Here is a 114,029-nt window from a genome sequence, read left to right on the forward strand (position 1 = left end):
CAGCCCCGTCGCCGCCACAGCAGCGGCTCCACGATCCGCACGGTCTGCACCCGTCCCGGCGGCACCGTCTCGTGCGCCCGGTCCAGCAGCCCGTGGTCGATCCGCAGTCCGTCGGGCGACTCTCCCAGGGTCCAGTCGTACTCGGTGACGAACCGGCCGACGCTGCTCGCACCCGCCGCGCCGAACAGCGGTACGGCGGCGGCGAGGAGCGTCCACAGGTTGTGGGTGGCCATCCACAGCAGCGGCACCACGACGAGGGCGGCGATCAGCCAGACCCAGGTCCCGCCGGTCAGTACGAGGGAGAGGGCGAGGACGCCGGGCGGCACGCGCAACAGCTGCCGGGACGGCGCCTCGCCCACCTCGTGCGCCGTCTCGGGTGCGAAACCCGCTGCCCGCGCGAGCAGTTCGGCGCGCAGCGCGCGGGCGTGGTCGGCACCCAGGAAGGCCAGTTCGTCCTTTTTGTCGGTGCCGATGACGTCGAGTCTGAGTTTCGACACACCCGCGATCCGCGCGAGCAGCGGCTGGGTGACGTCGATGGCCTGGATCCGCTCCAGCCGGATGTGCGCGGTGCGGCGGAACAACAGCCCGGTGCGGATGCGCAGTTCGCTGTCGGTCACCGCGAAATGGGTGAACCACCAGGTCAGGAAGCCGTAGAGGGCGGCGGCCGGGATGAGGACGCCGAGGCCGATCAGCAGGGTCGTCGTGGTCAGCCGGGTCAGCTGACGCTGCGCCTGGTCCGGGTCGTGCAGCGCCCACCCGATGACGACCGCTATGGGCGCCCACGCCCGCCTGAGCGGCGTGACGGGGTGCAGCCGGCGCTCGATCACCGGGCGCCGCTCACGTACGTCCTCGTGGACCTCCGGGGCCGTCACAGCCCCGCCGATCGGGCCTCGCCCAGCTCCGTGAGCCGGTCGCGCAGCCGTTCGGCCTCGGCCGGGTCGAGGCCGGGGATGGTGGCGTCGGTCGCCGCGGCCGCCGTGTGCAGCTGCACGCTGGCCAGCCCGAAGTGCCGTTCGACGGGACCGGAGGTGACCTCCACCAGCTGCATCCGCCCGTACGGCACGATCGTCTCCTGGCGCCACAGGACGCCCCGGCTGATCAGCAGGTCGTCGGCGCGCTCGGCGTACCGCCAGGAGCGCCAGTTGCGCTCCAGCATCACCCAGCCCCAGGCCAGCACGGCCAGCGGCAGCACGGCGAAGCCGGCCCAGCCGGGCCCGGCCAGCAGTCCCGGGACCAGCCCGGCGGCCAGGGCGAGCAACCCCAGCCACACCACGAGCATCAGCCGGCGCAGCTTCAACAGCCCCGGTGGCAGCGCGATCCACCGCGGTCCGTCGCCGGGGCCCACCGGCTCCACCGCTGTCCCCGTGTCGTGCGGGTTCCCCGTCTCCATGGCCCCAGCGTACGGAGGCCCCGGCGTGCGCGGGCCCCTGCGTGTGTGGGGGAGACTGTGGTCATGACTCCTACGACGGAGACCACGGTCGGCATCGGCGGCGCCGCGGAGAGCACCGACATGGTGCTCAACATCGGGCCCCAGCATCCGTCCACGCACGGCGTGCTGCGGCTGAAGCTCGTCCTGGACGGCGAGCTCATCAACCACGCGGAGCCCGTGATCGGCTATATGCACCGGGGCGCGGAGAAGCTGTTCGAGGCGCGTGACTACCGCCAGATCATCATGCTGGCCAACCGTCACGACTGGCTGTCGGCGTTCTCCAACGAGCTGGGCGTGGTCCTCGGGGTGGAGCGGATGCTCGGCATGGAGGTCCCCGAGCGCGCGGTGTGGCTGCGCACGCTGCTCGCGGAGCTGAACCGGGTGCTCAACCACCTGATGTTCCTCGGTTCCTATCCGCTGGAGCTCGGCGGCATCACGCCGATCTTCTACGCCTTCCACGAGCGCGAGGAGCTCCAGCACGTCATGGAGGAGGTCTCCGGCGGCCGCATGCACTACATGTTCAACCGTGTGGGCGGCCTCAAGGAGGACCTTCCGGCGGGATGGACCACGCGCGCGCGAGCCGCGGTCGCCGACGTGCGCTCCCGCATGGACCGCTTCGACGACCTGGTGCTCGGCAACGAGATCTTCCGGGGCCGCACCCGCGGGGTGGGCGTCCTCTCCGCGGACGTCGTGCACGCGTACGGCGTGAGCGGGCCGATCGCCCGTGCCTCGGGCGTCGACTTCGACCTGCGCCGCGACGAGCCGTATCTCGCCTACGGCGAACTGGGTGACGTCCTGAAGGTCGTGACCCGCGAGGAGGGCGACTGCCTCGCCCGCTTCGAGTGCCTCCTGGAGCAGACGTACAACTCCCTCGACCTCGCCGCCGCCTGCCTCGACCGGCTCGCCGACCTGCCGCCGGGACCGGTCAACCAGCGGCTCCCGAAGGTCCTCAAGGCTCCCGAGGGGCACACCTACGCGTGGACCGAGAACCCGCTCGGCATCAACGGGTACTACCTGGTCAGCAAGGGTGAGAAGACGCCGTACCGGCTGAAGCTGCGCTCGGCGTCGTACAACAACATCCAGGCGCTCACCGAACTGCTGCCGGGGACGCTGGTCTCGGACATGGTGGCGATCCTGGGGTCGATGTTCTTCGTGGTGGGCGACATCGACAAGTAACCGGCAAGTAACCGGCAAGTAACCGGCAAGCAGCTGACACGCAGGGGTCAGTCCGCGAGGACGTCCGGGATGCCCACGGGCTGCAGCAGCCACCCGAAGTCGCCGAGCCCGCCCGTCGCGATGAGTTCGGCGGCCTGGGAGGCGCCCGCGAGGGCGCGTACGTAGCCGGCGGGGTCGGCGGACGCCAGTGTGAGCGGGGGGCGCGCGCCGGTGAGGCCCAGGGAGCGCAGGGCCGCCCGCTGAGGGAGCAGGCGGGCACCGGGGAGCGCGCAGGCCGCCGCGCAGGAGTCGAGGGCGACGTGCGCGGTGATGTCGCACGACCCGTCCGGTACGGGCGTCGTCTCCCGCCCTCCCCAAAAGCCCGTGAGGGTTCCGAACGGCGGGCGCGCGTCCGCCGAGTGCGCGTAGTCCACGGCGACGGCGAGCCCCCGCTCGAGCGTCCCGACCGCCGACGCCCACGCCACGTCCCGGGACAGCCCGATCTCCGCCCGCAGCCCCTCCCCGGCCGGCAACGGCCACCACCGGGCCAGCCACTCGGCCTCCGGGCCCGTGACCGGCGCCCCGAGCCGTTCCGTGCCGTCCTCCCGCACCAGCACCAGGCGTGGGATGCCCGCCGGGTCCACCTCGGCGACCTCCAGGGGCACGTTGTCCAGCCACTCGTTGGCGAACAGCAGTCCGGTGATCCGTTTCCGGGGGCTCGGTCCGCCACTCGATGCCGCGGTCGAGTCCGTCGGGACGGCCGGCGAGTTCGACGGCGTACGCACGCACGCGCGCCGCCACCTCGGCGGGCAGTGCGGCGAGTACGCCCGTGACCAGTTCGCCCCGGCCCGCCCCCATGTCCACGAAGTCGAGCGCCGCGGGCCGCCCCAGCGCCTCGTCGACCCGGCACAGCAGCCGGGCCACGGCCCCCGCGAACAGCGGTGAGGCGTGCACCGACGTACGGAAGTGCCCGGCGGGGCCCTCCGGCCGACGGTAGAAGCCTTCCGGCCCGTACAGGGCGGTCCGGGCCGCCGCCCCCCAACCGCGCCAACCGCCTTCCGCCCCCGCCGTCACCGGCGCCCCCCGCTCGTCGTCGCTGTCACGGAGCCAGGTTAAGCGCGCGGATATGCCGGGCCTCCACCTTGCGGAGTACGCGTGCCGATCGGGGATCGGCCCTCCGGTTGACCCCTGCACGCATTCTGCTTCCCTACGCTGGGTCACGTGCAGCGCCTCTATGATTTTCTCCGCAGACACCCGACATGGGTCGACGGCTTCTGGGCCGTGGTCCTGTTCGGGATTTCGTTGTTCAGCGGAGCGCCCGTCGAGGAGGGCCACGGGACCCCGCCGAAGGCCCTGGCCGTACCGCTCATGCTGCTGCTGTCGCTGGTCGTCGCGCTGCGCCGCCGGATGCCGGAGCGGATGCTGGTCCTGGCCGTCGTGGTGGGCCTGCTCCAGGTGGTCCTGAACGTGGCGACGGCACCCGCCGACTTCGCCCTGCTGGTGATCGTCTACACGGTCGCCGCCGTCGGCGCCCGCTGGGCCTCCCGGCTGGCGCTGGCCGCCGGCCTGTGCGCGGCTCCCGTGGCGCAGGCGCGCTGGCCGTTCGAGGACGTGAGCGTGGCGGGCAACATCGCCATGGTGATATTCCAGACCGTGCCCTTCGCCCTCGCCTGGGTGCTCGGCGACTCCATGCGCACCCGGCGTGCCTACTTCGCCCAGCTGGAGGAGCGCGCCGCCCGGCTGGAGAAGGAGCGCGAGGCGCAGGCCAAGGTCGCGGTCGCCGCCGAACGCGCCCGCATAGCGCGTGAACTGCACGACGTCGTCGCCCACAACGTGTCGGTGATGGTGGTCCAGGCCGACGGCGCCGCCTACGTCCTCGACGCCGCGCCCGACCAGGCGAAGAAGGCCCTGGAGACCATCTCCTCCACCGGCCGCCAGGCCCTCGCCGAGATGCGCCGCCTGCTCGGCGTGCTGCGCACCGGCGAGCACGAGGAGGCCGGCGAGTACGTGCCGCAGCCCGACGTGCAGCAGATCGAGGACCTCGTCGCGCAGTGCCGGGAGGCCGGACTGCCGGTGGACTTCAAGGTCGAGGGCACCCCGCGCCCGCTGCCCAGCGGCGTCGAACTCACCGCGTACCGCATCGTGCAGGAGGCGCTCACCAACACCCGCAAGCACGGCGGGCCCAACACGGGCGCCAGTGTGCGCCTGGTGTACTTCGACGACGGTCTCGGCCTGCTGGTCGAGGACGACGGCAAGGGCGCCCCGCACGAGCTGTACGAGGAGGGCGGGTTCGACGGCCAGGGCCACGGTCTGATCGGCATGCGCGAGCGGGTCGGTATGGTCGGCGGCACCCTGGACGCGGGTCCGCGGCCGGGCGGAGGATTCCGCATCAGTGTTCTGCTGCCGCTCAAACCCGGCCCCTGACACCCGGACGCTTGCGTACGCCCTTCGTTGACACCTGTAACACTGGCCTGGAACCGGACTGGAAGAGGACCCGATGGCGATCCGCGTGATGCTCGTCGACGACCAGGTGCTGCTGCGCACCGGGTTCCGGATGGTGCTCGACGCCCAGCCGGACATGGAGGTCGTGGCGGAGGCGGGCGACGGCGTGGAGGCCCTCCAGGTGCTGCGTGCCACCCCCGTCGACGTGGTGCTCATGGACGTCCGGATGCCGAAGCTGGACGGGGTGGAGACGACCCGCCGGATCTGCGCGGACACGGACCCGCCGAAGGTGCTGATCCTGACCACCTTCGACCTCGACGAGTACGCCTTCTCCGGGCTGAAAGCGGGCGCCTCCGGCTTCATGCTCAAGGACGTGCCCCCCGGCGAACTGCTCGCCGCCATCCGCGCGGTGCACAGTGGTGACGCCGTGGTCGCGCCGTCCACCACCCGCCGGCTCCTGGACCGCTTCGCCCCCATGCTGCCGACCACCGCCGAGCAGCCCCGGCACAAGGCGCTGGAGCGGCTCACCGAGCGGGAGCGGGAGGTCATGGTGCTGGTCGCGCAGGGCCTGTCCAACGGCGAGATCGCGGCCCGGCTGGTGCTGTCGGAGGCGACGGTGAAGACGCACGTGGGCCGCATCCTGACCAAGCTGGGGCTGCGGGACCGGGTGCAGGTGGTGGTCCTCGCCTACGAGACGGGACTGGTACGGGCCGGCGGACACGGCTGACCGGGGGCCCCGGCGTCGGTAGGGTCGGCGCATGCTGCTGTGGATCAACGGCCCTTTCGGGGGCGGTAAGACACAAACCGCGTACGAGATACACCGTCGTCTCCCGAGCAGCGTCATCTGCGACCCGGAGCACGCCGGATTCGGGCTGCGCCGCATGCTGCCGCCCGAACTGCGGGGAGACTTCCGGGATCTGCCCTCCTGGCGGCAGGGCGTCGTCGAGGTCCTCGACCTCGTCCTGACCCGGCACGACGGCGTCGTGATCGCGCCGATGACGGTCACGGACTCCGGCCACTTCGCCGAGACGGTCGGCCGGCTGCGCGAACTCGGCCACGACGTAAACCACTTCGCCCTCCTCGCCGAACGGGAGACGGTGCTGAGGCGGCTGCGCGAACGCGGCCTCGGACGCCTGCTGCGCTCCGCCACCGGGAAGAACGCCTTTCTGCGCCGCGAGAGTTGGGCCGTGCAGCAGCTCGACCACTGTCTGGAGCGGCTCGCCGAACCGGAGTTCGCCGAGCATCTGTGGACGGACCGCACCACCGTGCCGAAGACGGCGGACCGCATCGCCGTACTGGCGGGGCTGGAGCTGCGCCCCAACCGTGAGGGCCCGCTGCGCACCCGGCTGCGGCAGGCGCGCGTCGGACTCCGGCACATCCGCTTCGACTGAGGCTCCCGCTGACGCCACGGGCGCTACCGCCCGGCCGTCCCCGTCGTCGTCGCCGTCAGCCGGTTCACGAAGTCCGCGGCCGCCGTCCGCACGTCGTCGGGGGTCCACTCCAGGCCGGCCGCCCGCACGTACACCTCGGTGAGCGCCAGGCCGGGGCCCCGCTGCTCCCAGCCGTTGGCGAACAGCATGGTCCCCGTCTCCTCGGCCGTGCGGACCGCCGCCTGTGCGAGGGTCTCCGCGTCGTACGGCAGCCACACCTGGAAGTCGTGGGTGTGCGGCACCTCGGGATGGACGCGTGTCCACGGCACCCCTGCCGTGGCCAGGCCCTCGCGCAGCGCGGCGGCCACCACGCGCGCGTGGGTGACGTACTCCGGCAGCCGGGGCAGCTCCCGCTCCAGGCCGATCAGGGCCGACAACGCGGTCGGGAACTGCTGGAAGGCGGTGCCGCCGTACCGGTGCCGCCAGGCCTTCGCCTCCGCCACCAGCGCCCTGGGACCGGCGAGGGCCGCGCCGCCGAAGCCGTCGAGCGACTTGTAGAACGACACGTAGACGCTGTCCGCCAGGCCGGCGATCTCGTCCAGTGGCCGGCCGAAGTGGACGGCGCACTCCCACAGCCGGGCCCCGTCGAAGTGCACCACGGCCTCGCGTTCCCGCGCGGCGTCCACCACTTCGGTGAGCTCCTCCCAGGTGGGCAGCAGGAAACCGGCGTCCCGGAGGGGGAGCTCCAGCATCAGCGCGCCGAAGGGCTCCTCGAAGTCCCGCACCTCGGCTGCGGTCGGCGTCCGGGGCTCGCTCGTCACCCGCACCGGACGCAACCCGGCGACCCGGCTGAACGCGTTCCGCTCGTGGACCTCGGGGTGGCTGAGCCCGTGCAGGGCGACGACGGGGTTGCCGGTACGGCCCGCCCAGCAGCGCAGCCCCACCTGCTGGGCCATCGTGCCGGTCGGGAAGAACGCGGCGGCCTCGGTGCCGAGGAGCCCGGCGACCCGCTCCTCCAGCGCCTCGACGACACCGTCGCCGTACAGGTCGGACGCCTCGTCCAGGTCGTACCGGCCGTCCGCCTCCGCCAGCAGCGCCAGCCGTTCCCGGAGCGTGCCCAGGAACCCGGGGCGGGCGAGGACGCGCGGGGCACCGCGGTAGGCGGCGACCCGCCGTTCGCGGAGCTCGCGGTGCGGCTCCCCGCCGGGTTCGGCTCTCCGTTCCCTGCCGGTGCGCCGCTCGTCCTGTCCCGCCGTGCCGTTCCCCGCCGTGTCACCCATGCCCGGGATCATCCCCCGCGCGGGGGAGCGAGGGCAGCAGAGTTTCCGTTCCGCGTTCCGCGTTCCGCACACGACGGCGCCACGAAGCGGGCACAGAGTGCACAACGGCGACGGCGCGGCCGAACACCCGGGGAACCGATCGCGTTAGCATGACGAGAAATCGTCCGGTACCCCGAGCGGACTGGAACGGGAAGGCCGCCGTCGCGTGAACACAGCCCCACAGCCGGATCCCAGGGACCGCCCCGCGCGGCTCACCGTCGGCGTCGTCGGCGCCGGGCGGGTGGGCCCGGCCCTGGCCGCGTCCCTCCAACTCGCCGGACACCGCCCGGTGGCCGTCTCCGCCGTCTCCGCCGCGTCCAGGAGACGCGCCGAGCAACTGCTCCCCGGCGTACCGGTGGTCCCGCCCGCCGAGGTGCTGGAGCGGGCCGAGCTGGTGCTGCTGACCGTCCCGGACGACGCGCTGCCCGAACTGGTCTCCGGGCTCGCCGGGACGGGTGCGGTACGGCCGGGGCAACTCCTCGTGCACACCTCCGGGCGGTACGGCGCGAAGGTGCTGGACCCCGCCCTGCGGGCCGGGGCGCTGCCGCTGGCCCTGCACCCGGCGATGACGTTCACCGGGACCCCCGTGGACGTGCAGCGGCTCGCCGGGTGTTCCTTCGGCGTGACGGCGCCCGAGGAGCTGCGGCTGGCCGCCGAGGCGCTGGTGATCGAGATGGGCGGCGAGCCGGAGTGGATCGCCGAGGAGAACCGCCCGCTCTACCACGCGGCCCTCGCCCTGGGCGCCAACCACCTGGTCACCCTGGTCGCGCAGTCCCTGGAACTGCTGCGCACCGCCGGGGTCGGGGCACCCGACCGGATGCTCGGCCCGCTGCTCGGCGCGGCCCTGGACAACGCCCTGCGCTCCGGCGACGCGGCCCTCACCGGCCCCGTCGCGCGCGGTGACGCCGGCACCGTCTCCGCGCACGTCGCCGAGTTGCGGCGGCACGCCCCGCAGGCCGTCGCCGGCTATCTGGCGATGGCCCGCGCGACCGCGGACCGCGCCCTCGCCCACGGCCTGCTGAAGCCGGAGCTCGCCGAGGACCTGCTCGGGGTACTCGCCGGCGGGACCACGGGCGCCTCCGGCGACACGGGCGCCTCCGGTGAAGGCGAAGGCGAAGGGGAATCCCGATGACCACCACCCTGCTGCGCACCGCCGGTGAACTGCACGCCCGCGCGCGTACGGGCCGCCGCGCCGTGGTGATGACCATGGGCGCCCTGCACGAGGGCCACGCCACCCTGATCCGCGCCGCACGCGACATCGCGGGCGCCGACGGCGAGGTGGTGGTCACCGTCTTCGTCAACCCGCTGCAGTTCGGCGAGGGCGAGGACCTCGACCGGTACCCGCGCACCCTGGACGCCGATCTCGACGTCGCCGGACGGGCGGGCGCCGACGTCGTCTTCGCCCCGTCGGCCGACGAGGTCTACCCGGGCGGCGAGCCCCAGGTCCGGATCAGCGCCGGCCCCATGGGCGAACGCCTGGAAGGCGCCGCCCGCCCCGGTCACTTCGACGGCATGCTCACCGTCGTCGCCAAACTGCTGCACCTCACGCGCCCCGACGTCGCCCTGTACGGCCAGAAGGACGCCCAGCAGCTCGCCCTGATCCGCCGCATGGTGCGCGACCTGAACTTCGGCGTCGACATCGTCGGAGTCCCCACCGTCCGCGAGGACGACGGACTGGCCCTGTCCAGCCGCAACCGCTATCTCTCCGCCGCGGAGCGGCGCACCGCCCTCGCACTGTCCGGCGCGCTGTTCGCCGGCCGGGACCGGCACGCCGCGCAGGAGGCGCTGCGCGCGCGGGCCCGCGAGGTGCCCTCCACGCGCGCGCGTGCCGAGGCGCTCAGCGCGCTGGGCGAGTCCCGCGCGGCGGCCGACGCGCACGCCGTCGCCACGGCGGCCGGCCCGGCGGCCGTCCGTGCCGCCGCCCGCCAGGTCCTCGACGGGGCCGCCCGCCTCACCCCGCCGCTCACCCTGGACTACCTGGCCCTGGTCGACCCCTCGGACTTCACCGAGATCGGCGACGGCTTCGCCGGCGAAGCCGTCCTCGCCGTGGCCGCCCGGGTCGGGACGACCCGCCTGATCGACAACGTCCCCCTGACCTTCGGCACTCTCGGAGCCGCCTCGTGACCAGCACCGGCATACGACTGCACGCGCCCGCGCCCGGGTGGTCCATCGACGCGGACGTCGTGGTCGTCGGCTCCGGTGTCGCCGGACTGACCGCGGCGCTGCGCTGCGAGGCCGCCGGGCTGGCCACCGTCGTCGTCACCAAGGCCCGGCTCGACGACGGCTCCACCCGCTGGGCCCAGGGCGGCATCGCCGCGGCCCTCGGCGAGGGGGACACCCCCGAGCAGCACCGGGACGACACCCTGGTGGCCGGCGCGGGCCTGTGCGACGAGGAAGCGGTCCGCATCCTCGTCACCGAGGGCCCCGACGCCGTACGCCGGCTCATCGCCACCGGCGCCCACTTCGACGAGTCCTCCGAGGGCGGCCTGGAACTGACCCGTGAGGGCGGTCACCACCGCCGGCGCATCGCGCACGCGGGCGGGGACGCAACCGGCGCGGAGATCTCCCGCGCGCTGGTGGAGGCCGTACGTACGGTCGGGAGGGGCGAGCGCGAAGCGCTCTCGGGCAAGGGCGGTGGTGGGCGACGGGCGGGAATGCGCACCATCGAGAACGCGCTCGTCCTGGACCTGCTGACGGACGCCGAGGGCCGCACCGCGGGTGTGACCCTGCACGTCATGGGGGAGGGCCAGCACGACGGCGTGGGGGCCGTGCACGCCCCCGCGGTGGTGCTCGCGACCGGCGGCATGGGCCAGGTGTTCAGCGCGACCACGAACCCCTCCGTCTCCACCGGCGACGGTGTGGCGCTGGCCCTGCGCGCGGGCGCCGAGGTCAGCGACCTCGAGTTCGTCCAGTTCCACCCGACCGTCCTGTTCCTCGGCCCCGACGCGGAGGGCCAGCAGCCCCTGGTCTCCGAGGCGGTACGCGGCGAGGGCGCCCACCTGGTCGACGCCGACGGCGTGCGCTTCATGGTGGGGCAGCACGAGCTCGCCGAGCTCGCCCCGCGCGACATCGTCGCCAAGGGCATCATGCGCCGGATGCGGGAGCGGAACGCCGAGCACATGTACCTCGACGCCCGCCACTTCGGCGCCGAGATGTGGGAGCACCGCTTCCCGACGATCCTCGCGGCCTGCCGCGCCCACGGCATCGACCCGGTCACCGAGCCCGTCCCGGTCGCCCCGGCCGCCCACTACGCCTCCGGCGGCGTCCGCACCGACTCCCGGGGCCGCACCACCGTCCCCGGTCTGTACGCGTGCGGGGAGGTCGCCTGCACCGGCGTGCACGGCGCCAACCGGCTCGCCTCCAACTCCCTCCTGGAGGGCCTGGTCTACGCCGAGCGCATCGCCGCCGACATCGCCGCGAGCCGGACCGGGAACACCCTCCGCGCGCGCGTGCCCCAGCCCCTCCCGCAGGCCGACCGACCCGGGCACCCCCTGCTCCCCCCGGAGGCCCGCTCCACCATCCAGCGGATCATGACCCGGGGAGCCGGTGTGCTGCGCTCCGCCGACTCGCTCGCCCGGGCCGCCGACGGGCTCCAGCGGCTGCACGCCGACGCCCGCGACGCCCTCGACGAGAACGGCAAGACCGCCGAGCCCGGCGTCGACACCTGGGAGGTCACCAACCTCCTGTGCGTGGCCCGCGTCCTGGTCGCCGCCGCGCGGCAGCGCGAGGAGACCCGCGGCTGCCACTGGCGCGAGGACCGGCCCGAGCGCGACGACACCGCCTGGCGCCGGCACATCGTCGTACGGCTGAATCCGGACCGCACGCTGGCGGCGCACACCACCGACGCCACAGACTTCCCCCCGACCCTCCCCCTCCAGGCCCCCCAGGAGCAGTGACTGCCGTGACCACCCCAGATCTTCCCCTCGTCCCGTCCGGTGGCTGCGGCGACGGCTGCGCCTGCGGCGCGGACTCCGACGAAGCCCACGACGGCTACGACGGCTACGACGGCTACGACGACTACACGGAGTGCGGCCTCGACCCCGCGCTCGCCCAGCTCCTGGCCGACGCCGGTCTGGACCCGGTGGAGGTCGAGGACATCGCCCAGGTCGCCATCCAGGAGGACCTGGCGGGCGGCGTGGACGTGACGACGGTCGCGACCATCCCGGAGGACGCCGTCGCCACCGCCGACTTCACCGCGCGGGAAGCGGGCGTCGTGGCGGGCCTGAGGATCGCCGAGGCCGTCATGTCGGTGGTCTGCACGGCGGAGTTCGAGGTCGAACGGCACGTGGAGGACGGCGACCGGGTGGAGGCCGGCGACAAGCTGCTCTCCGTCACCGCCCGCACCCGGGACCTCCTCACGGCGGAGCGCAGTGCCCTGAACCTCCTGTGCCGTCTGTCGGGCGTCGCGACGGCCACGCGCGCGTGGGCGGACGTCCTGGAGGGCACCCGGGCCGAGGTCCGCGACACCCGCAAGACCACCCCGGGCCTGCGCTCCCTGGAGAAGTTCGCCGTGCGCTGCGGCGGCGGCGTCAACCACCGCATGTCGCTCTCCGACGCGGCCCTGGTCAAGGACAACCACGTCATCGCCGCGGGCGGTGTCGCCCAGGCATTCCAGGCGGTCCGGGAGCGCTTCCCCGACGTACCGATCGAGGTCGAGGTCGACACCCTGCACCAGCTCCGTGAGGTCGTGGACGCCGGCGCCGACCTGATCCTGCTGGACAACTTCACGCCCGGTGAGTGCGAGGAGGCCGTGGCCGTCGTCGCCGGCCGGGCCGCGCTGGAGGCGTCCGGCCGGCTCACCCTCGGCAACGCCAAGGCGTACGCCGACACGGGAGTCGACTACCTCGCCGTGGGAGCCCTCACCCACTCCTCGCCGATCCTGGACATCGGCCTGGACCTGCGGGAAGCGGAGTAGGGGCCGGCCATGCTGCTGACGATCGACGTGGGCAACACCCACACCGTCCTGGGGCTGTTCGACGGCGAGGACATCGTCGAACACTGGCGGATCTCCACCGACCCGCGCCGTACGGCCGACGAGTTCGCGGTCCTGCTCCAGGGCCTGATGGGCATGCACCCCCTGCTCGGCGACGAACTGGGTGACGGCATCGACGGCATCGCCATCTGCGCGACGGTCCCCTCCGTCCTGCAGGAACTCCGTGAGGTGACCCGCCGCTACTACGGAGACGTGCCCGCGGTGCTGGTCGAGCCGGGCGTGAAGACGGGCGTGCCGATCCAGTTCGACAACCCCAAGGAGGTCGGCGCCGACCGCATCATCAACGCGGTCGCGGCGAACGAGCTCTACGGCGGTCCGGCGATCGTCGTCGATTTCGGCACCGCCACCACCTTCGACGCGATCTCGGTGCGCGGGGAGTACGTCGGCGGGGTCATCGCGCCCGGCATCGAGATCTCGGTGGAGGCCCTCGGGGTAAGGGCCGCGCAGCTGCGCAAGATCGAGGTGGCGCGGCCCCGGAGCGTGATCGGCAAGAACACGGTCGAGGCGATGCAGTCCGGCATCGTCTACGGCTTCGCCGGCCAGGTGGACGGCGTGGCCCGCCGGATGGCCCGCGAGCTCTCCGACGACCCCGACCAGGTGACCGTCATCGCGACGGGCGGACTGGCGCCGATGGTCCTGGGCGAGAGCGCGGTCATCGACGAGCACGAGCCCTGGCTGACCCTCATCGGCCTGCGCCTGGTCTACGAACGGAACGTGTCGCGGATGTGAGGGAGCGGGCGGACGCCTTCCACCTGGGTGGACGCCCCACGCCACACCCATTCGCTATGCGAGGTTTGTCTGATTAGCGCGTATCGTCACGGCATGCCCACGCCCTACGGAACGCGCGGCGGCATGGTGTTCGGCGCGGAGGAGCTGCGTGTGCTCCGCCGTGCCCTCGCCCTCGCCCTGCACCCCACGTCCGCCTCGGCCGAAGACGTCCAGGACTGCCTCCGCCTCGCCGACTCCCTCGACGAGGCGATGCGGGAGTACACCAGGCTGCGCGCCTTCCTGGTGGCCGACCTCGGCCGCTACCGCGCCGCCCTCCCCGGCACCGCCGCCGGCTACCTCGCGCTCCTGGAGGAGGCGCTGGGCGCCGGATACCGCCCCGACCCCGACGACCTCGCCGCGCTCCGGGCGCTGCGCGGCAACCCCACCGCCGCCGCCCTCCTGGACCGCTGCCGGCTCCTCGCCGAGCAGGACGTACGCGCCCGCCTCGCCGGCCGTGCGGTCCCTGCCGCCGCCCCCCTGCCCGGCGTCCCGGTCTCCCGCACCCGGCTTCTCGCCCTGCCGGGCGGCCAGGCTCAGGACGCCGAGGGTGCCGAGGGCTCGGAGAAGCCGGAGAAGCCCGAGAGGGCCGAGAGGACCGAGAGGACCGAGAAGAAGCCGGAGCGCGAGCCGTCCGCCCCGCGGCCCGAGCCCGCGCCGAACCCGGCTCCCGCCCCCGGTGCGCCGAAGCCCGGCCGCCCCTTTCCCACCCCGGGCGAGGTCTTCCCCCGCCGCAAGCCGGCTCCGCCCCCGTCGGGCCGGAGGCTGGCCGCGGGCTGAAAAACCCGCCGCACCGCGCACACCCCGGCCCGGCCGTCCGTCGCGCCCTGGCTACCCTGGACCCATGGAATACGTCGCCGCGTTGCTGCCCTCGGCCGTCATGGCCGCCCTCTTCATCGCTGTGATCCGGGTGATCGTGAAAACCCAGGGCGGCGCCAACAAGGCCAAGGAGGACGCCGCCGTGGACGCGGCCCTCGCCCGCGCGGAGGGCGCCCGGCAGTCCTCCGCCGGGGCCGACGGCTGACCGGGAGCCGGTCCGGGCGTGCGGCTCGGGCGTGGTCGAGCACGGCTCGCGCGCCCTTTTTGTTCGCGTTCGCCGATGTTCGAGCACGTTCGGTGCGCAGCAGGCGGTATTTCCCACTACTGTGCAGTTGTGCCTCGCCCATTGGGAGAACTCGAAGACGCGGTCATGACGCGGGTGTGGAAGTGGAACCGCCCGGTGACCGTTCGGGAAGTCCTGGAAGATCTGCAGAAGGAACGGTCCATCGCGTACACCACGGTGATGACCGTTCTGGACAATCTCCATCAGAAGGGCTGGGTGCGCCGTGAGGCGGAAGGCCGGGCCTATCGATATGAGGCGGTCTCCACCCGCGCCGCCTATGCCGCCGCGCTGATGAACGAGGCGTGGTCGCAGAGTGACAACGCCGCCGCCGCACTCGTCGCCTTCTTCGGCATGATGAGCGAGGAACAGCGTCAGTCCCTCACGGACGCGGTACGCGTTGTCGGGCTGCCGGAAACGACGGAACAACCCCGCCCGACCGAACAACCCGGATCTGCTCGACAACCCGGCCCGGCGGAACCTCCGGGCGAGAACCCCGCCTCCGCAGAGGGCCGCGGCGGGCGATAGCGTCCGCTCATGTCAGCAGACAGCCCCGATGCCACCGCGAAAGCCATCACCGTCCGCCGGGCCCGCACCAGCGATGTCCCGGCCGTGCGCCGCCTCCTGGACGCCTACGTCCGCAAGGGCATCCTGCTCGACAAAGCAACGGTGACGCTTTACGAGGCGATCCAGGAGTTCTGGATCGCGGAACGGGACGACAACGCCGAGGTGGTCGGCTGCGGCGCGCTGCATGTGATGTGGGAAGACCTCGCGGAAGTCCGTACTCTCGCCGTGAAGCCCGGTCTGAAGGGCGCCGGTGTGGGCCACCACTTGCTGGAGAAGTTGCTGCAGACCGCCCGCTGGCTCGGTGTTCGCCGGGTTTTCTGTCTGACCTTCGAAGTCGAGTTCTTCGGCAGGCACGGCTTCGTGGAGATCGGTGAGACACCGGTCGACACCGATGTGTACGCCGAGCTGCTGCGTTCCTATGACGAGGGAGTCGCGGAGTTCCTGGGTCTCGAACGAGTGAAACCGAACACCCTGGGCAACAGCCGGATGCTTCTGCATCTGTGATCGTCGCCGTTCCGTACCCGTGTTCCGTGCCCGATGCCATGCGGCGGAGGGCCCGCGCGCAACGCCAAGACATATTCCGCATCGCGTCCTTGCCCTCGTTCCCTATGTCCGAAACGCGCACGTTTTCGGGCTGAGGGAGGGTGGCGGCCCTCTCCCCGGGGTTTGTGTTTTTTCGTCAAAAGCGGTTTGCTTTCCGAGGTACTGCAGTAGTTCATATAACAAGGGGACGGCGATACGGCGGATGCCGGTACATCCCGGTCCTCAAGTTGTCGATGAAAGGAAATCCGGTGGCACAGAAGGTTCAGGTCCTTCTTGTCGACGACCTCGACGGCGGCGAGGCGGACGAGACCGTGACGTTCGCGTTGGACGGCAAGACATACGAGATCGATCTCACCACCGCCAATGCGGACAAGCTCCGCGGCCTTCTCGAGCCTTACGTGAAGGGCGGCCGTCGTACGGGAGGCCGTGCTTCGGGTGGTCGCGGAAAGGCCCGCGCTTCTTCCGGCGGCAACCAGGACACCGCGGCGATCCGCGCCTGGGCGAAGGCGAACGGTCACGAGGTCAACGACCGCGGCCGTGTTCCCGCGGCCATTCGCGAGGCCTACGAGCGGGCGAACGGCTGAGCGTCGGTTCGACCGGCCTCGCGCATGTCGGCCGACGGCCGGTCGCCGGCGCGCAGCAGTCGAACGCGGTGGCACTGAGTGGCCACCGTGCTCACCAGTCGTACGAGATCGGGGGCGCCGTCCCGGCCCCCCGTCGCCGACAGCGTCGGCAGCGAGGCCTCGACCTCGTGCCCCGGCCCGGGGGGTCGCAGCCAGACGGCGGCCCCCTGTGAACCGGCGCGGCCCGCAGGCGGCCGGAGAGCACCGAGGCCGGCCGCAGGGGGCGGCGGAGCGTCGATGAGACCGCCCGCGCCGATCGCGGCGAGATCGAGGGCCAGCGTGCCCCACTCCAGCCAGTCGAGCAGTCCCGGCAGTTCCTCCGCGCTGCCCGCGGCCACCAGCAGCAGCATCCGGCCGCGCTGCAGGGCCACCGGAAACCCCGTGGCCGCCGGTCCTGGCCGCCGCCCCGCCCGCCCGTCACCCCGCAGGCGCTCCAGTGCCGCGTGTCCCGCCTCGGCGGGTACGTCCAGGACGTCGAAGCGCACTCCCACCGACAGACGCACCGGCTCCCCGGGCACCGTCGGCCAGCCCTGTTCGTTCTCGTACCAGTGCCGAACCGGATCGTTCGGTTCGACTGGTTCGATCGGTTCGTCTGGCTCGCTCGGGCCGACCATGCCAAGTGCAACCGCCGGAAGGCCGTTCGGGTTACGCTGGGTGTATACGCATGCGCACAGAGTGTCGAACAGGGGGCGCGAGGGGCTGCGGGGAGCTGCAAGGTTGTTCGCCCGTAGCGGAGGGAACCCGTGCACTCGGCATGGATTGTCGGTGGCAGCGGGTAAGACATCCCTAGTGGGAGGGGGCGACACGCAGGACGGGGACGTATTCCGTTCGCCATGGGCGTACTGGAGATGGGGGTAACTACCTGGCCTGCGGGAACATCGTCTCGCACCATCGGGTTGGAGCATATGTCGGCGTTCGGGGTCAGGAGGCCATCGAGGGTGTCGGCAGTTGGAATGAGCGGTCCCCGCTTGCGGGACTAAGCTGCGGAAGGACAGGGAGGGGAAGTTCCCCCCACTGCCTGACCGCTCTGAGGAGCGATTAACGATGTTCGAGAGGTTCACCGACCGCGCGCGGCGGGTTGTCGTCCTGGCTCAGGAAGAAGCCCGGATGCTCAACCACAACTACATCGGCACCGAGCACATCCTCCTGGGCCTGATCCACGAGGGTGAGGGTGTCGCCGCCAAGGCCCTTGAGAGCCTCGGGATTTCGCTCGAGGCGGTCCGCCAGCAGGTGGAGGAGATCATCGGCCAGGGGCAGCAGGCGCCGTCCGGCCACATCCCCTTCACTCCCCGTGCCAAGAAGGTGCTCGAGCTGTCGCTCCGCGAGGCGCTGCAGCTGGGTCACAACTACATCGGTACGGAGCACATCCTGCTCGGCCTGATCCGTGAGGGCGAGGGCGTCGCCGCCCAGGTCCTGGTCAAGCTGGGCGCAGATCTGAACCGGGTGCGGCAGCAGGTCATCCAGCTGCTCTCCGGTTACCAGGGCAAGGAGACCGCCACCGCCGGCGGTCCTGCCGAGGGCACCCCCTCCACGTCCCTGGTCCTCGACCAGTTCGGCCGGAACCTCACCCAGGCCGCTCGTGAGTCCAAGCTCGACCCGGTCATCGGGCGCGAGAAGGAGATCGAGCGGGTCATGCAGGTGCTGTCCCGCCGTACCAAGAACAACCCGGTGCTGATCGGTGAGCCCGGCGTCGGCAAGACCGCCGTCGTCGAGGGCCTCGCCCAGGCCATCGTCAAGGGCGAGGTGCCCGAGACCCTCAAGGACAAGCACCTCTACACCCTGGACCTCGGTGCCCTGGTCGCCGGCTCCCGCTACCGCGGTGACTTCGAGGAGCGCCTGAAGAAGGTGCTCAAGGAGATCCGCACCCGCGGTGACATCATCCTGTTCATCGACGAGCTGCACACGCTGGTCGGTGCGGGTGCCGCCGAGGGCGCCATCGACGCGGCCTCCATCCTGAAGCCGATGCTGGCCCGTGGTGAGCTGCAGACCATCGGCGCCACCACGCTGGACGAGTACCGCAAGCACCTGGAGAAGGACGCGGCCCTGGAGCGCCGCTTCCAGCCGATCCAGGTCGCCGAGCCGTCCCTGCCGCACACCATCGAGATCCTCAAGGGCCTGCGTGACCGGTACGAGGCGCACCACCGCGTCTCCATCACCGACGAGGCGCTGGTCCAGGCGGCCACGCTGGCCGACCGGTACATCTCGGACCGCTTCCTCCCGGACAAGGCGATCGACCTGATCGACGAGGCCGGTTCCCGGATGCGTATCCGTCGGATGACCGCGCCGCCGGACCTGCGCGAGTTCGACGAGAAGATCGCCGGTGTCCGCCGGGACAAGGAGTCCGCGATCGACTCGCAGGACTTCGAGAAGGCCGCCTCGCTGCGTGACAAGGAGAAGCAGCTCCTGGCCGCCAAGGCGAAGCGGGAGAAGGAGTGGAAGGCCGGCGACATGGACGTCGTCGCCGAGGTCGACGGCGATCTGATCGCCGAGGTCCTCGCCACGGCCACCGGCATCCCGGTCTTCAAGCTGACCGAGGAGGAGTCCTCGCGTCTGCTGCGCATGGAGGACGAGCTCCACAAGCGGGTCATCGGCCAGATCGACGCCGTCAAGGCGCTGTCCAAGGCGATCCGCCGTACGCGTGCCGGTCTGAAGGACCCGAAGCGTCCCGGTGGTTCGTTCATCTTCGCCGGTCCGTCCGGTGTCGGTAAGACCGAGCTGTCCAAGGCCCTCGCCGAGTTCCTGTTCGGTGACGAGGACGCGCTGATCTCCCTCGACATGTCGGAGTTCAGCGAGAAGCACACGGTCTCGCGCCTCTTCGGTTCGCCCCCCGGTTACGTGGGCTACGAGGAGGGCGGTCAGCTGACGGAGAAGGTGCGCCGCAAGCCGTTCTCGGTCGTCCTCTTCGACGAGGTCGAGAAGGCCCACCCGGACATCTTCAACTCGCTGCTGCAGATCCTGGAGGACGGTCGCCTGACCGACTCCCAGGGCCGGGTCGTGGACTTCAAGAACACGGTCATCATCATGACGACCAACCTCGGCACCCGGGACATCTCCAAGGGCTTCAACCTGGGCTTCGCCGCCGCGGGCGACAAGAAGACCAACTACGAGCGCATGAAGAACAAGGTGTCGGACGAGCTCAAGCAGCACTTCCGTCCCGAGTTCCTCAACCGTGTCGACGACGTCGTCGTCTTCCCGCAGCTCACCCCGGAGGACATCCTCGCGATCGTCGACCTGATGATCGACAAGGTGGACGAGCGCCTGAAGGACCGGGACATGGGCATCGAGCTCTCCCAGTCCGCCAAGGAGCTGCTGTCCAAGAGGGGCTACGACCCCGTGCTGGGCGCCCGGCCGCTGCGCCGGACCATCCAGCGCGAGATCGAGGACTCGCTGTCGGAGAAGATCCTCTTCGGCGAGCTGCGCCCCGGTCACATCGTGGTCGTGGACACCGAGGGCGAGGGCGAGACCGCCACCTTCACCTTCCGCGGTGAGGAGAAGTCGGCCCTGCCCGACGTCCCGCCGATCGAGCAGGCGGCCGGTGGCACCGGCCCGAACCTCAGCAAGGAAGCGTAAGCGTCACGGCAGCCGAAAGGGGCCGGTGCCCGAGCAGGGCACCGGCCCCTTCCGCATGCCCGGACGCCCCGTGCCTACGACAGCTGACCGTCGTAGTCCGGCAGCTTGTAGGTCCTCTCGGCATGGCCGCCCGACAGGTCGGTGGCGCTGTTGCCGATGTTGGCGATGATCGTGTAGCCCTTCGACTCGATGTCGACGCGCTGTGCCGTCTTGTACTCGGCCACGTTCCGGAACAGGTCGAAGAAGCCGCGGACGTAGAGCCCGGCGGACTCGTATCCGGCGTGGTCGAGGTTGAAGGCGGTGGGGGCGTGGATGATGCCCGGCCGTGCGGTCACGAAGAACACCGCGACACCGCGCTCCTGGGCGTACTCGGCGACCTCCAGGACCGGCTCGTTGGCCGGCTGCGGGAAGCTGAACCCGAAGTCGGTCTCCAGCGCGGTGTTGTCGATGTCGAGGACGACCGCCTGCTTCTCGCCCGGCCTCGGTGCCGCGATGCGCTGCTTCAGCTGGGGCAGGGCCTGGTCCATGACTGCCCGGCAGTCCCGCTGCCAGGTCTCGTAGTCGACGGCTGCGGCTGCTGTCGCGGCTGTCGCGGTGGCGGTCGCCGAGGCGGCAGCCGTCGTGGTGGTGGTCGCGGGAGTGCCGGAGGTGCTCGAGGCCTGGGCGGGGACGGCCAGGGCCATCAGGGCCGCGGCGGACACGGCGGTCACCGATGCGCGGCGCAGCCAGGGGCGTCGGCTTCTCATGTGGTGGGGGGTCCTCTCACGCTCATAACGCTGTCGACATGTCGTGTGCATGCTCGTCTGTGAGGGTGGCGCGAGGGGAACCGTAGGGTTACCGGACGGTAGGTGGCTAGAGGCGCACGCCACATTTATGGAATGTCCGATCCGGACTTCCGGTGACATGCTGCACAGGCGTTTTGTCCGGTACTAGCCGAAATAGTGGCAAAGAGCCGTGAGGTAAAGCGGACATTTGGATTGAAGCTCTGATCGATCAGCCTTAAATGGGGCTTTCGTGCCGTGTGCCGACTGTGTCAAGAGACGTGCATCTCATGGCGGAAGTACGAACTTCCGTCGTAGATGACCCCCTTTGTGGCTTTGTGGGTGGACGGGTTACCAAGGGATGGCCACTGCAGCGCGGACCTGTTCGCCGGGTGGTTTTCCCTTGCCCCCTCCCCCATGAGGTTTCGATGTTCCAGCGCGTCACGTCCCGTTCCTTCCTCGCGTCCCACCTCCGCACCCGTGCTGCCGTTCTGGCCGCCGGTGTCGGGGTCTCGGCCGTCGCGGGAGTCGGGATCGCGGCCGCCGCCAACAACACGGCCGCCACCGCCACCACCGCCACCACCAGCGCCAGCGCCACCGCCGTGCAGGCCCAGGCGGCCGCCCAGGCCAAGGCCGCGCAGACCAAGGCCGTCGAGGCGAAGAAGGCGGCCGAGACGAAGAAGGCGGCCGAGGTGAAGAAGGCCGCTCAGCCCGCCAAGAAGGCCGCCTCCTGGGTCAGCCCGGTGAAGAACTACACGATCTCCGCGAGCTACGCCCAGGCCGGCGGCATGTGGCAGTCCGCCCACAGCGGTCAGGACTACGCCGTGCCGAACGGCACCGAGGTCGTGGCCACGCACGGCGGCACGGTCGTGAAGGCGGGCGGCAACGGCGCCGGCGACGGTCCGGCGTACGGCAACGCCGTCGTCATCAACCACGGCAACGGCGCGTACTCCCAGTACGCCCACCTCTCCCAGGTGCACGTGCAGCCCGGCCAGGTCGTCAAGACCGGCCAGAAGATCGCCCTGTCCGGCAACACGGGCAACTCCAGCGGTCCCCACCTGCACTTCGAGGTCCGGACCAGCCCGAACTACGGCTCCGCCATCGACCCGGTGAAGTTCCTGAGCGGCAAGGGCGTCCAGCTCTGAGATCCCGCCCCGAGAGCCGGCCCTGTGTACCCAGCGTCGTGTACCCAGTGCTGCGAACTCTCCGGATGGCCGACCCGGCACCCCGGGTCTCCGGGCCCTCCGGTGCCCCGATGGGCCCGAGTGACCGGATCGAAGGACGTCGATCCGGCCCGGCACCGCGATGAGCGAACCGGCCTGACCTTCCGCGCATGTCCTCCAAGCCCTCCGTCGGGTTCTCCCGGCCGGAGGGCTTTCGGCGTCCGCGTGCCCGCCGTGGCGGTTCCTCACGGGGACAGCATCGGGTAGCTCCCCGTGTCCGTCGGCGCGTGTTCCGGCAGCCACAGTACGGCGAGCGCGCCCTCGGCCGGCGCGTCCTTCGGAGCGCCGGCCGGTCGTACGTTGCGGAAGGTGAGCCGTGCTCCCAGCACCCGGGCCTGCCCGGCCGCGATGGTCAGGCCCAGGCCGTGACCGCGGCCGGCCCGGTCCGCGCTGCCGGTGCGGAACCGGCTCGGCCCCTCGGCGAGCAGGTCCGCGGGAAAACCGGGCCCGTGGTCGCGGACCCGGACGACCCGCCCCTCGACGGAGACCTCGATGGGCGGCCTGCCGTGCCGGGCGGCGTTGGCGAGGAGGTTGAAGAGCACCCGCTCCAGCCGCCGCGGGTCGGTGGTGACCTCCGACTCGTGCACCACGCGCACCGTGACGTCCGGGTCCTTCGCCGCGATCCGCCGGGTGACGAACTGGGCCAGCAGTATGTCCTGCAGTTCGGCCCGCTCGGAGGCGCCGTCCAGCCGGGCCACCTCCAGGACGTCCTCGACCAGGGTGCGCATGGCCTTCGCCCGGTCCAGCACCAGTTCGGTCGGCCGGCCCGGCGGCAGCAGTTCGGCGGCGGTCAGCAGGCCGGTCACCGGGGTGCGCAGCTCGTGCGCGATGTCGGCGGTGACCCGGCGCTCGGCCTCCAGCCGCTGCCGCAGCGCGTCCGCCATGGCGTCCACCGCGCTGGCCAGGTCGTCGGTCTCGTCCAGGACGACCCCGCCGATGGCCTCGCGCACCCGGACGTCCGTCTCGCCCTTGGCGACCCGGTGGGCGGCGCTCGCCGCTTTGCGCAGCCGACGGGACAGATGGCCGCCGATCAGCACCCCGAGCGCGCTGCCGCCCAGGACGACCGCGATGGAGCCGATCACCAGGGCCCGGTCGAGGTCCTTGAGGATGTTCGAGCTGCGGTCGGTGAAGCCCGAGTGCAGGGACATGACATGCCCGTCCTGCAGCGGTACGGCCGCCCAGATGTCCGGCGTCCCGCCCGGCCGGTCGGCCACGTACGTCGCGCGCCGGCCCGCCTCGACCTTGGCCCGCAGCTCGGCCGGCAGCTCGGGGTCGTCGATCCTGGTGTTGGGGAAGTTCAGCCGCCCGGACAGCTCGTAGTTGCGCTGGGCGATCATGATGCGTTCGTCGGCGAGGTCGCGCGCGTTGTCCAGCATCGACACCCGGGCCGCGTTGTGCACGACCAGACTCAGCGCGATCGCCACCAGCGCGCCGACCAGGGCGATGGCGGCACTGAGCTTCCATCTCAGACCGGTCCGGATGCCCGCCCGGTCGAGAACCGCTCGCACCGGGCGCCGGAAGTACCCCCGCATGTCCGTACTCAGGCCTTCAGTTTGTAGCCGAAGCCGCGGACCGTCTCGAGACGGTCCTGGCCGATCTTCCCGCGCAGCCGTTGCACATGGACGTCGACGACCCGGGTGTCGCCGCCCCACCCGTACTCCCACACGCGTTCGAGCAGTCGGTCGCGGGAGAGCACGGTGCCCGGCGCCGACGAGAACTCCAGCAGCAGCCGCATCTCGGTCGGTGTCAGTGACACGGGCTCCCCGGCCCGCCGCACCTCCATGCCCACGGTGTCGATCTCCAGCTCGCCGAAGGCCAGTACGCCCCCGTCGTCCGCGGCCGCCGGATCCCGCCGGCCGCCGTTCGCCCGGTCGAAGCGGCGCAGCACCGCACGGATGCGGGCGACCAGGACGGCACCGTCGAACGGCTTGGTCACGTAGTCGTCGGCGCCCGCCTCCAGCCCCAGGACGACGTCGATGGAGTCCGCGCGCGCCGACAGCATGATCACCGGAACCATCGACTCGTCGCGGATGCTCCGGCACAGGCTGACGCCGTCGAGGCCGGGGACCATGACGTCCAGCAGCGCGATGTCGGGCCGGTCCGCCCGGAACGCCTCCAGGCCGGACAGCCCGTCGGGCATCGCGGTGACTGCGAAGCCGTCCCGCTCCAGGGCGAGTTGGGTGGCCTCGCGGATGACGTCGTCGTCCTCGACGAACAGCACGTGGGTCTGGTCTGCCATGCCGGTGCTCCTCAGCTGTCGGGCGCCGGCGTCGGCTCCGTGCCCGCCACCTTGCCGTAGTCGTTGTGGGTGCGGAACTTCTCGGCGAACCGGCCCGAGGTCCAGCGGTAGGTGATGACGTTCTCGCCGGAGGGACTCGACACCGGGTCGCCCCGCTCGTACACCTGCTTGGTCACCACCAGGTCCCCGCGGTCGATCTCCGCGTACACGGGCGGCTCCTCGGTCCTGAACACGTTCAGGTACGCGCCGCCTCGGTCGCGGTACACGTACGAGCCGACGCCCACCGCGTCGCCGCAGGTCAGCACGTTGACGACGACATCGTCCGCAGTCCCTCCGGTGAGGTTCCCGTAGCTCACGTCGACGGGGTACTCGTCGGCCACGCACGGCTTCAGCTCCCGCTTGACCGCCGCCGAGACCGTCGGGTCGCCCTTGACCAGCCGCACCGCGTCCACGCGGGCACCGGCCGTGACCGGCATGCGCGAGGCCGCGTAGGACGGAGCGGAGGACCCGGCGTCGGCCGCCGACTCCGCGTGCGCGGGCCCCTCGTCCCGTGTGCCGGTGCCGCCCGTACCGCAGGCGGTGGCGACAAGGCCGAGGGCGGCGAGCACGGACGTCACCGTGGTCGCCGCCCGGGCGGTTCTCCGGGCCCGGTCGGGCCCCGCGCCGGTCAGGCCGCGCAACGCTCCCGCTCCTCATGCTCCAGCGCGCGTGCGTTCAGTTCGCGGGTCTCCAGCTCCTCGCGGAGCCGGGCGAGCGCCCGGTGCAGCGTGCTCTTGACCGTTCCCGTCGACATGCCGAGGGCGGCGGCCGTCTCCTCCGTGGACATCTGCTCCCAGTGTCGCAGCACCACCACACTGCGCTGCTTCGGGGCGAGCACCTTCAGCACGTCCATCAGGAGTGCGCGGTCGGCGTGCTGCTCGGTGGCGTCGTCCACGCGGGCGTCCGGGAGCTGCTCGGTCGGCACCTCCTCCAGCTTGCGGGCGCGCCACCACTCGGTCCGCGTGTTGATCATGACGCGGCGCAGGTAGGCGTCGGCCAGCCGCTTGTCGGCGATGCCGTCCCAGCGGCCGTAGGTCCGGGCCAGCGCGGTCTGCAGCAGGTCCTGCGCCTCGACGGGGTCCGGCACCAGACGGCGGGCGCTGCGCAGCAGCGCGTCCTGCCGGGTGCGGACGTACTCCTCGAACCCGAGCACCTCGCCCTGCGCCATGCTGATCCGCCCTTCCGCTCCCCGCGCCGGCCCGCCCGTGCGTTCCGGTCCCCACCACTGTGGTCCGTGGTCGTCGTGCCCCTGACTGGAGGGCACGGGAACGAAGCTACGGAGGTGTTGTCACGGCACTGTGCGGGGCAGCCTGCGGCTGTCCGTCGGCTGTCCGTCGGTTGTGTAACGGAAGTAGGAACGAGGTAAAGCGGTGGAACGGTTGGGGGGGTGTGGGGCGATATGGCCACACCGGGGGTGCCGGCGGACACCCGTGCGCGGGGGAGCGGGCGGCCCGCCGGTGCGTCAGGTCAGCGGCAGCCGGTACAGCCCGCCGGGCAGGGGCTCGACCAGGCCGTCGGCGACGAGGCTGTCCAGCGCACGCGCGCGCTGCACCGGCTCATGCCACACCCGGTCCAGGACCCCCTGCGGGACAGGGCCGTGCGCCTCCCGCAGCACGGCCAGCAGCCGCCCGCGGACCTGCCGGTCCGTGCCCGCGTACGTCTGGCCCCGGCGTGGCGGTCCCTGGTGCACCGGCTTGTCCGCGAGCCGCCAGGCGCACTGCGCGGCGATCGGGCAGCGGTGGCACGCCTCGTTCTTCGCCGTGCACACCAGCGCCCCCAGCTCCATGGAGGCGGCGGCCCACCGCGCGGCGGTCGACTCGTCCTCGGGCAGCAGCGCGCGGGCGAGCCGGCGCTCGGCGGCGGTGGTGGCGTTCGGCGGGTACTGCACACCGGTGACCGCGCGGGCGAACACCCGGCGCACATTGGTGTCCAGCACCGCGTGCCGCTGCCCGTACGCGAACGACGCCACGGCGGCCGCCGTGTACTCGCCGATGCCGGGCAGCGCCAGGAGCTGCGCGTGGTCGGCGGGTACGTCGCCACCGTGCCGTTCCGTTATGGCGGCGGCGGCGCCGTGCAGCCGCAGTGCGCGGCGCGGGTAACCGAGCCGGCCCCAGGCGCGGACGGCCTCACCGGGTGCCTCGGCGGCGAGGTCGGCGGGGCGCGGCCAGCGGGCCAGCCACTGTTCGTAGACGGGCAGGACCCGGTTCACCGGGGTCTGCTGGAGCATGAACTCGCTGACCATCACCCCCCACGCGCCGGCCTCCGGGCGCCGCCACGGCAGATCCCGGGCGTGCTCGTCGAACCAGTCGATGACGGGGGAGTGCAGCGGCTCTCCGGGAGCACGCTGGGGCGCTGTGTCGTCGGCGGAGGTGTCGGCGGTCTCGGCGGTGCCGCTGTGCGGGGGCTTGGTGGGAGCAGTCATGGCACCTCGATCCTGCCACGACCACCCACGGGAACGGGCACTCCGCCACCCCGTCAAGCGGGCGACAGGGCTCTGGCCAGAGGTGCAAGGGCCGCAATCGCGAACGCGTGGGCGTCGGAGTGCCGCGTCGGCGGTGCCGCTCGCCGCCCGCGAAGCCCACGGTCACGGATCGTGCACAGGATGCCGAAACGATCACAGTGTGCGATCATCGCGCGCCGCGCCCGGCGAGAGGCGGGGGCAGCGGACGGTTTCCGGGATGATGATCCGGAAAAGTTGTGGCTCTCAGCGGCGGGTGGGGCCGGTGACGGCCCGGATCTCTCGTACAGTTTGCGCCGTGGGATCTCTGCGCAATCCGGTCGGGCCGCTTCCCTCCTCCATCTATTGGCGTAGGAGGGCAGTACTGCTGTCCCTGCTGGGGGTGTTGGCGTTGCTCGTCACCTGGATCGTCGTCTCCGGTGACGGGGGCGACGGCGGACACGACAACGGGGCCAACGGCAAGAATCCCGCGCCGTCCACCATCGCTCCGGGGCCGTCGAGTTCGGGACCGGCGATCAGTCAGGCGCCGGGCGGACGTAACGAGTCGGGCGGTGAGGACTCGGGCGGCTCCTCGTCCGGGACCGGTGCGGAGGACGACGGGGCGAACGGCGACCCCGGTGACTCCGGCGGCGGCTCGGACGGCGGTGCCGGTGGCGGCGACGACGGCGACGGTGCCGGTGGTGACGCCGGCGGCAGCGATGCCGACGGTTCCGACGGCGGTACCTCGGCGGGGGTCGGCGCGGGTGACGCGCTGCCGGCCGGGTCCGGACTGCCCAACTGCACCCCGAGCGCGGTGAAGTTCAGTCTGCGCAGCGTCCGCAACGCCTACGAGCCCGACGCGACGCCCACCTTCCGGCTGACCGCGCGGAACATCTCCGGTAGCGACTGCAAGGTCGATCTCGGACCGAGGAGTGCGGTGTTGACGATCACTCAGGCGGACGGCGACGAGGCGTACTGGGCGTCGGACGACTGCCCCAAGGACCCGGGGAGCCTTGTCTTCAGGGTGCCCGCCGGCGACAGCATCACGTACGGCGTGAAGTGGGACCGCAAGCCGAGCGCCGCGCAGTGCGCGACGCCGCCGGCGGGATCGGCGAAGGCCGGTACGTATCTGGTGGAGGCGAAGGCGCCCGGGTTCGCGAAGGTGCAGACGTCCTTCGTGCTGGAGAGCGCCTGAGGGTCATCCGGGCCGGGCCGGACCGGACGGGGCCGGGCCGGACGTACCGCTAGACGTACCGCTCCAGGATCGAGCTCTCCGCCAGCCTCGACAGGCCCTCCCGGACGCTGCGGGCACGGGCCTCGCCGACGCCGTCCACCGTCTGGAGGTCGTCCACGCTGGCGGCGAGCAGTTTCTGCAGGCCGCCGAAGTGCTCCACCAGGCGGTCGATGATCGCGCCGGGCAGCCTCGGCACCTTGGCCAGCAGCCGGAAACCGCGCGGGGAGACCGCCGAGTCCAGGGTCTCGGGGGAGCCGGTGTACCCCAGGGCGCGGGCCACCGTCGACAGTTCCAGGAGCTCGGCCTGGGGGAGCGCGTTCAGCTCGTGCAGGGCCTGGTCGACGGTGCGGGAGCGCTTGGCGGTGGGCTCGGGGACGTAGTCCCGCACGACCAGCTCGCGCTCCGGTTCCACTCCCGCGATCAACTCGTCGAGCTGGAGGGCGAGGAGGCGGCCGTCGGTGCCCAGTTCGACCACGTACTCGGTGATCTCGGTGGCGATGCGGCGCACCATCTCCAGCCGCTGCGCGACCGCCGACACGTCCCGTACGGTCACCAGGTCCTCGATCTCCAGCGCCGACAGGGTGCCGGCGACCTCGTCGAGGCGGAGCTTGTAGCGCTCCAGCGTCGCGAGCGCCTGGTTGGCGCGGGACAGGATCGCCGCCGAGTCCTCCAGGACGCGGCGGTGGCCGTCGACGTACAGCGCGATCAGGCGCATCGACTGGGAGACCGAGACGACCGGGAAGCCGACCTGCTTGGAGACGCGGTCGGCGGTGCGGTGCCTGGTGCCGGTCTCCTCGGTCGGGATCGTCGGATCCGGCACCAGCTGGACGCCGGCCCGAAGGATCTTCGACAGGTCGGACGACAGGACGATGCCGCCGTCCAGTTTGCACAGCTCGCGCAGCCGGGTCGCGGTGAACTCGACGTCCAGGACGAAGCCGCCACTGCACAGCGTCTCGACGGTCTTGTCGGAACCGAGCACGATGAGACCACCGGTGTTGCCCCGCAGGACGCGCTCCAGGCCGTCACGGAGGGCGGTGCCGGGTGCCACGGCACTCAGCGAGGCGCGCATCTGGCGATCGGAGCCGGCGCTCCCGCCGGACTTTCCGGGAGCTGCTGCCCGGTCGTTGGCTGCCACTGCACTCCTCCGGTCGCGATGTCTGGGGCGCCCCCGTTCAGGGTCTCCCGTTCGGGCCGTGCCGGGCTCGCGGGGTCGGGTGCGCGCAGCTGCGGCGTTGGCGTCGGTCGCCATGGCTCCGCCATGACTTCCTCCTCCGCCTCGCAGCTGCGCGCACCCGACCCCGCTCCCTGTCCGGCCTGATCCAAACGGGAGACCCCACGCACTCGGTTCGTACGGACGGGCGAGACCAGGGCAAAGTCTACCGGCGGTCCTCCTCGTCCCGTGGGGCCTCTCGGCGACGGGAGCGCGGAAGGACGCGCAGGGCATCCCCTATGTCCGCGACTTCCAGAACCTTCATCCCTGACGGGATTTTGCCCGGATCGCCCGGCACGAGCGCGTGCGTGAAGCCCAGGCGGTGCGCCTCGGCGAGTCTGCGCTGAACGCCCGTGACCCGCCTCACCTCGCCCGCGAGGCCGACCTCGCCGATCGCGACCAGGTTCTTGGGCAACGGGGTGTCGCTCGCCGCCGACGCCAGGGCGAGCGCGACGGCCAGATCCGCCGCCGGCTCGGAGAGTTTCACCCCGCCGACCGTCGCGGAGTAGATGTCGCGCTTGCCCAAGGCACTGATCCGGCCGCGCTGTTCGAGGACCGCGAGCATCATCGAGACGCGCGAGGTCTCCAGTCCGGACGTGGTGCGGCGGGGGGAGGGGATCTGCGAGTCGACCGTGAGCGCCTGCACCTCGGCGACCAGGGGGCGGCGGCCCTCCAGCGTCACCGTCAGACAGGTGCCCGGGACCGGCTCCGCACGGCGGGTGAGGAACAGCCCACTGGGGTCGGCCAGGCCCGTGATGCCCTCGTCGTGCAGTTCGAAGCAGCCGACCTCGTCGGTCGTGCCGTAGCGGTTCTTCACCCCGCGGACCAGGCGCAGGCGCGCGTGCCGGTCGCCCTCGAAGTGCAGGACCACGTCCACCAGGTGCTCCAGCAGCCGCGGGCCCGCGATCGCGCCGTCCTTGGTGACGTGGCCCACCAGAAGGGTGGACATCCCGCGCTGCTTGGAGGCCCGGATCAGCGCGCCGGCCACCTCACGGACCTGGGCCATGCCGCCCGGCGCCCCGTCGATCTCCGGGGAGGCGACCGTCTGCACCGAGTCGAGGATCAGCAGGGACGGCTTCACCGCGTCCAGATGGCCGAGCACGGCGGACAGGTCCGTCTCGGCGGCGAGGTACAGGTGGTCGTCGATGGCGTGGATGCGGTCGGCCCGCAGCCGGACCTGGCTCGCCGACTCCTCGCCCGTCACGTAGAGCGTGCGGTGCTCGTCGCTCGCCGACTTGGCCGCGACGTCCAGCAGGAGCGTGGACTTGCCGACGCCCGGCTCGCCCGCGACGAGGACGACGGCGCCCGGGACCAGTCCGCCGCCGAGCACCCGGTCCAGTTCGGGGACACCGGTGGAGCGGGCCGTGGCCTGGCGGCCGTCGACCTGGCCGATGGGCAGGGCGGAGGTGGTGACCCGCCCCGGGGCCGTCGTACGGACCGCGGGCACGCCGTACTCCTCGACCGTCCCCCATGCCTGGCACTCGGGGCAGCGGCCGAGCCACTTGGCCGTCTGCCAGCCGCACTCGGTGCAGCGGTAGGACGGTCGGTCCTTGGTGGTCTTGGTACGGGCAGCCATGGTCGAAACGGTAGCCCGCGCCACTGACAACGGGGACCGGAGCCCGCCGCGCGGGACCCACGCCGGCCGTGAGGCGAAAGGTTCCTGTCCCCGATTGAGGGATCGTTTCACCCGTACGGATTAAAACTACGCAGGGCTCCAGAAGGGGCCACCCCCGGCCGCCTACGGTCGCCGAATGATGAGCAGTGGCCCGGAGATCCCGACCCGCATGACCGGCGTACACCGGGCGCACCGGGAGGTGCGTGACCGGGGGGCCGCCCGCACGCTGGCGCACCGGCCGCCGGTATGCCGCGAACCGTACCTGGACGGCCTGTTCACCTACTGCCTGTCCGTGCTGTGCGACCACGACGCGGCGACCGCCGCCCTGGCCGAGGTCCTCACGCTCGCGGAGCGCCGCGGCCGGCAGGTGCCGGACGCGGCCGGGGACCGCAGGGCCTGGCTGTACGCGCTGGCTCGCTGGGCGTGTCTGCGCAAGCTGACCGAGGCCCGGCAGAAACGGCAGGTCACCCATGCGGCGGGCCGTGACGGCCGGAGAGGGCCGGACCGGACCGCCACCGCCCCGGCCGTCCCCGAGGAGGTCCAGGAGCAGCGGCGCGGTGAATTGGCGCTGCTGGCCTGGCCGGAGGCCGCGGGCACCACACCGGAGCAGCGCGAGGCGCTCGAACTCGCCGTCCGCCACCACCTCGGTGCCCACGAGGTGGCCGCCGTGCTCGGCATGGAACCCGTCGCCGCCCGCGACCTGCTCGCCTCCGCCGCCTGCGAGGTCGAGCGCACCCGCGCGGCGCTCGCCGTCGTCGAGGCCGGTGCCTGCCGGGGCGTGGCGCGCCTCACCGGCGACAACCGGCTCGTGCTCAGCAGTACGCTGCGCCGCGAACTCGTCCGGCACGTCGACGACTGCCCGCGCTGCCGCCGCACCGCAGAGCACGCCGTCCCCGGCGGCTGGCCCGGCACCGGCGTCACCCCCGACGAACTGCCCGTCCTGGCGGCTCCCGACGCCGCCCTGCGCGCGGCGATGGCGCGGCATCGCCGCGCGCGTGGTGCCGCGCCCCGCTTCGACCGGCGCGGCTTCCCGATGGATCCCAAGGACCGGATGGCGCGAAGAGAGCGGCTGCGCGCGCGTGCCGTCGCGACGACCGTCGTCGCCACCGTCGTCGCGGCCCCCGTGCTCGCGCTGTGGGCCGCCTACCGGGGCACCCCCGTCGGCGAGGCCGGGGACGGCCGCTCCGCCTCCGCGCGGGAGGCCGACACGCCCGTCGACCTCGATGGCGAGGGAGCGGGCGGCTACGAGAACGCCGGCAACGCCGGCACCCGGCCGGGCGGCCCTTTCGGCAAGGCCGGCGAGAACGGCGAGAACGGCGAGAACGGCAAGGACAGCGCGGCCGACGTGTCCGTGGAGGTCGTCGGCGTCACCGGGGCCGGCCGTACGGGCGCCGCCGCGCTGGGCGTCACGGCCGGTCACAGCGGTGACACCACGCTGATCACGCTGACCGCCAGGGGCTCGGTCCCGGTCCGCTGGTCCGCGTCGACGGGTGTGTCCTGGCTGTACCTGAGCCAGTCGTCGGGGACGCTCCGACCGGGCCGGTCATTGACGATCAAGGTGTACGTCGACCAGTTGCGCGAGCCGTCCGGCCGCTGGAGCGCGCGGGTCGCGGTCTCACCCGCCGGCGCCGCGGTGACCATCGAGGGCCACGGCCCGGCCCCCGGCCCCTCCGCCCCCGGCGGCTCGCACTCCGGTCATCCCGGAAGCCCGGGGACCGCGCACCCCGGCTCCCCGAGCGCCCCTCCCCCGAGCTCCGGCGAGCCGGGGGGACCGCCGCCGTCGTCCCAGGCCCCGGATCCGACGCCCACGTCATCGGCTCCCTCGGAGCCCGACCCGAGCGGGTCTCCCCCGTCCCCCGAGCCGGAGCCCACCGAGCCGGAGCCCACCGACCCGACACCGAGCGACTCGGCCCCCACCGCCCCCGCGGACTCGACGTCACCGTCCGCCGACGGCGGCGACGCGAGCCCGTCCGCGTCCTGACGCGTGCACCGTGCCGTGTGCCGTGTGTTCTGCGGGCTCCGTGCCACATGCCCGGAGCCCGGCGCCCCGGGAGACGTGGCGAGGATCAGGCGGGATCCGCCGGATGCGGTGCCACCAGCGGCAACTGCGAGGCCAGCCGTTCCTCGCACAGCTCGACCAGCCGGTCGTAGCCGGCCTTGCCCATCAGCTCGGTCAGCTCCGCCCGGTAGGAGACGTACACCGGATCGCCCGCGCCGTGCGCCGAGGTCGCCGATGTGCACCACCAGTGCAGGTCGTGGCCGCCCGGGCCCCAGCCGCGGCGGTCGTACTCGCCGATCGAAACCTGCAGCACGCGCGTGTCGTCGGGCCGGTCGATCCAGTCGTAGGTCCGCCGGATCGGAAGCTGCCAGCACACGTCCGGCTTGGTCTCCAGCGGCTCGCGGCCCTCCTTCAGGGCGAGGATGTGCAGCGAGCAGCCCATGCCGCCGGCGAAGCCCGGCCGGTTCTGGAAGATGCACGAGCCCTGGAACGGCCGGGTCTGACGGTCGCCGTCCTCGTCCTCGGAGACCCAGCCGTTGCGGGTGCCCTCGTCATGGTGCTGCCAGATGTCCGGAGTGAGCCTTGCCACATGCCCGGCGACCCGCTTCTCGTCGTCCTTGTCCGAGAAATGCGCACCCAGGGTGCAGCATCCGTCGTCCGCGCGGCCCGCCTGGATGCCCTGACAGCCGCTGCCGAAAACGCAGTTCCAGCGAGAGGTCAGCCATGTCAGATCACAGCGGAACACCTGCTCGTCGTCCGCCGGATCGGGGAACTCCACCCATGCCCGCGCGAAGTCGAGGCCCTTCTCGTCGTTCGGCGGAACATCCGACGGCACCCGGGAAGGACCGGCGACCTTTTTGGCCTTCTTGGCCTTCATGTCCGTCTTCTCATTCTTCGCCTTTTTCGTCTTTGGCACCCGTCCAGGGTAAGTCGCCCATCTCACTGTCCGGCACCGGCTCGAGTTCCGGTGGAGCGGGGTTCACGCCGCCCGGCGGGCAGTAGCGTGCCGTACATGAGACTCGGTGTCCTCGACGTGGGTTCGAACACGGTGCATCTGCTGGTGGTGGACGCGCACCCCGGGGCGTGCCCGCTGCCCGCCCACTCGCACAAGGCGGACCTGCGCCTCGCCCAGCTGCTGGACGCCGACGGAGCGATCGGTTCCGACGGGACGGACCTGCTGATCTCGGTCGTCCGGGAAGCGCTTCAGGCCGCCGAGGACAAAGGCGTCGAGGAACTGCTGCCGTTCGCGACGTCGGCGGTGCGTGACGCCCGCAACGCCGACGACGTCCTCGCGCGCGTGCGTGAGGAGACCGGCGTCAAGCTCCAGGTCCTCACCGGCGCGGAGGAGGCCCGGCTCACCTTCCTCGCCGCCCGTCGCTGGTTCGGCTGGTCGGCGGGAAAGCTGCTGGTCATCGACATCGGCGGCGGCTCCCTGGAGATCGCCTTCGGTATCGACGAGGAGCCCGACGCCGCGGCGTCGCTGCCGCTGGGCGCCGGCCGTCTCACCACCGCCCGGCTGCCCGGCGACCCTCCGGCACCGGACGACGTCCGCGCGCTGCGCCGGCACGTCCGCGCGGAGATCGCCCGTACGGTCGGCGAGTTCAGCCGCCTCGGCCCGCCCGACCGCGTGGTGGCCACCTCCAAGACCTTCAAGCAGCTCGCCCGCATCGCGGGCGCCGCCCGCTCCGTCGAGGGCCCGTACGTCCCGCGTGAGCTCAAGCGCCAGTCCCTGGAGGGCTGGGTGTCGCGGTTGTCCGGCATGACCACCGCCGAGCGCGCCGGGCTTCCGGGCGTCTCCGAGGGCCGCGCGGGCCAGCTGGTGGCCGGGGCCCTGGTGGCGGAGGCCGCGATGGACCTGTTCGACGTGGAGTGCCTGGAGATCTGTCCCTGGGCCCTGCGCGAGGGCGTCATACTGCGCCGCCTGGACCACATGGGCCCGGCGTAGCGACGTCCGCGCGGCGGGTGGGTGCGGGGCGGCCCGTGTTCGGTCAGGTCGATCACACGGCGGGTGCCCGGACCGGCGGCCGAGGGCGCCGGACAAGCGCCCCGTGCCCTGCGGACATGCCGTTCCGGCGGGGGCGAACGGCTCCGGCCGAAGCGCATCACTCGCGTCCCGCCCGTCGAACACACCCCGTACGCTGTCCCTCGTGGCAGAACCAGCGGTGCGCGTCCCGGATGCGAAGGTCGCTCTGTCGACGGCCTCCGTCTATCCGGAGTCGACGGCGACGGCCTTCGAGATCGCCGCACGCCTCGGGTACGACGGTGTCGAGGTCATGGTGTGGACCGACCCGGTCAGCCAGGACATCGAGGCGCTGCGCAGACTCAGCGACTACCACCACATCCCCGTCCTCGCCGTGCACGCCCCCTGCCTGCTCATCACGCAGCGCGTGTGGTCCACCGACCCCTGGACCAAGCTCCAGCGGGCCCGTTCCGCCGCCGAGCGGCTCGGGGCCACCACGGTCGTCGTCCATCCGCCCTTCCGCTGGCAGCGCCACTACGCCCGCGACTTCGTCGACGGGGTCTGGCGGATGGCGGACGAGACGGATGTGCGGTTCGCTGTGGAGAACATGTACCCCTGGCGCTACCGCGACCGCGAGATGCTCGCCTACGCCCCCGACTGGGACGTCACCAAGGACGACTACCGCCACTTCACGATCGATCTCAGCCATGCCTCGACCGCCCGCACCGACGCCCTGGGGATGCTCGACCGCATGGGCGACCGTCTCGGTCACGTCCACCTCGCCGACGGCCGGGGCTCGGCCAAGGACGAGCACCTCGTGCCCGGCCGCGGCGACCAGCCGTGCGCCGAGGTGCTGGAGCGCCTCGCGGCCGACGGCTTCGACGGCCATGTCGTCATCGAGGTCAACACCCGCCGCGCCATGTCCAGCGCGGAGCGCGAGGCCGACCTGGCGGAGGCGCTCGCGTTCACCCGCCTGCACCTGGCGTCCGGGTCCACAGGATCCATGGGGCCCGCAGGGGCCACGGGGTCCTCGGTGATCCGGACGCCGCGGCGATGACCGACGTCAGCGCGTCCGGCGGCCCGGACGCGTCCCCCGGCGGCAGCGGCACCGCCCGGCGCCGCGGCCGTCCCCCGCGTACGGAGTCGGCCGGCACCCGCGACCGCATCCTGGACGCCGCCCGCGAGGAGTTCTCCGAACGCGGGTACGAGAAGACCTCCGTACGGGGGATCGCCAAGTCGGCCGGCGTCGACTCCGCGCTGGTCCACCACTACTTCGGCACCAAGGAACAGGTCTTCGAGGCGGCCGTCGAGGTCGCCTTCGCCCCCGCGCTCAAGGGCCGGGACGCCGTCCTCGACGCTCCCCTCGGGGAGGTCGGCGAGCGGATGACCCGGATGATCATCGGTCTGTGGGAGAACCCGGTGACCCGGACCCCGCTGCTGGCGATCGTCCGGTCCGCCGTCAACAACGAGACCGCGGCCGGCGTCTTCCGCCGGCTGGTCGCCAGCCAGCTGCTGCGCCGGATCGCGGGGCAGCTCGACCTGCCGGACGCGGAGCTGCGCGCCGAGCTCGCCGCCGCCCAGCTGGTCGGGATCGCGATGATCCGGTACGTGATCAAGGTGGAGCCGCTGGCCTCGGCGGACCCCGAGCAGATCATCAGGCGGGTGGCACCGGTGGTGCAGGGGCATCTGACCGGCCCCTGACGCACCCGCGGCCCACCGCTCCCGCGCCGAGACACGTATCTCGCAATCCGGACACCCTGTCCCGATCCCTGGATGACCGGCGTACGCTCGACCGGAGTCAGAACTCTCTGACCCCGGCACCCTGAGAAGGTCTGAAGGAGCGAGCGACGATGCCCGAGCTGAGGTCCCGCACAGTCACCCACGGCCGCAACATGGCGGGCGCACGCGCCCTGATGCGAGCCTCCGGTGTACCGGGCGCGGACATCGGCCGCAAGCCGATCATCGCCGTCGCCAACAGCTTCACGGAGTTCGTCCCCGGCCACACCCACCTCGCACCGGTGGGCAGGATCGTCAGCGAGGCGGTCGTCGCGGCCGGCGGCATCCCGCGCGAGTTCAACACGATCGCCGTCGACGACGGCATCGCGATGGGCCACGGCGGCATGCTGTACTCGCTGCCCTCCCGCGACCTGATCGCGGACAGCGTGGAGTACATGGTCGAGGCGCACCGCGCGGACGCCCTGATCTGCATCTCCAACTGCGACAAGATCACCCCGGGCATGCTCAACGCCGCCCTGCGGCTGAACATCCCGACGGTCTTCGTCTCCGGCGGCCCGATGGAGGCCGGCCGGGCCACCCTGGTCGACGGCACGGTCCGCACCCTGGACCTGATCGACGCGATGGTGGACGCCGCCGACGACAAGATCTCCGACGCCGACGTCCTGCGCATCGAGGAGAACGCCTGCCCGACCTGCGGCAGCTGTTCCGGCATGTTCACCGCCAACTCGATGAACTGCCTCACCGAGGCCATCGGCCTGTCCCTCCCCGGCAACGGCTCGGTCCTCGCCACCCACACGGCCCGCAAGGCGCTCTACGAGAACGCCGCCCGCACGGTCATGGACATCACCCGCCGCTACTACGAGCAGGACGACGAGACGGTCCTGCCGCGCGGCATCGCCACCGTCGCGGCCTTCGAGAACGCGATGGCGCTGGACATCGCCATGGGCGGCTCGACCAACACGATCCTGCACCTGCTGGCCGCCGCCCAGGAGGCGGAGGTCCCGTTCGGCCTGACCGAGATCGACGCCCTCTCGCGCCGCGTGCCCTGCCTGGCGAAGGTGGCGCCCAACGTCGCCAAGGACCGCACGTACTACATGGAGGACGTGCACCGCGCGGGCGGCATCCCCGCCCTGCTCGGCGAACTGCACCGCGCGGGCATGCTGAACGAGGACGTGCACTCGGTCCACAGCCCGTCCCTGTCGGACTGGCTGAAGACCTGGGACATCCGCGGCGGCTCCCCGTCCCCGGAGGCGGTGGAGCTGTGGCACGCGGCCCCCGGCTGCGTCCGTTCCGCCGAGGCGTTCTCCCAGTCCGAGCGCTGGGACGACCTCGACGAGGACGCCGAGGGCGGCTGCATCCGCTCCGCCGAGCACGCCTACTCCAAGGACGGCGGCCTGGCCGTGCTGCGGGGCAACCTCGCCGTGGACGGCTGCGTGGTCAAGACGGCCGGCGTCGACGAGTCCATCTGGACCTTCGAGGGCCCGGCGGTCGTCTGCGAGTCGCAGGACGAGGCCGTCGAGAAGATCCTCACCAAGCAGGTGAAGGAGGGCGACGTCGTCGTCATCCGCTACGAGGGTCCCAAGGGCGGCCCCGGCATGCAGGAGATGCTCTACCCGACGTCGTACCTGAAGAGCCGCGGTCTCGGAAAGGCCTGCGCCCTGATCACCGACGGCCGGTTCTCCGGCGGCACCTCCGGCCTCTCCATCGGCCACGCCTCCCCGGAGGCGGCGTCGGGCGGCACCATCGCCCTGGTCGAGGAGGGCGACCGCATCCGCATCGACATCCCGAACCGCTCGATCGAGCTCCTGGTGGACGACGCCGAGCTGGCCCGCCGCGAGCGGGAACTGAACGGCACGTACGCGCCGAAGAACCGCGACCGCAAGGTCTCGGCGGCCCTGAAGGCGTACGCCGCCATGGCCACGAGCGCCGACAAGGGCGCGGTGCGGGACATCTCGAAGCTCGCCTGACACCGGCCCGACAACAGCACCACGCGCGCGCGGCCCCTCATCCGTGGGGCACGCGCGCGTGGTGCTCTCTACCAGTCCGCCGGGTCCCGGCCGTCCACTGCGTAGACCGTGCCGTCGGGGGCGGCGGCGTAGACGTGGCCGTCGGCGAGCACCGGCTCGGGCAACGCGGCGACGACCCGGTCGGAGGCATCCGCCATTCGGGGCCCCGTCTGCCCCACGAGGCGCCCCACCCGCGCATCCACGGCGAGCAGCCGCCCGTCGGGCGCCGTGAGGAAGACATGCCGCGCGTCGGCCACCGGCGCGGAAGTGCGGGCCACACCGGTTTCCAGGCTCCACCGCTGCCGCAGCGCGCCCATGTCGACGGCCACGAGCCTGCCGCCGGCCCCCGTCAGGTGGGCGACGCCCTCGTGCACGGTGCCCTGCACCTGCGCCAGCGGAACGGACAGTGCCACCCGCCGTACCTCCCGGCTGTCCGGCGTGTAGCGGACCAGAGCCTCGGTCTCGCCGTAGACCGGGTCCGCGGAGGTGAGGACGACCGACCCGCCCGTGGTGCCGACCGGCTTCAGCATCCCCGTCAACCGCGCGTCCCACCGCACTTCACCCGTCCGGGGATCGACGGCCGTGACCCGGGTGTGCAAGCCGTCGTCGGACGTGCTCGTGGCGTACGCCAGCGGATCTCCCGCGAACGAGTCGAAGAGCGGGACGCCGTGTCCCGGTATCCGCCCGGTCCACCCCGTGTCGCCCGAGGCGCTGTCCACGCCGGTGACCGTGCCGTCGGCGCCGGTGAGCAGAAGCGTGTCGCCGGCGACGGCCAGGCCGCCGGACTCGGCGGTGTCCTGCCGCCACACCGGCTTCCCCGAGACCGGGTCGAGCGCCGCCGGCCCGTCGCCCTGGCCCGGCGCGGACTGCACGAGACCGCCCGACACGACCGGCGGGCCGCCCGGCGCCGACCGCGCGACGGTGTGCCGCCACAGAGTGCCGCCGTCGTCGGGGTCGAGGGCGAACACCTGCCCCGGCAGGGCGCAGAACAGCCGGCCGGCTCCGTACGAGCACTGCGGGGTGCCCGGCTTCCCCGACGGCGCCACCTCCCACGCCTGGAACGCGGCCGCCGTGGTGCGCACTCCGGTGGTCCGTCTCACCGAAGGTTCGTCGCCGAGCAGTTGGACGGAGAACAGCGTGCCGAAGACGGCGAGGGCGAGCGCCCCGCCCCCGAGCAGCGCCCGCCTGCTCAGCGGAGGCCGCGCGGAGCGCCGGGCCGCCACCTGCCCGGCGGGGGGTTCCTCGGCGTCCGTCCCGGGTCCGGTGTCGGGCCCGGAGCCGGGCTCTGCTGTTTCGGGCTCTTCGGGTTCCGGTTCCGCCTGGTGGCCGGTTACGGCGCCCGTCGAGGCCGTCGGTTCCGTCCGCTGTGCCGGTATGAAGGCCTCGGCCAGGAACGCCCGGGTGTCGTACGAGGCCGCGACGGACCGCAGCTCCCGCATCAGCTCGTCCGGGGAGGGCCGGTCCTCGGGTTCCTTGGCCAGGCAGCGCAGCACCAGCGGGGCGAGTCCGTCCGGCACGCCGGTCAGATCGGGCTCGTCGTGCACGACCTGGTAGGCGACGACGTACGGGCTGTCGGAGTCGAACGGCCCGCGCCCGGTGGCCGCGTGCACCAGGAGCGAACCGAGCGCGAAGATGTCGGCGGAGGGCCCCACTTCACGAGGACGCCGGAACTGCTCGGGCGCCATGAAGGGCGGGGTGCCGATCAACTTCCCCGTCTCGGTCCGCAGTTCGCTGTCCTTTGGCCGAGAGATGCCGAAATCGATGACCTTCGGCCCGTCCTCGGCGAGCAGTACGTTGCTGGGCTTCAGATCGCGGTGCACCACTCCGACGCGGTGGATGTCCCGAAGTCCCTCCGCGAGTCCGGCCATCAGCCTGCGCAACTGGGGCGAGGGCATCGGGCCGTTCCGCTTCACATGCTGGGCGAGGGTCGGTCCGGGGATGAACAGCGTTGCCATCCAGGGCCGTTCGGCCTTCGGGTCGGCGTCGACGACCGGTGCGGTGAAGGCACCGCTCACCCGTCGGGCCGCCGCCACCTCCTGCCGGAAACGCCCTCTGAACTCGCGGTCCCGCGCCAACTCGGCGTGCACGACCTTCACCGCGAGCTTCAGCCCGGACGTACTCCGGGCCAGATGCACCACGCCCATTCCGCCGGAGCCGAGACGCGACTCGAGACGGTAGTGACCGGCGTACTCGGGAAGTTCCGCTTCCGCGCCCGCTTCGACGTTCCGCTGTGGCGCCATGGAACCACCCCCGTGCTGTTCGTCCGCGCGCGCGACGCACGGAGCCTAGTCGATGACACGTACGAGACCGAGGCGGCGTGCCCGCGTCCATGTTCAAACAACGCACAGGTGTGCATGGCGTGATTTCGGGGAATGAACGGGACCCCATGACAGGCATGGGGTGCACAACGGGGGAGGATTTTCATGACGGTTGACCACGTCGGAGAAACAGAGGGTGCCGGCGGGACGAAGTCGGCCGCGGCGGCGGCCGTGCGCTACTACCCGGTCGCGCCGGGCCACCGGCTCAACGTCCGCAGCGGTCCGGGCACGAGCTACGCCATCGTCCGCACGCTGCCGCTGGGCGCGCAGGTGCCGATCTCCTGCCAGCGTCCGGGCACGACCGTCACCGGCCCTTACGGCACGTCGAACATCTGGGACAACATCGGCAACGGTGAGTACGTCTCGGACGCCTACGTGCTGACCGGCAGCGACGGCTACGTGGCCCCGCGCTGCGGCTGACCCCGCCGGGGCCCCTTCGCAGCCCGCCGGGGCCCACCCGGAGCTCGTTCGGGCCCCGCCCGTAGCCCGCCCGGGGCCCGCGGTGCCGCCGGAGCCATAATCTGATGCGTGAGCGCAGAGAACGGCACCCCGGACAGCACCGCGGGCTCCCCGGGAGCCCCGGCGGGCCCCCGCCCCGAGCCCATCCGCTTCTTCGGCACGACCTGGGTCGACCACGACAACGGCTACGCGGCCCGCAGGGTCGGCGTCGCCGTCGGCTCCCTCGCCGCCGCGGCCGTCTCCTGCCTCGCCCTGCGCCTCGCCTACCAGGGCCTTCGGATCGCCGAGGTCGGCGGCTTCGTCGGGATCCTCGCGGTCGGGATGTTCGCGATCTGCAGCGCCCTCGCGTTCGGGCACACCTGGGAGGCGTTCAAGCGCCGCCCCGATCCCGACCGGCAGCGGTCCCTCCGCGGTCTGCTCAGCATCGGCTTCGTCGGCTCCCTCCTCGCCTACTTCTTCCGCTCCCTCACCGAGGCCCCCGGCGAGAAGCTCCACCGCGAGGAGTACCGGACGGCCCGCGAGCAGTACGAGAAGCGGATCTCCCGCCGCTCCGGCAACCCCAGGAAGCGCCGCCGCCCGTAGGGCCCCGACCCGCGGTACGGGACCCGCCCCACCCCCTTCCGGCAACCCCTTCAGACGCGTTCGACGACCTCGACATGCCAGATGTCAGGCGCCGGCGTGTCCCTTCGGCATGCCCGAACCCGCCGAGCCCGCGCCGCCCTCGCCTTCCGCCCGCCGCCGCTTGACGCGTCCCGCTCCCGAGAGGATTATTCATCACATGATGAATTACTCCTCCGGCCCCCCGCGCCCGGACGGCGACACCCCTGCCGTCCGCGCCCAGGACCTCACCGTCGTCCGAGGCCCCCGCACCGTCCTGCACGGCCTCGACTTCACCGTCCCGCGCGGCCAGGTCACCGGCCTCCTCGGCCCCTCCGGCTGCGGCAAGTCGACCCTGATGCGGGCCATCGTCGGCACCCAGGCCAAGGTCACCGGCACCCTGGACGTCCTCGGCCTCCCCGCGGGCCACTCCGCCCTGCGCACCCGCATCGGCTACGTCACCCAGGCGCCCTCGGTCTACGACGACCTGTCGGTCCGGCAGAACCTCGACTACTTCGCCGCGATCCTCGACCCGGGCCGAGCAGCCGCCGACCGCCGCCACGAGAACGTCACCCGGGCCATCGCAGACGTCGACCTCACCGGTCACGCCGACGCCCTCGCCGGAAACCTCTCCGGCGGTCAGCGCAGCCGCGTCTCCCTGGCCGTCGCCCTCCTCGGCACCCCCGAACTGCTGGTCCTCGACGAACCCACGGTCGGCCTCGACCCCGTCCTGCGCCGCGACCTCTGGCAGCTCTTCCACGCCATCGCCGCCGAACGGGGCGCGAGCCTGCTGATCTCCTCCCACGTCATGGACGAGGCCGAGCGCTGCCACCGCCTCCTGCTCATGCGCGCGGGCGAGATCCTCGCCGACGACACCCCCGACGCCCTGCGCACCCGCACCGGCTCCGAAACCGTCGAGGGCGCCTTCCTGCACCTGGTGGACGCGGCGGTCGCGGCAAGCCGCACGAAGGAGACCTCACGATGAGCACCCCCCGTACGACCGCACGCCCCTCCGCCCCGACGAGCGCCCTGAACGCCTCCCGCACCCTCGCCACCGCGGCCCGGGTCCTGCGCCAACTCCGCCACGACCCGCGCACGATCGCACTGATGCTGCTCGTCCCCTGCCTGATGCTGCTCCTGCTCCGCTACGTGTTCGACGGCAGCCCGCGCGTCTTCGACAACATCGGCGCCTCGCTCCTCGGGATCTTCCCGCTGATCACGATGTTCCTGGTCACCTCCATCGCCACCCTGCGCGAACGCACCTCCGGCACCCTCGAACGCCTCCTCGCCATGCCCCTCGGCAAGGGCGACCTGATCGCCGGCTACGCCCTCGCCTTCGGCGCGATCGCGATCGTCCAGTCGGCCCTGGCCACCGGACTGGCGGTCTGGTTCCTGGGGCTCGACGTCGTCGGCAGCCCGTGGCTGCTCCTCCTGGTGGCCCTGCTCGACGCCCTCCTCGGCACGGCCCTCGGTCTCTTCGTCTCGGCCTTCGCGGCCTCGGAATTCCAGGCGGTCCAGTTCATGCCGGCAGTGATCTTCCCCCAGCTCCTCCTCTGCGGACTCTTCACCGCACGCGACGACATGCACCCCGTCCTCGAGGGCATCTCCGACGTCCTCCCCATGTCCTACGCCGTGGACGGCATGAACGAGGTCCTCATGCACACCGACATGACCACCGCCTTCGTACGCGACGTCCTGATCGTCACCGGCTGCGCCCTGTTCGTACTCGCCCTGGGCGCGGCGACCCTGCGACGCAGGACGGCCTGACACCACGGGCCGCCCACCCGGGCGGCCCCCTGAACCGGTCGTCCGGCCGTCCGCCCACCGGACACCACCCCGCCCCCGGGCCACCCGAGTGCGAGGATGAACCAGGACGACGCGCACACCCCGGAAGGCACCCCCAGCCATGGCTCAGAAAGTCGCAGTCCTCGGCACCGGCAAGATCGGTGAGGCCCTGCTCAGCGGAATGATCCGCGGCGGCTGGCCCCCCGCCGACCTCCTGGTCACCGCCCGCCGCCAGGAACGGGCCGACGAGCTCCGAGCCCGCCACGGAGTCACCCCGGTCTCCAACCTCGAAGCCGCCAAGACCGCCGACACCCTGATCCTCACGGTCAAACCGCAGGACATGGCAGCCCTCCTCGTCGAACTCGCCCCGCACGTCCCCGCCGACCGTCTCGTCATCAGCGGCGCCGCCGGTATCCCCACCTCCTTCTACGAGGAACGCCTCGCCGCCGGTACCCCGGTGGTGCGCGTCATGACCAACACCCCCGCTCTGGTCGACGAGGCCATGTCGGTCATCTCCGCCGGCAGCCACGCCACCCCCGAACACGTCGCCCACGCCGAGGAGATCTTCGGTTCCGTCGGCAAGACCCTCCGCGTCCCGGAATCCCAGCAGGACGCCTGCACCGCCCTCTCCGGCTCCGGCCCGGCGTACTTCTTCTACCTGGTCGAAGCCATGACCGACGCCGGCATCCTGCTCGGCTTGCCCCGCGACAAGGCCCACGACCTGATCGTCCAGTCCGCGATCGGCGCCGCGACCATGCTCCGCGACAGCGGCGAACACCCCGTGAGGCTCCGCGAGAACGTCACCTCCCCGGCCGGCACCACCATCAACGCCATCCGCGAGCTCGAGAACCACGGCGTACGGGCCGCCCTCATCGCCGCCCTCGAAGCAGCCCGCGACCGCAGCCGCGAACTGGCCTCCGGCACCAAGGACTGAGGCCCCGGGGCCCTGGTGGTCACCCCACTGCGGCCAGTACATCCTTCGACGCCACCACGCGTGCGAAACCGCCCCCGTGCAGAGTGACCGCCGACGCCTGCGCCACCTCGTCGGCGGTGCGGCGCCAGCCGAACGGACCCGTCACGTCGAAGGTGTACGTAGCGTCGAACACGACCACCACGTCGTAGCCGAGGTTCCCGCCCATCCTGGCCGTCGTCTCCACGCACATGTTGGTCTGGATCCCGACCAGTACCACCTGCGAGATGCCTTCAGCCCTCAGCCAGGCGCCGAGATCCGGGGTGCCGTAGAACGCCGAGTTCACGCTCTTGGTCACCAGCAGCTCAGCGCCCTCACCTCCCTTCCCGCGCCGCGCCGCAGTTCCACGTACTCCTTGAACCCGTTTCCCGGCTGCCCCGGACGCAGGGGTGATCCCGGCTCACCCGAGTCGTGCCGCACGAACACCACCGGCCGCCCCGACGCCTGCCACACGTCGATGAGCGCGGCGATGTTCTCGTCGGCCCCGGGGTTGTTCCGCGGCCCCCAGAAGCCCAGCTCCTCGAAGCCCTTCTGCACGTCCACGACCACCAGCGCCGCGTTCTCCGCAATATTCATGGCCCCGATCGTGCCGCCTTCCGTACCCCCCTCCCAGAGGTGCGGAAGCCATTGATCGACGACATACCGCCAGACCTGCCGGCCGCCCCTGCCCCCGGGAGCAGGCCGATCGCCCGATGGGCGGCGTCCACGGCCGGCCGAGCCATGCCCCTCCACACAGCCGGGGCCCGCGCACAACTCCCTGTACTTCTCCCGCAGCGGCCGCGAGGGGCGGATCGGGGCGCGAGTTGACATGCTCCGGCGTGATCCGTACTGTTCTCCGAGTTGTCCGACGTGAGCACCGACTCCGGTCGGTCCCCGGGCAGCCATTCCGCAAGCACCACCACTGCTCGACGACAGGCTTCTGTCTGCCGTCATGTCATTGGTGTGCGTATTCGCGGAATGAGGAATCCGCGTTCGAAAGGGCGCAGGCCCCCGATTAGCTCGGGAGTCAGGAATCCGCTAGAGTCTCACTCGTCGGAACGGCCCAACGGCCGGAAAGACAAACCCCGCTGACTGGGGGTCAGGTCGAAGAGAAGGATCTGATAGAGTCGGACCCGCCGGAAAGGGAAGCGCGAAAAGCGTACACCTGGAAAGCGAAACCCCGAGGAAACCGGATCGGAAAGATCTGATAGAGTCGGAAACGCAGGACCGAAGGGAAGCGCCCGGAGGAAAACCCGCGAGGGTGAGTACAAAGGAAGCGACCGTTCCTTGAGAACTCAACAGCGTGCCAAAAATCAACGCCAGATATGTTGATACCCCGTCTCCGGCCCCCAGGGCCGGGACGAGGTTCCTTTGAAAAAACACAGCGAGGACGCTGTGAACCGCCGGATCATTCCTCCGGCGGTTCCGCTCCCGTGTGTGTCACCGGGACACCCCGGAAGCATTCACGGAGAGTTTGATCCTGGCTCAGGACGAACGCTGGCGGCGTGCTTAACACATGCAAGTCGAACGATGAACCACCTCGGTGGGGATTAGTGGCGAACGGGTGAGTAACACGTGGGCAATCTGCCCCTCACTTCGGGACAAGCCCTGGAAACGGGGTCTAATACCGGATGACACCCCCGCCCGCATGGGCGGGGGTTGAAAGCTCCGGCGGTGAGGGATGAGCCCGCGGCCTATCAGCTGGTTGGTGAGGTAACGGCTCACCAAGGCGACGACGGGTAGCCGGCCTGAGAGGGCGACCGGCCACACTGGGACTGAGACACGGCCCAGACTCCTACGGGAGGCAGCAGTGGGGAATATTGCACAATGGGCGCAAGCCTGATGCAGCGACGCCGCGTGAGGGACGACGGCCTTCGGGTTGTAAACCTCTTTCAGCAGGGAAGAAGCGCAAGTGACGGTACCTGCAGAAGAAGCGCCGGCTAACTACGTGCCAGCAGCCGCGGTAATACGTAGGGCGCGAGCGTTGTCCGGAATTATTGGGCGTAAAGAGCTCGTAGGCGGCCTGTCGCGTCAATTGTGAAAGCCCGGGGCTCAACCCCGGGTCTGCAGTCGATACGGGCAGGCTAGAGTTCGGTAGGGGAGATCGGAATTCCTGGTGTAGCGGTGAAATGCGCAGATATCAGGAGGAACACCGGTGGCGAAGGCGGATCTCTGGGCCGACACTGACGCTGAGGAGCGAAAGCGTGGGGAGCGAACAGGATTAGATACCCTGGTAGTCCACGCCGTAAACGGTGGGAACTAGGTGTTGGCGACATTCCACGTCGTCGGTGCCGCAGCTAACGCATTAAGTTCCCCGCCTGGGGAGTACGGCCGCAAGGCTAAAACTCAAAGGAATTGACGGGGGCCCGCACAAGCGGCGGAGCATGTGGCTTAATTCGACGCAACGCGAAGAACCTTACCAAGGCTTGACATACACCGGAAACGCCCGGAGACGGGCGCCCCCTTGTGGTCGGTGTACAGGTGGTGCATGGCTGTCGTCAGCTCGTGTCGTGAGATGTTGGGTTAAGTCCCGCAACGAGCGCAACCCTTGTCCTGTGTTGCCAGCAGGCCCCTCGGGGTGCTGGGGACTCACGGGAGACCGCCGGGGTCAACTCGGAGGAAGGTGGGGACGACGTCAAGTCATCATGCCCCTTATGTCTTGGGCTGCACACGTGCTACAATGGCCGGTACAATGAGCTGCGATACCGCAAGGTGGAGCGAATCTCAAAAAGCCGGTCTCAGTTCGGATTGGGGTCTGCAACTCGACCCCATGAAGTCGGAGTCGCTAGTAATCGCAGATCAGCATCGCTGCGGTGAATACGTTCCCGGGCCTTGTACACACCGCCCGTCACGTCACGAAAGTCGGTAACACCCGAAGCCGGTGGCCCAACCCCTCGTGGGAGGGAGCCGTCGAAGGTGGGACTGGCGATTGGGACGAAGTCGTAACAAGGTAGCCGTACCGGAAGGTGCGGCTGGATCACCTCCTTTCTAAGGAGCACTTCTCACCCGGACCTGTCCGGGTCAGGGGCCAGAACACCGGCGCACGTCCGGTGCTGGTTGCTCATGGGTGGAACGTTGATTATTCGGCCGGTTGTTCCGGGCCGGAGGCCTGCGAGTACTGCCCCTTCCGGGGGCGTGGAAAGCATGATCTTCGGACGGGAACCGGCCGGGCACGCTGTTGGGTGTCTGAGGGCACGGCCGCACGGCCTGTCTCTCGGTGCCGGCCCCGGTACAGCACCGCGCACGCGGTGCGTGACGGGTGGTCGGTCGTTGTTTGAGAACTGCACAGTGGACGCGAGCATCTGTGGCCAAGTTTTTAAGGGCGCACGGTGGATGCCTTGGCACCAGGAACCGATGAAGGACGTGGGAGGCCACGATAGGCCCCGGGGAGCCGTCAACCAGGCTGTGATCCGGGGGTGTCCGAATGGGGAAACCCGGCAGTCGTCATGGGCTGTCACCCACTGCTGAACACATAGGCAGTGCGGAGGGAACGCGGGGAAGTGAAACATCTCAGTACCCGCAGGAAGAGAAAACAACCGTGATTCCGGGAGTAGTGGCGAGCGAAACCGGATGAGGCCAAACCGCATGCGTGCAAGACCCGGCAGGGGTTGCGCATGCGGGGTTGTGGGATCTCTCGGTCATGGTCTGCCGGCCATGAGACGAGTCAGAAACCGCTGGCGTAGACGAAGGACATGCGAAAGGTCCGGCGCAGAGGGTAAGACCCCCGTAGTCGAAACGTCAGCGGCTCGTTGGAGAGACACCCAAGTAGCACGGGGCCCGAGAAATCCCGTGTGAATCCGGCGGGACCACCCGCCAAGCCTAAATATTCCCTGGTGACCGATAGCGGACAGTACCGTGAGGGAATGGTGAAAAGTACCGCGGGAGCGGAGTGAAATAGTACCTGAAACCGTGTGCCTACAAGCCGTGGGAGCGTCGCGCGGGGATTCGTCCCCGCGTCGTGACTGCGTGCCTTTTGAAGAATGAGCCTGCGAGTTTGCGGTGTGTTGCGAGGTTAACCCGGGTGGGGAAGCCGTAGCGAAAGCGAGTCCGAACAGGGCGCCCCAGTAGCACGCTCAAGACCCGAAGCGGAGTGATCTAGCCATGGGCAGGTTGAAGCGGAGGTAAGACTTCGTGGAGGACCGAACCCACCAGGGTTGAAAACCTGGGGGATGACCTGTGGTTAGGGGTGAAAGGCCAATCAAACTCCGTGATAGCTGGTTCTCCCCGAAATGCATTTAGGTGCAGCGTCGCGTGTTTCTTGCCGGAGGTAGAGCACTGGATAGGCGATGGGCCCTACCGGGTTACTGACCTTAGCCAAACTCCGAATGCCGGTAAGTGAGAGCGCGGCAGTGAGACCGTGGGGGATAAGCTCCATGGTCGAGAGGGAAACAGCCCAGAGCATCGACTAAGGCCCCCAAGCGTACGCTAAGTGGGAAAGGATGTGGAGTCGCACAGACAACCAGGAGGTTGGCTTAGAAGCAGCCATCCTTGAAAGAGTGCGTAATAGCTCACTGGTCTAGTGATTCCGCGCCGACAATGTAGCGGGGCTCAAGCGTACCGCCGAAGTCGTGTCATTGCGATATGTGCCCCCAACGGGGATCGTGATGGGTAGGGGAGCGTCGTGTGCCGGGTGAAGCAGCCGCGGAAGCGAGTTGTGGACGGTTCACGAGTGAGAATGCAGGCATGAGTAGCGATACACACGTGAGAAACGTGTGCGCCGATTGACCAAGGGTTCCTGGGTCAAGCTGATCTGCCCAGGGTAAGTCGGGACCTAAGGCGAGGCCGACAGGCGTAGTCGATGGACAACCGGTTGATATTCCGGTACCCGCTGTGAAGCGACAGACATCGAACCAGGCGATGCTAAGTCCGTGAAGCCGCCCCGGATCCTTCGGGTGAAGGGGAGTGGTGGAGCCGACGGACCAGACCTGCAGTAGGTGAGTGATGGGGTGACGCAGGAAGGCAGTCCAGCCCGGGCGGTGGTTGTCCCGGGGTAAGGGTGTAGGACGTCAGGCAGGCAAATCCGCCTGACACGTAGTCTGAGACCCGATGCCGAGCCGATTGTGGTGAAGTGGACGATCCTATGCTGTCGAGAAAAGCCTCTAGCGAGTTTCATGGCGGCCCGTACCCCAAACCGACTCAGGTGGTCAGGTAGAGAATACCGAGGCGTTCGGGTGAACTATGGTTAAGGAACTCGGCAAAATGCCCCCGTAACTTCGGGAGAAGGGGGGCCATCACCGGTGATCCGATTTACTCGGTGAGCTGGGGGTGGCCGCAGAGACCAGCGAGAAGCGACTGTTTACTAAAAACACAGGTCCGTGCGAAGCCGTAAGGCGAGGTATACGGACTGACGCCTGCCCGGTGCTGGAACGTTAAGGGGACCGGTCAGTCACTCTTCGGGGTGGCGAAGCTGAGAACTTAAGCGCCAGTAAACGGCGGTGGTAACTATAACCATCCTAAGGTAGCGAAATTCCTTGTCGGGTAAGTTCCGACCTGCACGAATGGCGTAACGACTTCTCGACTGTCTCAACCATAGGCCCGGTGAAATTGCACTACGAGTAAAGATGCTCGTTTCGCGCAGCAGGACGGAAAGACCCCGGGACCTTTACTACAGTTTGATATTGGTGTTCGGTTCGGCTTGTGTAGGATAGCTGGGAGACCGTGAAGCCGCCACGCCAGTGGTGGTGGAGTCGTCGTTGAAATACCAGTCTGGTCGTGCTGGATGTCTAACCTGGGTCCGTGATCCGGATCAGGGACAGTGTCTGATGGGTAGTTTAACTGGGGCGGTTGCCTCCTAAAGGGTAACGGAGGCGCCCAAAGGTTCCCTCAGCCTGGTTGGCAATCAGGTGGTGAGTGTAAGTGCACAAGGGAGCTTGACTGTGAGACCGACGGGTCGAGCAGGGACGAAAGTCGGGACTAGTGATCCGGCGGTGGCTTGTGGAAGCGCCGTCGCTCAACGGATAAAAGGTACCCCGGGGATAACAGGCTGATCTTCCCCAAGAGTCCATATCGACGGGATGGTTTGGCACCTCGATGTCGGCTCGTCGCATCCTGGGGCTGGAGTCGGTCCCAAGGGTTGGGCTGTTCGCCCATTAAAGCGGTACGCGAGCTGGGTTTAGAACGTCGTGAGACAGTTCGGTCCCTATCCGCTGCGCGCGCAGGAGTCTTGAGAAGGGCTGTCCCTAGTACGAGAGGACCGGGACGGACGAACCTCTGGTGTGCCAGTTGTTCTGCCAAGGGCATGGCTGGTTGGCTACGTTCGGGAGGGATAACCGCTGAAAGCATCTAAGCGGGAAGCCTGCTTCGAGATGAGGGCTCCCACCCACTTGATGGGGTAAGGCTCCCAGTAGACGACTGGGTTGATAGGCCGGATATGGAAGCGCCGTAAGGTGTGGAGTTGACCGGTACTAATAGGCCGAGGGCTTGTCCTCAGTTGCTCGCGTCCACTGTGTTGGTTCTGAAACCACGAACGACCCCACGCCCGTGCCTGTGGTGTGGTGCGGTTGAGTGTTTCATAGTGTTTCGGTGGTCATAGCGTGGGGGAAACGCCCGGTCACATTCCGAACCCGGAAGCTAAGCCCCAGAGCGCCGATGGTACTGCAGGGGGGACCCTGTGGGAGAGTAGGACGCCGCCGAACAAATTGTGGGAGAGCCCCGCACCGATATGGTGCGGGGCTTTCTGCATTTAAGGTCGAGGTTATGCACTATGACCTGGTCATTTTTGACAACGACGGTGTCCTCGTCGACAGCGAGCCCATTTCCAACCGGCTGCTGGCCGGCTATCTCACCGAGCTCGGGCATCCGACGTCGTACGAGGACTCCATCCACGACTACATGGGATCCGCCATGCATCGGGTGCACGACCTGGTGGAGCAGAGGACCGGGCAGCGGTTGCCGGCCGACTTCGACGACGTGTTCCACGCCCGTGTCTTCGCCGCGTTCGAGCGGGAGTTGAAGCCGATCACCGGTGCCGTGGACGTACTGGAGCGGCTGGCCGCCGACGGTGTGCCGTACTGTGTCGCCTCGTCCGGGAGCCATGAGCGGATCCGGGTGGGGCACCGCACGACCGGGCTGGACCGGTGGTTCGACGACGAGCGGATCTTCAGCTCGCAGGATGTGGGACGGGGCAAGCCGGAACCGGACCTCTTCCTGCACACGGCCGAGCGGATGGGTGTCGCACCGGAGCGGTGTGTCGTGGTCGAGGACAGCCCTCTCGGCGTCCAGGCCGCGGTCGCGGCCGGGATGGACGTGTACGGGTTCGCCTCGATGACGCCGGCCGAGAAGCTCGCCGGGGCCACTCGACTCTTCGCCGACATGCGGGAGTTGACGGAACTGCTCCGCTGAAACCGAGCGGAATTCATCTTTGGCCGGACCTACCCACCAGTACACCGGGGCCCTACGCTCGCCGCCATGACTGATGTGCTGCGGCGCGGCAGGGCCTCGTTGGCGTTCGGCTTCCTCGTGCAGGGCGTCGCCTTCGCTCTGCTCGTGACGCGGATTCCGGCCATCCAGAACCGGTACGGGGTCTCCGACGCGTTGCTGCCGGTTTTTCTCGCCGCGGTGCCCGTCCTGGCCGGTATCGGGAGTGTGACGACGGAACGGCTGGTGCGGCGGGTGCCGGCGAGCCGGGTGCTGCGGTGGTCGCAGCCGGTCGTGCTGCTGGCGCTGCTCGGGGTCGGGGCCGGGGAGCAACTGGCCGGGCTGGCTGTGTCGCTGGCCGCGTTCGGGCTGGCGGTGGGGGCGCTGGACGCCTCGATGAACATGTTGGGGGTGAGTCTGCAGCGGGCGTACGGGCGCAGCATCATGCTGAGTTTCCACGCCGCCTACAGCCTGGGCGGGATCGCCGGGGCGTCGCTCGCATGGGTGGGGGCGCACTGGCAGTTGGCGCTGTGGGTGTCGTATCTGCCGGTCGTGCTGGTGCTGATGCCGGCGGTGCTGGTCGGGAGCCGGTGGTACGTCGACGGTGAGGGCAGCGGGCACGACGGGGACGGCGTGCCCGTGACGGAGGCGGCGGTGAGAGCCGGGGGCGCGGGTGGGGCCGTCACCTTCAAGCTGCTGTTGCCGCTGTGTGTGGTGATGACGGTGGCGTACATCGGGGACTCGACGGTCTCGAACTGGAGCGCGAAGTACCTCCAGGACGTGCTGGGGAGTTCGGAGCAGTCGGCGACCGTTCCGTACAACGTCTACATGGTCACCACGCTGCTGGGGCGGACACTCGGCGACTTCGGGGTGCGGCGGTTCGGGGCCGTGGGGGTGGTGCGGGCCGGGGCGCTGTCGGCGGCGGCGGGGTTCGCCGTGGTGGCCGGGGCGCCCGGGGCGTGGGTGGGGATGCTGGGGTTCACACTGCTGGGGCTGGGGCTCTGTGTGCTGGTGCCGCAGACCTTCGCGGCGGCGGGCCGGCGCGCTTTCGCGCAGGGCGGCCCGGGGGCCTCGGACGCGGCCGTGGCACGCCTCAACGTCTTCAACTATGTGGGGTTCCTGATCGGTTCCCCGTTGGTCGGGGTGCTCGGGGACGCCTGGAGTTATCGCGGGGCGATGCTCGTGCCGATGGTTTTGGTGCTGGTGACATTGGTGTACGCCAGGTCGTTCGCGCCCGAACCGGACCGGTACGGTGGCGGGCATGAGCGGCCGCACACAGCTGATGTGGGACGAGGCAGTAACGGGTTATGACTTCGGCCGGGACCATCCGATGGACCCGGTGCGGCTCGCGCTGACCCGGAGCCTGGTGGGCGCGTTCGGGCTGGACCGCGAGGTGGCGGTGGTCGCCGCGAAGACGGCCGGGGACTCGACGCTGCGGCTGGTGCACCGCGAGGACTACATCCGTGCGGTGCGGGTGGCCTCGGCGGACCCGGCGGCGGCGGACCCGTCGTACGGACTGGGGACGATGGACGATCCCGCCTTCACCGGGATGCACGAGGTGTCGGCGCTGATCGCGGGGCAGTCGGTGGGCGCGGCGGAGGCGGTGTGGCGCGGGGACGCGCTGCACGCGGTGAACTTCGCCGGCGGACTGCACCACGCGATGCCGGGGGCGGCCTCGGGTTTCTGCGTGTACAACGACGCCGCGCTGGCCATCGCCCGGCTCCTGGAACTGGGGGCCGAGCGCGTCGCGTACGTGGACGTCGACGTGCATCACGGGGACGGCGTGCAGGCGGCGTTCTGGGAGGACCCGCGGGTGCTGACGGTGTCGTTGCACGAGCACCCCCGGACGCTGTTCCCGCAGACCGGATGGCCGGAGGAGACGGGGGCGGACAGCGCGGAGGGCAGCGCGGTCAATGTGGCCCTGCCGGCCGGGACCGGGGACGCGGGATGGCTGCGGGCGTTCCACGCAGTGGTGCCGGAGCTGCTCGAGGACTTCCGGCCGCAGGTGCTGGTGACCCAGCACGGCGCCGACACGCACTTCGAGGATCCGCTGGCGCATCTGGCGGTGTCGCTGGACGCGCAGCGCGCGGTGCAGGTGGCGTGCCACGAGCTGGCACACGAGCACGCCGAAGGGCGCTGGGTGGCCCTGGGCGGTGGCGGGTACGCGGTGGTGGAGGTCGTGCCGCGGTCCTGGACCCATCTGGTGGCGATCGCGGCCGAGCGACCGGTGGATCCGGCGACGGTGATCCCCGAGAGCTGGCGGCAGGAGGTGTACGCCCGGACCCGGCAACTGGGTCCGGCGCGGATGACCGACGGCCGGTGGCCCGTGTCCTGGGCGCCCTGGGAGGCCGGCTACGACCCGGCGGACCGGCTGGACCAGGCGGTCCTGGCGACTCGCCGAGCGGCGTTCCCGCTGCGGGGGCTGCTGGCGTGAACGGGCCGGAGCCGGGCTCCGCGGCCCGGCTCTGAAGCGGGTTCCGCTCGGGGCTCTTACGCCAACCGTGCGGTGTTTCCCGTTTCCCGGGGCGCCCGGGCTCCGGGTCGCGCACCATCGCTCCCGTGCCGACCACCACTGGCCCCACTGACTTCGCCGATCGCGCCGATCGCGTCGGCCTTCGCAGGCATCTGCTGGCCGCCCGGCTGGCCGGGGTCGTGGCCACCACGCGGGAGGAGAGCCTGCGGAGTTACCGGCTCTTCGCCGCCCGGGATCCACGCCTGCTGATCGGCCTGGACCCGGAACGGGTGTGGAGCCAGCGGGAATTGATCGAGTTGATGGCGGACAGGTGTGGTGTTTCGGCCGATCCTCGCCACGTTTCCGGGCATGATGTGATCGACCCGGAGCGGACCCTGGCGGCCCTGGACGCCTGTGCGGAGCGTCTCGTGGTCGCCGCCCGAAGCGGTGTGCCCGTGCTGCTCGGCACCGGCCACCCGCACCGGCTGCTCGGTTTCTACGCCGCTCTGGCAGACGCCCTGTCGGCGGCGGGATGTGACGTCCTCACCCCGGCGCGGGGTCGCTCTGTCGACATAACGACCCGGTTCGGTCTACGCACGTACCGCCTCGACTACGTCCGGGGAGTCGCGCTCGTCCGGGGCGCGGACCCCGAACGCCCCGGTGGTGAACCCGGCGCACACACGCACTCGCCGCTCCCGGTTCGGACCGCGCTCGCCGGGGCCGCCGAGGCCGGCGGGCCGCTTCCCGGGCTGGTGATCGGAGACCACGGCTGGGCCTGCGGGGCAGGTCAGCTGGGGTTCGAGGCCATCGCGCTGGCCGATGTGAACGACCCCGCCCCGTTCGTGGGGGAGGCCGAGGGGTGTGTGTCGGTGGTGGTTCCGCTTGATGACGGAGCGCGGTCCGATCACTATGTGCCGCTGACCCGCTACGTACTCAATCGAGCCTGTCTGTCACAGTAGGCCGCCGATGGGTACACCTCTTCCCCACTCGCATCACCCGCCCCTACATTGGGGAGTGAGCACGCAACGACGAAGAGTCACCGGAAGGGGAAGCCGGTGGCCGTCGAGTGCGGAAGGTTCAGGTGTGTCATGGCTGCAGCTGGCGAAAGGCCTCTGAACGAGGTTCAGTTCCTTACCGTGGCGGAGGTCGCCGCGGTGATGCGAGTGTCGAAGATGACCGTGTACCGGCTGGTGCACAGCGGTCATCTGCCCGCGATCCGGGTGGGGCGGTCCTTCCGCGTCCCGGAGCAAGCGGTTCACGAGTACCTCCGCGAGAGCTATGTGGGGGTGGACACCGCCTGACGGCGAACCGGGGAGGACCCGTACAGGACACTCGCGGGCCTCCCTGATCTCCTCGATTACGACCTCAGCGCTCGGGCGGGTAGGCTTGCCCCTCGTAGGTCGTGTGGGCCCATGGCGCCCAAACACCGAGTGATGAGAAGTGAGCGAGGGTAGTCGTGGGCTCTGTTATCAAGAAGCGGCGCAAGCGGATGGCCAAGAAGAAGCACCGCAAGCTGCTCAAGCGCACGCGCGTTCAGCGTCGCAACAAGAAGTAAGCGACGTCGCGGAAGCGTGTCCAGTGGCCCCCCACCGACGAGGTGGGGGGCCACTGTCTTTACGTTTGGCCGGGTCCGTTCGCCTCTCCCCGGTTGTCGTCACTTCAGGTATCGAGTGGGCACCACAGAGCGACCGTGACCCGTTAGGTTGGCGGGCAGGACGTAGGCAAGAGGGAGGCACCGGTCTTGGGAAAGGTCGTGCTCGTGACGGGAGTGGCCCGCCCTTTGGGGGGCCGTTTCGTCCGACGGATCCAGCGTGACCCGGATGTGGAACGGGTCGTCGCCGTGGACGCGGTCCGGCCCGCGCACCATCTGGGCGATGCCGACTTCGTCCAGACCGACATCCGGCAGCCCACCGTCGCGCGCGTGCTCGCGGAGGCCGGTGCCGACACCGTCGTGCACCTGGACGTGACGGGCACACCGCTCGCCGGCGGCAGCAGCCGGACGGCGCTCAAGGAGACCAACGTCATCGGCACCATGCAGCTGCTCGGTGCCTGTCAGAAGTCCCCGCGCGTCGAACGCCTGGTGGTGAAGTCCAGTACGAACGTCTACGGCTCCGCGTCCCGCGACCCGGCGGTCTTCACCGAGACGACTCCGCCCAAGTCCCTGCCCAGCGGCGGGTTCGCGAAGGACGCGGTCGAGGTCGAGGGCTATGTGCGTGGCTTCGCGCGCCGCCGCCCGGACGTCGCCGTGTGCGTGCTCAGGTTCGCCAACATCCTGGGCCCCGCCGCGGACAGCCCGCTCGCCTCGTACTTCTCGCTGCCGGTCCTGCCGACCGTGTTCGGCTACGACCCGCGGCTGCAGTTCGTACACGAGGACGATGTGCTCGAGGTGCTGCGCCTGGCCGCGCACGAACCCCGGCGCTCCACGCTCAACAGCGGCACCTTCAACATCGCCGGCGACGGTGTCCTGCTGCTGTCCCAGTGCGCGCGGCGGCTCGGCCGGCCCATCGTGCCGCTGCTGCTCCCGGCGGTCACCTGGGCGGGCTCGTTGGTGCGTACGCTGGGGATGTCGGACTTCTCACCGGAGCAGATCCGGCTGCTCACACACGGCCGGGTGGTGGCGACGGACCAGATGCGCGAGACACTGGGCTTCACACCGAAGCACACGACTGCAGAAACGTTCACGGACTTCGTGCGCAGTCGTGGCCCCGGACTGCTTCCGCCGGAGGTCCTCGCGAGGACCGTCGACCGGATCGCCGCACTGCCCCTGCCGGGCAGCGGTCACCCCCCGAAGCAGAGCGCCAACTGAGGAGCGCAGCAAGATGGCGGACGCCAAGGTCATTCCGTTCGACGACGACCGTTCCCGCGGGGGTGCGGGGGGCACAGGCGGTGCCGGGGGCTCGGCGCAGCGCCCGTCGCGACGCCGTGGCGCGGGCAGCCGGCGCAAGGGCGCCGGGGCCGCCTCGATGGGCGAGGTCCAGCCCCTGCCGGGCAGGGCGCCCGCGAAGGACGACGCCCCGGCGCCCGGCGAACACCGTGACCCCCGCGAACCCCGGCCCCGGGAGCCGGTCGCAGGCGACGGCGCACGCCCGGACGAAGGCGGCCTGGACCGGCGTGTCGCCAGTGGTCTGGCCTTCCTGCGCCGTCGGCTCACGGGGGACTACGCGGTCGACGACTTCGGCTACGACGAGGAGCTCACCGACCAGGTCCTGATGTCGCTGCTGCGCCCGGTGTACGAGAAGTACTTCCGGGTCGAGGTGAAGGGCATCGAGAACATCCCCGCGGAGGGCGGCGCCCTGATCGTCGCCAACCACTCCGGGACGTTGCCGATGGACGGTCTGATGATGCAGGTCGCCGTCCACGACAACCATCCGGCCGACCGGCATCTGCGGCTGCTCGCGGCGGACCTGGTGTTCATGCTGCCGGTGGTCAACGAACTCGCCCGCAAGCTCGGCCACACCCTGGCCTGTGCCGAGGACGCGGCACGGCTGCTGGAGCAGGGGGAGCTGGTCGGGGTGATGCCGGAGGGCTTCAAGGGCCTCGGCAAGCCCTTCGCCGACCGCTACAAGCTCCAGCGCTTCGGGCGCGGCGGTTTCGTGTCCACGGCGCTGCGCGCGCGGACGCCGATCATCCCGTGCTCGATCGTCGGGGCGGAGGAGATCTACCCGATGATCGGCAACGGCCGGACCGTCGCCCGGCTGCTCGGCCTTCCGTACTTCCCGCTGACGCCGACCTTCCCGTGGCTCGGTCCGCTCGGCGCGATCCCGCTGCCGACGAAGTGGACGATCCAGTTCGGTGAGCCGATCCACACGGAGAACTATCCGCCGGAGGCGGCCGAGGACCCGATGCTGATGTTCAACCTGACCGACCAGGTCCGGGAGCAGATCCAGCACACCCTCTACAAGCTGCTGGTCCAGCGGAGGTCGGTGTTCTTCTAGAGAGCGGACGGACGTGCGTACGTGGTCGGGGTGCCCCTTGTCGCAAAGGGGCACCCCGACCACGTACGGCCTGCCGCTCAGTCCGCTCCAGCTCGCTCCAGTCCGCTCTAGTCGGCGGTCTCGCTGTCGATGCCCAACCCCGGGAGCAGGCCGGGCAGGAGGGGCGGGAGGGTGACGTCGGGCTGGGCGGGCGGGGTGGTGCCGCCGGTGGACGGCGGTGTGGTGCTGACGCCGGTCTCCTCCGGCGGGTCGAGCAGCCCGCCGCTGTTGCCGCCGAGCAGGCTGTCGCTCTCGTCCTCGGAGTCGGCGGACCGGCTGGGGTCGCTGTTGCCGGTGCTGTCCTGGTCGGGGCCGTCGGTGCCGGTACCGGGCGCCTGGGAACGGTCGGCACCGGACGGGGCGCCGGGTGTGGCCCCGGGGCCGCCCCGCCGCTCGCCGCTGTCGCCGTCGCCCCGGGCCGGTGGGTCGGGGAGCAGGGACTGCAGCGGCGCGACATCCTCGTCTATGGCGTCGAACACCGACGACACCTGCTCGCTGACGTCCCCGAGCTGCGCGGGCAGTCTGTCTCGCAGGGAACCCCAGGCCTGCCGGTGCGAGTGGGAGAAGGAGGAGAGGGCCTGCATGGGACCCAGGGAGTCCGGGTCGAGACGGTACGCCTCGCGCAGCAGCCGATGGCCTTCGGACGCGTCGTGCCGCATGCCGGACAGGGCGCGGCGGATCTCGCCGACCGATTCGTGGTCGAGGGAACCGCTGCGTTCGCGCTCCATCAGCCGGCGGGCCTCGCTGAGCCGGGTGGAGGCGTGGTCGAGGAGGACGCGGCCACGCTCGTCGTTGCCATCGGCCAGGCCGAGCTTGACGTCCTCTATGCCGCGCTTGAGGCCGTAGAGCGAGTCACCGGGCAGGGCGTCGGAGCTGGCGGCGGAGACTCCGCCGAGGGCGCCGGCGGCCACGGTGATGCCGAGCCCGCCCGCGGTGAGCCCCTTGGCCAGCCGTGAGCGCGGTCTCAGCTTCCCCAGGGGGGTCGCCCGGTGAGCGCCCCGGGCGCGGCGTGAACGCTGTTCGGGCACGGACGCATCCGCTGCCTCGCCCACCGCGGTGCCTTCCTGGAGCATGGCCTCGAAGGCAGCCACCAGTCGGGCCCGCTGGACGACCTTGACCTCGGGATCCAGCTCCGGCTTGGGCAGCGCGCCGAGACCGGCGGCGAGCGTGAGCAGCCGCTCCTGTTCCGTCTTCGCGGCGGCCGGTCCCGGTGCCGATCCTTCGGGCTGCTCGGCCGCTGTGACCCGGTCGGACTGCTCCTCCAGGGCCTGGGCGAAGGCGTTCGCCCGCCGGTGCGCCGATACCTTCGCGATCACTGGCGGCACCTCCTCTCGTCATGACGATCGACTCCCCAGGGGGTCCTGAGGGTTCCGCTCCCCGACCATGTCCACACGATCGGGTGATCGGAGGCGGTGGGGAGTGACCACAGGGAGCCTGCATCCCGCACAACGAGCGGCGCGGTACTTGGGTTACGCGTGCCGGAGGATCGGTTGGGGGAGTCAACGGGGCATCACTGACGGTGAGTTGGTCGTCACGAAGGGTGCGTCGTCGATGCGGGTGCGTTCCGCTCAGCGCGTGTCCTCCGGGAGGAGCCGGGCGAGGGTGCGGACGGCCCGGTACTGGAGGGTCTTGATCGCCCCCTCGTTCTTGCCCATCGCGCGGGCGGTCTCCGCGACGGAGAGGCCCTGGAGGAATCGGAGCGTGACGCATTCGCGCTGTTGGGGGTTGAGCCGTCGTACGGCATCGAGGAGGGCGGCGTTGGAGAGGTGTTCGAGGACGGAGTCCTCCGGGGACCGCTCGACCTCGTTGGCGTCGAGCATCTCCCCGGTGGTGATTTCGAGGCGGAAGCGGCTGGACTTGAAGTGGTCGGCGACCAGGTTGCGGGCGATGGTGACGAGCCAGGCGCCGAAGTCGCGCCCCTGCCAGGTGAAGGTGCCGATGCGGCGGAGTGCCCGCAGGAAGGTCTCGCTGGTGAGGTCCTCGGCGGTCGACTTGTTGCCCACCCGGTAGTAGATGTAGCGGTACACGGTGTCGCTGTACTGGTCGTAGAGCCGTCCGAAGGCGTCGGCCTCGCCGGCCTGGGCGCGCTCCACGAGGTCCATCATCCGGGCGCTGTCGCTGTCCGCGGCGGGACGGCGCGCGGTGGCCGGGCCGGACGAGCGTCCGCGCCTGGCCGCCGCGGCGCTGTCGTCGGTGAGGGCGTAGCTGGGGCCGACGGGCGGGTCGGCGAGGGCGTAGCAGGGGCCGACGGTGGCGGTGGCGAAAGCGGGGACGGCGTACGCGGTGGGGACGAAGCCGCGCAGCAACTCCCGGGCCGTGACGACTGCGGTGCGCAGTGCGGTCAGGCCCGAGTCGTCAACCCCGACGTGTGGGTACACGGGACTCCCAGAGGCAGAGCTTCCATCACGTGCAGTACGGGCCGTTCACCCGTCGTAGCGACGGAGGGGTACCCGAATGCGTCTGAGGAGAATAACGCTTCGTGCAGGCGCTGCTACACCGAGTTGCTCAAATCATCGATTACGTCGCTTCCGTGGCCTGTTGACACACATTCAAGTAACCGATGTTGATCGAACGTTGACTGAAAAGCTTCGCTTCCCGGTTCGGTACGGGGCATGTTGTGGCCGTGTGCAGCCAAGAGGACTGGACAGGGGGGTTGCGGGGTACGGCAGTTGGATTGGCCGGGTTGCGGGCGGGGCGCCACTTTTGTTCCCCGCTGATCAGGCCTGCGGCCGTACGGGTGTCCGTCGCCGCCGAGTTGACTGGTCACCCGGCGTGCGCGGGAGCGCCGCCGGGCTCAGGGCCGTCAGGCTCAGCGCCGCCGGGCTCAGCGCCGGCGGCGGTGCATCGCGATGGCCGCCGCCGTGCCGCCGGCCACCGCGCCCACACCCGCGGCCGCCGGGATGCCGACCTTCGCCGCCTTGCGGCCCGTCCGGTAGTCGCGCAGGCGCCAGTCCATCGCGCGGGCGTGCTTGCGCAGCTTGGAGTCCGGGTTGATCGCGTACGGGTGCCCGACCAGCGAGAGCATCGGGATGTCGTTGTGCGAGTCGCTGTACGCGGCGCAGTGGTCCAGGTCCAGGTTCTCCGCCGCCGCCAGCGCGCGTACGGCCTCCGCCTTCGCCGGGCCGTGCAGCGGCTCGCCCACGAGTTTGCCGGTGTACACGCCTCCGATGGACTCGGCCACCGTCCCCAGCGCCCCGGTCAGGCCCAGGCGCCGCGCGATCACCTGGGCGATCTCCACCGGCGCCGCCGTGACCAGCCACACCCGCTGTCCGGCGTCCAGGTGGGCCTGCGCCAGTGCCCGCGTACCCGGCCAGATCCGCCCGGCCATGTACTCGTCGTAGATCTCCTCGCCGATGGACTTCAGCTCGGAGACCCGGTGGCCCTTGACGATGGAGAGCGCCGAGTCGCGCGCGTCCTGCATGTGCTCGGGGTCCTCGACGCCGGCCAGCCGGAACCACGTCTGCTGCCACGCGAACCGCGCGAGGTCGCGCGTCTCGAAGAACTTCCGCTTGTACAGGCCCCGCCCGAAGTGGAACAGGGCCGCGCCCTGCATCACCGTGTTGTCCAGGTCGAAGAACGCGGCGGCCCGGTCGTCGCCGTGAACCGGGAACTCCGGTTCACGGGCGGAAACTTCCTGAGTGGATTTGCGGGCAGCCTCCGCCGAGGCCTCGCCTGCCAACACGCTCCGCGCCGTGGCGGAGCGCCTACGGGGGGTGAGCCATCCGAGAGCGGCCATGGCGTTGAGCATAACCAGTCCGGTCGGCGGTTCCGGACCTGAGAGGTTTGGACACCGTGAACTCTGCGCGTCCGTGTCGTTAAAGTGCCCCTCCCGGCGGACGGGGCCGGCTCGGGGCGGTCCGGGACGCGGGCCCCGTACGGCACTCAGCGTCACAGTGGCCGCAGAGGGGTTCCCCTGCACCGCCGCAGGGTGAGAATGGCTGGCATGAGTCCGCTCTTTCGCCGCGAAGCCCCGCAGGATCGTCTCGTCACCCTCATCCGTAAGCCCGGCTGTCACCTGTGTGACGACGCACAGGTCGTGGTGGAGAAGGTGTGCGGTGAGCTCGGGGTCGCGTGGGAGGGCAAGGACATCACCGAGGACCCGGAACTGCATGAGCGGTACTGGGAGCAGATCCCGGTTGTTCTCGTCGACGGCCGCCAGCACACGTTCTGGCGCGTCGACGAGGGCCGCCTTCGTAAAGCCCTGACCGGCTGACCGGCCGACCGGCCGACCGGGGGTCTGACCGGCCGACCGGGGGTGGTCAGGACCACTGATCCATAACTGACCAACCAGTCCAAAGTGGCGGAAAAGTCGCTTAGAATCGATGGCGGCTTGGTCTCGGGGGCGGGATACACAGAGGAGGGTGTGCTGTTTTGCCCCCAGAACAAAGGGAGCGATGGTGCTCGTGCGTCGGTTCCACACGGCTGCGCCGGGGACGCGTGACCCCGGTCACGTTGGGTGGGCAAATCGGACACCATCTTTGTGCACGCGTTCACAAAGACATAGCCTGCATCCGACGGGGCGGTCCGGGGACGTATGACCGCCTGAAGCCCCGCTCTACCCGCAGGAGCACCGTGGCAACTGGCCGATCTCACCGACCGGCGACCCGTAGCCGAGGGATTCCCGAGGCCACCGTCGCCAGGCTTCCGCTGTACCTCCGCGCCCTCACCGCGCTCTCCGAGCGCTCGGTGCCCACAGTCTCCTCGGAGGAGCTGGCGGCGGCCGCGGGCGTCAACTCCGCGAAGCTTCGTAAGGACTTCTCCTACCTGGGTTCCTACGGGACCCGGGGCGTGGGCTACGACGTCGAGTATCTCGTGTACCAGATCTCGCGTGAACTCGGCCTCACCCAGGACTGGCCGGTTGTGATCGTCGGCATCGGTAACCTCGGTGCCGCGCTCGCCAACTACGGCGGGTTCGCCTCCCGTGGATTCCGGGTCGCCGCGCTCATAGACGCCGACCCCGCGATGGCCGGAAAGCCCGTCGCCGGCATCCCGGTGCAGCACACCGACGAACTCGAGAAGATCATCCAGGACGACGGTGTCTCGATCGGCGTGATCGCGACCCCCGCCGGTGCCGCGCAGCAGGTCTGCGACCGGCTGGTGGCCGCCGGTGTCACCTCCATCCTGAACTTCGCGCCGACCGTGCTGTCCGTCCCGGACGGTGTCGACGTGCGCAAGGTGGACCTCTCCATCGAGCTGCAGATCCTCGCCTTCCACGAGCAGCGCAAGGCCGGCGAGGTGGCCGCCGCCGGGACCGTCGTCCCGTCTGTCGGCTCCCGCCCGGAGCCCGTCGCCGCGCGCCAGGCATCCGCCGGCGGACAGGGGTCCGCCGCAGACCAGGGGCCCGACGGGGACGTACCCGCGGTGATGCCGACATGAGCCTTCTCGTCGTCGGACTGAGCCACCGCAGCGCGCCGGTCAGCGTGCTGGACCGGGCCTCGCTGAGCGTGGACGCACAGGTCAAGCTGCTGCAGGACACGGTCGCCGCCGAACCGGCCAGCGAGGCCGCGGTGCTCGCCACCTGCAACCGCATCGAGCTGTACGCCGACGTGGACAAGTTCCACGCCGGTGTCGCCGAGCTGTCCACGCTGCTGGCCCAGCACAGCGGGGTCGGCCTGGAGGAGCTCACGCCCTATCTCTATGTGCACTACGAGGACCGCGCCGTCCACCACGTGTTCTCGGTGGCCTGCGGACTGGACTCGATGGTGGTGGGCGAGGGGCAGGTCCTCGGCCAGATCAAGGACGCCCTGGCGCGTGCGCAGGAACTGCACACCGCCGGGCGGCTGATGAACGACGTGTTCCAGCAGTCGCTCCGGGTCGGCAAGCGCGCCCACACGGAGACCGGCATCGACCGCGCCGGGCAGTCCCTGGTCACCTTCGGCCTGGAGCAGTTGGCCGCCGGCTCGCCCGTCGACAGCTGGGCGCGGGGCAAGAAGGCACTGGTCATCGGTGCCGGATCGATGTCCTCGCTGGCCGCGGCCACGCTCGCGCGGGCCGGTGTGGCCGAGATCGTGATCGCCAACCGCACCGCCGACCGCGCCGAGCGCCTCGTGCAGATCCTCACCGAGACCGAGAACGCCGAGAACGCCGAGAACACGAACGTGCCGGCCCGCGCGATACCGATGGGATCGGTGGCGGACGAGCTGACACGTGCAGACGTCGTCGTCTCCTGCACCGGCGCGACCGGCCTCGTCCTCACGGCCGACGCGATCGCCGCCGGTGTCGAGGGCCGCGTCGGACAGCAGCCGGAGACGGTACGCACCGGAGCCACCGGGACCGTCGGAGTCACGGAGGCATCGGCGCGCAAGGCGCCGGCCGGGCGGACGACGCCCCTGCCCCCCGCCCCCGTGGCCGCCACCAGCACCGACGAGGACTGCCCGCTGGACCTGGCCTCCGTACCGCCCGGTTTCTCCGTGATGGGTGAGGCGGCCGTCGCCGGTATGGACGCGGCGACGCTGGAGCAGCACGCGGCCTGGGCCGTGAGCGGCACCGTCGACCGCCGCCAGGGCGGCCGGCGCGGTGCCGAGGTGGACACCGAACTGATCGGCGCGTTGGCCGCGACCGCGGCGAGCGCCGGCCGGATCCCCGAGCGGCGCCGTCCGGAGCCGGTGGCCGAGCCGCCGCGCCCGGAGCCCGTGCTCTTCCTGCTGGACCTCGCGATGCCGCGCGACATCGACGCGGCCACGCACCGCATCCCCGGGGTGCGGCTGGTCGACATCGAGGCGCTCGCGGAGGCGTCGGCGGACGCTCCGATGGCTGCCGATGTGGACCAGGTCCGGCGTATCGTTTCCGACGAGGTCGCGGCGTTCGGGGCGGCACAGCGGGCCGCGCACATCACGCCGACGGTGGTCGCCCTGCGCACCATGGCCGCGGACGTGGTGGCCGGTGAGATGGCCCGCCTGGAAGGGCGGCTGCCCGGCCTGGACGACAAGCACCGTGCGGAGATCACCCAGACCGTGCGGCGGGTGGTCGACAAGTTGCTGCACTCGCCGACCGTGCGGGTCAAGCAGCTCGCGGCCGAACCCGGCGGCGCCGGCTACGCGGACGCGCTGCGCACCCTGTTCGACCTCGACCCGGAGACGGTGGCCTCCGTCTCCCGCGCCGAGGAAAGCACCGAGAAGAACGCGAAGGCCGCACAGAACGCGGGCAACGCAGAAAACCGAGGGCCGGCATGACTGAGAAGGCACTGAGGCTCGGGACCAGGCGGAGCAAGCTCGCCATGTCCCAGTCCGGGCAGGTGGCGGATGCCGTGAGCCAGGTGACCGGACGGCCTGTCGAGCTCGTTCCGATCACCACGTACGGCGACACGTCGCGCGAGCATCTCTCGCAGATCGGCGGCACGGGCGTCTTCGTGGCCGCGCTGCGCGAGGCACTGGTGCGCGGCGAGGTGGACTTCGCGGTGCACTCGCTGAAGGACCTGCCGACCGCACCGCACGACGAGCTGGTCCTGGCCGCCGTACCGGAGCGCGAGGACCCGCGGGACGTGATCATCGCGCGTGACGCGCTCAAGTTCACCGACCTGCCGCGCGGCGCCCGCATCGGCACCGGTTCGGCGCGTCGCATGGCCCAGCTGAACGCGTACGCACGCGGCCACGGCATGGAGATCACGACCGTGCCGATCCGCGGCAACGTCGACACCCGGATCGGGTACGTCAAGAGCGGTGAGCTGGACGCCGTGGTGCTGGCCGCCGCCGGGATGAACCGGGTCGGACGCAGCGACGAGGTGACCGACTTCCTGTCGGTCGACACGATTTTGCCCGCTCCCGGCCAAGGGGCCCTGGCGGTCGAGTGCACCGTGCGCAACACGGAGCTGACCGCCGCGCTCGCCGAGCTCGACGACCCGTTCACCCGGGCCGCCGTGACGGCGGAGCGGTCACTGCTCGCCGCCCTGGAGGCCGGCTGCACCGCCCCTGTGGGGGCGCTGGCCGACCTTTTGGCCGACGGGCCGATTGTCAAGGAAATGCGCCTGCGGGGCGTCGTCGGCACGACCGACGGCACCACGTTGGTGCAGCTGTCCACCACCGGTCCCGTGCCCGAGACGCACGAGGCGGCGATGGCGCTCGGTCGCGAACTCGCCACCGAGATGCTCGCGCAGGGCGCGGCCGGTCTGATGGGGGAGCGAGCACAGTGAGCCCCACCACCCTTCCACCCCCTCCGGAACACGGGCACGTCACCTTCCTCGGTGCCGGACCCGGGGATCCGGGACTGCTGACTCTGCGCGCCGTGGAGGCGCTGGCGAACGCGGACGTTCTCGTCGCCGAGCACGATGTGCTCGACGTCGTACGCCGGCACGCCAGGCAGGGCGTTGCCGAAGTGCCGACGGAAACGGACTCGGCGGGTTCCTCCGCGACGTCCGCTCCGGGCACAGGCACGCCTCAGCTGAAAATCGTTGACGACACGTCAACAACCGTTGGCGCACCCGCGGTGCGGGATGCCGCACATCTTGTCATGGAGGCCGCGCGGGGCGGCAGGCGGGTCGTGCGTGCGGTGTCCGGTGATCCCGGCCTCGACTCGTACGCCGCTGAGGAGATGCTGGCGTGCGTGGCGGCCGGGGTGACCTTCGAGGTCGTCCCCGGTATCGCGGCCGCGGTCGGTGTGCCCGCGTACGCCGGTGTGCCGCTGCGGGACGCCGAGGGCGCGGACGTGCGGTTCGTGGACGCGCGTACCGCGTCGGACCGGTGCTGGACCGAGCTCGGGGCGTCGGACGGCACGGTGGTCGTCTCCGCCACGCTCGACTCGGTGGCCGCCGCGGCGGGCGAACTGGTGTCCGCCGGTCGCAAACCCGACACCCCCCTGACGGTGACGGTCGCCGGTACGACGACCCGGCAGCGGACCTGGACGGCGACGCTCGGCACGATCGCGCAGACGCTGAAGCAGGCGAAGGTGCTGCCGTCGCCCGACGGCGGCCGTCCGGTGATAGCCGTGGTCGGTGAGCGTTCCGCCCCCGCCCAGCACGACCGGCTCGCGTGGTTCGAGTCCAAGCCGATGTTCGGCTGGAAGGTGCTCGTGCCGCGTACCAGGGAGCAGGCGGCGTCGCTCTCCGACCAGCTGCGGTCCTACGGCGCGGTGCCGCACGAGGTGCCGACCATCGCCGTCGAGCCCCCGCGCACCCCGCAGCAGATGGAGCGCGCGGTCAAGGGCCTGGTGACGGGCCGCTACGAGTGGATCGCCTTCACCTCCGTCAACGCGGTCAAGGCGGTGCGGGAGAAGTTCGAGGAGTACGGTCTCGACGCCCGTGCCTTCGCCGGGATCAAGGTCGCCGCGGTCGGCGACCAGACCGCCAAGGCGCTGATCGACTTCGGCGTGCGGCCGGACCTGGTTCCGAGCGGTGAGCAGTCGGCCCGCGGGCTGGTGGAGGACTGGCCGCCGTACGACCCGGTCTTCGACCCGATCGACCGGGTGTTCCTGCCCCGCGCGGACATCGCCACCGAGACGCTGGTGGCGGGTCTCATCGAGCTGGGCTGGGAGGTCGACGACGTCACGGCGTACCGGACCGTGCGCGCCTCGCCGCCGCCCGCGGAGACGCGGGAGGCCATCAAGGGCGGCGGCTTCGACGCGGTGATGTTCACGTCGTCGTCGACGGTCCGGAACCTGGTCGGCATCGCCGGCAAGCCGCACAACGTGACGGTCATCGCCTGCATCGGTCCGGCGACGGCGAAGACGGCCGAGGAGCACGGGCTGCGCGTCGACGTCATGGCCCCGGAGCCGTCGGTGCACAAGCTGGCGGCGGCCCTGGCCGACTTCGGCGCGCGTCGCCGGCTGGCGGCGATCGAGGCGGGCGACCCGGTCACCCGCCCGAGCGAACGCCGCCCGGGAGCCCGGAGACGCCGGTCGACGACGTGAGGCCGCGCGGCGGCGTCGGGTAGGACGCGTTAGGTGGTGGCGGGGTGTGCCGTGAGGGCGCACCCCGCCACCACCTGTTGGGGCCAGGGCCGGACGCCGGGAGTGCGGCGTTTCGACAGGAACCCGAGGCTTGCCTGAGTGTCCCTACCGACGAGTGGTGCAGGTGAGCGGGATCACTCATGGAGTGGTCCAATTTCCTTGTATGTCTCCCCGGTTTGTGAAAGCCTGCAAGGCTTTGCTCACGACATAATGATCAGGGAACTGGGGGGAAGTACATGGTGACGATGGTGGTTGGCGGCCCGTCGGGCGGGGACGACGAGCAGGTCGCGCGGCTGGCGGCGGGCTCGCCCAACTTCGGTCACCTGCTCGGGCACGAGCCTTTACTGGTGACGCTGGGCTGCGCTGCGGAGTCGTACGTTCACACTGACCCGCACGCGGCCATGGTGAAGACCCGCCTCTACGGCGAGATCATGGCCCGGCACCTGGTCACGCTTCTCGGCATCACTGTGCCGGGGCCCCGCCAGGTCGACCGGATCAACGCGCTCGCCAGAGCCGATGTCCTCGTCCCGCAGGTGCGCACCTGGTTCGAGGCGATCCGTACGACGGGCAACCGGGCGGTCCACGAGTACTACGCCAACGTCCGTGAGGCGCTCCGGTCCGTGGAGATGTGCTTCCGCCTCGGTGACTGGCTGCACCGCTCCCTCGACCAGTCCGACACCACCCACAGGGTGTTCCTGGCGCCCGCGCCGCCTTCCGCCGCGCCTGCGCCCACGACCGTCGCCGACCAGCGCGAGCTGGAGCAGCTGCGTACTGAACTTGACGCCTACCGCCGCAAGTTGGAAGAGGCCCGGCTCAGCTACGACGGCAAGCAGAGCCGTCTGGAGCGTGAGCAGGCCGCCCGCGAGCAGGCCGAGGCGGAACTGGCCCGCGCGGAGGCCGAGCGGGCCGCGCTGCACGACCTGATCGCCGAGCTGAGCGAGAAGATCACCGAGCTGACGGCTCCGGCGATGGAGTCCCGTTCGGCCGCCCGCCCGCTGGACGGGGCCTCGCGGCGCGACGAGTTCATCGCGCAGGCGCAGAAGGCCGCCCGCCCGCCGATGAGTGAGGCGCAGGTCCGCGCCGAGCTGGACCGCGTCCTGGCGAAGGCGGGCTGGGCCGTCCAGGACGACAGTGCCAAGAACCTCTTCGCGGGCAGGGGCGTCGCCGTCCGCGAGGTCTCCACCGCCGTCGGCCGCGCCGACTACCTCCTCTACGTCGACCAGCGCCTGGTCGGTGTCATAGAGGCCAAGCGGGAGGGCGCCGACCTGGAGGCAGCCATGGAGCAGGCCTCCCGTTACGCCACCGGCCTCACCCGCAGTCAGCAGCTCAGCGCCTGGCGGGCCAGCCTGCCCTTCCGGTACGTCGCCGACGGCAACACCGTGCGCTTCCACAACGCGCTCGACCCGTCTCCGCGCACGCGTGAGGTCTTCGCCGTGCACCGGCCGGACACGATTGCCCGCTGGGTGGAGGAGGCCGAGGCCGACCGCAGCGCGCCGACCCTGCGGGCCCGGATGCGCCGCCTGCCGGAGACCTTCCTCGACCCGGAGGACCTGCGCCCGGCCCAGGTGACGGCTATCAACGGCCTGGAGCGCTCCCTGGCCAAGGACGACCCGCGCGCCCTGATCCAGATGGCGACCGGCGCCGGCAAGACGTACACGGTGGTCAGCGAGAGCTACCGGCTCCTCAAGCACGCGGGCGCCAAGCGCATCCTGTTCCTGGTCGACCGCAACAACCTCGGCAGCCAGGCCGCCACCGAGTTCGAGAACTTCGACACCCCGGACGACGGCCGCAAGTTCACCGAGCTGTACGTCGTGCAGCGGCTTGCCGGTGACACCGTGCTGGGCTCCGCGCACGTGGTGGTGTCCACCGTGCAGCGGCTGTGGCTGGCGCTGACGGACCGTGACGTGCCGAGCGCCGACCGCGAGGACGCGTCCCTGGACCGCTACGACCTGGTCGACGAGCCGGTGGAGGTCGGCTACAACCCGGACCTGCCACCCGAGGCGTTCGACCTGATCGTCGTCGACGAGTGCCACCGCTCGATCTACGGCAAGTGGCGTGCGGTCCTGGAGTACTTCGACGCCCACCTGGTGGGGCTGACCGCCACCCCGGTCAAGCAGACCTTCGGCTTCTTCTTCCAGAACCTGGTCAGCGAGTACCCGTACGAGCAGGCCGTCGCCGACGGCGTCAACGTCGACTTCGACGTCTTCCGCATCCGTACGGAGCTGGGGGAGAACGGCGGGACGATCCCGGCGGAGACGGTAGTCCCGATGCGGGAACGCAAGACGCGTCGTGAGCGGTACCAGGAGCTGGAGGAGGACCTGGAGTGGAAGGCGTCCCAGCTGGGGCGCCAGGTCATCAGCAAGGGGCAGCTGAAGCTCGTCGTCGAGACGTTCCGCAAGCACCTGTTCACGGAGATTTTCCCGCCAATGGGGGAGGGGGAGGCGCAGCGGGCGCGCACGCACGTGCCCAAGACGCTGATCTTCGCCGTGGACGACAACCACGCCGACGAGATCGTGCAGATGGTGCGGCAGGTCTTCGGGGAGAGCGACGACTTCTGCCGGAAGATCACGCACGCGGCGAAGCGGCCGGCCGAGTTGATCAAGGCGTTCCGCAACAGCCCCGAGTTGCGCATCGCGGTCACCGTCGACATGATCGCCACGGGGACCGACATCCCGCCGCTGGAGTGTGTCTTCTTCCTACGGGACGTCAAGAGCTGGGCCTACTTCGAGCAGATGAAGGGGCGCGGCTCGCGGACCATCGACCCGGCGGAGTTCCAGGCGGTCACGCCGGACGCGGAGGTCAAGGAGCGGTTCGTCATCGTCGACGCGGTGGGCGTGACGGACTCGCCGCGCGTGGACGCGCGCCCGCTCGTCCGGGTCTCCGAGCGGAAGATCCCGCTGGAGCGGCTGATGGCCAAGACGGCGGGGCTCGCGATGACTGAGGACGAGGTCGCCACACTGGCGGGGCGCCTGGCACGCCTCGACCGGCAGCTCACGGATGAGGAGCGGGACGAGGTCGAGGAGCTGGCCGGCCAGCCGCTGAGGGAGATCGTGGGTGGACTGGTCCGGTCCGTCGACCCCGACCAGCAGGAGCGGGCCCGGCGGATCGGCGGTCAGGCGCAGGTACGGCAGGAGATGCTGGACGCGCTGAAGCCGATCGCCGCCAACCGTGAGCTGCGGGACCGGCTGATGTCCATGCGCCGGGCCCACGACATCGTCATCGACGAGGTGAGCGTGGACGAGGTGAAGGAGGCGCGCGGCATCACGGCCGACGAGCTGGCGATGCGGCGGGTGACCTCCTGGAAGCAGTACCTCGACGACCACCGGGACGAGATTGCCGCGTTCAACATCGCCTTCAGCGAGCGGCGCGACCCACAGGAGGTCTACCGACGGCTCAAGGACCTCGCACGCAAGATCGAACGCCCTCCGTTCCAGTGGACTCCGGGGCGGCTGTACGACGCGTACGTGCAGCTCGGGAAGGCGGCTCGGCATCCGCGGGGGACTGCGGGTGTGGTGGACCTGATCGGGCTGCTGCGGTTCGAGCTGGGGCTGGAGGAGGAGGTACGGCCGTACCGGGCGCTGGTGGAGGAACGGTACGCGGCGTGGCGGGCCCGGCAGGAGCAGGCGGGGGCGGTGTTCACCGAGGACCAGGTGTGGTGGCTGGACCGCATGGTCGACGTGATAGCGACGGATGCGGCGATCGAACCCGAGCATTTGAAGGACGTACCCTTCATCGAGCGCGGGGGCGTGGACGGGTTCCTGAGGGAGTTCGGGGCCGATCGGGGGGCTGAGATTTTGGATGAGCTGGGACGGGAGTTGGGCGCGTGAGTTTGGAAAATGGCGGCCCTTGGGAGTTGCCGCGGGGGTGGGCTTGGGCGTCTTTTGGGGAGGTAGCTCATGTAGCCAGTAACCTTGTATCGCCTCTCGAATACCCTGCCTTGCCGCATATTGCGCCGAATCATATCGAGTCAGAGACGGGGCGCTTGCTGCCCTTCTCGACGGTGGCTGAGGACGGGGTGAAGAGTCCAAAGCACCTTTTCTCCGAGGGTCATATTCTCTACTCGAAGATCCGTCCGTATCTCGCCAAGGTTGTAGTGGCGAGGTTCGATGGCCTGTGCAGCGCAGACATGTACCCAGTTTCCACGGAGTTGGACCTTGGATACCTCGCTCTTTGGCTGCGCAGTCCAGCATTCACTAGCTTTGCCGCCAGGCATCAAGGGCGGTCGGTTCTTCCTAAAATCAACAAGGAAGCCCTAGCAAAGCTTCCTGTTCCAGTGCCGCCGCTGGAGGAGCAGCGACGCATCGTTGCCGCGCTCGAAGAGCAATTGTCGCGGCTCTCGTCTGGCGCAGAGTGCCTAGGTGGCGCTCTGAGCAAGGCGAACGCGCTGCGGCGGAAGGTCTTGGCAAACCTCACTAACTCCTCAGGGAGTGGCTGGGAAGAACGCAAGCTGGGTGATCTAGCGGTCAGTGTCCGTAACGGCATGTACGTTTCTCGCCCTGGGGTAGAGCCGGATGGTGTTGCCATTTTGCGCATCGGCGCGGTACGGGCGTTGCGACTCGACCTGGCAGACCTGAGATACAGCGCTGTCGAAGAGCAGCGCGTTGCGGCGGACGGGTATCTCCTTGCGCAAGGTGACCTACTCTTCACGCGCTATAACGGGAACCCTGCCTATGTGGGGGCCTGCGCAGTCGTGCCGGGAGACGCAGGTCCTCTCACTTATCCTGACAAGCTCATCCGCGTGAAACTTCGTCGAGAAGTTGCTGACCCTGATTTTGTGGCCATGACGTGTACCGGTGGATCTGCACGACAGGCTATTTCGGCGGCCGTAAAGACAACTGCTGGACAGGCCGGAATTTCTGGCAAGGATCTGAAGCGGGTAATGATCTCACTCCCGTCGCTCGATGAGCAGCGGAGGCGGGTACGGGAGTATCGGAACTGGGAAACGGTGATCGCCCGCTTGGAGGCGGAAGCGGCCAAGGGGGAACGTCGGGCGGAGCGTCTTCGCCGATCGCTTCTTGCCGAAGCCTTCGCTGGCCGCCTGGTTCCCCAAGACACCGCCGACGAGCCCGCCAAAGCCCTGCTCGACCGCATCCGCGCGGAGCGCGAGGCAGCCGGAGCCACCAAGTCCCGGCGTCGGAGCCCGCGCCGGGCGCCCACTCAGCGGAAGCGCACGCCGGATACCGCAGCGGCACCGGACGCACCCCCACCACCCCGTGCCAACGCCTCCGCCCTTACCGCCGCCACTCAGCCCACCCTTGACCTGGAGATCCCCTCGTGACCACGACCGAGGCTCGTCGGCTCGTCGACAAGCTCTGGAGTTACTGCCATGTCCTACGGGACGATGGTGTCTCCACCATCGACTACGTCGAGCAGTTGACGCTCCTCGTCTTCCTGAAGATGGCGCACGAGGCGCAGTCTCGGCCACCTATGTTCCGCGAGCAGATCATGCCCGAGGGGTCGGTCTGGGAGGGCCGTGGCTGGCCTGAGCTGCTGAACAACGATGGTGCCGAGCTCGAAGCCGCCTACACGCAGCTCCTCGAAGACCTCGGAGCCCAGCGCAAGGGCACCACCTTCCACCTGATCTTCAACGGGGCCCGTAACCGCATCCACGACCCCGCCAAGCTCAAGCGCCTGGTCAAGGACCTGATCGACAAGGAGAACTGGTCGGGTCAGAAGACCGACATCAAGGGCGACGCCTATGAGGAACTGCTCTCCCGTGGCGCGGAGGACATCAAGTCGGGCGCGGGTCAGTACTTCACCCCGCGTCCGCTGATCCAGGCCATCATGGACTGCGTCCGTCCCACCCCGGACGACACAATCACCGACCCCGCCAGCGGAACCGGCGGCTTCCTGCTCGCTGCCGCCGAGCACATCCTCAACGAGTACGGCAACCGCCTCACACCCGAGCAGCGCAAGCACCTCAGCAGTGGCGGCATCTGGGGCACCGAGCTGGTCAGGAACACGGCCCGTCTCGCCGCTATGAACCTCTTCCTGCACGGCATCGGCCAGCCCACCGGGCCCACCCTCGTCCACGACCGTGACGCCCTCATCGCCCCGCCCACCAAGCGCGCGAGTCTGGTCCTTGCGAACCCGCCCTTCGGTAAGAAGTCGTCGATCACCGTCTACGGCGACGACGGCTCCGCCGCCCGCGAGGCGATCGCCTACGAGCGCCGTGACTTCTGGGTCACCACGACCAACAAGCAGCTCAACTTCGTCCAGCACATCGCCTCGCTGCTGGAGATTCACGGCCGGGCTGCGGTCGTCGTCCCGGACAACGTCCTCTTCGAAGGCGGCGCGGGTGAGACCATCCGCCGGCGCCTGCTGAAGGAGTACGACGTCCACACGCTGCTACGCCTGCCCACCGGCATCTTCTATGCGGGCGGCGTCAAGGCCAACGTACTGTTCTTCGAACGCAAGCCGGCCCGCCCCGAGCAGCCGTGGACCGAGAAGCTGTGGGTCTACGACTTCCGGACCGCCCAGCACTTCACCCTCAAGCAGAACCCCCTCACTCGGGCCCACCTCGAAGACTTCGTGCAGTGCTACCGCCCCGACGAGGACCGCTCCAAGCGGGTAGAGACGGAGCGCTTCAAGGCGTACACGTACGAGGAGCTGACCGCCCGCGACAAGGCCAACCTCGACATCACCTGGCTCCGCGACCCGAGCCTCGACGACGCGGACAGCCTGCCCGCGCCCGAGGTACTGGCCGCCGAGATCGTCGAGGACCTTCAGGCCGCGCTGGAGGAGTTTGCCGCGATTGCGGAGACCTTGCAGCAAGCCGGGGGAGAGGGCGTGACGGAGGAAGCGACTCCGGCTGTCGACTGACACGCAGAGGTGGCCCGCACCCGTGGCTTCGGGTACGGGCCACGCACGTCCACTCCCTCAGTGCCCGGAAACGTACGGCAAGAAGACCGTCCAGGTTGTGGGGGTGAGGACAAGACGGGGACCGTCGGGGTTCTTGGAATCGCGGATACGGATGGTCTCGGGAGTGGTGGCGACCTCGACGCAGGAGGGGGTGTCTGCACCGCTGTAGCTGCTCTTTATCCACTTGAGCACTGTCTCGTCCCTGGAGGCGGGCTTGAAACTCATGGCTCTCCCAGCATTTTCTCGATGAAGGCCAGGGACTCTTCAGGAGTGAGGGCTTGGGACCGGATGGTCCCGTAACGGATCTCAAGGATCTGAACGAGCTTAGGGTCGACGATTGAACGACTGGTGAGCTGTACCTCGTTGTATCCCACGGTGGTGCCGTCCTTGAGCCTGAGCACCCGGAACGGGCCATCGACCCCAGCGTTTCCCTCGCGCCCAAGAGGCATGACCTGGAGGTCAACGTTTCGCAACCCGCCCAACCGCAACAGTTGTTCGAGTTGCTTGCGCATCACCATTGTGCCCCCGTAGGGGCGCCGCAAGGTCGACTCGCACTGTACGAAGCTGAAGACCGGCAGCGTGGCGGCGCTGTCCATGATCTCTTGACGCGCCACTCGCGCAGTCACCTGCTGCTCCAACTCGTCCTCCGCGAACGGTGGACGCCGTGAGTCGAACACTGCCCGCGCGTACCCCTCGGTCTGCAACAGCCCGTCGATGACCGAGTTGTTGTAGGAGCAGATCTCGACGGCTTCCGACTCCAGCCGCTTCACGTCCCGCACCTTCTTCGGGTACCGGACCTCCGCCACGTCCCTTTTCATCGCGGCGATCTTCCCGCCCGCTCCCAGGACTTCGTCCGCCGCGTCCAAGTACTCCGGTCGGGGGATCCGTCGTCCCCGCTCCACACAGGAGACCGTCTCCTCCCCGTATTTGATCGCCGCCCCGAACTCCGCCTGCGTAAGGCCGGCCGCCTCCCGCCACAGCTTCAACTGCCGTGTGACCGTACGCATCACGGCCCCGGCCTCTTCGTCGTCCAGCCCCGTTTCCCACCCGCTCATGTTCGCCGCCTCCCGTCGCGCGCCCTTCCCCGGACCAACTCCGGCCGCCTACACCCGGTCACCCCGGGCAGGGCGGACAGAAACCGGACACCTGGCGTACAGCCGTCGGCCGTACGAGCTGCCCGTATTCACAGTTTGCACACGCGTCGGCACACTGAGTGGCATAAATCAGGAAACTCTGCTCGCGGAAAGAGAAGGGACCCCCATGACGACACTCGCCCCCGAGACCCCCTGGGCGCTGCGCCTGGTCACTGACCGGTTGCCGGTCGGGCCGCCGCCGTACGCGACGGTGACGCTCGACCCCGTCACACAGACCGCCCGCTACACCGACGCGGCCGGGAGGCCGGTCGAGATGGGCAAGCACGGGACGTCGAAGACGACCGGTACTGCGTCCGTGTCCGGGGGCGGTGACGGGAACGGTCCGCGGCCCCAGAGGCAGGACGACAACACCACCGACTACGAGTCGGACTGACCGATGGCTTCCACCGTCCTGGTCGTCACCGCGCTGGAGGACGTCACCGCGGACTGGGTCGTCGCCGCGTTGAACGAGCGCGGGGTGCCCGTCGTGCGCGTCGACCCCGCCGACATCGGGCCCTCCCTGGCGTTCGGCTTCCGCATCGACGCGGACAGGCCGGCGTGGGGCGGGTGGTTGCGTACGGCGAGCCGGGAGGTGGAGCCGGGGGAGGTGGCGGCGGTGTACTACCGCCGTCCCACTCCGTACGGTGCCCGGTTCGCGCACCTGCCCCGGCAGCAGCGGGACTTCGCCGCCGCCGAGGCGAGGCACGGGCTCGGCGGCGTCCTGAACGACCTGCCCGGTGCCCTTTACGTCAACCACCCGGCCGCGGTGGCCCGTGCGGACTTCAAGCCCGCCCAGCTCCGGAGGTTCGCCCGACTCGGGCTGAGGATTCCTCCGACGCTGATCACCAACGACGTGAAGACCGCGAAGGAGTTCGCCGCTGAGCACGGCCCCGTCGTCTGCAAGACGTTCCGGGGCCTGCCCGGCGGTGACGACGGGCACACCGGAGCGATCTGGACCCAGCGGGTCGACCCGGAGGCCTTCGACGACACGCTCGCCGTGACCGCGAACCTCCTTCAGGCGGAGATCCCCAAGACCGGTGACGTACGGGTGACCGTGGTCGGCCGTCGTGTCTTCGCCCAGCAGATCGCCGCACCGGACGGCGCGCTGGACTGGCGCCGGGGTAACTGGGACGCCCTGCTCCACGCCCCCATCACCGTGCCGCCGCCCGTCGAGGCGGCGCTGCACGCCTACCTGGCCTCGTTCGGTCTGGTCTTCGGCTGTTTCGACTTCGCGCTCACCGGTGACGGGGACGCCCCGGAACACTGGACGGCGATCGAGTGCAACCCGAACGGACAGTGGGGCTGGCTTCCCGACGCCGAGGACATCACTGAGGCGTTCGCCGACCTCCTCACCATGGAAAGAGAGGGCCGTTCATGACGATGCCCGTCGACCTCGAAACCGACGCCGCGCGGCTGCGCAAGGCCATGGCGGAGGACCTCGCCGCACGCGGGTTCCTGGACGATCCGGGCTGGCGCGCGGCGGTGGAGACGGTGCCCCGGCACCGGTTCGTGCCCGGCTTCTACCTGCCCGCCGATGAGTGCGACGGGCAGGGGCTGACCCGGTGGCAGCCTGTCACCGCCGAGTTCGACCACAGGCGCTGGCTGGCCGCCGCGTACTCCGACGCCACGCTCATCACCCAGTTCGACGGTGACGAGCCTGGCTGGGAGAGCCCAGTCGAGCGTCATGGAGGGGCCCCGACCTCGTCCTCCACCCTGCCGTCGCTCGTGCTGAGGATGTGGGCCGACGCCGATGTCCGGGAAGGGCACATGGTGCTGGAGATCGGCACGGGGACGGGATACTCGACCGCGCTCGCCTGCGAACGCCTCGGTTCCGCCGGTGTCACGAGCATCGAGGTGGACCCGCACCGGCTGGAGCAGGCGGCGAGCGCGCTGTACGCCTGCGGTTACACGCCGACGCTTGCGGTAGCGGACGGGCTGTACGGGTACTGGCCCGAAGCCCCGTTCGACCGGATCGTCGCGGCCTGCTCCTTCCGGGCCGTTCCTCCAGCCCTGGTCGCCCAGACCCGGCCGGGCGGGAAGATCCTGCTGACGCTCTCGGGCTGGCTCTACGGATACGCCCGCGTCCTGCTCACGGTCGCCGGGGACGGCACCGCCGAAGGCCGCCTGCTGGGCGGCACCGTCTCCTTCATGTCGGCCCGTACGCACGCGGCGCCGGCCTTCGGCAACCCCGCGCACTGGGCAGCGGAGCTGCCGGGGAGGTCGCGGGCCGGTCGGCACGGTCCCGAACGGATCACCGCCGCGACCGAGGAAGCCTTCCACCTGCGCTTCCTCGTCCAGAGCGCTGTCCCCGACGCGCAACTGGTCATGGTCGGCGATGTCGTGCACCTGGTCGACGTGGTGAGCGGGTCGGCCGCCACGCTGACCCCGGACGGCGACGGTTGGCAGGTGCGGGAGGCCGGCCCGGACGGACTGTGGGAACGCGTCGAGCGGGTCCTCGACGCCTACGACACGGCCGGACGGCCGGGGCCGGAGACCTTCACCCTGTGCGTCCACGAGGACGGACAGCACCTGCGGCACCCGCGGTTCCCCTGTCTGCCGCTGCCGTCGTCCTGACGGGGCACGGTCCGCGTTCCTCCGGGCAGTCCGGACGGGACCGGACACCCCACGGACAGCGACTGGTCGCACGGGCTGCCCGCCTTCACAAAGTGCACGGATATGAACACTCTGGGTGATGTGAATCAGGAAACCGCCGCACCGCGCACCCCACTCCACCAGTTCACCGTGCCGCTCTCCGCCACCCGTCGGGGCGCCCGTCTCGCCCGTCTGCTCGCCGCGGAGCAACTGCGCTCCTGGGAAATCCCGTTGGACCCGGCCCGGTTGATTGTCGCCGAACTCGCCACGAATGCCGCCGTGCACGGCCGCGTCCCCGGACGGAGCTTCCGGCTCGCCCTCACGGTCACTGCGCACGGGGTACTGCGCATCGAGGTCACCGACGCCCGGGGTGAGAGCTTTCCCGCCCGCCCGGACGCCTCTGCAGAACCTGCCGAGTCCGGCTACGGCCTGTTGCTGGTCGAGGAACTGGCCGACCGCTGGGGCGTACGCAGCGGCCCGGTGCCGACCAAGACCGTATGGGCTGAGCTGGACCTTGCCTTTACGCAGTGAACCGCGCGCAGATGCAGGAGCCTGTCGCCCGATACGCCGGCAGCGTTGTCGAGCTCGTGGCGACTATCGGTGGGTGGCCTCTTGTGCTCGGAGTCATGCTCAGGCCTGCACAGGAGGGTTTCGGCCAACTTCTGTGCGCATAAGGCTCTTTCGTATCTCCGAGAACGCACCCGACTCGTAAGATCGCTGGGTGCGACACCCTCGGAGGGCCGAGTGACAGTCACAATCTCAGGCGCGAACCAGCTCACCTTTGCTTTGGTCGGGGGGTATGCCGGTTCCGGCAAGTCGGAGGCCGGCAAGTTGCTGGCCGCGGTGACGGGCTGGGCGATGCTCGACAAGGACACGCTCAGCCGGCCCATGACGGAGGGCCTCCTGAGGGCCATGGGGGGCGACCCGGACGACCGGCACAGTCCGGTCTACCTCGAGCATGTCAGGCCTCTGGAGTACGAGTGCCTGTTGAAGGCGGCCTGGGAAAACCTTGAATGCGGTATCTCCGTGGTTCTTGTGGCTCCGTTCCTCTCGGAGGCCGCCGACAGCCAGTGGACCAGCCGAGTGATGAGGCGATGCCGTCGGCTGGGCGCCCGTTTCGAGGCTTTCTGGGTGGACAGCGACGTGGAGTCCATGCATGAGCGCCTGATCTCGCGCAACGCCTCCCGGGACACCTGGAAACTCGCCCATTGGTCCACGTACGTGGACGGTATGGATCTTGGTCTGCGTCCGGTGAGCTCGCACCACCTCATCGACAACCGCATCAGCGCGGTACGGCCTCTGGCCGAGCAGTTGGAATCCATTGCGCAGAGAATCCTGGAGAGGCCGTGACCGCAGTCGTCCTCTATGGGCCGCCCACGGCAGGGAAGGACACCCTCACGGCGGCGTTGACCGCGGCCGACTCCCGGTTCCAGTTGCTCACCAAACTCAAGCAGGGCACGGGCCGGTCGGCCGGGTACCGGTTCATCACGGAAGCCGAGCTGGACGGCCTGCGCACGCAGGACCGCGTGGTGGTCGAGACCCGTCGCTACGGCAATGTCTACGTCATCGACCGGCATTCCCTCGAAGAGCTCCAGGGCAGGGGGAAGGTCCCCGTGGTGCACATGGGGAACGTCGCCGACCTGCGCGCCCTGCTGGCCGGGACCGGGAGTGGATGGTTACGGGTGCTGCTGTGGGTGCCGAGAGACGTGTGTGAGGAGAGATCGAGGCAACGGGACGACACCGACACCGCCAAACGGCTGGTGGCCTGGGACGAGACCGCTCGGGACATCCTTGACTCCGACCTGCACGACCTGTTCGACGTAGTGGTGCGTACCGACAGGACGGAGCCGAAGGAGGCGGCGGAGAAGATTGCCGCCGCGCTGAACGGTCCCGCTTCCGCCCGTCTCCCCGGGGAGCTGCGGGAAGCCCTGGACCTCACCGACCGGCGGACCCCGCCGCCCCGGCGATAGCCGACCCGGACCTTCGGACGGAGCGCGGAGCCCGCCGTACACGGCGAGGTCTTGCCATCACCAACAGCAGAGGGGGGCGTTCGTGGGAGCTGTCCGGACACTGGAGGAACTGGCGAGGATCGGCCGGCAGCGCACCGTTGTCGGCCGCAGCGTCGAACTGCGACAGGAAGAGGTGGACGCAGACCTTCTTCTGGACACCGTCTCCGCCGACAGGGTCACCCTGGAGCGCGTCAGCGTCGATGGCACTCTGACCGTTCGTTCCTGCCACATCGATGAACTCGTCATCGACCACGTGGAGGCGGATGCCATCCTCGTGACGAATTCGAGGATCGGGCGTCTGACCGTCCGCAACGCCTCGACCGGGTGTGAGGTGATCATCACGGACACCCTGCTGGTCTCTCTCGCCCTCCACTCCTGTGGGAGTACGCGGTTGCAGCGCCTGCGGGTGGAGGAGGTCGTCCAGCTCAACGCGCTGCGCGGAGACGTGCGTATCAGTCATACCCGGCTGTCGGCCATGGCGGTGCGAAGCCAGGTCACCGGGGGGCGTCTCGGGCGCCCGCAGGTGGAAGCCCGTGCACTGCACGCGCGGGAGGACGTCACCTTCGACGATCTCTGGTTGTCCGCTCTGGAACTGCACGACGTGGACGCACAGGAACTGACCTTGCAGCGGGTGCGCCTGGACCGGCCCCTGACAGCGACGGAGCTGCGGTGCAGCGAAACCGTACGCGTGAACGGGCTGGTGGTTCCCGCCGGGGAGTCCAGCACGATCGCCGACAGCACGGTGCGCGGGCCTGTGGAGGTGCGTGACCTCAAGGTGAGTGGCGACGACGATGGTCGCGCGCACGCGACAGCCCGCCTGTCGTTGGAGAACAGTACGGTCATGCGCTTGACGGCCACCTCGCAGGGGCCGGCGGTGATCAGTCTCCGGGGCTCCTCGGTGACCGACACCCTCGCGCTGCCCGGGGGCAGTTCGCGGTACACCCTCGATGCGCATTCGAGTGTCGGTGACATGGAACTCGCCGGGCAGGTCTTCCGGAACGGGCGCCAGATCCTCTCCTTCCTGGAGCGCTCCTTCACCGAAGTGTCCGCCGTGGCGCTGGAGTCGCTCCGGTCGGCCCTGGCCAGACGACACAGGAACCGTGAGGTGGACCAGCTCTACTACCTCACCCGGCAGCATGAGGCCGCCCTGCTGCCGTTGTTACGGCGTGCCGTCTCCCGCGGCATCGTCGGAGGCGTTCTCGGCTGGGGTGTACGAGCGCGCAACCCCGCGCGCTTCCTGGTGGCAGGCGTCCTTCTGACGGCCCTCGGCCTCCACTTCGCAGGCTCGGTGCGCGGCGACGGCCAGGGGGTGACGGACCCGGTGGCTGCGGCGACTTCGCTGGTGTTGGCCCTCGCCCTGTGGCTGAACGTCGGTACCGGCCTGCCGTCGGAGCTCAAGTCCGCGCACTGGACGGCCATGGCCGTCTCGTTCGCCTCGGCCGGTCTGCTGTTCACCACGCTCATCGTGGGCATCGTCATCCGGAAACTGGTTCGCTGACCGATCCGGAAGCACCGGGTGGCAGGGTGGGACGATGGAAGAGAGCACAGTGCCCGCCGTCACGTACGGACTGCGAGGGCGGACGTTCCTGGTCACCGGTGGCAGCCGAGGTCTCGGGTTCGCTGTCGCACGTCTCCTGGCCGCAGAGGGCGCGTCCGTGGCCGTCTGTGGTCGGGATGCCGAACAACTGGCGAGTGCCGCTGCCGAACTGGAGCGGGAGGGCGCCGCACGGGTGCTGACCGGCGCGGTGGATGTCCTCGCGCCGGACGCTCTGGAGGACTTCACGGACGAGGTCGGGCGTGCGTTCGGCGGGCTCGACGGCCTGGTGGCCAATGTGGGCGGCAAGCGCGGCGGTGGGCTTCTCGACTCCACACGCGAGGACTGGCAGACGACCTGGGAGCTCAACGGCGGGCACGCGGTACGGGCTGTGAGGGCGGGACTGCCGCATTTTCACCCGGGCAGCTCCGCCGTCCTGGTCTCCTCCATCTCCGGCTGGAAGCCGCGCTTTCCCGCGCAGTACGGGGCCGCCAAGTCCGCTGAGATCTATCTGGCCGGAGCGCTGTGCCAGGAACTGGCTCCGCATCGGGTCCGGGTCAACACGGTCAGTCCCGGTTCCATCCTCCTGCCGGGAAAGAGCTGGGACCGGCTGCGTCTGCGGGATCCGCAGGCGTACGCCGCCTATGCGGAGCGCAATCCGAGCGGGCGGTTGTTGTACGCGGAGGAGGTCGCCCAGGTGATCGCCTTCCTGCTCTCCCCGGCTTCCGGTGCCGTGAACGGCGCCCATGTGCCGGTGGACGGAGGACAGCCGCAGGCCGGCCTCGGTCCGAGTACCCGGTGAACGGTGACTGTTCTGTGCCTTGCCCGGCCTTACCCGGCGGCTCAGCGGCAGAGTTCGTCGATGGCGTCGGTGAAGGTGGGGAATTCGGCGCGGGCCTCGGTGATGATGTCCCGGGCCGGGCGGCGCGGGGTGGTGGCGTGGCGTTCGGCGAGTTCGGTGAGCTCCGGGTTCGGGCGTGCCCCGTGTTCGTCGTACAGCACGGATTCCAGTGGTCCGATGCCGTCGGCCAGTACCCAGAGGAAGTCGGACAGGTTCCCGGCCACCATGCCGCACTGGCCCTCCGAGCCCATGAACACCACGGGTTGCTCGGTGAGGGGCCGGTCGGGCCGCCCGTACCAGACGGCCGCGAGACCGCCGGTGCCGTCCTGGCCGAAGACCCGGTAGGCGTCGCCGTCGACTTCTGGGTTTCCGGTCCACTGGCGTAGCCAGTCGGTGGTTTCCTCGGCAGTGTCGAAGGCGTCGTAGGGCTCGAAGTCGATCCCGTCACCGTCGGCGTAGTCGAACTCGACGCTGGCCACGTCGGCGAGGGCGGGTGGGAGGCGGCGGTCGTCACCGGTCATCTCGTTCATGGGCGCACCGTAGCCGCCCGCACTGACATGCGACCTTCGCGTCGGCGTCCCGGGTGGGCGACCCGCCAGCGCCGGGAAACGCAGGCTGCGGCGGTTCGCGGGGCGGGGGAGCCGGTCAGTCGGTGAAGCCCTGGTCGGTCAGGGTCTTTTCTATGCGGGCGCGGTGGTTCTTCTCCCAGGTGTCGAGGGATTCCTCGGCCTCCTTGGCGAGTCTGGACCGGGCGGCCGTGAGGATGTCCTCCTCACGTGCGGCGGGGACGACGACGATGCCCTCCTCGTCGGCGACCACGATGTCCCCGGGGTGCACCAGGACACCGCCGACCCGGGCCGGCTCACCGAGCGCGCCGATCTTCTCCTTGGTGCCGGGGATCGGGATGACGCCGCGCGCGAAGACCGGGAAGCCGGCCTCGCGCACCTCGCCGAGGTCGCGTATGACGCCGTCGACCACGAAGGCCGCGACGCCCCGGCGCTGGGCGACGGCACAGACGTTGCCGCCGGCGAGGGCGTGGTCCACGTCGCCCGACTCCACGACGATGACCGAGCCCGGCTCGGCCCGGTAGACCGCGGCGTGCAGCATCAGGTTGTCACCGGGTTCGCACCGCACCGTGCACGCGGGCCCCGCGACGCGCGGTGCGTCCCACAACGGACGGATGCCGATGTCCATGACCTGCGCGCGGCCCAGCAGGTCGGCGAGGGTGGTGGGGGGAACGTGCGTGAATGCCTGGTTCATCGCTTCCTCTGTTTCCAACGTTTCCAATTCCAAGGCGCCGCGGTCAGGGGTGGGAGCATACGGGGACCGGCCAAGGCGTCAGGTGAGGATGACGAGTTGCCGGGTCGCCCTGGTCATCGCGACGTAGCGGTCGACGGCTCCCTCGACGCCCTCGCCGAACGAGTCCGGGTCGACGAGGACCACCAGGTCGAACTCCAGGCCCTTGGACAGTTCCGGGGGCAGTGACCGGACACGGGGCGTGGACCGGAACGTGGGGTGGCCGATGACGCAGGCGATTCCGTCGTCGTGGGCGGTGAGCCAGGTGTCGAGGATCGAGTCCAGGTCGCAGAGCGGTCCGTGGACGACGGGGATGCCGTTGCTCCGGATGGAGGTCGGGACGTTGGCGTCCGGGAGGGCGGCGCGGATGACCGGCTCGGCCTCCGTCATGACCTCTTCCGGCGTGCGGTAGTTGATGTTCAGGGTGGCCACGTCGACGCGGTCGAGGCCGATGCGCCGGAGTCGTTCCCGCCAGGACTCCGTGAAGCCGTGTCTGGCCTGGGCGCGGTCGCCGACGACGGTGAAGCTGCGGGACGGGCAGCGCAGGAGCAGCATCTGCCATTGGGCGTCGGTCAGTTCCTGGGCCTCGTCCACGACGACGTGCGCGAACGGGCCGGCGAGCGCGTCCGGTTCGGGGGTGGGCAGGGCGCTCTCGTCGATCAGGGTGTCCTGGAGGTCCCGTCCGTGCAGCATGGTCACCGCGCCCTCGCCGTCGTCGTCGGAGGCGATGACGTTGTCGATGACGGCGGCCATCCGCTCGCGCTGGGCGGCGACCGAGGCGTCGTGGCGGCGCTTGCGCAGGGACGCCTTCGGGTCGCCGAGCCGCTGCCGTGCCGCGTCCAGGAGGGGCAGGTCGGACACCGTCCAGGCCTGGGCGTCCGCGCGCTGGAGTGCGCGCACCTCGTCGGGGGCGAGCCAGGGGGCGCACATGCGCAGGTAGGCGGGGACCGACCAGAGGTCGGAGACGAGGTCGGTGGGTTCGAGGAGGGGCCAGGCGTTGTTGAGGGCGGTGAGCAACTCCTTGTTCTGGGACAGGGCCCTGCGGAACAGGGTGGGGGAGACGTCGTCGCCGCTCTGCCTGTCCAGCAGCATCGTGACCAGCTCGTCCCAGATCAGGTCGCGTGCCTCGTTGTGCGGGGTGCCCGGTTCCGCCGCCTCGAAGGCTTCGGCCCAGTCGTCGGCGGTCAGGCGGACGTCGGACCAGGGGGTGGTGACCGTCATGGCCCGGGTGGGCGGCTCCTCGTAGAAGCGGACGGCGGTCTCGATCGCCTTCACCATGTCCGCGGACGACTTCAGGCGGGCCACCTCGGGGTCGGTCTCGGCCGTTGCCGTGGCCCCCTCGGGTACGAGGTCCCGCAGGGTGCAGGTCTGCACGCCCTCCTCGCCGAGGCTGGGGAGGACGTCGGCGACGTAGGCAAGGTAGGGCTGGTGCGGGCCGACGAACAGCACGCCGCCCCTGCGGTGGCCGAGGCGCGGGTCGGAGTGGAGGAGGTACGCGGAGCGGTGCAGGGCGACGACGGTCTTGCCCGTACCCGGGCCGCCGTCGACGACGAGCGCGCCGCGCGAGCCTGCGCGGATGACGGCGTCCTGGTCGGCCTGGATGGTGCCGAGCACGTCCCGCATCCGGGCCGACCGGTTGCCGCCCAGACTGGCGATGAAGGCGGAGTGGTCGTCGAGCGCGGCGTGCCCCTCCAGCCCGTCGGCGGTGAACACCTCGTCCCAGTAGTCGCTGATCCGGCCACCGGTCCAGCGGTACCTGCGGCGGCTCGCGAGTCCCATCGGGTGGGCGTGGGTCGCCGCGAAGAACGGCTCGGCGGCGGGGGAACGCCAGTCGAGCAGCAGGCGACGGCCCGTGCTGTCGGTGAGGCCGAGCCGCCCGATGTACACGGGCTCGCCGTCGTCCGCGCCGACGATGTGCCCGAGGCACAGGTCCAGGCCGAAGCGGCGCAGGGCGCGCAGGCGGGCGGTCAGCCGGTGCACCTCGATGTCCCGGTCCATGGCTTCCCGGCCGACGCCGCCGGGTGCCCTGAGCGTGGCGTCGCGGCGGTCGGACAGCTCGGCGATCGTCTGCTCGAGGCTCTCCGCGAGGGCCGCGAAGTGCTGTTCGTCCTCGGCGATCAGGTGCGGGTCGGCCTTGGCGGAGAGGCGTTCGGGGAGGGCGAACACACTGGTCATCGGGTGGTTTGTCGGGTTCACGGTCAGTGATTCTGCGCTATGAAGGGGGCCTTGCCGCAAGCACCCCGGTGCGCTATACGTTGAGAGTGGCAAGGAGTGGGTTCGCCTCCTCGCCTTCTTGCGGCCCTCCCGTGGCGCTCCCTCGCCGGCCCTCGTCGCCACCTCGATCGTCACCGCGGATGATCAAGCCCTTCTTCGCCGTGGAGCGGCGCTTCGAGTGCGCTTCTTGTGCTCACGTCCTTCACCCCCCTGTGCCCCGTCGGCCCTGTTACCCACTTTCGGGCGAAGGGCGGGGTGGCACGTGTGGTGGCGTGCCGGGGCGCGAGCCTGGCTGAACGGTGACGGACCCGGGCAGACCACGGGTCGATGTGCGGCGCACCGATTCGGCCCCCGCATTCGAACGATATGTGTGCATCCGGCAACCGACTGTTTCGGACATGTCTGCATTACGTCACCCATGGAGGGGCTTCCTGTGAAAGGGGCCGTCGCGGCGGCAGGGTGTGAGACCTCGGCAGCCAGCCGGGACGTACCACTCGGAGAGCGCCGCCCGTCCGTACCCGGGGCGGGCCGGCGCACGAATGCGAAGGGGACCGCATGTCTGCTTCTTCCGCCGCTCGCCGTCTGACCGCTGTCGCCCTGGTGACCGGTTCCGTCGTGGCGGCCGCCGCCCTGCCGGCGTCCGCCGTCCAGGACAGGGGCCCCGACCGCCGGCAGGTCGTCATCAGCGACGTCCAGTACAACGCTCCCGGCCCGGACACCCGCAGCAACCGTTCGCTGAACGGCGAGTGGGTGAACATCACCAACCGGTCCCGTCACAGCGTCGACCTGAGGGGCTGGACCCTGCGCAACAGCGAGGGCGACAGGTACACCTTCCGCCACCTGCGGTTGAACGGCCGCTCGACGGTCAAGGTGCACACGGGATTCGGCCGTGACACCCGCCATGACGCCTACCAGGACCGCCGCAACCACATCTGGGACAACCGCTCCGACCGGGCCACCCTGACGGACCGCCGTGGCTCGGTCGTCGACACCGAGAGCTGGGGTCGTTTCCGCGACCGCAACAACGACCGCGACCGCGACCGTGACAACGACCGCGACCGTGACCGCGGCTATGACCACGGCCGTGACCGCGACCACGGCCGTGACCGCGACCGTGACCGCGGCCACGACCGCAGCAACAACCGGGCCGACGAGCGTGGGAACGACCGCGGGCACCACCAGCGCTGACTCGGCGTCCCGAGGGCGTGTCACGGCAGCCGGCCGTGACACGCCCTCGGGCGTTCCTCGGGCCGCGAGCCCACGGCTGACGGCGTGCGTGGCTAGGCCACCGTGCGGATCAGCTTCTTGTTGACGAACTCCTCGGTGCCCGGGCGGCCGAGTTCGCGGCCGAAGCCGGAGCGCTTGATGCCGCCGAAGGGGAGCTCCGCGCCCTCGGCGCCGACGCCGTTGACGAAGACCATGCCGGCCTCGATGCGGTCGGCGACGCGTTCGGCCTGGGCGGGGTCGGTGGTGAAGACGTAGGAGCCGAGGCCGTAGGGGGTGTCGTTGGCGATGCGCAGGGCGTCGTCCTCGTCGGCGGCCGGGAAGACCATGGCGACCGGGCCGAAGAGTTCCTGGCGGGCGGCGGTGTGGTCGGTGGTGAGGCCCGTGAGGACTCCGGCGGGGAAGTACGCGCCGCGCCGCTCGCCCTCGGTGTGCAGGGTGGCGCCCTCGGCGACGGCCTCGTCGACCTGGCGGCCCAGGTTCTCGGCGGCGGCGGCCGACGACAGGGGAGCGCCGGTCGCGCCGGCGAGCAGGCGGGCGGTGAACTTCTCGACGAACGCGTCGTAGAGGTCCTGGACGACGACGAACCGCTTGGCGGCGTTGCAGGCCTGGCCGGTGTTGTCCAGGCGGGCGGCGACGGCGGCGTCGACGACCGAGTCGAGGTCGTCGGTGGACAGCACGATGAACGGGTCCGAGCCGCCCAGCTCCAGCACGACCTTCTTCAGGTGGCGTCCGGCGATCTCGGCGACGGCGGAGCCGGCCCGCTCCGAGCCGGTGAGCGAGACGCCCTGGACGCGCGGGTCGGCGATGACCTCGGCGATCTGCTCGTTGGTGGCGTAGACGTTGACGTACGCGCCGGAGGGGAAGCCCGCCTTGGTGAACAGCCGCTCCAGCAGCGCCGCGGTGGCCGGGCACTGCGGGGCGTGCTTGAGGACGATGGTGTTGCCCAGGGCGAGGTTCGGGGCGGCGAAGCGGGCCACCTGGTAGGCCGGGAAGTTCCACGGCATGATCCCGAGCAGGACGCCCAGCGGGCTGCGCCGGATGACCGCGCTGCCCGGGCCGGAGGTGACGTCGAGCGGTTCGTCGGCGAGGAACTCCTCGGCGTGGTCGGCGTAGTAGCGGTAGATGTCGACGCAGAAGTCGACCTCGCCCTCGGCCTCCGCGAGCGGCTTGCCCATCTCGCGCACGATGCTCGCCGCCAGCTCGTCCCGGTGCTCCGCGTGGAGGTCGCCGAGCCGGCGCAGCAGGGCGGAGCGTTCGGCGACGGTGCTCGTACGGCCCCACGCGGTGGCGGCGTGGGCGGCGGTGACGGCCGCCTCGACCTCGGCGTCACTGGCGGTCGGGTAGAGCTCGGCGACTTCGCCGGTGGTGGGGTCGGTGACGGCGTACATCAGTGCTCCGGGGGAGGGTGAGGTGCGGGTGGGGTTCTGAGGCGGCTGAGGCCGTTGAGGCCGTGCATGGTGGTCGTACACAGTGGGTGTGTGCCCCATTGCCTCATTGCCCGATTGTCTTATTGGTCGCTCACTCAATAACATCCCCGGCATGACGTCAAGGGGTCCGGAAAAGCGTGTCCGCAAGGCGCCGGCCGAGCGCCGCAGCGAGATGGTCGCCGCCGCCGCGCGGGTCGGGCTCACCGAAGGGCTGGAGTGCGTCACCCTGCGCCGGGTCGCCGACGAGCTCGGCGTCCGGCCCGGGCTCGTCGGCCACTACTTCCCCGCGGCCGACAGACTCGTCGCCGAGGCCTTCACCAGCGCCACCCTGACGGAGCTCGACAGCCTGCTGCCGGAGATGCCCGCCGACCCCGACCCCGACCCCGACCCCGGCCCCGGCGGTGCGGTGCGTGCGCTGCGGCGGCTTTTCTCGCTCACCTCTAGCGCCGACTTCGACGACGTCAGCAGGCTCTGGCTCAACGCCCGGCACCTGGCGCGCTACCGGCCCGTGCTCCGCGAGCACGTCGTCGAGCAGGACCTGCTCTGGTGCCGGCGTATCGAGCGGGTCGTCGCAGCCGGGGTCCGGGCGGGGGACTTCCGCTGCGCCGACCCCTGGGCGGCGGCCGTCCGCATCCACGTCGCGATCGACGGGACCAGCGCCTACGTCAACACCGGCGTGGGGCACCGTGCCGCCCCGATCGCCGACATGGCCCGTAACCTCGCGGAGGCCGAGCTGGGGCTGGCGTCCGGAGCCCTCGAACCGCGCTGACGCCGAGTCGGCCCGACTCGCCGTCGGTAAAGGCACGGGGCGGACGGGCGTAGCGTGGGAGGTATGACGACGTACGGATCTTTTCCCGGTACCCGGCCCCGGCGTCTGCGGACCACCCCCGCCATGCGTCGGATGGTCGCCGAGACGCGGTTGCACCCCGCCGACCTCATCCTCCCGGCCTTCGTCCGCGAGGGGGTCACCGAGCCGGTGCCGATCGAGGCGATGCCGGGCGTGGTGCAGCACACGCGCGACACCCTGAAGAAGGCGGCGGCCGAGGCCGTCGCGGCCGGGGTCTCCGGCATCATGCTGTTCGGAGTGCCGGAGGAGTCGAAGAAGGACGCCCTGGGCACGGCGGGCACCGACCCGGACGGGATTCTCCAGGTCGCCCTGCGGGACGTGCGGGCCGAGGTCGGCGACGACCTGCTCGTCATGTCCGACCTCTGCCTCGACGAGACGACGGACCACGGGCACTGCGGGGTCCTGGACGAGCAGGGGCGCGTGGACAACGACGCGACGCTGGAGCGGTACGCCGAGATGGCGCAGGTGCAGGCCGACGCGGGCGCCCATGTCGTGGGGCCCAGCGGGATGATGGACGGGCAGATCGGCGTCATCCGTGACGCCCTCGACCAGATCGGCCGCGAGGACGTCGCGATCCTCGCCTACACCGCCAAGTACGCCTCCGCCTTCTACGGGCCGTTCCGCGAGGCCGTCGGCTCGTCGCTCCGGGGCGACCGCCAGACGTATCAGCAGGACCCGGCCAACGTCCGTGAATCCATGCGGGAGTTGGCGCTCGACCTGGCGGAGGGCGCCGACCTGGTGATGGTCAAGCCGGCCGGGCCCTACCTCGACATCCTCGCCCGGGTCGCCGACGCCGTGGACGTGCCGGTGGCCGCCTACCAGATCTCCGGGGAGTACTCGATGGTCGAGGCCGCCGCCGAGAAGGGCTGGATCGACCGCGACCGGGCGATCCTGGAGGCCCTGACCGGCATCAAGCGGGCCGGCGCGCAGAACATCCTCACCTACTGGGCCACCGAGGTCGCCCAGAAGCTGGGGGCGTAGCTCGGCGCACGGTGGCCTCGAAGCACTCCTGGTCGGGCTGTCCCGCAGGGTGGGAGCAGGCCCGTACGATCGTGCCGGGACGGGTTCTCGTCATCGGGGTGCAGATGGACGCCTTCGCGTCGAAGGGTGTCCAGGATCTCGGCGGAGCGGGTGGGGCCGGCCACGGTCAGCTCCACCCGGTCGCCCACCCGGGTGCCCCGCACACGGGCCCAACTCGCCCCGCACCCGCGGCTGTAGCGCAGTTGCAGGCGGGCTCCGGAGTCGGTGCGGTGCTCGGTGAGGGTGTGCGGACCGAATCCGCAGATCATGTCCATCGGGTCCCTGTTCTCGCAGGGGTCCCCCTGGCAGCGGGGCGGGGGCGGGGCCGTCCCGGTCCCGGTCGGGGGTGACGTCATCCCCGTAAGGCCCGCCAGGTGTGCGGGCCGACGACGCCGTCCACCACCAAGTCGGCGTCCACCTGCAGGTGTTTGACGGCCCGCTCGGTCAACGGGCCGAAGACGCCGTCGATGCCCCCCGGCGAGTAGCCCGCCCGGGCCAGCAGGCACTGCACCTCGGCGACCTCCGGACCGGCGTGGCCGTTCGCCACGATCGCGTCGCGCGTGGCGCTCAGCCCCGCGTACCAGAGGCCGTCGACCCGCTCCACCCGGCAGGTGTAAGCGGGTACGGACCGCGGTGACGCGGCCGACGGGGCGAGCGGCGCGGCGGCGCCGTGATCTCGGTCCGCGCACGTCCCGCCGACCAGCACCACCACCACCGCCGACGCGGCCAGCACGACGGCGACCACCCCGGCGGCGACCGCCACGTGGAAGGCCCGCCCGCGCGTCGGTTCAGCCGCGGGGCCGGCGGGACCGATCGGATCGACGGGACCGACGGATTCCGTCCTCCCGGGTGCCGCCACGGATGCCGGAACCTGAGCCGGAGCGGCAGCCGCGACCGGATCCGGAGGCGCCGTCGCCGTGCGGCCGCTCCATGCCTCCGCCGCGACCTCCCACACGGCCAGCAGCCGGGTCGGCTCCTCGCCGGTGACCGACGCCAGCGCCTCGACGGCGTCCCGGGGCGGCAGCGACCTGCCGCCGAAGTAGCGCTCCCACGACGAAGAGCTGTACCCGGTCTTCGCCGCGAGCTGCCGCAGACTCAGCCCGCTGTGGTCCTTCAGCCGCCGTAATCGCACCACCAGGTTCCGGACGCTCGGATCGAGTTCCGCGGGCAGGCCCTTCCAACGCGACATGCTCCCCCACTCGCGTGTGCTTGGTTCCGTCCCCGTCGCACCGTGCAACAGCCTTCACAGTGTGCCCGGTGACGCGGTTCTCGCACCCACGCCGATTCGGCCATCGCCCGTCCCGCCCCGTCCCGCGGCACCGTCCCGGCGGGACGCGGCCCCGCAGGTCTCGGGCCGGGGTGTCCCGTGCCGTCGTCACTTCGGCGGCAACCGTGGCCGGGACCGGCACCGACCCGGCAGTCTCGTTGCCGAGCCGGCCGCTCCGGTCGGCACCGCCCATTCGAAGGGGGACAGTCATGCGAGCCATGACCAAGGCGCTCGTCAGTGTCACCACGGCAGTGGGGATCGCCGCCGGCGGCCTGGCCACCGCGGGCACCGGCTTCGCGGCTCCGACGCAGGACACCAAGGCCGTGGCGAGTGCCGAGGCGGTCGCTCCGCTCGCGGTGGTCAACCTCGGTCTGAACTCCACCCAGGCCAAGGGCGTCCAGCGCTGGCTGCGGGCGCACTGGGGCTACACCGACTCGATCGACGGGGAGCTCGGCCCCAACAGCTGGAAGGCCTTCCAGCGCATGCTCAAGGCGCACCACGGCTACACCGGCGCCATCGACGGATCCGTCGGGAGCGGGACGGTCTCGGCACTGCAGCGCTTCCTGAAGAACAACGGCTGGGGCTACACCGGCGCGATCGACGGAATCGCCGGCTCGGGCACCCAGGCGGCGTTCAAGACCTTCGCCAACTGGTGCGTCGACACGTACTGACACGTACTGACACGCACTGACAGGCACTGACAGGCACTGACAGGCACTGACAGGCACTGACACGCACCGGTCACCACCGGCACCGACGGCCGCGGCCCGTCCTCCCCGTGGTGGGGAGGACGGGCCGCGTGCGTCGTGCCTTCGGGGCGGTCAGAGCCGCTCGGGCGTCCGGATGCCCAGCAGGGCCATGCCCCGGTGCAGGGTGCGGGCCGTGATGTCGCACAGGAACAGGCGGTTGGCCACCTGGTCCGGCGAATCGGCTTTCAGCACCGGGCACTTGTCGTAGAACGACGTGTACAGGGACGCCAGCTGGTACAGGTAGGCGGCCAGCTTGTGCGGGGCGTACTCCGCGGCCGCCTCGAAGACCGTGGTGCCGAACGCGTCCAGGTGCAGGCCCAGCGCGCGCTCCGCCTCGTGCAGCTCCAGCTCCGGGTGAGCCGCGGGGCGGACCTCGCCGGCCTTGCGGAGGATGGACTGGATGCGGGCGTAGGCGTACTGGAGGTACACGCTGGTGTCGCCGTTCAGCGAGACCATCTGGTCCAGGTCGAACTTGTAGTCGCGGTTCGGCGACGTCGACAGGTCCGCGTACTTCACGGCTCCGACGCCGACCTGTGCGGCCCGCTCCCGGATCTCGTCCTCGGTGAGGTCCCGCGCCTTCTCCCGCACGACCTCCGCGGCCCGCTGCACCGCCTCGTCCAGCAGGTCCTCCAGCCGCACGGTCTCGCCCTCACGCGTCTTGAACGGCTTGCCGTCCGCGCCGAGCACCGTGCCGTAGCCCATGTTGTGCGCGGTGACGTCGTCGTTCAGCCAGCCGGCCCGGCGGGCCGTCTCGAAGACCATCCTGAAGTGCAGCGACTGGCGCACGTCGACGACGTACAGCAGCGTGGTCGCGTGCAGGTCGACGACGCGGTCGCGGATCGCCGTCAGGTCCGAGGCCGCGTAGCCGAAACCGCCGTCGGCCTTCTGCACGATCAGCGGGACCGGCTGGTCGTCCTTGCCGCGGATCTCGTCGAAGAACACCACGAGCGCGCCCTCGGAGCGCACCGCGACGCCCATCTCCTCCAGGAGCCGGGCGGTCTCGGGCATGCCCTCGTTGTACGCGGACTCCCCGACGATCTCGTCGTCGCGGATCTCCATGTCGAGCTTCTCGAAGACGGAGTAGAAGTAGACCTTCGACTCGTCCACGAACTGCTGCCACAGCTCGAGCGTCTCCTTGTCACCGGACTGGAGGGCGACGACCCGCTTGCGGGCCCGCTCCTTGAACTCCTCGTCCGAGTCGAAGAGCGCGCGCGACGCCTTGTACACGCGGTTCAGGCTGCTCATGGCCTGCTCGCCGTCGACCTCGCCCGCGGGGGCCAGCTCGCCCGGGTGCTCGAACAGGTACTGGATGAGCATGCCGAACTGGGTGCCCCAGTCGCCGATGTGGTGCCGGCCGATCGTCTTCTCGCCGGTGAAGTCGAGCATGGCGCGCAGGGCGTCGCCGATGACCGCCGACCGCAGGTGACCGACGTGCATCTCCTTCGCCACGTTCGGCTGGGCGTAGTCGACGACCGTGACGCCCGCGTTCTCCTTCACCGGCACGCCGAGGCGCTCGCCGTCCGCGTGCCGCGCGGCGAGGTTCCCGGTGATCGCCCGGTCGGCGACGGTGATGTTGAGGAAGCCGGGGCCGGAGACCTCGACGTCCTTGATCAGGTCACCGGTCGTGATGTGCGCCACGACCTCGGCGGCCAGCTCCCGCGGGTTCGCCTTGGCCTTCTTGGCCAGCGCGAGGATGCCGTTGGCCTGGAAGTCCGCCCGGTCGCTTCGTCGCAGCAGCGGGTCCGCGGACGCCTCCGGCCGGGTGGCGGAGATGGCGGACGCGAGCTGCCGGTTGACGAGATCGGTGAGCGATGTGACCGAGGCCATAGGAGTGGGTGCCCGTTCTCCTCGTGGGTTCAGATAGACCTGGTCAGTATCCCACGGGTGGCGAAGCGTTTTCCTGGCCGCGGGCCGGCGGGGGCTCGTCGCGCCCGTGCGGCGGAGCCGCATGTCGACACGGCCCGGCGCCTCGGGGGCGCGGGTGAAAAGCGGTTTTCGCGGATGCGGTCCGGGCTGGGAGAATGGAGGGGTCAGCCGTGCGACCGTACCGGCTGCCCGAGCAGAAAGAAGGACGTGCCGATCGTGGCTCAGAGCACCGAGACCACCGACTGGGTCTCCCGTTTCGCGGATGACGTCATCGAGGAATCGGAGCGTCGGGCCCCGGGCAAACCCGTCGTCGTCGCGTCCGGACTGTCACCGTCGGGCCCGATTCACCTCGGGAACCTCCGCGAGGTCATGACCCCGCACCTGGTCGCCGACGAGATCCGCCGCCGCGGTCACCGGGTGCGGCACCTGATCTCCTGGGACGACTACGACCGGTACCGCAAGGTCCCGGCCGGTGTCGAGGGCGTCGACGAGACGTGGGCCGGGCACATCGGCAAGCCGCTCACCTCGGTCCCGGCCCCCAAGGGCTCGGCGCACCCGAACTGGGCGGAGCACTTCAAGGCCGCCATGATCGAGTCGCTCGCCGAGCTGGGCGTGGAGTTCGACGGGATCAGCCAGACGGAGCAGTACACCTCCGGTGCCTACCGCGAGCAGATCCTGCACGCCATGAAGCACCGCGGCGACATCGACGCGATCCTCGCGCAGTACCGCACCAAGAAGGCCCCGGCCCCGGCGAAGAAGCAGCAGCAGAAGCCGGTCGACGAGGCCGAGCTGGAGGCCGCCGAGGGCTCCGGCGCCGCCGCCGAGGACGACGGCAGCCTCGGCTCCGCCGGCTACTTCCCGTACAAGCCGTTCTGCGGCAACTGCGAGAAGGACCTCACCACCGTCACCGCCTACGACGACGACTCCACCGAGCTGACCTACGCCTGCACCGAGTGCGGCTTCTCGGAGACGGTCCGGCTGAGCGAGTTCAACCGCGGCAAGCTGGTCTGGAAGGTCGACTGGCCGATGCGCTGGGCGTACGAGGGCGTGATCTTCGAGCCGTCCGGCGTCGACCACTCGTCGCCGGGGTCGTCGTTCCAGGTCGGCGGGCAGATCGTCGGGATCTTCGGCGGCAAGCAGCCGATCGGCCCGATGTACGCCTTCGTCGGCATCAGCGGCATGGCGAAGATGTCGTCCTCGCGCGGTGGGGTGCCGACCCCCGCCGACGCGCTGAAGATCATGGAGCCGCAGCTGCTGCGCTGGCTGTACGCCCGCCGCCGGCCCAACCAGTCCTTCAAGATCGCCTTCGACCAGGAGATCCAGCGCCTCTACGACGAGTGGGACCGGCTCGACGCCAAGGTCGCCGAGGGCACCGCGCTGCCCGCCGACGTCGCCGCGCACTCCCGCGCGGTGGGCACGGCGAGCGGCGCGCTGCCGAGGACGGCCCGGCCGCTGCCGTACCGCACCCTCGCCTCCGTCGCCGACATCACCGGCGGGCACCCGGACCAGGCGCTGCGCATCCTCAGCGACTTCGACCCCGCCCGCCCGCTCACCTCGCTCGACGAGGCGCGGCCGCGCTACGACAAGGCCGAGGCGTGGATCTCCCTCCACGTCCCGGCCGACCAGCGCACCATCGTGCGTACGGAGCCCGACGAGGAACTGCTGAAGTCCCTGGACGAGCAGGGCAGGGAGTCCCTGCGGCTGCTGGTCGACGGGCTCGCCGACCACTGGTCGCTGGACGGACTCACGCACCACGTCTACGGCGTTCCCAAGATCCAGGCCGGCTTCCCCGCCGACGCCACGCCGAAGGAGCTGCCGCCGGAGATCAAGACCGCGCAGCGGTCGTTCTTCGCGCTGCTCTACCACCTGCTCGTCGGCCGTGACACCGGTCCGCGCCTGCCCACGCTGCTGCTCGCGGTGGGCCAGGAGCGGGTGCGGAGGCTGCTCGGCCACTGACCGGCGTATCGACGCTCACGACGACGGGGGCGCCCGGTGTTTCACCGGGCGCCCCCGTCGTCGTACCGCCTGCTCGTCCGCGTGCGCCGAAGCCGGCAGCGACGACGGCGGACGCGACCAGGGAGGGTGGTGTGGTCCACGTCCCATTGGCCTGTGTGCGCAGGGGGGAGAACTGTGAAGATCCTTATTCTTTACGGGTCTGTCCGGCAGTGGCAGGAGTCCGACGTGAGCGCGCACGACGACAACCGCCCGAACCAGCGCCTCGACACCTACATCCGAGGCCGGAGGGGCACATGGGCGAACAGCCATCGCGTCAGGCCGGAGTGGTACTGATGCTCAGGACCTCGGCAGCCAGGTGGCTCGTGGCGGCACTCGTCACCCTGTGTCTGGGCGGAGGCGTCCTCGCATGGTGGCTGCTCCGTGAACCGGCGCCCTACGCCTTGCGGGACACCCCCGAGGTGAAGGTGACGGTCCGCGCCGCGGAGTCCGCCTACCCCGAGGCCGAGGAGGTCGCTCGCGAGGTCGAACCGGTCCTCGGGGTGTACGTCCAACGCCTCCGGGGCGGTGACGCTGCGGACCTGGCCGGGGTCGGTGCCCCGTGGTACACCGGCCGGGAGCAGGCCGCGCAACGCCTGATCGCCGAGTTCGGCGCACACGCCGACAAGCCGGTCGAAGCAGTCGTGACCGACCCCGTCGCACCGGGCCTGGCCACTGTGGAACTCCGCTTCAGTGACGGACGGCAGCAGGTGCTCGACCTCACCCGCGACGACGAGGTGTGGTGGCTGAGCATGGGGAACGGTGATCCGGTGAAACCGTAAACCCCGGTACCCCGTGCGGGATCGCGACCGCCGTCCAGCAGCCTTGTGCTTGTGGACGGCGGTTCGCTCATGCGGCTTCGCAGACCGTTCACCACAGTGCAAGGCTGGTCGACCCGATGACGGCGGCGGCCGGGAGCTGCTGCAGAGGCTGCTCGGAGCGTGGAAACGCCCACGCCTCCCGGGCATCGTCTGCGCCGTCCACCTCGGCTTGACGCAGGGCACCGGGATGGCGCGCCACGTCACCCCGGGGCGAACGTTGCCCGCCACGGCTTGGGCGGGTGTAGTTCCACAGGGTGGTGTCGGGGCGGGTGGATCACACGTCGGAGCTCCTTCCGCTGTGCGCCGACCGGGCCGGGGTGCGATCTCCACCCGTATGACGTCTGTCGCGGTCGACAGTGCGGCCTCGACCGACGCAGCGGTGTCGCCGGTGGCGATGACCGCGCCGACGGCACCGGAGGAGAGGTGCTCGGGCCGCACCGTGTGCAGCAGCACCGCGGCCTCGGCCGCCTGCTCCAGGAGCGGCTCCGTCAGATGGTCGTCGACCCGGGAGCACGCCGTGCCGTTGGCCCGCTTCTTGTGACAGGCGAGGATCCCGACCAGCGGGAACCGCGGCGCACCGGCGCTCACCAGGCCGACTCGCGTACGTCCGCCACGGCAGCGGGCAGTCCGGCCGGGTCCTCCGTGACGACGACGGCCACCACCGAGTCGGTGCCCGGCCAGTCCTCGGCGAGGAGGACCTTCGGATGGGAGCGCACCGACGTGGCCAGCTCCTCCGCTGTACGCCCCGCCCTCGGCAGCAGCACCATGGCCGCGCCACGCTCCGGCCCGGGAGTCTCGCCGGGCAGCTCCTCACCGGCGAGCAGCGCCAGCAGGGTCTCGTAGGGCCGTACCGCGTCCCGGTGCGCGTACGGAATGAGATGAGAGTTGATCAGGGCGCTGCCCGGCCGCCCGCCGACCTCCAGGACGACCGGGCCTTCCGGCGCGAGCCGCAGATCGGCGTGGAACCCGCCGGTGAGCAGACCGGCCGCGAGCACGGCCTGTTCGGCCGCCTGCCGCAACTCTTTGACCTGTGCCTCCGTACGGGCCGACGGGACCGCTGTCGCCCATGACGCGGACAGCGGACCGTCCACGTACTTGTCGGTGACGCCCAGGATCCGCACCGCGCCGTCGTGCACGACACCCGAGACGGAGTGTTCGGAACCCTCGACGTACTCCTCCACCAGGAAGACGGTGGTGCCCGAGTAGTTCGCCGAAGTGAGCGCGAACACCTCGTCCAGGTCGGAGTCCGGACCGATCACGGCCATGCCCCGGCCACCGGAACAATGCGCGGACTTGAACACCAGCGGCCTGCCCGCGGCACCGAGCTCCGCCACGACAGCACGCAGCTCCTCCACCTTACGTCCCGCGCGCCAGGGCGGGTTGAGGCCGAACGGCTCCATCGCGCGGCGCTGTGCGACCTTGTCCGTGGCGACATGCGCGGCGGCGGTGCCGATGCCGCGCACCCCGAACCGCTCGGCGAGCAGCGGCACCAGGACGGCCGAGCCGGGGACCGTGAGCCAGTTGGTCGTCCGGGCCGTTCGGGGGGCCACCCTCCGGGGCCGGACAGGCCCTACGCGATGTGGTCTTCCTCCAGCTCGGCGGAGTGGCGGTCCTGGAAGTCCAGGACCATGCGCTTGGCGTCGGCGTCCGGCAGGGAGCGGCTGTACGTCGCCTCGACGTACTCGCCGAACTCGCGCGGAGTCGGGTAGCCGCTGCCGCTTATCGACTGCTTGAACAGCCTGTAGTAATCCTCCTCGTCCGGGGACTGGGGCTCCGGAGGGCCGCCGCCCTCGCCCAGTTCACGGGTGCGGCCCGGACCGACCGGGATGGGGAAGGTGCCGGTGTCCTCCGGGGACGGTTCCTGCAGCGGGGGCGCCTCCTCGAACGGCCGGCGGTACTGCTCGGCCTGCTCCTGCTCCGCGTACCACTGGGCGTACGCGGCGTCCGGGTCGTACGCGGGGTCGTAGCCGCCGTGGTACTCGACGGTCTGCGGGTCCCGGGCGTGCAGCCACTGGTTCTGGTCCGGGGCGGGCTGCTGGTCGTACGGGGGCTGCGCCGTGGGCTCCTGCGCATCCGGGGACTCGCGGAGGTCCCGGGGGGCCTGGGAATTCCGGGGGGCCTGGGCGTCCTGGGAATTCCGGGGGCCCGCGGTGCCGGGGTCGCCCGTCAGCTCGGGGCGCCGCTCGGCGGGAGGGGCCGCCTGCTGCAGGGCGGGCGCCTGCGACGTCATGGCCGGGCCGTCCACGGCCGTCCGGTGCTCGGGGGCCGGCGGGAGCACAGCCGGTTCGATGCCGGCCGCCGCCAGACCCGCCGGGGCCGTCTCGGCGAGGGGGACGCCGTACTTGGCCAGGCGCAGCGGCATCAGGGACTCCACCGGGGCCTTGCGACGCCAGCTTCGGCCGAAGCGGGAGCGCATCCGGGCCTGGTAGACGAGACGTTCCTGCTCCAGCTTGATGACCTGCTCGTAGGAACGCAGCTCCCACAGCTTCATCCGCCGCCACAGCAGGAACGTGGGTATCGGCGACAACAGCCACCGGGTGAGGCGGACACCCTCCATGTGCTTGTCGGCGGTGATGTCGGCGATCCGGCCGACCGCGTGCCGGGCGGCCTCCACCGCCACCACGAACAGGACGGGGATCACGCTGTGCATCCCCACACCGAGCGGATCCGGCCAGGCCGCCGCGCCGTTGAAGGCGATCGTGGCCGCCGTCAGCAGCCACGCCGTCTGACGCAGCAGCGGGAAGGGGATACGGATCCAGGTCAGCAGCAGATCCAGGGCCAGCAGGACGCAGATGCCGGCGTCGATGCCGATCGGGAACACGTAACTGAAGTTCCCGAAGCCCTTCTGCAGAGCCAGTTCACGGACGGCCGCGTACGAACCCGCGAAGCCGATTCCGGCGATGATCACGGCTCCGGCGACGACCACGCCGATGAGAACCCGGTGTGTCCGTGTCAGCTGAATGGGCGCGGCCACCCGTACTCCCCTCCTCTTGCGTGTTGTTGCGCGCAACAGAGTGGCACATGTGTGCGGAGGGCGGGTGGCCGGTTCCCTGTCAGAGCCTCACCGCACGTTCCCGTGTGCGCCTTCGGGTACGTTTCCGTGCACGCTTCTGTGCCTGTTCGTCAGCTCTTCGACTCCAACGGCGCGCCGCTCCCGGGGGCCCCGCCGTCGCCCTTGTCGCCCTTGTCGTCCTTGCCGCTCTTGCTGTCCTTGCTGTCCTTGTCGTCCTTGGTCCCGGTCACGGACGTCACCGCTTCCTCGGCCGCCTTCTTCGCGTCCTTCATCAGGTCGTCGGCGCTCGGCGTCTTGTCCCCGGCGAGGCCCGCCCCGTTGTAGTCGAGGGTGACGACCACGTTCTCGACGCGCGCCACCACCGTCTGCTGCTTGAAGGTGCCTTCCTTCTTCTTCAGGTCGTAGCGCACGGCCGTCGCCTCGTCGCCGGTGCCGGAGAGCGGCTCCGCCTCGATGCCCTTGGCGCCGTCGGTGGCCTGGACGTCCTTGACCTGCTTGTCGTAGTACTCCTTGGCCAGTTCGTCGCCCGCGCCGCGTGCGATGTCCGAGTCGAAGCGCAGCATCGACACGTTCAGCCAGCGGAACTGCGAGCCGTCCACACCGTTGTTGGTGAGGCTGTCCCAGGAGCAGCCGGCGCGCGTGGAGATGTCGTCGGACTGGCTCTCCTTGCCCGACTTCGCCTTGGGCACGAGGTCGCCCAGGGTCTTCTCCGACAGGACCTCGCACGCGTCGGGGAGGTCCGTGTACACCGCCGCCCGCACCGTCGGGGACGGGCTCGCGGACGCCGAGGCGGAGGTGTCGGCCGCCTTGTCCCCGCCGCCGTCGGAGCCGGAGTCCGAGGAGCAGCCGGCGGCGATCAGCATCGCGGGGACGGCCGCCGCGCAGACAAGAACGCGGTTGAGGCGCTTCGCTCTCCCCCACTGCCTGGACGGCGTGGGCGGTGCCCCCATGTCACGCTGTGCTCGTCGCTGCATGGTTCCTTCACTCATGACGCTCGTGTTCCCTGCGGTCGAACTTGTGGTCGAACCTGTGGTCGAAAAGGGGTCCGAGGGGTCACCGTACGCGGTGCGTCGTTCGTGTGGTCGTCCTTCGGGCGCTTTGCGCAGGGCGGCGGAGGGAGTGCGGGCGAGGCTCAGCCGCTCAGCGAATCGGCCAGCAGGGACGCCAGTTTCCTTGCCCTGTCCTGCATTTCCTTGCTGTCCGGGACGGCGCCGACGGTCGCCGGCTGCTCCGTGTACTCGATCGTCACGATCACGTTGGACGTGCGGAACGCCACAGTCACCGTGCGCTGCTCGGCCGTCGAACCGGAGCTGCTCAGCTCGTCGTCGATGAAGGCCTCGTCGCCGAACTCCTCCAGAACGCGGGGCTGGAGGTCGGAGGGCGAAGCGGACGGCGACACGGGGGAGGAACCGCCGTCGGACGGTGAGCCGGAAGCCGAGGACGCGGCGTCGGACGGCGCGGAGGAGCCAGAAGGATCGGGGGAACCAGAACCAGAAGAACCAGAAGAACCAGAAGAATCAGGGGAACCGGAGGAAGTGGGTGAGGGGGACGTGTCCGGAGAGGCGGAACCGGACTCCGTGGCCGTCGGCTTCGGAAGGTCGGCCGCCTCCTGCTTCGTGGCGAAGAGTTGTTGGGCCTGGTTGTCGTCGCTGACGGCGTTGTCGTAGGAGACGACCCGCTCGAGGTCGATCACCAGGCGATCGGTGGCCTGGGACGACTCCACCTTCCAGCGGCAGCCCACCTTGCGGTCGGTGTCGTACGTGAGGGCCGGCTCGCCCGCGTACGCCTTCTCGCGCTGCACCTGGTCGGCCATCTCCCTGATGCCGGGCAGGAGTTCGTCGAGCGTCTTGGGGCCGATCGCGCCGCAGGGCTCGGGGAGCGTGGCGTACCTGCCCGGTTGGGCCGCCGGGGAGGCCGTGCCGGCGCTGCCCGGGTTGGAGTTGTCCGACTGGCTTCCGCTGCCCGAACTGCCGGTGCATCCGGCCAGCAGGGCCGCGAGGAGCGCGGCGACGCCGGGTACGTATGCCCTCCGCTGCACGGCCGGGCTCCTCTCGACGGTGGGAGCGGGCCGCAGCCCGCCGGGGCTTTCAGAGCCCCGAACGAAACGGGCGCCCGGCTCGCGACGCCTGGCACGCACGCTCGCAAGGCGCCGCGAGCTGATCGGACTCCCGTTTTGTTCGGGGCTCTCAGTGTCCCCGCTGGTTAATCGCTTGCCGCACGGGGGCACCCCCGGCAGACAATGTGTATCGCACGCACTGCCGTGAACGCCGGTCCGAAGTCCCTTTCGTCGACCTGAGCGACGGTTTTTGCTCTTTTATGCTTATGTTGCCGTTCGGGGGAATGAGGAAGATATGCCGTACGTGGAAATGCCGGGTGCGAAGGTGCCGATCCGTATGTGGACGGATCCGGCGACGGTGGAGGAGGTCGCCCTCCAGCAGCTGCGGAACGTGGCGACCCTGCCCTGGATCAAGGGCCTGGCCGTGATGCCGGACGTGCACTACGGGAAGGGCGCGACGGTCGGCTCGGTCATCGCGATGCGGGGTGCGGTGTGTCCGGCGGCGGTGGGGGTCGACATCGGCTGCGGGATGTCGGCGGTGAAGACGTCCCTGACGGCCAACGACCTGCCGGGCGACCTGTCCCGGCTGCGCTCGAGGATCGAGCAGGTGATCCCGGTCGGGCGCGGGATGCACGATTCCCCCGTGGACCCGACCCGACTGCACGGCTTCGCGACCGGCGGCTGGGACGACTTCTGGGGGCGCTTCGACGGCGTGGCGGAAGCGGTCAGGTTCCGTCAGGACCGGGCCACGAAGCAGATGGGAACGCTCGGATCGGGCAACCACTTCGTGGAGGTCTGCACGGACACGACCGGTGCGGTCTGGCTGATGCTGCACTCCGGTTCCCGGAACATCGGCAAGGAACTGGCCGAGCACCACATCGGGGTGGCGCAGAGGCTCCCGCACAACCAGGGCCTGGTCGACCGCGACCTCGCCGTCTTCGTGGCGGACACCCCGCAGATGGCGGCGTACCGGAACGACCTGTTCTGGGCGCAGGAGTACGCGAAGCGAAACCGTTCGATCATGATAGCGCTGCTGAAGGACGTGATCCGCAGGGAGTTCAAGAAGGCGAAGCCGGCCTTCGAGGCGGAGATCAGCGCGCACCACAACTACGTGGCCGAGGAGCGCTACGACGGCATGGACCTGCTCGTCACCCGCAAGGGGGCGATCCGTGCGGGCTCCGGCGAGTTCGGGATCATCCCGGGGTCCATGGGCACGGGCTCGTACATCGTCAAGGGTCTCGGGAACGCCGCTTCGTTCAACTCGGCGTCGCACGGCGCAGGCCGGCGCATGAGCCGCAACGCGGCGAAGCGGCGCTTCTCGACGAAGGACCTGGAGGAGCAGACCCGTGGTGTGGAGTGCCGTAAGGACTCCGGTGTCGTGGACGAGATCCCGGGCGCGTACAAGCCGATCGAGCAGGTCATCGACCAGCAGCGGGACCTCGTGGAGGTCGTGGCGAAGCTGAAGCAGGTCGTCTGTGTGAAGGGCTGACCCGGAGGTGAAGGGCTGACCCGCCGCGCCGCGTGCGGCGCGGCCGTCACGGCTCCCGGTGGACCTTCGTGTTCGAGGCCTGGGCCCGGGGGCGCACGACCAGCAGGTCGATGTTGACATGGCTCGGGCGGGTCACCGCCCAGGTGATGGTGTCGGCGACGTCGTCCGCGGTGAGCGGCTCGGCGACGCCCTCGTACACCTTGGCGGCCTTCGCCGCGTCGCCGTCGAAACGGGTGAGGGCGAACTCCTCGGTCTTCACCATGCCCGGCGCGATCTCGATGACGCGCACGGGCCGGCCGACGATCTCCAGGCGGAGCGTCTCGGCGAGGACGTGCTCGGCGTGCTTGGCGGCGACGTAGCCCGCGCCGCCCTCGTAGGTGGCGTGGCCGGCCGTCGAGGAGACGATGACGACCGTGCCGTCGCCGCTCGCCTCCAGCCCGGGCAGCAGGGCCTGGGTGAGGTGGAGGGTGCCGATGACGTTCGTCTCGTACATCCGGCGCCAGTCGTCCGGGTCGCCGGTCGCGACCGGGTCGGCGCCCAGCGCGCCGCCCGCGTTGTTGACCAGGACGCCGATGGTCCGGAACGCGGTGGCGAACTCGTCGACGGCCGCGCGGTCGGTGACGTCGAGCGGGTACGCGGTCGCCGCGTGGCCGGCGGCGTTGATCTCCTCGGCGAGCGCCTCGATGCGGTCCTTGCGGCGGGCGGTGAGGACGACGCGGTAACCGGCCTCGGCGAGCCCGCGGGCCGTGGCGGCGCCGATACCGCTGCTCGCGCCGGTGACGACGGCGATACGAGACGCTGCGGACGGTGCGGCGGTGGCCATGGGCTGCTCCTCCGGGTGGATCCATGTGGATGATGCCGTGCCGGGCCAGCATATGCGGGCCACCAGGGCGTGGCCGGGCCCGTCCGGGCGCGCGGGAGCGTGGTCAGCCGTTGCGCGGTGCCCACATGATCACGGCCATTCCGGCCAGGCAGATCAGGGCGCCGGTGACGTCCCAGCGGTCCGGGCGGTAGCCGTCCGCGAGCGCGCCCCACAGGATCGACCCGGCGACGAAGACGCCCCCGTACGCGGCGAGCACGCGGCCGAAGTGCGCGTCGGGCTGGAAGGTGGCGACGAACCCGTACGCGCCGAGGGCGAGGACGCCGCCGGTCGCCCACATCCAGCCGCGTTGTTCCCGCACGCCCTGCCAGACCAGCCAGGCGCCCCCGATCTCCAGGACGGCGGCGAGGACGAACAGGGCGGCGGAGCGGGCGATCAGCATGCGGGCAGCTTCGCAGACCGGATGCGGAATAAGGGGGGAGGGCGGGTCGTTGGGCCAGGTATAGTTGAACCGTCAACCAATTTGGAGGGTGAACGGCCATGCAGTTCGGGATCTTCAGCGTCGGCGACGTCACGCCCGACCCCACGACGGGGCGTACCCCGACCGAGCGCGAGCGGATCAAGGCCATGGTCGCCATCGCGCTGAAGGCCGAGGAGGTGGGCCTGGACGTGTTCGCGACCGGCGAGCACCACAACCCGCCGTTCGTCCCGTCCTCGCCGACGACCATGCTCGGCTACATCGCCGCGCGCACGGAGCGGCTGATCCTCTCCACCTCCACCACCCTCATCACCACCAACGACCCGGTGAAGATCGCCGAGGACTTCGCCATGCTCCAGCACCTGGCCGACGGCCGGATGGACGTGATGATGGGGCGCGGCAACACCGGGCCGGTGTACCCCTGGTTCGGCCAGGACATCCGCCAGGGCATCAACCTCGCCATCGAGAACTACGCCCTGCTGCACCGCCTGTGGCGCGAGGACGTCGTCAACTGGGAGGGCAAGTTCCGCACCCCGCTGCAGGGCTTCACCTCCACGCCCCGCCCGCTGGACGACGTACCGCCGTTCGTCTGGCACGGGTCGATCCGCTCGCCCGAGATCGCCGAGCAGGCCGCCTACTACGGTGACGGTTTCTTCCACAACAACATCTTCTGGCCGGCCGACCACACCAAGCGCATGATCGAGCTCTACCGGACCCGGTACGCGCACTACGGGCACGGTACGGCCGAGCAGGCGATCGTCGGCCTCGGCGGGCAGGTGTTCATGCGGAAGAACTCGCAGGACGCCGTGCGCGAGTTCCGTCCGTACTTCGACGTCGCCCCCGTCTACGGGAACGGGCCCTCGCTGGAGGAGTTCACCCAGCAGACCCCGCTGACCGTGGGCTCCCCGCAGCAGGTCATCGAGAAGACGCTGTCCTTCCGTGACTACGCGGGCGACTACCAGCGCCAGCTGTTCCTCATGGACCACGCGGGACTGCCCCTGAAGACCGTGCTCGAGCAGCTCGACCTGCTCGGCGAGGAAGTGGTGCCGGTGCTGCGCAAGGAGTTCGCCAAGGACCGCCCGGCCGACGTGCCGGACGCGCCGACGCACTCCTCGCGGCTGGCCGGCCGGGAAGCGAGCAAGGCATGAGCGTCAGGAACGGCACGAACGTCAGGAACGCCATGAACATCGTCGTCGTCTCGGCGGGGCTGAGCGTGCCGTCGTCCACCCGTCTGCTCGGGGAGCGGCTGGCCGCCGCGGCCACCGGGCAGGCCCCGTCCGATGTGCCGGTGATCGAACTGCGGGACCTCGCGGTGGACATCGCGCACAACTTCACCAGCGGTTTCCCGGCCCCGGCGCTCGCCGAGGCGATGGACGCGGTGACCGGGGCGGACGGGGTGATCGTGGTGACGCCGGTGTTCTCGGCGTCGTACAGCGGGCTGTTCAAGTCGTTCTTCGACGTGCTCGGCGCACGGGACCGGGAGGCCCTGGCCGGCAAGCCGGTGCTGATCGCCGCGACCGGGGGCACGCCCCGGCACTCGTTGGTGCTGGAGCACTCCCTGCGGCCCCTCTTCGCCCACCTGCGCGCGGTCGTCGTCCCCACCGGGGTGTACGCCGCGTCCCAGGACTGGGGCGACAAGGGCCTGGACGCCCGGATCGACCGGGCGGCGGGCGAGCTGGCCGCTCTGGCGGGCGCCCTGCCGGCCGACGGCAACGGGACGGTCAACGTCAACGGAAACGGCAGCGAGGCGGGTGGCGACGCGGTCCGTGTCACACGCGGGGGCGCCGTCGACGACAAGTTCGACGCGCGCAACGTGGTGCCGTTCGAGGAACAGCTGGCCGCGCTGCGGTCGGCCGGCTGAGAGCACACCCACAGCCCCCACGACTCCCGGCGGTCTTACAGGGACAGCGGCCGCCGGGTGAGACGACCGAGTCCGGTCGTTCGCGAGGGTCCGGTCGCGGGAAGGGACGCCCGCGACCGGACCGCGGCGGGGCGAGAGCGAGGTGAGAAGGCGCCCCTTCGGCCACTGCGCCGTCCGGCGGGCGGCGGTGCTTGGCACACTGGCATGGTGCCTCCTACCGCGCCCCGCACCCACACCGTGCTGCTCGCCGAAGACGACCGCGCCATCCGCAACGCCCTGGAGCGGGCCCTGACCCTGGAGGGCTACCGGGTCACGGCGGTCGCCGACGGCGTCGAGGCGCTGGCGCAGGCCCACCGCAGCCGGCCCGACGTCCTGCTGCTGGACGTGATGATGCCCGGCATCGACGGGCTCCAGGTGTGCCGGGTGCTGCGCGCCGAGGGCGACCGCACCCCCGTGCTGATGCTGACGGCGCTGGTGGAGACCGCCGACCGGATCGCCGGGCTGGACGCGGGCGCCGACGACTACGTCGTCAAGCCGTTCGACGTCGAGGAGGTCTTCGCCCGGCTGCGAGCCCTGCTCCGCCGGGCAGCCCCCGCGCCCGCGCCGGCCCCCGCGCCCGACGGGACGCCGACGTCGCAGGAGCAGCCGGACACGCAGGAAACGCAGAAAACGCGGGAGGCGGGAGAACCGGAGGAGACGCGGGAACCCGGGGAGCCGGGAGAGACCCCGAACGCCGCTCCGGGACGGCACATCGCCGCGGCCGGGGTGCGCATGGACCCGCAGGCACGCCGGGCCTGGCGTGGGCAGCGGGAGCTGGAACTGACCCGCACCGAGTTCGAACTGCTGGAGCTGCTGATCCGCAACGCGGGCATCGTCCTCGACCACTCCACCATCTACGACCGTATCTGGGGCTACGACTTCGGCCCCGGCTCCAAGAACCTCGCCGTCTACGTCGGCTACCTGCGCCGCAAGCTCGACGAGCCCGGCGCGCCGCAGCTGATCCACACGGTGCGCGGGGTGGGTTACGTGCTGCGGGAGGACTGAGTGGCGTCGGGCATTCCGGACACCTCGAGCACCCCTGACACCTCCGGCACCTCGGGCTTGCGGAGCGCCTCACGCGCCGCACACGCCCCGGACCGTGCGTACCGGCCCTCGCCGCGGGCCCGGCGGTGCCGGCTGCCGCTGCTGTCGCTGGGCACCAGGTTCGCGGTGGCGTTCGCCGCCGTGACGGCCACGGTCACCGTCCTGGTCGGCATCCTGTCGTACAGCGCCGCCGCGAGACTCGTACGGGTGGACCAGCAGAGCGTGTTCGACGAGGTCGTGGAGGACCTGCGCGGCGAGGTCAGGTCGAACCGGATGTCACCGCTCGACTTCTCCTCCGCCGCCCCCGGCCACGACCTGGTCCGGCCCGCCCGGACGGACGTCCAGGTGCTCGGGCCGGACGGCCGGATCGTCGACCCGGGCGACCCGGGGCTGCCGGTGGTCGACGCCGACCGCGTGGTCGCGGGGGCCGCCACGGCCGGGCGGGTGGTCGAGCACGCGGACGTCGACGTCGGCGACGACATCTACCGCGTCGCCACCGTCGCGCTGGGCGACGGCCGGGGCGCGGTCCAGATCGCGCAGGAGTTCAGCGACACCGAGGACCTGCTGCGGGCCCTCCAGCAGCGCACCCTCGTCCTGATGGCGGCGGTGGTGGTCGGGGCCGGTCTCTTCGGCTGGTGGCTGGCCCGACGCATCACCCGCCGCCTGGTCGTCCTCACCGACGCCGCCGAGGACGTCGCCCGCACCCGCAGGCTCGGCATCCAGGTGCCCGTCGCCGGCCGGGACGAGGTGGGGCGGCTCGGCCGCGCCTTCGACCGGATGCTGGGCCGGCTCGCCCAGTCCGAGGACGACCAGCGCCGGCTCGTCCAGGACGCGGGGCACGAACTGCGCACCCCGCTCACCTCGTTGCGGACCAACATCTCCCTGCTGCGCCGTATCGACGAACTCCCGCCGGACACCCGTGAGGAACTCGTCGCCGACCTCTCCCAGGAGGCCCGTGAGCTGACCGACCTGGTCAACGAGCTCGTCGAGCTGGCGGCCGGTCAGTCCGACACCGAGCCGCCGCGGCGCGTCGACCTCGCCGACATCGCCCAGGACGTGGCGGGACTGGCCCGGCGCCGCAACGGACGGAAGATCATCGTCCATGCGAGCGGCGACACCACGACCGACGGACGGCCCGGGATGCTCACGCGGGCGGTGTCCAACCTGGTCGAGAACGCGGTCAAGTTCGACCGGGACGGCACGGCGCCCATCGACATCACCGTCGCGGGGCCCGCGCGACCGGGCACGGTGCGGGTGGAGGTCCGCGACCGGGGGCCCGGTATCGCGGCCGCCGACCTGATCCACGTCTTCGACCGCTTCTACCGCGCCGCCGACGCCCGCTCCCTGCCCGGTTCGGGCCTCGGCCTGTCCATCGTCCGCGAGGTGGCCATGGCCCACGGGGGCGCACCGTACGCGGTACGCCGGACCGGCGGCGGCACGGTGATCGGCTTCACGGTGGGCGGCGTTCCCCTGACGCGCCACGACACGGAACCGGGCCCCTGACAGGCGACGGACGACGGGTGACGGGCGACGGGCGACGGGTGATCGAGATCGCCACCCCGTCGCCGCGTACCGGCGGTCGGGGACGAGCATGTATGCGGTCGGGGGTGCGCCGCACGCGCTCCCGGGAGGGGAGGAGCGGCAACGTGCTGACCGACGAGGAGGCCGCCGCGCTGGCGGCGATCGACGAGGCGGCCCTGGGGCGGACCCTGATGGAGCTGATCGCGGCGCCGAGCGTGACCGGGAGCGCCGCCGAGTCCGAACTCCAGCACCAGTTGGCCGGCCGGCTGGAATGGCTGGGGCTGGAGGTCGACCTGTGGTCCATGGACCTGCCCGCGCTGCGGGCCCACCCCGGTTTCCCGGGCATGGAGGTGCCGCGTGAGGAGGCGTGGGGCCTGGTCGGAACCACACAGGACGGCGGCGACGGGCCCACCCTGATCCTCCAGGGCCACGTCGACGTCGTACCGCCCGGCGACCCCGAGGCGTGGGGGGACGGCGACCCGTTCGTACCGCGTGTGACCGGGGACGTGGTGCACGGACGCGGCGCCTGCGACATGAAGGCGGGGCTCGCCGCGCACCTCGCCGCGCTCGCCGCGATACGGACGGCCGGGATACGGCTGCGCGGCCGGGTCGCGGCCCACTTCGTGGTCGGTGAGGAGGACGGCGGCATCGGCGCGTTCGGCACCCTGGAGCGCGGACACCGGGGCGACGCCTGCGTCATCGCCGAGCCCACCGGGTCCACCCTGATCACCGCGAACGCGGGCGCGCTGACGTTCCGTGTCGCCGTGCCCGGCAGGGCGGCGCACGGCAGTGCGCGGGAGCAGGGAGTCAGCGCCGTCGACGCCTACCTGCCCCTGCACCGGGCGCTGGCCGCCCTGGAGACCGAGCGGAACCGGAACCCGTCCCCGCTGCTCGCCGAGTACCCGATCCCGTACGCCCTGTCGGTGGGCACCGTGCGCGCCGGGGACTGGGCGAGCAGCGTGCCGGACCTGCTGGTCGCCGAGGGCCGGCTCGGCGTACGCCTGGACGAGGACCCGGCCGAGGCGCGGGCCGACCTGGAACGGTGCGTGGCCGAGGCCTGCGCCGCCGACCCGTGGCTGCGCGACCACCCGGCGACGGTGACCTGGCCGGGCGGCCAGTTCGCGAGCGGCCGCCTGCCGGAGGACCACCCCCTGCCGGACGTCGTCGGCGCCGCGTACACCGACGCGACGGGCGCCCCGCCGCCCCGCCGACGGGGCGCGACCTACGGCAGCGACCTGCGCCACTACACCGGTGCGGGCATTCCGACGCTGCAGTTCGGGCCGGGAGACATCGAGGTGGCCCACAGCCCACGCGAACAGGTCTCCCTGCGGGAGACGGTGGCGGTGGCCCGGACCCTGGCCCTCACGGTGCTGCGCACGGTGGGCACCAAGTGAGGTCGCGGCGGCGGCCACGTGACGCACGTCACTGATGCGCCCCGGAACTCGATCGCCGGCGGGCCGACTGCTGAGGCATGCGGAAACTGGCGCCCCTGCCCGCGCTCTGCGGATTCCTCTTGTCACTGGTGCTGATCTTCGTGACGTCGTACGCCGTCGGCGCCGCCTTCCGCCCGGCGGCGTACGGCGGCGCGCACGAAACGGACCGGAACCCCGGCGGGAGCGACGGAGGCGGGGGCACGGGCGGTGTGCACGACGGCGGTCACGGGGACGGGCGTGGAGACAGCCACGGGACCGGACACGGGGCCGGGCACGGGGCCGGACACGGGACCGGGCACGGGGCCGGACACTGACGCGTGCGGTGCCCGCCACCGCACCGGTGACGACGGACCTGACCACGGCACTGACCACGGACCTGACGACCACGGCACTGACCACGGACCTGACGACCACGGCTCCCCGGCCGGATTCCGCGCGACGCGCGGGAACCAACCGCCTCTCCCGTCCGACTGCTGGGGGAAGGCAGGGAGGTGGCATGGAAGGGCTGGACGTCCGGATGTCCGACGTCGTGTGCCGGCACGGCAGGGTCGAGGCCGTGTGCGACGTCGACCTGGAGATAGCGCCCGGGCAGCGGGTGGCGCTGACCGGTACCAACGGGTCGGGGAAGACCACGCTGCTGCGGGCCGTCCTGGGCCTGCACCGGCATGTCGCCGGCCGGATCCTGGTGGGCGGCCGGGACACCAGGAACGCGGCCGAGTGGGCGTGGCGGCGCCGCTCGTGCGCGTGGATCCCGCAGAAGCCCGCTACCGGCCGGTTCCCGCTGCTGGGCCGTGAGTTGCTGGCCAGCGGCGGGGCCCGCGCCGAGGCGGTGGAGGCGGCGGGCAGGCTCGGGGTCGGACATCTCGCCGACCGGCCCCTGCACACGCTGTCCGGCGGCCAGCTCCAGCGCATGTACCTGGCACGGGCGGTCGGCTGCGTGACCGCCGGCGCGGGCGTCCTGCTCGCCGACGAGCCCACCGCAGCCCTCGACTTCGCCGGGCAGGAGGAGGCGGCCGACGTCCTGCTCTCCCTGCCGGTGACCGTCGTGGTCGTCACGCACGACCGGGCCCTGGCGAAGCGCTGCGACCGGGTGCTGGAGATGGCCGCGGGCCGGCTCCGGGAGGTCCGGTGAGCGTTCTGGCCGCGGCCGACGTCGGCCAGTTGCTGCAGCTCGTGCCCGTCCAACGGGCCGGCGTCGCCCTGCTGGTGGCGGCCGTCGGGCTGCCGGTGATCGGCGTCGTCATCGTCGGACTCGACATCATGCCGGTGCGGTTCGCGATGATGCACGTCGCACTCCTGGGCATCGCCGTCGGCCTGCTGACCGGACTCGACCCGATGCTGTGCGCGCTGGTGGCGTGCGCACTCGCGGGAGCCGGAGTGGCACCCCTGGCCCGCACCCCGGACGGCCTGTCCGGCGCCATGGGCCTGCTGATGAGCCTGGCGATCGCGGCGGCCCTGCTGGTGCTCGCCGTCTCGGGCGTCAACGCGGCGGGCGCCTTCTCGCTGCTGTGGGGTTCCATCCTCTCGGTCGGCACCGCCGACCTGTGGCTGCTGGCCGCCCTGGCCGTCGTCGTACCGGCCCTGTTCTGGTGGCGCCGCAGGGACATCGCGCTCCTCCTCTACGACCGAGAGCTCGCCCTGTCCTCGGGCGTGCGGGTCGAGCGGCTCACCCTCGTGCTGCTGGTCCTGGTCGCGGTGTCGGTCGCCGGAGCCATCAAGCTCACCGGCGCCCTGCTCGTCGACGCGCTGACGCTGCTGCCGGCTCTCGCCGCCCGGCGGCTGGGCCGCTCCCTGCTGTCCATCACCGCCTGGGCCGTCGGCATCGGTGTCGTGGTGAACCTGACCGGGTTCCTGGTCGCCCTCCGCTTCGACTGGCCACCCGGGCCCGTGCTCGTCCTGACCGCCGGTGCGGTCGTCCTCGCCGTCCATCTCGTTCCCGAACGGAGAATCAGCTCATGGCGCGCACCCGCGTCCGCATCACTTCCGTCCTCGCGTTGACCTTCAGCGCGACCCTCCTGCTGACGGCCACCGGCTGCGGCAGCGACTCGTCGTCCCCGTCGTCTGCGTCGTCCTCGTCCGGCTCGAAGCCCTCCGAGAAGGACGCGGCCCCGGTCGTCGTCGCCACGACGAGCTGGGAGGGCGCCTTCGCCAAGGCCGCCGGCGCGCAGGACGTCGAGGTCATCGTGCCGGAGTCGGTGCAGCACGCGCCCGACTACGACCCGAAGCCCTCCGACCTCGCGGCCGTGACGGACGCCGACTTCGTGCTGTACGCGCCCTTCGAGCCGTACGCCGCCAAGTTCAAGGAGGCCGCCGGGTCCGATGCCGAACTGGTCGAGGTGAACCTCGACAACGACGCGGGCAAGGTCAAGGCCGAGGTCACGCGCCTGGGTGAGATGTTCGGCACCGAGGACGCCGCCGCCAAGTGGATCAAGTCCTTCGACACCGAGTACGGCACGCTGCAGCGGGACCTCAAGA

At 70.7% G+C, this 114,029-nt stretch carries 99 protein-coding genes, 3 rRNA genes and 2 pseudogenes (2 of these 104 running past the window's edge); 69 read left to right on the plus strand and 35 right to left on the minus strand.

The window, feature by feature from the left end:
- Window positions 1-872 carry the 5' portion of a PH domain-containing protein gene (locus ACVW19_RS18865; RefSeq protein ID WP_457460517.1) on the minus strand. It extends 463 nt beyond the left edge of the window, so 872 of the gene's 1,335 nt are visible here — the first part of the coding sequence; it begins with the start codon at window positions 870-872; its stop codon lies beyond the left edge, outside the window.
- Window positions 869-1,390 (minus strand): PH domain-containing protein, encoded by a 522-nt coding sequence (locus ACVW19_RS18870; RefSeq protein ID WP_457460518.1) that lies wholly within the window; start codon window positions 1,388-1,390, stop codon window positions 869-871. Before ACVW19_RS18870 ends, ACVW19_RS18865 begins: the two co-directional genes overlap by 4 nt.
- A 63-nt stretch (window positions 1,391-1,453) precedes the next feature.
- On the opposite strand from ACVW19_RS18870, the gene ACVW19_RS18875 reads away from it, so the two are divergent.
- The gene (locus ACVW19_RS18875) at window positions 1,454-2,605 is read left to right on the plus strand and encodes an NADH-quinone oxidoreductase subunit D (protein WP_457460519.1); all 1,152 of its coding nucleotides are present in this window, start codon (window positions 1,454-1,456) and stop codon (window positions 2,603-2,605) included.
- A gap of 47 nt (window positions 2,606-2,652) precedes the next feature.
- Here the strand turns inward: ACVW19_RS18875 and ACVW19_RS18880 are convergent.
- A pseudogene (locus ACVW19_RS18880) lies at window positions 2,653-3,658 on the minus strand (SAM-dependent methyltransferase).
- Between the two features lie 147 nt (window positions 3,659-3,805).
- On the opposite strand from ACVW19_RS18880, the gene ACVW19_RS18885 reads away from it, so the two are divergent.
- The 3 genes from ACVW19_RS18885 (at window position 3,806) to ACVW19_RS18895 (ending at window position 6,417) form a co-directional block, all read left to right on the plus strand.
- Complete coding sequence (locus ACVW19_RS18885) at window positions 3,806-5,008, plus strand: sensor histidine kinase (RefSeq protein WP_457460520.1); 1,203 nt, start codon at window positions 3,806-3,808, stop codon at window positions 5,006-5,008.
- Window positions 5,009-5,081: 73 nt separating this feature from the next.
- A complete protein-coding gene (locus tag ACVW19_RS18890) occupies window positions 5,082-5,753 on the plus strand; it encodes a response regulator (RefSeq protein ID WP_457460521.1) in 672 nt (223 codons plus the stop codon).
- A gap of 31 nt (window positions 5,754-5,784) precedes the next feature.
- Window positions 5,785-6,417: an AAA family ATPase gene (locus tag ACVW19_RS18895; protein WP_457460522.1), complete on the plus strand. Its 633-nt coding sequence runs from the start codon at window positions 5,785-5,787 to the stop codon at window positions 6,415-6,417.
- A gap of 23 nt (window positions 6,418-6,440) precedes the next feature.
- On the opposite strand, the gene ACVW19_RS18900 is transcribed toward ACVW19_RS18895, so the two are convergent.
- The gene (locus ACVW19_RS18900) at window positions 6,441-7,688 is read right to left on the minus strand and encodes a threonine aldolase family protein (protein WP_457460523.1); all 1,248 of its coding nucleotides are present in this window, start codon (window positions 7,686-7,688) and stop codon (window positions 6,441-6,443) included.
- A 193-nt stretch (window positions 7,689-7,881) separates the two neighbouring features.
- Between ACVW19_RS18900 and ACVW19_RS18905 the strand changes: the two genes are divergently transcribed.
- From ACVW19_RS18905 to ACVW19_RS18950, 10 genes are all read left to right on the plus strand, one after another.
- Window positions 7,882-8,847: a Rossmann-like and DUF2520 domain-containing protein gene (locus ACVW19_RS18905; protein WP_457460524.1), complete on the plus strand. Its 966-nt coding sequence runs from the start codon at window positions 7,882-7,884 to the stop codon at window positions 8,845-8,847.
- Complete coding sequence (gene panC / locus ACVW19_RS18910) at window positions 8,844-9,839, plus strand: pantoate--beta-alanine ligase (RefSeq protein WP_457460525.1); 996 nt, start codon at window positions 8,844-8,846, stop codon at window positions 9,837-9,839. The genes ACVW19_RS18905 and panC overlap by 4 nt, the downstream gene beginning before the upstream one ends.
- On the plus strand, window positions 9,836-11,611 hold the full coding sequence (locus ACVW19_RS18915; protein WP_457460526.1) for an L-aspartate oxidase: 1,776 nt from the start codon (window positions 9,836-9,838) through the stop codon (window positions 11,609-11,611). The genes panC and ACVW19_RS18915 overlap by 4 nt, the downstream gene beginning before the upstream one ends.
- A 5-nt stretch (window positions 11,612-11,616) precedes the next feature.
- Window positions 11,617-12,630, plus strand: coding sequence for a carboxylating nicotinate-nucleotide diphosphorylase (gene nadC, locus ACVW19_RS18920; RefSeq protein WP_457460527.1), 1,014 nt, complete (start codon window positions 11,617-11,619; stop codon window positions 12,628-12,630).
- A 9-nt stretch (window positions 12,631-12,639) separates the two neighbouring features.
- Window positions 12,640-13,437: a type III pantothenate kinase gene (locus tag ACVW19_RS18925; protein ID WP_457460528.1), complete on the plus strand. Its 798-nt coding sequence runs from the start codon at window positions 12,640-12,642 to the stop codon at window positions 13,435-13,437.
- A 123-nt stretch (window positions 13,438-13,560) separates the two neighbouring features.
- The gene (locus ACVW19_RS18930) at window positions 13,561-14,253 is read left to right on the plus strand and encodes a hypothetical protein (protein WP_457464673.1); all 693 of its coding nucleotides are present in this window, start codon (window positions 13,561-13,563) and stop codon (window positions 14,251-14,253) included.
- 64 nt (window positions 14,254-14,317) lie between these two features.
- Window positions 14,318-14,497 (plus strand): hypothetical protein, encoded by a 180-nt coding sequence (locus ACVW19_RS18935; protein ID WP_457460529.1) that lies wholly within the window; start codon window positions 14,318-14,320, stop codon window positions 14,495-14,497.
- Between the two features lie 165 nt (window positions 14,498-14,662).
- The gene (locus ACVW19_RS18940; protein WP_457464674.1) at window positions 14,663-15,100 is read left to right on the plus strand and encodes a BlaI/MecI/CopY family transcriptional regulator; all 438 of its coding nucleotides are present in this window, start codon (window positions 14,663-14,665) and stop codon (window positions 15,098-15,100) included.
- Between the two features lie 9 nt (window positions 15,101-15,109).
- Window positions 15,110-15,643 (plus strand): amino-acid N-acetyltransferase, encoded by a 534-nt coding sequence (locus ACVW19_RS18945; protein ID WP_457460530.1) that lies wholly within the window; start codon window positions 15,110-15,112, stop codon window positions 15,641-15,643.
- Between the two features lie 287 nt (window positions 15,644-15,930).
- Window positions 15,931-16,266, plus strand: a complete 336-nt coding sequence (locus tag ACVW19_RS18950) for a histone-like nucleoid-structuring protein Lsr2 (RefSeq protein WP_202281346.1) — start codon at window positions 15,931-15,933, stop codon at window positions 16,264-16,266.
- Here ACVW19_RS18950 and ACVW19_RS18955 read toward each other — a convergent pair.
- Complete coding sequence (locus ACVW19_RS18955) at window positions 16,245-16,919, minus strand: SCO3374 family protein (protein ID WP_457460531.1); 675 nt, start codon at window positions 16,917-16,919, stop codon at window positions 16,245-16,247. The genes ACVW19_RS18950 and ACVW19_RS18955 overlap by 22 nt on opposite strands.
- A gap of 430 nt (window positions 16,920-17,349) precedes the next feature.
- Between ACVW19_RS18955 and ACVW19_RS18960 the strand changes: the two genes are divergently transcribed.
- The gene (locus ACVW19_RS18960; RefSeq protein WP_457460532.1) at window positions 17,350-19,875 is read left to right on the plus strand and encodes an ATP-dependent Clp protease ATP-binding subunit; all 2,526 of its coding nucleotides are present in this window, start codon (window positions 17,350-17,352) and stop codon (window positions 19,873-19,875) included.
- 74 nt (window positions 19,876-19,949) lie between these two features.
- Here ACVW19_RS18960 and ACVW19_RS18965 read toward each other — a convergent pair whose 3' ends face one another.
- A complete protein-coding gene (locus ACVW19_RS18965; protein WP_457460533.1) occupies window positions 19,950-20,621 on the minus strand; it encodes an HAD family acid phosphatase in 672 nt (223 codons plus the stop codon).
- A 443-nt stretch (window positions 20,622-21,064) separates the two neighbouring features.
- Here ACVW19_RS18965 and ACVW19_RS18970 point away from each other — a divergent pair, with 443 nt between their 5' ends.
- Window positions 21,065-21,781, plus strand: a complete 717-nt coding sequence (locus tag ACVW19_RS18970) for a M23 family metallopeptidase (RefSeq protein WP_457460534.1) — start codon at window positions 21,065-21,067, stop codon at window positions 21,779-21,781.
- 263 nt (window positions 21,782-22,044) lie between these two features.
- On the opposite strand, the gene cseC is transcribed toward ACVW19_RS18970, so the two are convergent.
- The 5 genes from cseC to ACVW19_RS18995 form a co-directional block, all read right to left on the minus strand.
- Complete coding sequence (gene cseC / locus ACVW19_RS18975; RefSeq protein ID WP_457460535.1) at window positions 22,045-23,511, minus strand: two-component system sensor histidine kinase CseC; 1,467 nt, start codon at window positions 23,509-23,511, stop codon at window positions 22,045-22,047.
- Window positions 23,400-24,098 (minus strand): two-component system response regulator CseB, encoded by a 699-nt coding sequence (cseB, locus tag ACVW19_RS18980; RefSeq protein ID WP_279334611.1) that lies wholly within the window; start codon window positions 24,096-24,098, stop codon window positions 23,400-23,402. Before cseB ends, cseC begins: the two co-directional genes overlap by 112 nt.
- Window positions 24,099-24,109: 11 nt before the next feature.
- The gene (locus ACVW19_RS18985; RefSeq protein WP_457460536.1) at window positions 24,110-24,778 is read right to left on the minus strand and encodes a hypothetical protein; all 669 of its coding nucleotides are present in this window, start codon (window positions 24,776-24,778) and stop codon (window positions 24,110-24,112) included.
- On the minus strand, window positions 24,766-25,305 hold the full coding sequence (locus ACVW19_RS18990) for a SigE family RNA polymerase sigma factor (RefSeq protein WP_457460537.1): 540 nt from the start codon (window positions 25,303-25,305) through the stop codon (window positions 24,766-24,768). The genes ACVW19_RS18985 and ACVW19_RS18990 overlap by 13 nt, the downstream gene beginning before the upstream one ends.
- Before the next feature lie 294 nt (window positions 25,306-25,599).
- Entirely contained in the window at window positions 25,600-26,559 is a 960-nt protein-coding gene (locus ACVW19_RS18995; RefSeq protein WP_457460538.1) for an A/G-specific adenine glycosylase, read from the minus strand.
- 334 nt (window positions 26,560-26,893) lie between these two features.
- Here ACVW19_RS18995 and ACVW19_RS19000 point away from each other — a divergent pair, with 334 nt between their 5' ends.
- Complete coding sequence (locus tag ACVW19_RS19000) at window positions 26,894-27,769, plus strand: hypothetical protein (RefSeq protein WP_457460539.1); 876 nt, start codon at window positions 26,894-26,896, stop codon at window positions 27,767-27,769.
- A 49-nt stretch (window positions 27,770-27,818) separates the two neighbouring features.
- On the opposite strand, the gene disA is transcribed toward ACVW19_RS19000, so the two are convergent.
- Together disA and radA are read right to left on the minus strand one after the other, a co-directional pair.
- Complete coding sequence (gene disA / locus ACVW19_RS19005) at window positions 27,819-28,943, minus strand: DNA integrity scanning diadenylate cyclase DisA (protein ID WP_457460540.1); 1,125 nt, start codon at window positions 28,941-28,943, stop codon at window positions 27,819-27,821.
- Between the two features lie 241 nt (window positions 28,944-29,184).
- Window positions 29,185-30,594 (minus strand): DNA repair protein RadA, encoded by a 1,410-nt coding sequence (radA, locus tag ACVW19_RS19010; RefSeq protein WP_457460541.1) that lies wholly within the window; start codon window positions 30,592-30,594, stop codon window positions 29,185-29,187.
- Window positions 30,595-30,769: 175 nt separating this feature from the next.
- Between radA and ACVW19_RS19015 the strand changes: the two genes are divergently transcribed.
- Window positions 30,770-32,614, plus strand: coding sequence for a BACON domain-containing protein (locus ACVW19_RS19015; RefSeq protein ID WP_457460542.1), 1,845 nt, complete (start codon window positions 30,770-30,772; stop codon window positions 32,612-32,614).
- 85 nt (window positions 32,615-32,699) lie between these two features.
- On the opposite strand, the gene ACVW19_RS19020 is transcribed toward ACVW19_RS19015, so the two are convergent.
- The gene (locus ACVW19_RS19020; RefSeq protein ID WP_457460543.1) at window positions 32,700-33,548 is read right to left on the minus strand and encodes a hypothetical protein; all 849 of its coding nucleotides are present in this window, start codon (window positions 33,546-33,548) and stop codon (window positions 32,700-32,702) included.
- A gap of 96 nt (window positions 33,549-33,644) precedes the next feature.
- On the opposite strand from ACVW19_RS19020, the gene ACVW19_RS19025 reads away from it, so the two are divergent.
- The 4 genes from ACVW19_RS19025 (at window position 33,645) to ilvD (ending at window position 38,296) form a co-directional block, all read left to right on the plus strand.
- Window positions 33,645-34,577 (plus strand): Ppx/GppA phosphatase family protein, encoded by a 933-nt coding sequence (locus ACVW19_RS19025; RefSeq protein WP_457460544.1) that lies wholly within the window; start codon window positions 33,645-33,647, stop codon window positions 34,575-34,577.
- 202 nt (window positions 34,578-34,779) lie between these two features.
- Window positions 34,780-35,649 (plus strand): sugar phosphate isomerase/epimerase family protein, encoded by an 870-nt coding sequence (locus tag ACVW19_RS19030; RefSeq protein ID WP_457460545.1) that lies wholly within the window; start codon window positions 34,780-34,782, stop codon window positions 35,647-35,649.
- Window positions 35,646-36,293, plus strand: a complete 648-nt coding sequence (locus ACVW19_RS19035; RefSeq protein ID WP_457460546.1) for a TetR/AcrR family transcriptional regulator — start codon at window positions 35,646-35,648, stop codon at window positions 36,291-36,293. The genes ACVW19_RS19030 and ACVW19_RS19035 overlap by 4 nt, the downstream gene beginning before the upstream one ends.
- A 149-nt stretch (window positions 36,294-36,442) precedes the next feature.
- Window positions 36,443-38,296, plus strand: coding sequence for a dihydroxy-acid dehydratase (gene ilvD / locus ACVW19_RS19040; RefSeq protein ID WP_457460547.1), 1,854 nt, complete (start codon window positions 36,443-36,445; stop codon window positions 38,294-38,296).
- Between the two features lie 68 nt (window positions 38,297-38,364).
- Here ilvD and ACVW19_RS19045 read toward each other — a convergent pair whose 3' ends face one another.
- Window positions 38,365-40,575 (minus strand): serine/threonine-protein kinase, encoded by a 2,211-nt coding sequence (locus ACVW19_RS19045; RefSeq protein WP_457460548.1) that lies wholly within the window; start codon window positions 40,573-40,575, stop codon window positions 38,365-38,367.
- Window positions 40,576-40,758: 183 nt separating this feature from the next.
- On the opposite strand from ACVW19_RS19045, the gene ACVW19_RS19050 reads away from it, so the two are divergent.
- From ACVW19_RS19050 to proC, 5 genes are all read left to right on the plus strand, one after another.
- Window positions 40,759-41,073 (plus strand): SH3 domain-containing protein, encoded by a 315-nt coding sequence (locus ACVW19_RS19050; RefSeq protein WP_457460549.1) that lies wholly within the window; start codon window positions 40,759-40,761, stop codon window positions 41,071-41,073.
- A gap of 108 nt (window positions 41,074-41,181) precedes the next feature.
- The gene (locus ACVW19_RS19055) at window positions 41,182-41,694 is read left to right on the plus strand and encodes an EamA/RhaT family transporter (protein ID WP_457460550.1); all 513 of its coding nucleotides are present in this window, start codon (window positions 41,182-41,184) and stop codon (window positions 41,692-41,694) included.
- 196 nt (window positions 41,695-41,890) lie between these two features.
- A complete protein-coding gene (locus ACVW19_RS19060) occupies window positions 41,891-42,694 on the plus strand; it encodes an ABC transporter ATP-binding protein (RefSeq protein ID WP_457460551.1) in 804 nt (267 codons plus the stop codon).
- A complete protein-coding gene (locus tag ACVW19_RS19065; RefSeq protein WP_457460552.1) occupies window positions 42,691-43,476 on the plus strand; it encodes an ABC transporter permease in 786 nt (261 codons plus the stop codon). The genes ACVW19_RS19060 and ACVW19_RS19065 overlap by 4 nt, the downstream gene beginning before the upstream one ends.
- Before the next feature lie 139 nt (window positions 43,477-43,615).
- Entirely contained in the window at window positions 43,616-44,428 is an 813-nt protein-coding gene (proC, locus tag ACVW19_RS19070) for a pyrroline-5-carboxylate reductase (RefSeq protein WP_457460553.1), read from the plus strand.
- Between the two features lie 19 nt (window positions 44,429-44,447).
- Here the strand turns inward: proC and ACVW19_RS19075 are convergent.
- Window positions 44,448-45,040: pseudogene (locus ACVW19_RS19075) on the minus strand (cysteine hydrolase family protein).
- An 865-nt stretch (window positions 45,041-45,905) separates the two neighbouring features.
- On the opposite strand from ACVW19_RS19075, the gene ACVW19_RS19080 reads away from it, so the two are divergent.
- From ACVW19_RS19080 to ACVW19_RS19130, 11 genes are all read left to right on the plus strand, one after another.
- A 16S ribosomal RNA gene (locus ACVW19_RS19080) occupies window positions 45,906-47,431 on the plus strand.
- A 318-nt stretch (window positions 47,432-47,749) separates the two neighbouring features.
- Window positions 47,750-50,871, plus strand: a 23S ribosomal RNA gene (locus ACVW19_RS19085).
- Window positions 50,872-50,961: 90 nt separating this feature from the next.
- A 5S ribosomal RNA gene (rrf, locus tag ACVW19_RS19090) occupies window positions 50,962-51,078 on the plus strand.
- The 16S, 23S and 5S rRNA genes sit together here, the layout of an rRNA operon.
- A gap of 61 nt (window positions 51,079-51,139) precedes the next feature.
- The gene (locus tag ACVW19_RS19095; RefSeq protein ID WP_457460554.1) at window positions 51,140-51,784 is read left to right on the plus strand and encodes an HAD family hydrolase; all 645 of its coding nucleotides are present in this window, start codon (window positions 51,140-51,142) and stop codon (window positions 51,782-51,784) included.
- 66 nt (window positions 51,785-51,850) lie between these two features.
- A complete protein-coding gene (locus tag ACVW19_RS19100; protein WP_457460555.1) occupies window positions 51,851-53,110 on the plus strand; it encodes an MFS transporter in 1,260 nt (419 codons plus the stop codon).
- Complete coding sequence (locus ACVW19_RS19105) at window positions 53,061-54,233, plus strand: acetoin utilization protein AcuC (RefSeq protein WP_457460556.1); 1,173 nt, start codon at window positions 53,061-53,063, stop codon at window positions 54,231-54,233. The genes ACVW19_RS19100 and ACVW19_RS19105 overlap by 50 nt, the downstream gene beginning before the upstream one ends.
- Window positions 54,234-54,358: 125 nt before the next feature.
- Entirely contained in the window at window positions 54,359-55,210 is an 852-nt protein-coding gene (locus tag ACVW19_RS19110; protein WP_457460557.1) for a phosphatase, read from the plus strand.
- 129 nt (window positions 55,211-55,339) lie between these two features.
- The gene (locus tag ACVW19_RS19115) at window positions 55,340-55,552 is read left to right on the plus strand and encodes a helix-turn-helix domain-containing protein (RefSeq protein WP_457460558.1); all 213 of its coding nucleotides are present in this window, start codon (window positions 55,340-55,342) and stop codon (window positions 55,550-55,552) included.
- Window positions 55,553-55,707: 155 nt separating this feature from the next.
- Entirely contained in the window at window positions 55,708-55,806 is a 99-nt protein-coding gene (locus ACVW19_RS19120) for a 30S ribosomal protein bS22 (protein WP_003948845.1), read from the plus strand.
- A 186-nt stretch (window positions 55,807-55,992) separates the two neighbouring features.
- Window positions 55,993-57,057: an NAD-dependent epimerase/dehydratase family protein gene (locus ACVW19_RS19125; RefSeq protein WP_457460559.1), complete on the plus strand. Its 1,065-nt coding sequence runs from the start codon at window positions 55,993-55,995 to the stop codon at window positions 57,055-57,057.
- 13 nt (window positions 57,058-57,070) lie between these two features.
- A complete protein-coding gene (locus ACVW19_RS19130) occupies window positions 57,071-58,186 on the plus strand; it encodes a lysophospholipid acyltransferase family protein (protein WP_457460560.1) in 1,116 nt (371 codons plus the stop codon).
- Between the two features lie 107 nt (window positions 58,187-58,293).
- Here the strand turns inward: ACVW19_RS19130 and ACVW19_RS19135 are convergent, their stop codons facing one another.
- The 3 genes from ACVW19_RS19135 to ACVW19_RS19145 form a co-directional block, all read right to left on the minus strand.
- On the minus strand, window positions 58,294-59,541 hold the full coding sequence (locus ACVW19_RS19135) for a DUF5667 domain-containing protein (RefSeq protein WP_457460561.1): 1,248 nt from the start codon (window positions 59,539-59,541) through the stop codon (window positions 58,294-58,296).
- Window positions 59,542-59,793: 252 nt separating this feature from the next.
- Window positions 59,794-60,603, minus strand: a complete 810-nt coding sequence (locus ACVW19_RS19140; protein ID WP_457460562.1) for an ECF subfamily RNA polymerase sigma factor, BldN family — start codon at window positions 60,601-60,603, stop codon at window positions 59,794-59,796.
- A 446-nt stretch (window positions 60,604-61,049) separates the two neighbouring features.
- On the minus strand, window positions 61,050-61,961 hold the full coding sequence (locus ACVW19_RS19145) for an HAD family hydrolase (RefSeq protein WP_202280485.1): 912 nt from the start codon (window positions 61,959-61,961) through the stop codon (window positions 61,050-61,052).
- Between the two features lie 198 nt (window positions 61,962-62,159).
- Between ACVW19_RS19145 and ACVW19_RS19150 the strand changes: the two genes are divergently transcribed.
- The 8 genes from ACVW19_RS19150 (at window position 62,160) to ACVW19_RS19185 (ending at window position 74,926) form a co-directional block, all read left to right on the plus strand.
- Window positions 62,160-62,438, plus strand: a complete 279-nt coding sequence (locus ACVW19_RS19150; RefSeq protein ID WP_457460563.1) for a glutaredoxin family protein — start codon at window positions 62,160-62,162, stop codon at window positions 62,436-62,438.
- 359 nt (window positions 62,439-62,797) lie between these two features.
- Entirely contained in the window at window positions 62,798-63,601 is an 804-nt protein-coding gene (locus tag ACVW19_RS19155; protein ID WP_457460564.1) for a redox-sensing transcriptional repressor Rex, read from the plus strand.
- On the plus strand, window positions 63,598-65,397 hold the full coding sequence (locus ACVW19_RS19160; RefSeq protein WP_457460565.1) for a glutamyl-tRNA reductase: 1,800 nt from the start codon (window positions 63,598-63,600) through the stop codon (window positions 65,395-65,397). The genes ACVW19_RS19155 and ACVW19_RS19160 overlap by 4 nt, the downstream gene beginning before the upstream one ends.
- A complete protein-coding gene (gene hemC, locus ACVW19_RS19165; protein ID WP_457460566.1) occupies window positions 65,394-66,353 on the plus strand; it encodes a hydroxymethylbilane synthase in 960 nt (319 codons plus the stop codon). The genes ACVW19_RS19160 and hemC overlap by 4 nt, the downstream gene beginning before the upstream one ends.
- Window positions 66,350-68,065, plus strand: a complete 1,716-nt coding sequence (locus tag ACVW19_RS19170; RefSeq protein WP_457460567.1) for a uroporphyrinogen-III synthase — start codon at window positions 66,350-66,352, stop codon at window positions 68,063-68,065. Before hemC ends, ACVW19_RS19170 begins: the two co-directional genes overlap by 4 nt.
- Window positions 68,066-68,349: 284 nt before the next feature.
- A complete protein-coding gene (locus tag ACVW19_RS19175) occupies window positions 68,350-71,931 on the plus strand; it encodes a DEAD/DEAH box helicase family protein (RefSeq protein ID WP_457464676.1) in 3,582 nt (1,193 codons plus the stop codon).
- Entirely contained in the window at window positions 71,928-73,382 is a 1,455-nt protein-coding gene (locus ACVW19_RS19180; protein WP_457460568.1) for a restriction endonuclease subunit S, read from the plus strand. Before ACVW19_RS19175 ends, ACVW19_RS19180 begins: the two co-directional genes overlap by 4 nt.
- Window positions 73,379-74,926, plus strand: coding sequence for an N-6 DNA methylase (locus ACVW19_RS19185; protein WP_457460569.1), 1,548 nt, complete (start codon window positions 73,379-73,381; stop codon window positions 74,924-74,926). Before ACVW19_RS19180 ends, ACVW19_RS19185 begins: the two co-directional genes overlap by 4 nt.
- Before the next feature lie 57 nt (window positions 74,927-74,983).
- Here ACVW19_RS19185 and ACVW19_RS19190 read toward each other — a convergent pair whose 3' ends face one another.
- Together ACVW19_RS19190 and ACVW19_RS19195 are read right to left on the minus strand one after the other, a co-directional pair.
- Window positions 74,984-75,190 (minus strand): DUF397 domain-containing protein, encoded by a 207-nt coding sequence (locus ACVW19_RS19190; protein ID WP_457460570.1) that lies wholly within the window; start codon window positions 75,188-75,190, stop codon window positions 74,984-74,986.
- On the minus strand, window positions 75,187-76,020 hold the full coding sequence (locus ACVW19_RS19195) for a helix-turn-helix domain-containing protein (RefSeq protein WP_457460571.1): 834 nt from the start codon (window positions 76,018-76,020) through the stop codon (window positions 75,187-75,189). Before ACVW19_RS19195 ends, ACVW19_RS19190 begins: the two co-directional genes overlap by 4 nt.
- Window positions 76,021-76,225: 205 nt before the next feature.
- On the opposite strand from ACVW19_RS19195, the gene ACVW19_RS19200 reads away from it, so the two are divergent.
- The 8 genes from ACVW19_RS19200 (at window position 76,226) to ACVW19_RS19235 (ending at window position 83,035) form a co-directional block, all read left to right on the plus strand.
- On the plus strand, window positions 76,226-76,492 hold the full coding sequence (locus tag ACVW19_RS19200) for a putative ATP-grasp-modified RiPP (RefSeq protein WP_457460572.1): 267 nt from the start codon (window positions 76,226-76,228) through the stop codon (window positions 76,490-76,492).
- Window positions 76,493-76,495: 3 nt separating this feature from the next.
- A complete protein-coding gene (tgmB, locus tag ACVW19_RS19205) occupies window positions 76,496-77,476 on the plus strand; it encodes an ATP-grasp ribosomal peptide maturase (protein WP_457460573.1) in 981 nt (326 codons plus the stop codon).
- Complete coding sequence (tgmC, locus tag ACVW19_RS19210) at window positions 77,473-78,672, plus strand: ATP-grasp peptide maturase system methyltransferase (RefSeq protein ID WP_457460574.1); 1,200 nt, start codon at window positions 77,473-77,475, stop codon at window positions 78,670-78,672. Before tgmB ends, tgmC begins: the two co-directional genes overlap by 4 nt.
- A gap of 102 nt (window positions 78,673-78,774) precedes the next feature.
- Window positions 78,775-79,221 carry an ATP-binding protein gene (locus ACVW19_RS19215; protein ID WP_457460575.1) on the plus strand — a complete coding sequence of 149 codons (447 nt, stop codon included), beginning with the start codon at window positions 78,775-78,777 and terminating at the stop codon, window positions 79,219-79,221.
- A gap of 213 nt (window positions 79,222-79,434) precedes the next feature.
- Complete coding sequence (locus tag ACVW19_RS19220) at window positions 79,435-80,040, plus strand: AAA family ATPase (RefSeq protein ID WP_457460576.1); 606 nt, start codon at window positions 79,435-79,437, stop codon at window positions 80,038-80,040.
- Entirely contained in the window at window positions 80,037-80,660 is a 624-nt protein-coding gene (locus ACVW19_RS19225) for a guanylate kinase (RefSeq protein WP_457460577.1), read from the plus strand. The genes ACVW19_RS19220 and ACVW19_RS19225 overlap by 4 nt, the downstream gene beginning before the upstream one ends.
- 82 nt (window positions 80,661-80,742) lie before the next feature.
- Window positions 80,743-82,197 (plus strand): hypothetical protein, encoded by a 1,455-nt coding sequence (locus ACVW19_RS19230; RefSeq protein ID WP_457460578.1) that lies wholly within the window; start codon window positions 80,743-80,745, stop codon window positions 82,195-82,197.
- A 34-nt stretch (window positions 82,198-82,231) separates the two neighbouring features.
- Window positions 82,232-83,035 (plus strand): SDR family NAD(P)-dependent oxidoreductase, encoded by an 804-nt coding sequence (locus tag ACVW19_RS19235; RefSeq protein WP_457460579.1) that lies wholly within the window; start codon window positions 82,232-82,234, stop codon window positions 83,033-83,035.
- A 41-nt stretch (window positions 83,036-83,076) separates the two neighbouring features.
- Here ACVW19_RS19235 and ACVW19_RS19240 read toward each other — a convergent pair whose 3' ends face one another.
- The 3 genes from ACVW19_RS19240 to helR form a co-directional block, all read right to left on the minus strand.
- Window positions 83,077-83,604, minus strand: coding sequence for an SMI1/KNR4 family protein (locus ACVW19_RS19240; RefSeq protein ID WP_457460580.1), 528 nt, complete (start codon window positions 83,602-83,604; stop codon window positions 83,077-83,079).
- A gap of 115 nt (window positions 83,605-83,719) precedes the next feature.
- Window positions 83,720-84,334, minus strand: a complete 615-nt coding sequence (locus ACVW19_RS19245; protein ID WP_457460581.1) for an RraA family protein — start codon at window positions 84,332-84,334, stop codon at window positions 83,720-83,722.
- A 78-nt stretch (window positions 84,335-84,412) separates the two neighbouring features.
- Window positions 84,413-86,545, minus strand: a complete 2,133-nt coding sequence (gene helR / locus ACVW19_RS19250; protein WP_457460582.1) for an RNA polymerase recycling motor ATPase HelR — start codon at window positions 86,543-86,545, stop codon at window positions 84,413-84,415.
- A gap of 594 nt (window positions 86,546-87,139) precedes the next feature.
- Between helR and ACVW19_RS19255 the strand changes: the two genes are divergently transcribed.
- Window positions 87,140-87,772, plus strand: a complete 633-nt coding sequence (locus ACVW19_RS19255) for a lamin tail domain-containing protein (RefSeq protein ID WP_457460583.1) — start codon at window positions 87,140-87,142, stop codon at window positions 87,770-87,772.
- A gap of 92 nt (window positions 87,773-87,864) precedes the next feature.
- On the opposite strand, the gene ACVW19_RS19260 is transcribed toward ACVW19_RS19255, so the two are convergent.
- A complete protein-coding gene (locus ACVW19_RS19260; RefSeq protein ID WP_457460584.1) occupies window positions 87,865-89,199 on the minus strand; it encodes an NAD-dependent succinate-semialdehyde dehydrogenase in 1,335 nt (444 codons plus the stop codon).
- Window positions 89,200-89,350: 151 nt separating this feature from the next.
- On the opposite strand from ACVW19_RS19260, the gene ACVW19_RS19265 reads away from it, so the two are divergent.
- Complete coding sequence (locus ACVW19_RS19265; protein ID WP_457460585.1) at window positions 89,351-90,007, plus strand: TetR/AcrR family transcriptional regulator; 657 nt, start codon at window positions 89,351-89,353, stop codon at window positions 90,005-90,007.
- Between the two features lie 63 nt (window positions 90,008-90,070).
- Window positions 90,071-91,066 (plus strand): porphobilinogen synthase, encoded by a 996-nt coding sequence (gene hemB, locus ACVW19_RS19270; protein WP_457460586.1) that lies wholly within the window; start codon window positions 90,071-90,073, stop codon window positions 91,064-91,066.
- Here hemB and ACVW19_RS19275 read toward each other — a convergent pair.
- Together ACVW19_RS19275 and ACVW19_RS19280 are read right to left on the minus strand one after the other, a co-directional pair.
- Window positions 91,027-91,461, minus strand: a complete 435-nt coding sequence (locus ACVW19_RS19275; RefSeq protein ID WP_457460587.1) for a DUF2690 domain-containing protein — start codon at window positions 91,459-91,461, stop codon at window positions 91,027-91,029. The two genes, hemB and ACVW19_RS19275, sit on opposite strands and share 40 nt — an antisense overlap.
- Window positions 91,458-92,294, minus strand: coding sequence for a peptidoglycan-binding protein (locus ACVW19_RS19280; protein ID WP_457460588.1), 837 nt, complete (start codon window positions 92,292-92,294; stop codon window positions 91,458-91,460). The genes ACVW19_RS19275 and ACVW19_RS19280 overlap by 4 nt, the downstream gene beginning before the upstream one ends.
- A 287-nt stretch (window positions 92,295-92,581) precedes the next feature.
- Between ACVW19_RS19280 and ACVW19_RS19285 the strand changes: the two genes are divergently transcribed.
- Window positions 92,582-93,043 carry a peptidoglycan-binding protein gene (locus ACVW19_RS19285; RefSeq protein ID WP_457460589.1) on the plus strand — a complete coding sequence of 154 codons (462 nt, stop codon included), beginning with the start codon at window positions 92,582-92,584 and terminating at the stop codon, window positions 93,041-93,043.
- A gap of 150 nt (window positions 93,044-93,193) precedes the next feature.
- Here the strand turns inward: ACVW19_RS19285 and argS are convergent, their stop codons facing one another.
- On the minus strand, window positions 93,194-94,948 hold the full coding sequence (argS, locus tag ACVW19_RS19290; RefSeq protein ID WP_457460590.1) for an arginine--tRNA ligase: 1,755 nt from the start codon (window positions 94,946-94,948) through the stop codon (window positions 93,194-93,196).
- 246 nt (window positions 94,949-95,194) lie between these two features.
- Between argS and lysS the strand changes: the two genes are divergently transcribed.
- The gene (gene lysS, locus ACVW19_RS19295; RefSeq protein WP_457460591.1) at window positions 95,195-96,943 is read left to right on the plus strand and encodes a lysine--tRNA ligase; all 1,749 of its coding nucleotides are present in this window, start codon (window positions 95,195-95,197) and stop codon (window positions 96,941-96,943) included.
- A 293-nt stretch (window positions 96,944-97,236) separates the two neighbouring features.
- Window positions 97,237-97,761 carry a hypothetical protein gene (locus ACVW19_RS19300; RefSeq protein ID WP_457460592.1) on the plus strand — a complete coding sequence of 175 codons (525 nt, stop codon included), beginning with the start codon at window positions 97,237-97,239 and terminating at the stop codon, window positions 97,759-97,761.
- A 623-nt stretch (window positions 97,762-98,384) separates the two neighbouring features.
- Here ACVW19_RS19300 and ACVW19_RS19305 read toward each other — a convergent pair.
- The 4 genes from ACVW19_RS19305 to ACVW19_RS19320 all read right to left on the minus strand — a co-directional run bounded on the left by ACVW19_RS19305 (window position 98,385) and on the right by ACVW19_RS19320 (window position 102,851).
- Window positions 98,385-99,350: an ATP-grasp domain-containing protein gene (locus tag ACVW19_RS19305; RefSeq protein WP_457460593.1), complete on the minus strand. Its 966-nt coding sequence runs from the start codon at window positions 99,348-99,350 to the stop codon at window positions 98,385-98,387.
- Window positions 99,351-99,370: 20 nt separating this feature from the next.
- A complete protein-coding gene (locus tag ACVW19_RS19310; RefSeq protein WP_457460594.1) occupies window positions 99,371-100,774 on the minus strand; it encodes a DUF2637 domain-containing protein in 1,404 nt (467 codons plus the stop codon).
- Window positions 100,775-100,923: 149 nt separating this feature from the next.
- A complete protein-coding gene (locus ACVW19_RS19315; protein WP_457460595.1) occupies window positions 100,924-101,802 on the minus strand; it encodes a DUF3558 family protein in 879 nt (292 codons plus the stop codon).
- Between the two features lie 143 nt (window positions 101,803-101,945).
- Window positions 101,946-102,851, minus strand: a complete 906-nt coding sequence (locus ACVW19_RS19320; protein ID WP_457460596.1) for a DUF3558 domain-containing protein — start codon at window positions 102,849-102,851, stop codon at window positions 101,946-101,948.
- 313 nt (window positions 102,852-103,164) lie between these two features.
- Here ACVW19_RS19320 and ACVW19_RS19325 point away from each other — a divergent pair, with 313 nt between their 5' ends.
- Window positions 103,165-104,358 (plus strand): RtcB family protein, encoded by a 1,194-nt coding sequence (locus ACVW19_RS19325; RefSeq protein WP_457460597.1) that lies wholly within the window; start codon window positions 103,165-103,167, stop codon window positions 104,356-104,358.
- 46 nt (window positions 104,359-104,404) lie between these two features.
- Here ACVW19_RS19325 and ACVW19_RS19330 read toward each other — a convergent pair whose 3' ends face one another.
- Both ACVW19_RS19330 and ACVW19_RS19335 read right to left on the minus strand, forming a co-directional pair.
- The gene (locus ACVW19_RS19330) at window positions 104,405-105,181 is read right to left on the minus strand and encodes an SDR family NAD(P)-dependent oxidoreductase (RefSeq protein ID WP_457460598.1); all 777 of its coding nucleotides are present in this window, start codon (window positions 105,179-105,181) and stop codon (window positions 104,405-104,407) included.
- Between the two features lie 103 nt (window positions 105,182-105,284).
- Window positions 105,285-105,620 (minus strand): YnfA family protein, encoded by a 336-nt coding sequence (locus ACVW19_RS19335; protein ID WP_457460599.1) that lies wholly within the window; start codon window positions 105,618-105,620, stop codon window positions 105,285-105,287.
- A gap of 98 nt (window positions 105,621-105,718) precedes the next feature.
- Here ACVW19_RS19335 and ACVW19_RS19340 point away from each other — a divergent pair, with 98 nt between their 5' ends.
- From ACVW19_RS19340 to ACVW19_RS19360, 5 genes are all read left to right on the plus strand, one after another.
- Window positions 105,719-106,804, plus strand: coding sequence for an LLM class flavin-dependent oxidoreductase (locus ACVW19_RS19340; RefSeq protein WP_457460600.1), 1,086 nt, complete (start codon window positions 105,719-105,721; stop codon window positions 106,802-106,804).
- Between the two features lie 32 nt (window positions 106,805-106,836).
- Window positions 106,837-107,517, plus strand: coding sequence for a CE1759 family FMN reductase (locus ACVW19_RS19345; RefSeq protein ID WP_457464678.1), 681 nt, complete (start codon window positions 106,837-106,839; stop codon window positions 107,515-107,517).
- Window positions 107,518-107,721: 204 nt separating this feature from the next.
- Window positions 107,722-108,561 carry a response regulator transcription factor gene (locus ACVW19_RS19350; protein WP_457460601.1) on the plus strand — a complete coding sequence of 280 codons (840 nt, stop codon included), beginning with the start codon at window positions 107,722-107,724 and terminating at the stop codon, window positions 108,559-108,561.
- A 132-nt stretch (window positions 108,562-108,693) separates the two neighbouring features.
- Window positions 108,694-110,103: an ATP-binding protein gene (locus ACVW19_RS19355; protein ID WP_457464680.1), complete on the plus strand. Its 1,410-nt coding sequence runs from the start codon at window positions 108,694-108,696 to the stop codon at window positions 110,101-110,103.
- A gap of 143 nt (window positions 110,104-110,246) precedes the next feature.
- Window positions 110,247-111,515: an ArgE/DapE family deacylase gene (locus ACVW19_RS19360; RefSeq protein WP_457460602.1), complete on the plus strand. Its 1,269-nt coding sequence runs from the start codon at window positions 110,247-110,249 to the stop codon at window positions 111,513-111,515.
- 122 nt (window positions 111,516-111,637) lie between these two features.
- Here ACVW19_RS19360 and ACVW19_RS19365 read toward each other — a convergent pair whose 3' ends face one another.
- Window positions 111,638-111,781, minus strand: a complete 144-nt coding sequence (locus ACVW19_RS19365) for a hypothetical protein (RefSeq protein ID WP_457460603.1) — start codon at window positions 111,779-111,781, stop codon at window positions 111,638-111,640.
- Between the two features lie 269 nt (window positions 111,782-112,050).
- Here ACVW19_RS19365 and ACVW19_RS19370 point away from each other — a divergent pair, with 269 nt between their 5' ends.
- The 3 genes in view from ACVW19_RS19370 to ACVW19_RS19380 are tightly spaced (each overlapping or abutting the next) and all read left to right on the plus strand, a layout consistent with a single transcriptional unit that may run on beyond the window.
- A complete protein-coding gene (locus ACVW19_RS19370) occupies window positions 112,051-112,686 on the plus strand; it encodes a metal ABC transporter ATP-binding protein (protein WP_457464681.1) in 636 nt (211 codons plus the stop codon).
- Window positions 112,683-113,552 (plus strand): metal ABC transporter permease, encoded by an 870-nt coding sequence (locus ACVW19_RS19375; protein ID WP_457460604.1) that lies wholly within the window; start codon window positions 112,683-112,685, stop codon window positions 113,550-113,552. The genes ACVW19_RS19370 and ACVW19_RS19375 overlap by 4 nt, the downstream gene beginning before the upstream one ends.
- A protein-coding gene (locus tag ACVW19_RS19380; RefSeq protein ID WP_457460605.1) for a metal ABC transporter solute-binding protein, Zn/Mn family crosses the window boundary here: on the plus strand, window positions 113,510-114,029 show its 5' portion. It continues 314 nt past the right edge of the window; 520 of the gene's 834 nt are visible here — the first part of the coding sequence; the start codon lies at window positions 113,510-113,512; its stop codon lies off the right edge, out of view. The genes ACVW19_RS19375 and ACVW19_RS19380 overlap by 43 nt, the downstream gene beginning before the upstream one ends.

It is taken from the genome of Streptomyces sp. TE5632 (assembly GCF_054061295.1).

What these genes read in the sequence shown, in the direction of transcription:
- ACVW19_RS19035 (WP_457460546.1), top strand. Translation starts at nt 35,646, where the DNA reads ATGACCGACGTCAGCGCGTCCGGCGGCCCGGACGCGTCCCCCGGCGGC.
- ACVW19_RS19160 (WP_457460565.1), top strand. Translation starts at nt 63,598, where the DNA reads ATGAGCCTTCTCGTCGTCGGACTGAGCCACCGCAGCGCGCCGGTCAGC.
- proC (WP_457460553.1), top strand. Translation starts at nt 43,616, where the DNA reads ATGGCTCAGAAAGTCGCAGTCCTCGGCACCGGCAAGATCGGTGAGGCC.
- ACVW19_RS18965 (WP_457460533.1), bottom strand. Translation starts at nt 20,621, where the DNA reads ATGAGAAGCCGACGCCCCTGGCTGCGCCGCGCATCGGTGACCGCCGTG.
- ACVW19_RS19240 (WP_457460580.1), bottom strand. Translation starts at nt 83,604, where the DNA reads ATGAACGAGATGACCGGTGACGACCGCCGCCTCCCACCCGCCCTCGCC.
- ACVW19_RS18940 (WP_457464674.1), top strand. Translation starts at nt 14,663, where the DNA reads ATGACGCGGGTGTGGAAGTGGAACCGCCCGGTGACCGTTCGGGAAGTC.
- ACVW19_RS18945 (WP_457460530.1), top strand. Translation starts at nt 15,110, where the DNA reads ATGTCAGCAGACAGCCCCGATGCCACCGCGAAAGCCATCACCGTCCGC.
- ilvD (WP_457460547.1), top strand. Translation starts at nt 36,443, where the DNA reads ATGCCCGAGCTGAGGTCCCGCACAGTCACCCACGGCCGCAACATGGCG.
- tgmB (WP_457460573.1), top strand. Translation starts at nt 76,496, where the DNA reads ATGGCTTCCACCGTCCTGGTCGTCACCGCGCTGGAGGACGTCACCGCG.
- ACVW19_RS18990 (WP_457460537.1), bottom strand. Translation starts at nt 25,305, where the DNA reads ATGGCGCAGGGCGAGGTGCTCGGGTTCGAGGAGTACGTCCGCACCCGG.
- ACVW19_RS19215 (WP_457460575.1), top strand. Translation starts at nt 78,775, where the DNA reads ATGAACACTCTGGGTGATGTGAATCAGGAAACCGCCGCACCGCGCACC.
- ACVW19_RS19065 (WP_457460552.1), top strand. Translation starts at nt 42,691, where the DNA reads ATGAGCACCCCCCGTACGACCGCACGCCCCTCCGCCCCGACGAGCGCC.
- ACVW19_RS19050 (WP_457460549.1), top strand. Translation starts at nt 40,759, where the DNA reads ATGACGGTTGACCACGTCGGAGAAACAGAGGGTGCCGGCGGGACGAAG.
- ACVW19_RS19370 (WP_457464681.1), top strand. Translation starts at nt 112,051, where the DNA reads ATGGAAGGGCTGGACGTCCGGATGTCCGACGTCGTGTGCCGGCACGGC.
- ACVW19_RS19345 (WP_457464678.1), top strand. Translation starts at nt 106,837, where the DNA reads ATGAACATCGTCGTCGTCTCGGCGGGGCTGAGCGTGCCGTCGTCCACC.
- ACVW19_RS18970 (WP_457460534.1), top strand. Translation starts at nt 21,065, where the DNA reads ATGTTCCAGCGCGTCACGTCCCGTTCCTTCCTCGCGTCCCACCTCCGC.
- ACVW19_RS18955 (WP_457460531.1), bottom strand. Translation starts at nt 16,919, where the DNA reads ATGGTCGGCCCGAGCGAGCCAGACGAACCGATCGAACCAGTCGAACCG.
- ACVW19_RS19235 (WP_457460579.1), top strand. Translation starts at nt 82,232, where the DNA reads ATGGAAGAGAGCACAGTGCCCGCCGTCACGTACGGACTGCGAGGGCGG.
- ACVW19_RS19025 (WP_457460544.1), top strand. Translation starts at nt 33,645, where the DNA reads ATGAGACTCGGTGTCCTCGACGTGGGTTCGAACACGGTGCATCTGCTG.
- tgmC (WP_457460574.1), top strand. Translation starts at nt 77,473, where the DNA reads ATGACGATGCCCGTCGACCTCGAAACCGACGCCGCGCGGCTGCGCAAG.
- ACVW19_RS19130 (WP_457460560.1), top strand. Translation starts at nt 57,071, where the DNA reads ATGGCGGACGCCAAGGTCATTCCGTTCGACGACGACCGTTCCCGCGGG.
- ACVW19_RS19335 (WP_457460599.1), bottom strand. Translation starts at nt 105,620, where the DNA reads ATGCTGATCGCCCGCTCCGCCGCCCTGTTCGTCCTCGCCGCCGTCCTG.
- ACVW19_RS19105 (WP_457460556.1), top strand. Translation starts at nt 53,061, where the DNA reads ATGAGCGGCCGCACACAGCTGATGTGGGACGAGGCAGTAACGGGTTAT.
- ACVW19_RS18875 (WP_457460519.1), top strand. Translation starts at nt 1,454, where the DNA reads ATGACTCCTACGACGGAGACCACGGTCGGCATCGGCGGCGCCGCGGAG.
- ACVW19_RS19340 (WP_457460600.1), top strand. Translation starts at nt 105,719, where the DNA reads ATGCAGTTCGGGATCTTCAGCGTCGGCGACGTCACGCCCGACCCCACG.
- ACVW19_RS18960 (WP_457460532.1), top strand. Translation starts at nt 17,350, where the DNA reads ATGTTCGAGAGGTTCACCGACCGCGCGCGGCGGGTTGTCGTCCTGGCT.
- ACVW19_RS19255 (WP_457460583.1), top strand. Translation starts at nt 87,140, where the DNA reads ATGTCTGCTTCTTCCGCCGCTCGCCGTCTGACCGCTGTCGCCCTGGTG.
- ACVW19_RS19300 (WP_457460592.1), top strand. Translation starts at nt 97,237, where the DNA reads ATGGGCGAACAGCCATCGCGTCAGGCCGGAGTGGTACTGATGCTCAGG.
- argS (WP_457460590.1), bottom strand. Translation starts at nt 94,948, where the DNA reads ATGGCCTCGGTCACATCGCTCACCGATCTCGTCAACCGGCAGCTCGCG.
- ACVW19_RS19100 (WP_457460555.1), top strand. Translation starts at nt 51,851, where the DNA reads ATGACTGATGTGCTGCGGCGCGGCAGGGCCTCGTTGGCGTTCGGCTTC.
- ACVW19_RS19015 (WP_457460542.1), top strand. Translation starts at nt 30,770, where the DNA reads ATGATGAGCAGTGGCCCGGAGATCCCGACCCGCATGACCGGCGTACAC.
- ACVW19_RS18925 (WP_457460528.1), top strand. Translation starts at nt 12,640, where the DNA reads ATGCTGCTGACGATCGACGTGGGCAACACCCACACCGTCCTGGGGCTG.
- ACVW19_RS18900 (WP_457460523.1), bottom strand. Translation starts at nt 7,688, where the DNA reads ATGATCCCGGGCATGGGTGACACGGCGGGGAACGGCACGGCGGGACAG.
- ACVW19_RS19115 (WP_457460558.1), top strand. Translation starts at nt 55,340, where the DNA reads ATGGCTGCAGCTGGCGAAAGGCCTCTGAACGAGGTTCAGTTCCTTACC.
- radA (WP_457460541.1), bottom strand. Translation starts at nt 30,594, where the DNA reads ATGGCTGCCCGTACCAAGACCACCAAGGACCGACCGTCCTACCGCTGC.
- ACVW19_RS18890 (WP_457460521.1), top strand. Translation starts at nt 5,082, where the DNA reads ATGGCGATCCGCGTGATGCTCGTCGACGACCAGGTGCTGCTGCGCACC.
- ACVW19_RS19095 (WP_457460554.1), top strand. Translation starts at nt 51,140, where the DNA reads ATGCACTATGACCTGGTCATTTTTGACAACGACGGTGTCCTCGTCGAC.
- ACVW19_RS19245 (WP_457460581.1), bottom strand. Translation starts at nt 84,334, where the DNA reads ATGAACCAGGCATTCACGCACGTTCCCCCCACCACCCTCGCCGACCTG.
- cseB (WP_279334611.1), bottom strand. Translation starts at nt 24,098, where the DNA reads ATGGCAGACCAGACCCACGTGCTGTTCGTCGAGGACGACGACGTCATC.
- panC (WP_457460525.1), top strand. Translation starts at nt 8,844, where the DNA reads ATGACCACCACCCTGCTGCGCACCGCCGGTGAACTGCACGCCCGCGCG.
- ACVW19_RS19150 (WP_457460563.1), top strand. Translation starts at nt 62,160, where the DNA reads ATGGCTGGCATGAGTCCGCTCTTTCGCCGCGAAGCCCCGCAGGATCGT.
- ACVW19_RS19045 (WP_457460548.1), bottom strand. Translation starts at nt 40,575, where the DNA reads ATGGCGCCACAGCGGAACGTCGAAGCGGGCGCGGAAGCGGAACTTCCC.
- ACVW19_RS19265 (WP_457460585.1), top strand. Translation starts at nt 89,351, where the DNA reads ATGACGTCAAGGGGTCCGGAAAAGCGTGTCCGCAAGGCGCCGGCCGAG.
- ACVW19_RS19325 (WP_457460597.1), top strand. Translation starts at nt 103,165, where the DNA reads ATGCCGTACGTGGAAATGCCGGGTGCGAAGGTGCCGATCCGTATGTGG.
- helR (WP_457460582.1), bottom strand. Translation starts at nt 86,545, where the DNA reads ATGACCAGTGTGTTCGCCCTCCCCGAACGCCTCTCCGCCAAGGCCGAC.
- ACVW19_RS19260 (WP_457460584.1), bottom strand. Translation starts at nt 89,199, where the DNA reads ATGTACGCCGTCACCGACCCCACCACCGGCGAAGTCGCCGAGCTCTAC.
- ACVW19_RS19200 (WP_457460572.1), top strand. Translation starts at nt 76,226, where the DNA reads ATGACGACACTCGCCCCCGAGACCCCCTGGGCGCTGCGCCTGGTCACT.
- ACVW19_RS19280 (WP_457460588.1), bottom strand. Translation starts at nt 92,294, where the DNA reads ATGTCGCGTTGGAAGGGCCTGCCCGCGGAACTCGATCCGAGCGTCCGG.
- ACVW19_RS19315 (WP_457460595.1), bottom strand. Translation starts at nt 101,802, where the DNA reads ATGAGTGAAGGAACCATGCAGCGACGAGCACAGCGTGACATGGGGGCA.
- ACVW19_RS19195 (WP_457460571.1), bottom strand. Translation starts at nt 76,020, where the DNA reads ATGAGCGGGTGGGAAACGGGGCTGGACGACGAAGAGGCCGGGGCCGTG.
- ACVW19_RS18995 (WP_457460538.1), bottom strand. Translation starts at nt 26,559, where the DNA reads ATGACTGCTCCCACCAAGCCCCCGCACAGCGGCACCGCCGAGACCGCC.
- ACVW19_RS19285 (WP_457460589.1), top strand. Translation starts at nt 92,582, where the DNA reads ATGCGAGCCATGACCAAGGCGCTCGTCAGTGTCACCACGGCAGTGGGG.
- ACVW19_RS18935 (WP_457460529.1), top strand. Translation starts at nt 14,318, where the DNA reads ATGGAATACGTCGCCGCGTTGCTGCCCTCGGCCGTCATGGCCGCCCTC.
- ACVW19_RS19275 (WP_457460587.1), bottom strand. Translation starts at nt 91,461, where the DNA reads ATGACGTCACCCCCGACCGGGACCGGGACGGCCCCGCCCCCGCCCCGC.
- ACVW19_RS19145 (WP_202280485.1), bottom strand. Translation starts at nt 61,961, where the DNA reads ATGGCCGCTCTCGGATGGCTCACCCCCCGTAGGCGCTCCGCCACGGCG.
- ACVW19_RS19190 (WP_457460570.1), bottom strand. Translation starts at nt 75,190, where the DNA reads ATGAGTTTCAAGCCCGCCTCCAGGGACGAGACAGTGCTCAAGTGGATA.
- hemB (WP_457460586.1), top strand. Translation starts at nt 90,071, where the DNA reads ATGACGACGTACGGATCTTTTCCCGGTACCCGGCCCCGGCGTCTGCGG.
- ACVW19_RS19350 (WP_457460601.1), top strand. Translation starts at nt 107,722, where the DNA reads ATGGTGCCTCCTACCGCGCCCCGCACCCACACCGTGCTGCTCGCCGAA.
- ACVW19_RS19175 (WP_457464676.1), top strand. Translation starts at nt 68,350, where the DNA reads ATGGTGGTTGGCGGCCCGTCGGGCGGGGACGACGAGCAGGTCGCGCGG.
- hemC (WP_457460566.1), top strand. Translation starts at nt 65,394, where the DNA reads ATGACTGAGAAGGCACTGAGGCTCGGGACCAGGCGGAGCAAGCTCGCC.
- ACVW19_RS18895 (WP_457460522.1), top strand. Translation starts at nt 5,785, where the DNA reads ATGCTGCTGTGGATCAACGGCCCTTTCGGGGGCGGTAAGACACAAACC.
- ACVW19_RS18870 (WP_457460518.1), bottom strand. Translation starts at nt 1,390, where the DNA reads ATGGAGACGGGGAACCCGCACGACACGGGGACAGCGGTGGAGCCGGTG.
- ACVW19_RS18930 (WP_457464673.1), top strand. Translation starts at nt 13,561, where the DNA reads ATGGTGTTCGGCGCGGAGGAGCTGCGTGTGCTCCGCCGTGCCCTCGCC.
- ACVW19_RS19330 (WP_457460598.1), bottom strand. Translation starts at nt 105,181, where the DNA reads ATGGCCACCGCCGCACCGTCCGCAGCGTCTCGTATCGCCGTCGTCACC.
- ACVW19_RS19060 (WP_457460551.1), top strand. Translation starts at nt 41,891, where the DNA reads ATGATGAATTACTCCTCCGGCCCCCCGCGCCCGGACGGCGACACCCCT.